Origin of the sequence: Corynebacterium minutissimum, assembly GCF_016889765.1 — a bacterium.
GTDB lineage: Bacteria > Actinomycetota > Actinomycetes > Mycobacteriales > Mycobacteriaceae > Corynebacterium > Corynebacterium minutissimum_B.
The window spans coordinates 1-115,343 of the sequence record NZ_CP069533.1; the positions used below are offsets into that span (position 1 = coordinate 1).

Sequence of the window (115,343 nt, forward strand, 5' to 3'; positions counted from 1 at the left end):
GCGGGCGCTGATTCCTTTCTCCGATGTTTGGGAAAAAGAGAAACCGCCCTACGGGTGTGTAACCTGACTTAGGTCTTGGGTGGGTGAGCAACGTGACTCTTGACATTGCTACCTGGTGGTTTTCGGCGGTGAGGTGGGATTGTTCCGCACTAAATTGACCTAAGGCAGGAGGGCGTTTTGTAAAAGGCATCTGGCAAAGGGCATCTTTGGGTCTAAAAACGCCATCTGCAATGAGTAAATGGCGTTTTCAGCCGTGAAAACGCCTTTTGTCAGACGCCTTTTGTAAGATGCTTCCAGCATGTCGATGGAGGGATGCAGACGTTGCGCATTGCGAGGGGAGCGAAGAGGTAATCCGTTTGGGAAGAGACGTGCAGTGCTCTACGGAAACGGTCATTGTGGCCTGACTTAGGTCTTGGGTGGGTGAGCATCGCGACTCTTGGCACTGCTACCTGGTGATTTTCGGCGGTGAGGTGGGATTGTTCCGCACTAAATTGGCCTAAGTCCGGACCTCCTTACGGGTGTGTAAGTGGACACAATCGGGCTTAAGTCCGCATTTTTTCGCTCAAATGGGGCAGAATAAAAACAGTCAGTTGTCGTGCTTGACCCCACAGGCATCGGGTAGGGCGCGACTTACCCTCTTGTCCCGCAGCACTGCTGCGAATATTGGAGTCACACATGGTTGTTGTGCACATTCTCATTGTCCTAGCGGCGATTTACCTGGGTGCTCGAATCGGTTCCATCGGAATCGGTATGGCTGGTGGCCTGGGCGTCTTGATTCTCGGCCTTACCGGAGTTCCGATTACGCGCGAGGACATTCCTTTCGACGTCATCGGCATCATCATGACTGTTATTGCCGCCATCGCTGCCATGCAGCGCGCTGGCGGTATGGATTACTTGGTTTATCTCGCCGAGAAATTCCTCCGCAAGAATCCCAAACGAATCACTTTCTATGCCCCAATTGTTACCTGGCTCATGACGGTGCTTGCCGGTACGGGCCACACCGCCTTTTCTACCCTCCCGGTCATTGTTGAGGTGGCCAAGGAAGGAAAGGTACGCCCCTCTCGTCCTTTGTCCATTTCCGTGGTCGCTTCGCAGATGGCGATTTGTGCCTCACCGATTTCTGCTGCAGTCGTCCTGTTGGCATCATTGCTTGAGCCGATGGGTGTGGGCTACCTCCAGATTTTGGCTGTCCTTATTCCAGCTACGTTCCTCGCCATCTTCCCGGCAGCATGGGTAGCCAACCGTGCGGGTGTTGAGCTGGAGGATGATCCCGTATACCAGCAGCGTAAGGAGCAGGGTCTGGTCAAGCTTCCACAAGGAGCGTCCAACTACAGCCCGAGCCAGGGCGCGAAGTCTTCCGTCATCATCTTCCTCGTGGCCATTGTCATCGTCATGCTGTGGGCTACGCTGACCTCGTCGCAGGTTGGACTCATTGAGGAACCGACTTTGCCACGTAATGAGGCCATTATGACGGTGATGCTCACCGCAGCAACCCTGATCGTGATGCTGACTAAGGTGCCGGCTGGTGATGTCCTCAATACCCCGGTGTTCAAATCCGGTATGTCCGCATGTATCTGCGTGTTGGGTGTTGCCTGGCTGGGCACCTCCCTGATTAACCACTACCTGGAAGATATTCAGGAGCTCTCCGGAGAGATCATCGCATCGGCTCCATGGCTGCTGGCTGTCGTTCTCTTCTTTGCTGCGGCTCTGCTGTACTCGCAGGCAGCCACCACCAAGGCCCTTATGCCGGCCGCATTGGCACTTGGTGTCAACCCGCTGACCGCTGTAGCCGCTTTCCCAGCGGTGTCCGCACTGTTCATCCTGCCGACGTATCCGACTCTGCTGGCAGCAGTGGAGATGGACGATACCGGTTCGACACGCATCGGCAAGGCAGTCTTCAACCACCCATTTATCGTTCCGGGTGTGCTGAACATCGTGCTGTCGATTGTTCTCTGCTACCTCTTCGGCGCCGTCCTTATCTAGCCAGCCATTATTTAGCCAGCGCACGCTAAAAATCGGGCTCTCACCGCGCTAAACTGGTGGGCATGAGTACTCAACCTTCAGACGTTGACATTGCCCAAGCCCACCACCTGGAGCCCATCGCTGAGATTGCCTCCCGTGCTGGTATCCCCGAATCAGCATTGATTCCCTTTGGCCGCACGAAAGCCAAAGTGGATATCACCCACATTGAGGACATGCCCGCTAAAGGAAAGCTTGTTCTCGTAACGGGGGTGTCGCCGACTCCGGCCGGTGAAGGAAAATCGACGGTCCTCATTGGCCTCACCGATGCCCTCGCCGCACTTGGTAAGAAAGCTATCGTCGCTCTCCGTGAGCCTTCCCAGGGACCAGTCATGGGCATCAAAGGTGGCGCTGCCGGTGGTGGCTACTCGCAGGTAGTTCCTATGGAGGACATCAACCTCCACTTCACCGGTGATTTTCACGCTATCGCCGCAGCCACCAATACGCTGGCCGCCATCATTGATAACCACATCCATCAAGGCAATACGCTCAACATCGATCCGCGTCGCGTGACATGGCAGCGTTGTGTCGATGTCAATGACCGCGCCTTGCGCAACGTCATCACTGGGTTGGGTGGACCTGCCCACGGCGTACCAGGAGAGACCAGCTTCACCATCACGGCAGCCTCGGAAATCATGGCAATTTTGGGTCTCGCTACGGACCTCGCCGATCTGAAGAAGCGCCTGGGTGACATCACGGTGGGCTACACCTACGACCACAAGCCAGTAACCGCTCGCGACTTGGATGCCGAGGGTGCCCTGACTGCGCTTATGCGGGACGCGCTTAACCCTAACCTGGTACAGACCTTGGCCGGAACCCCGGCTTTTGTTCATGGTGGCCCCTTCGCCAACATCGCCCATGGTTGCAATACTCTGCTCGCGACCCAAACTGCGATGCGCTTTGGTGACATCGTCCTCACTGAAGCTGGCTTTGGTGCTGACCTCGGCGGCGAAAAGTTCATGGATATCAAAGCCCGCTTTGGTGATCTTGATGTAGCCGGCGCCGTGGTCGTAGCCACGATTCGTTCGCAGAAGTACAACGGTGGCCAGCCGCGCGAGGAACTCACCACAGAGAACCTTGACGCGTTGAAGAAGGGCGTGGTCAACCTCGAGCGCCATGTCGAAAACCTCCGCAGCTTTGGGCTTACTCCAGTTGTTGCCCTCAACTTGTTCGGCAGCGATACGGACGCAGAGCGTGAGTTCATGCGTCAGTGGGCCAAGGAGTTTGGCGTTGCTCTGGAAGAAGCCGAAGTTTGGGCCAAAGGTGGCGAGGGCGCGATCCAACTTGCACAGCTGTTGCTTGAGAATCTCTCTGAAGGCCGCTCGAAGCAGCTCTACGATCCTGAAGAGGGCATTGAGGCGTCTATAGAGACCATCGCCACCACGATCTACCGCGCTGAGAGTGTTGAATATTCATCGAAGGCTCTCAAGGATCTGAAATACATCAAGGATAACGGCTGGGAAAAGTACCCAGTAGTGATTTCCAAGACGCAGTACTCCTTCTCCGACGATCCGAGCCAGCTCGGTGCTCCCGAGGGACATACCCTGCATGTCCGCGAGCTCCAACCGCGCACTGGTGCCGGCTTCATCGTGGCATTGACGGGTGATGTGATGACCATGCCGGGCTTGCCTAAGAAGCCAGCAGCGAACAATATCGATGTTGCTGCAGACGGTACAATTTCCGGCCTGTTTTAGGTGTAAGCCCGATATGGTCGGGGTGTTCAAAAGCTAGTAGAACGGTTACTCGGCCGTTCTACTCCGGCCCTCCCTTCTACTCCGGCCAGCCGGGGTACTCAGGTGGCGTTCCGCCGAAGGCTGGGCACAGGTCCTGAAACGAGCACCAGCCGCACAGTTTCGAGGTCTTGGGTCGAAAATCGCCAGCTTTGCCATCGCCTTCGATCTTGGCCCAGAGCTCGCCCAAGTCACGCTCGAAGTATGCGAGCTCCTCAGGACCTGGCGTAAGGAACATTGAGTCCAGCACCTTGAGGTACATCAAGCGCAACTGCGCCGGAATCGTCCCCATCAGCCGCCAATACACGAGTGCATAGAAACGCATCTGGAATTGCGCATCGTGTGAATACCGGGGGAGAGGCTTCTTTCCGGTCTTGTAGTCCACCACGCGCACTTCTCCGGTGGGTGCGACATCAACGCGATCAATAAAGCCGCGGACGGGCACACCGTTGGGCAAAACCGTATCCACGTACATCTCGCACTCGTGGGCATCAAAGCCCTGGGGGTTTTCCATCTGGAAATAACCCTTGACCAGTTCACGTGCCTCGATGAAGAAGTCGAGTTCTTCCTCAGCAGGGACGAGGTCCCGCAGATCCGGGTCCGCCTCAACCATCGTGGCCCATTCGGGCTTAATCATTTTTACTGCGGCCGGGTAATCACGCTCCTCGCGTGGGAGCTTATGCATGTTTTCCAAAACAGCATGAACCAGTGTGCCTTTGACCTGCGCCTTCGTCTTAGGCTCAGGAAGCTTGTCAATAGCCCTGAAGCGGTAAAGCAATGGGCACTGGTTGTAATCGGACGCGCGGGAAGGGGAGAGGGCTAGTCGTTTCGGCATGATGCTGCCTAGCCTAGCGCATGGCCTCGGAGAACCCTGCTGCACATACTTGGGCCCACATACTTGGGGACGTACAGCTGCCAACCGTGGCAAGCTAGAAGGTATGACTACGACGGATACCACGAAAGCGTTTCTCGATTTCATCGCTGCTAGCCCCTCCTCCTACCACGCTGCTGAAGAAGTAGCGCGCCAGCTGACGGAGGCGGGATTTAGCCGCCAAGAGGAAAACGAGGAGTGGTCAGCCGAACCAGGTGGACACGTCATGGTGCGGGGAGGCGCAGTCATGGCGTGGTATGTACCGGAAGGGGCTAGCCCGGAGTCCGGATTCCGCATCATCGGTTCTCATACCGACTCCCCAGGCCTTGCCCTTAAGCCCACTCCGGACTTCGATTCCGCTGGGTGGCAACAGGTAGCTGTGGAAGTCTATGGCGGCGTTTTGTTGCACAGTTGGTTTGATCGCGAGCTCACCGTGGGCGGCCAAGTTTTGACCAAGGATGGTTCCCGCCACCTCGTCAACACTGGTCCGCTCCTGCGCCTGCCTTCGCTGGCCATCCACCTTTACCGCAAGGATGAATTCAAGCCGGAGCGTCAACGCCACATGCAGCCGGTGCTCTCAGTAGGTACGCCGGAGACCTCCGTCATGGGCGTTATCGGCAGCCAGCTCGGTGTTGAACCCGATGACATTGCCTCCTTCAATCTCATTACTGCGGATGCCCACCGTGGGGAGGTCTTCGGCGCGGGGGAGAAGCTCATCGCTGCCGGGCGTATGGATAATCTATCCTCCGTTCATGCCTCGCTGCGGGCGATGGTCGGAGTGGCGTCGTCAAGCACAGCGCCTAACAACCAGGACATTCTGGTGATGGCCGCATTTGACCACGAAGAGGTTGGCTCCTCCTCCCGTTATGGTGCCGGCGGTCCCATCCTGGGAGACGTGCTCACGCGTACCGCGCGTGCGCTCGGCGCAAACGAGGAACAGCGTTTCCAGATGTTCGCCCGCTCCAGCTGTGTATCAGCAGATGCAGCGCACTCGGTGCACCCAAACTATGCTGAAAAGCACGATCCTACGCATCATCCAATCATCGGCCAAGGTCCCGTGACCAAGATAAACGGCAACCAGCGTTATGCCTCCGATGCTGTCACGGTGAATCTCTGGGAGGACGCGTGCCGCCGCGCAGGTGTTCCGTACCAGCGCTTCGTGGGCAATAATGATGTGCCGTGTGGCTCCACGATTGGTCCAATCTCTGCCACGCGTTTGGGTATCCCCACTGTGGATGTCGGTGTGCCGATGCTGTCGATGCACTCTGCCCGCGAGCTTGTGGGCGAACGTGACCAACTATGGCTCGGCCAGGCTCTTGAGGCATACTTGGTGGGTTAACCCGGACATCCCTCCCTCACTTATGAAAGGCCCTAAACGCTATGGCATATTCTGGCCCCTTCAGCTACGGCGACCGCGTGCAGCTTACTGATGCTAAGCGCCGTCACTACACCATCGTCCTCGAAGAGGGAGGCCAGTTCCACTCGCACAAGGGCATCATCAACCACGATGACATCGTGGGGCTCGATGAAGGCTCTGTCATCGACTCCACTTTAGGTAGCTCTTTTCTGCTCTTCCGCCACCTCATGGTGGATCACGTGCTCTCCATGCCGCGCGGTGCAGCAGTGATTTACCCCAAGGACTCCGCACAGATCTTGGTCGAAGGCGATATTTTCATGGGTGCCCGCGTGCTTGAGGCCGGTGCCGGGTCCGGTGCGCTGTCCATGACGCTGCTGCGTGCCGTGGGCCCACAGGGCCACGTGTACTCCTACGAAGTCCGCGATGATCACCTCGAATACGCAGTGGACAACGTTAAGGAATACTTCGGCGAGCAGCCCGAGTGGTGGAGCCCGCGTTTGGGGGACTTGGCCGACGTCAACGTCGAGGATCTAGGAGGGCCAGTCGATCGCGTCATTCTCGACATGCTCGAGCCGTGGGAGCACCTAGAAAAGGTACGTGACATCCTCATTCCGGGTGGCGTGTTCATGACCTATGTGGCCACCGTGCCTCAGCTCATGAAGGTGATGGAAGGTATCCGTGAGCTTAAGTGCTTTACCGAACCCAAGGCGTGGGAGTCCCTGGTGCGCGAGTGGAAGGTGGAGGGCCTAGCTACGCGCCCGGAGCACCGCATGAACGCCCACACTGCCTTCCTGATTTGGACGCGCCGGCTTGCCGACGGCGTCACGCCGCCCCGCCCGCAGCGCCGCGCACGAAAGTAGGGGGTAAGGGCCTGCCCGCGCGCTAGGGTGGATCCTATGAACGATGCCACCAACGCCTCCGAGCACACCCAGTTGCGCCGGCAGATTGATCAACTCTCTGAGCGCAACACTAAGCTCGCCGCCTTGTTAAAGGATGCGCGCGTCAAGCTGCAGCAGCTACTTGCTGAAGTTGACGCTTTGGCGGAACCTGCCTCCACGTATGGAGTCTTCCTAGGCTATTCCGGCCGGCCGCACGATTCGCGTCGCGATGCCGAGGTGTATACCAATGGCCGCGTCATGCGCGTGAAGATTTCACCCAACCTTGAGCCTGGCTCGTTAAAGGTGGGCCAGCAGGTGCGCTTGGGCGAAGGTTTTGTTGTGGTGGAAGCCTGTGCGCCGGTCAACACGGGATCGCTAGCCACGCTTCACGAGCGCCTCGGCACCGACCGTGCGGTCATCACCAACTCCGCAGGGGAGGAGCAGGTCGTTGTGCTCGCCGCGCACCTGCGGGAGGAGGTTCGCGCGGGCGATACCCTTCTAATCGAGCCCAAGTCCGCCGTCGCGGCCGAACGCGTGCACAAGACTGAGGTGGCGCAGCTGACCCTCGAGGAAGTTCCAGACGTTTCCTACGATGACATCGGCGGTCTGGATGAGCAGATTTCCCAGATTCGGGATTCTGTGGAGCTGCCTTTCCTGCACCCAGACCTCTACCGGCAGTACGATCTCCAGCCGCCCAAAGGCGTGCTGCTCTATGGTCCTCCCGGGTGCGGCAAGACTCTCATCGCCAAGGCTGTGGCGCATTCTCTGTCCAGTTCTCTGGGAGCAACTGCCCCGAGCTACTTCCTCAACGTCAAGGGCCCGGAGCTGCTCAACAAGTATGTTGGCGAAACCGAGCGTCGCATACGCCTGATCTTTGAACGCGCCCGCGAGTTGGCCTCTGAGCCTTCCGAAGACGGCAGCCTACGCCCAGTGATCATCTTCTTCGATGAGATGGAATCCATTTTCCGCACTCGCGGCTCGGGTGTGTCCTCCGATATGGAAACCACAGTTGTCCCACAGCTGCTTACGGAGCTCGACGGCGTGGAAAAGCTCAACAACGTCATCGTCATTGGTGCGACCAACCGCGAAGAACTCATCGATCCGGCGATTATGCGCCCAGGGCGTCTCGATATCAAGATTCGCATCAATCGTCCCACCAAAGACGGTGCGCGAGAGATCTTTGCCCGCCACTTCCCAGAAACAGTGCCGCATGAGGGAAACCTCGCGGAGCTTATTGACGCCGCCGTCGACGATCTCTACGCTGACCGCCCCTTCGTTCGGCTGCTCTACGCCAATGCGGAGCCGCGCGTGCTGCATTACCGCGATTTCGTCTCCGGAGCGATGATTGCCAATATCGTCTCTCGTGCGAAGAAGCTTGCCCTCAAAGAAGCGCTCGACTCAGCCGACGGTACTGGCCCTGGAATTACCGCACAACACTTCCACGAGGCCATCGCCGCGGAACAGGCCGAATCCGAGTACGTGCCGACCTCCGCCACGCCGGAAGAATGGGCCAAGATCGTCGCCGGTACCTCTGCCGGCGCACACGTCACCGGCGTCGAAGTGATGGGAGCATAACGATGAGCCGTATCAAGCGAGTCATTGGCACTGAAACCGAGTACGGTATCGCCACACCATCGAACCCGGCGCTGTCTCCCATTGTGACCTCAACGCATGCCGTCGTGGCCTATGCTGCGCTGCACACCGGGGCGCGTTCTCGCTGGGATTTCCGCGAGGAGCACCCGCTGCGCGATAGTCGTGGGTTTGACCTCAAGCGCTATCACACCGTTCCCGTGGTGGATCCCAACGCGCTCGGTGTCGCCAACGTGGTCACCGCCAATGGTGCCCGTTTCTATGTCGATCATGCCCACCCCGAGTACTCCTCGCCGGAGTGCACAAACGCATGGGATGCCATGCTTTACGACGCCGCCGGCGACCTCATCCTGCGCCGAGCAGCGGACGCCGTGAACGAGCTCACAGCCCAGGGCACCTCTGTATTGGCGCACCATGATCCGTGCCCGCCGTTGAAGTTCTACAAGAACAACGTCGACGGCAAAGGCGCGTCGTACGGCAGCCACGAGAACTACCAGTACTCACGGAGCACCGATTTCGAGGACATCGCCCAAGGCCTTATCCCCTTCTTCGTGACCCGCCAGGTGGTCACGGGGGCTGGCCGCGTGGGCCTAGGCCCTGATGGAGAAGAGCCAGGGTTCCAAATATCTCAGCGGGCGGACTATATCGAAACCGAGATTTCCTTGGAAACCACGCTTAACCGCGGCATTATCAATACCCGCGACGAACCGCATGCGGTGGCAGAAGAATTTGGCCGCCTCCACGTCATCATTGGTGACGCCAACATGTCCCAGACCTCGAATCTTCTCAAGCTCGGCATGACCTCTCTCGTGCTCGATGCCATCGAGGACGGCGTCGACTTTAGTGACCTGCGCCTGGCAGATCCCGTGGCAGAGGTTCAACGTGTCAGCCGCGACCTCACCTTGAGCCATGAGCTGGTGCTTCACGACGGCCGCCGCCTCACCGCCCTCGACATCCTCAGTGTCTACCGCGAGCGCGTCACCGCCACCTCGGCGGCGGACGAGAAGGTCCTCGCTGCTTGGGACGAGGTTGTGGCTCTTCTGGCTGACGACCCCTTGAAAGCTGCGAACCTGCTGGATTGGGTAGCCAAGTACCGCCTTATTAAGGGCTATCTCGACCGCGGCGTCGCCCCTGAAGATCCCAAGCTCGCGCTCATCGATCTTCAGTACACCGACATCGATCCCGCCAAGTCCCTCCACCACGCTCTCGTGCGCAAGGGACAGATGCGTACCCTCGTCAGTGAGGAGGAGCTTATCCATGCGGCAGAGAATCCACCGAGTGATACCCGCGCTTACCTGCGTGGGCGCGCCACCCAGAAGTTTGGTGAGGATGTCCTCGCTGCCTCCTGGCAATCGCTGACGTTTCGCGTGGGCGAATCCAGCGGGCCCGAATCCGGCGCTGCCCATGTTCCCCTCGATGTGACCACGCAGTTAGGGCGGGAAGACGTCGGCACATTACTCGAATCCAGCACGCACGCGAAAGAACTCGTGGAGGGATTGCGCCAGCTCGGCGTGCCCATCGAGTACCCTACGATGTATTAGAGCGCATGTTTTAAGCAGCGTGATCTCGCTTTGTAGCTCACGAAAGGAGCCTTCACCATGAGCGGTAAGCAATCTCAGATTAACGCCGGCGGCGGCAACAACTCCGGTGATAACGCCGAGGAATTCGACGCCGGCCAGGTCAGCATCAACAGCGCTGGTACCGACGATCTCCTCGATGAGATCGATGGCCTGCTGGAATCCAACGCCGAAGAGTTTGTGCGCTCTTATGTGCAAAAGGGCGGCGAATAAAGGTGGAGAAGACCGCCGATACTGCGCCTGTATACGCTCGGCGCATCATGGGCATTGAAACCGAGTACGGCATCACCACCTCTACGGCTTCCGGGCAGCGGGTTTTGTCGCCCGATGAGATTGCCCGCTTGCTTTTTCGCCCCGTGGTAGCGGAGTATTCTTCCTCAAATATTTTCGCTCCCAACGCGTCGCGCCTCTATCTCGATGTGGGTTCTCACCCAGAGGTTGCTACAGCAGAGTGCGATAGCTTGAGCCAGCTCATTGCCTACGAGCGCGCGGGTGATGTGATGGTGGACCATCTAGCTCGACAAGCAGAAGAGGCTCTCGCCGCACAAGGCGAGGAACGCGCAGTCTACCTGTTCAAAAACAATGTGGATTCTGCTGGTAACTCCTACGGCTGCCACGAGAATTACCTCATTGGCCGCCACGTTGTGCTCAAGGACTTGGGCCAGGCATTGCTGCCGTTCCTCATTACTCGCCAACTCATCTGTGGTGCTGGAATGATCCAGAGGGCTAAGGGCGATGAACCAGCGCGTTTCGTGCTGTCTCAGCGCGCCGACCAGGTGTGGGAAGGCGTGTCCTCGGCGACGACTCGCTCGCGGCCCATCATCAATACGCGCGACGAGCCGCACGGCGATTCCAAGCTCTACCGACGTATGCACGTGATCGTGGGTGACTCGAACATGGCGGAACCTACTATGGCGCTCAAAGTAGGCTCCGCGCTGCTGATGCTGGAAATGCTTGAGGCAGGCTTCGACGTACCGCAGTACTCGGTCCAGGATCCTATCCACCACATTCGCGCGATTGCCCTCGATCCCACGGGGAGCACGGCTCTGCCGCTTGCCGGTGGCTCCATGGTCACGGCCCTAGAAGTCCAGCAGGCCCTGTGCGATGCCGCCACGCGTTGGCTCGACCATCGCGACGATGCCGGTACCCCTACCGCGGAGATGGCACGCGTGGTTGACCTGTGGCAGCGTACGCTCGCGGCCATCGATACTCAGGACTTTTCCGGTATCGACCGTGAAATCGATTGGGTCATCAAGCGAAGCCTTCTGGAGCGCTACCGCACCCGCCTAGGAGGGGAGTGGAGCCACCCCAAGCTGGCCCAGATTGACCTGACCTACCACGATATTCGCCCCGGACGCGGGCTCTATAGCGTGCTGAAGCAGCGAGAGATGGTTAAGCGCTGGATTGATGATGCTGCCATCACTACTGCTGTAGAGCAACCACCGCAGACTACGCGTGCCAAGCTGCGCGGTGAATTCCTCGCCACCGCGCGTGAGCTCAATGCGGCCATCACGGTGGATTGGACACGGATGAAGGTCAACCGTCCAGAGCCCATGACGGAGGAGTTCTCCGAGCCCTTCGTGTCCGCGGACCCGCGCTTGGATGGATTGTTAGACTACATGCGTTCGCACCACAGCGTTTAGCGCTTAGCTCACGCCCCATTGAAAAGCCGCCGTCTTGAGCCTGAAGGAGCCTAGCACTATGCCGTCGTCCACTGACCGCACAGCCACCCGGGCTCCTGCACGGGATATGGCTATTGAAAGGCTCACCAACCTCACCTTCGCGTTGCACGGCGCCGCTCACCAGGGAGGTGTTCCAGACCGGAGTGCGTCTTGGATTCGCAGCCATGTCGAGGGCTACCAAGGCAAGAGCGACGAGGCGTTTAGCAAGTTGCTTTCCCGCGATATCCGCACGCTGCAACGCGCCGGTGTTCCGGTGGTGCATTCTAGTGGCGCTGAGGGTCCTCTGTATCGGCTCAACCCTGAGGACTACCAGCTACCGCCGGTCGATTTCACTCCCGAGGAAGCCATGGTCCTTGGCGTGGCCGGTGGAATTGGTACTCCGGGTGGCCTCAGTGACTTCAGTTTGTCTGCTTGGACCAAGATTGCTGCTTCGGGTGCGTCCCGTGATCTTTCTGGAGCGCCCGTCTACACGGCCGTCAATGACATGACGAAGCTCAGCCCGGAGTTGGTCAAGGCTGTTCTTACCGCGGTACGCGCAGGAGTGCGTATCTCCTTTGACTATTACGCCACTCCTTCCTCCGAGCCTGTACGCCGACTCATGGATCCTTGGGGACTGGTCAATCACCGTGACCGCGTCTACCTCGTGGGCTGGGACGCTGACCGCAAGGCACCGCGCACCTTTCGCGCCACGCGGATAGACAATGTGCGCCGTTCCCGCCAGGAAGCCACGCACCTCGAGCAGAGTGCGCCTTTGCAAGACCTCGTCATTGCAGCGCTGCAGCGGGGTGAGACCGTCACTGCGCTCCTTGAGGTACCGCAGGGCCAGGCCGTCGAATTAGTGGAGGCCGGAAAGCGCCGCCCAGATGGGCAAGTCGAGCTTCACGACGTCGACCGTGATTGGCTCATCCGCACCGCCGCGGGCTATGCGCCGGACGTTGTTGTCCTCGAGCCCGAGGACGTCCGCTCCGACATCCTGGCCTTACTTCGCAGTGCTAGCGAGGAGGAAGCCCATGGCTGATCAGTCACGCAAATTGCAGGCGCTCGTACGTTCCCTCAACCTCATCCCATATCTGCGCAACCATCCGGGCCTGAGCCCTATGGAAGCTGCTGAAGACCTCGGTATGACACCCGTGGAGCTGAAAGACGCCATCGATAGGCTCTTTTGTTCTGGCGTAGGGCGCAATACTGAAGACCTGATCGACTTGAGCTTCAGCTATCGCGATGGCATTGAAATCTACAATGACCAAGGGTTGACCCAAGCGTTGCGCCTTACGCCGACGGAGGCCGGCGCGCTGCTGCTCACCCTCGAATCCTTGGAAGCAATGCCGGGGCTTGTCGACGTCTCCGCGGTCCATTCCGCCGCCTCAAAGCTGCGTGCCATCATGGACGACAAGACCGCGGCCATCTACGATTCCCTAGCCACCACCGACCCCGAGGAATCCGCGGTGCAAGCGGCGCTTGCGGGGGCCGTCGACAAGCGCCAGCAGGTGCGTTTTACCTACTGGAGCATGTCCTCCAACCGCACCACGGAACGCACCGTTCACCCGGCTCGCATCTTCATCGTCGACGGCGAGCCTTATCTGGCTGCGTGGGAAGAGACGACAGGGGAGCACCGCACGTTCCGCCTTGACCGCATGCACAATGTCGAGGTTCTCGATGCCACCGCGAGCCCTCACTTGAGAGAACTGGACTTTAACCCCGATTCACCCTTTGGTCTAGATCACACTCTCACCGCAGAGCTGGAGATTCACCAAGAATTCACCTGGCTAGCCGAGCACTATGACATCACCCTAGGTGAAGAATTAGAAAATGGCCTCATAGCTGCGACGATGCCGGTCGGTTCGAAAGACTGGTTTAGCCGTTTCGCCCTCGGACAAAGCGATAGGTTGCGGGTTGTGGGGCCCAAGAAACTGGTTGAGACGATTTCGCAGCATAGAAAACGCGCCGTGGAGCGTTATACTCAACACCCAGATTAAGAGCTCTCTGCGTGCGCCCGTTGTATGGTGAAGTCTTCCTTTACAGCGCGCACCACCAACTACGAAAGAAGGGGCATCCCCATGACCGTGGGACCTTTGGAAATCGGCCTTGTCGTCCTCGTTATTGTGCTGCTGTTTGGCGCTAGGAAACTCCCAGAGCTGGCCCGTTCTCTCGGCCGCTCCATGCGCATCTTCAAGTCCGAGGTTAAAGAGATGAAGGACGAGAACAACACCACTAACGAGCAGGGCCAGATCGCTGCATCGAAGAGGAACGACGAGGACTTCTGGAATAGTCCGGAGATGCAGCCGCGCTCCACCAAGCCGGTCGACGGCACGCAGAACTAGAACGCACAGAACTAGACGCGGCCCACCCACCACTAACAACAACTTTCTGCCTGAGAGGGGAGGACGTGTGCCTTGAGCGATAGGAGCACACCACCAACTACGACGACAACGTCTCGCAGGCAGAAGTGGACCTCAAAGCTTCGGCGCAAGCCTAAGAACCCTACCGGGGAGATGACCCTGGTTCAGCACCTGCAGGAACTGCGCAGGCGTATCGTCATCTCTTTGCTTGCCCTCGTCGTGGGCACCATTGTGGGTTTCATCTGGTATCAGAACGCACCGTTTAATATCGCGCCGCTCGGCGAGATCCTCCGTGGGCCGTATTGTTCATTGCCTGAAGAAAGCCGTGTGTCCTTCTCTGCCGATGGCGAATGCCGCCTTTTGGCCACCAGTCCCTTTGAGATGCTCTTGCTTCGCCTCAAAGTAGGTGCACTGGCCGGTGCAGTGCTGTCCTCGCCTGTGTGGTTGTACCAAATTTGGGCTTTCATCGTCCCCGGCCTGCACAAGAACGAACGCCGCTTCACCTTCTTCTTTGTCTTCTCGGCGGTAGTATTGTTCGTCCTTGGTGCTGTGCTGGCCTACTTTATCCTCTCCGTCGGCCTTGAGTTCCTCATGGGCATGGGTGAAGAGTTCCAGACTGCTGCGCTGACCGGCGAGCGGTATTTCTATTTCCTGCTGGCGCTGCTCATGATTTTCGGCGTGAGTTTTGAAATCCCATTGCTCATCGTGTGCCTCAATATGGTCGGCGTCTTGGAGTACCAGCATGTCAAGGACAAGCGCCGCATTATCATCGTCGCGATTATGATTTTCGCCGCGGTGGTCACACCTGGTCAAGAGCCTTTCTCCATGTTGGTTCTGGCCTTGGCACTGGTCTTCCTCGTAGAGATCGCCTTCCAGTTCTGCCGAATCAACGACAAGCGCCGAAACCGTACGCGCCCCGAGTGGATGGACCTCGACGATGAGACGGCCTCTCCGCTGGGAGAAGGACCAGGTGGAATTGAGGCACCTACTCCAGTAGAAGCCCCGACGAGTGTCACGGCTTCTCCTGCTCCATCTAAGGCCACTCCGCCGAGCACCCATACACGTACTCAGCCGCCCCAGGGTGAGTTCTTCGACGACGTTCTCTAGCATTGCCGCTTCCCACCTCTTATTGGGTAAGCGCCTCACTGCGCCGGACGTCCATTAGGCAGGTACCCTGGGTTCTTATGACACTGACGCATCTGGATGAGTTTACCCGCGCCCTGCCGTACTCCCTGGATGACTTCCAGGTCGAAGGCTGCCAGGCCGTCGAGGACGGTCATGGCGTCTTGGTCTGTGCGCCAACGGGTGCGGGCAAGACCATCGTGGGTGAGTTTGCCGTGTCCCTAGCGTTGAGCCAGGGAACACGTTGTTTCTACACAACCCCGATTAAGGCTCTGAGTAACCAGAAGTACCACGATCTGGTCGAGGCACACGGCGAAGACGCCGTCGGCCTGCTCACTGGTGATGTCTCCATCAACTCCTCGGCAGACATTCTCGTTATGACCACCGAGGTTCTGCGCAACATGATTTATGCCGGATCTGGTGCACTCGACCGGCTTACCCATGTGGTCATGGATGAAATCCATTTCCTTGCAGACGCTTCCCGCGGAGCAGTGTGGGAAGAGGTCATCCTCAACCTTGATGAACACGTTTCCATCATTGGTCTTTCCGCAACCGTGTCCAACTCAGAAGAATTTGGTCGATGGCTCAGCACCGTGCGTGGAGATACCACCGTCATCGTCTCGGAGAAGCGCCCCGTCCCGCTGGATCAGTGGATGATGGTGGGGCGCAAGATTTACCCACTTTTCGAACCGAATTCCGGTGGACAGGTCAACACTGAATTGGCGCGCCGCATCGCTCGGCTCGAGTCGGGGGAACGCACATCCGATCACGGTAATGATCGCCACGAGTACACACGTACCAGCTTCCGGTCACGCGCACGCCACAAGGGTGGCGGTCGCGGACGTCGGGGCGACGACCAAGGCCATGGCAACGCTGCACGCAGCGGAGCGCCCCGCGCCCAGGACCGCTACCGTCCGCTCGGCCGCCCTGAGGTGCTTAAAGAGCTGCAATCCATGAACATGCTGCCGGCCATTACTTTTATCTTCTCCCGCGCTGGCTGCGATGGTGCCCTTTACCAGTGCTTACGCTCCCGCATGGTTCTGACCACTCCGGAGGAAGCAACCGAAATCAAGGCCATCGTGGACCGCGGAGTGGAAGGAATCCCGGAAGAAGACTTGCAGGTCTTGGACTTCAAACGTTGGCGCGAAGCGCTGTCTCGTGGGTTCGCCGCCCATCATGCCGGTATGCTGCCAGCGTTCCGGCACATCGTGGAGGAGCTTTTCGTCAAAGGTTTAGTCAGGGCGGTCTTTGCTACTGAGACCCTCGCACTCGGCATTAATATGCCAGCGCGCACGGTGGTGCTGGAGAAGCTCATCAAATTCAACGGTGAGGCTCACGTCGACCTCACCCCTGGACAGTACACGCAGCTCACCGGACGCGCGGGACGCCGTGGGATCGATACACAGGGCAATGCCGTTGTCCAGTGGGCGCCAGCGATGGATCCCCAGGCCGTCGCCGGGCTTGCGTCCACGCGTACCTACCCGCTCATTTCCACCTTCGAGCCGGGCTACAACATGGCGATTAACTTGCTCGGCATGCTCGGCTTTGATGAATCTCTCCGCCTGCTGGAGAAATCTTTCGCTCAGTTCCAAGCAGACGGTTCCGTGGTGGAGGAGACCCGTGAGATTGAACGTGCAGAGCACCGCGTGCGCGAACTTAGAGCGCAACTTGAGGACGCCATCTCCCACCTAGCACCACCTACAAAAGATGGTGATGATGCCGCCGAGGTCCTCATGGACTATATGCGCCTGCGCCGGGCACTTTCTGAGGAGGAGAAGGCCGCCCAAGCCAATAAGAAACACGAGCGCCGCAAGGAAGTCGCCGCTGTTCTTGCACGCCTCCAGGTAGGTGACGTCATTGCCATTGCCACGCGCAAGCGCCCCACCTTGGCAGTCGTCATTACGCCAGCTAATCAAACCGCTGATCCCCGCCCATGGGTCACCACCGAAACAGGATGGTCCGGGCGCATCGACGCCGAAGGTATCGAGAACCCGCCCATCACCGTGGGCCACATGAAGCTGCCGCGCGCAGCGCAGAAGAATCCGCGTCGCCACACCAAGTACGTTCAGGATGCCTTCAAGCGGGACTTTTATAAACGGCCGAAGAAGATGCGCACGGAACCACGAAACCGTCCAAATAAAAAGGTGGGGGAGCTGCGAGACGCACTACGCCAGCATCCAGTCCACCATTGGCCGGCTACTGACCGCGAGCAGCTGGCTGGAGTAGCTCAGAAGCTCGCTCGTCGCGAGCGGGACTTGGAGAAACTCGAAACCAAGGTCGAACGCGCCACGGATACCTTGGGACGGACCTTTGAACGCATCGTCGACCTTCTCGCTGAGATGGATTACGTCGAGTTTGAGGGCTACGGTGACGACCGCGAGCCTGTCATCACCGATGAAGGTGAGCGTCTTGCCAAGATTCACTCCGAGTCGGACCTCCTCGTTGCGCAATGCCTCAAGAGAGGTATCTGGAACGACCTAGACCCAGCTGAACTGGCTGGTGTGGCCTCCCTCTGTGTCTTTGAAAACCGCAAGGCTACACGCGGTGAAGCGGGGGCAGCCACCGATCCCATGGCGGACGCCATGGAGGATACGTGGCGGATTTATACCGAACTTGTCGCCGATGAAAAACGGCATCACCTGCCCCAAACCCGGGAACCGGAAGCAGCTTTTGCCCTAGCCATCCACCAGTGGACGGCAGGAGCACCGTTGGCCTACTGCATGGCCGCCGCCAATGAAGCGGGCGCTGAGCTGACCCCGGGTGACTTCGTGCGGTGGTGCCGCCAGGTGGTGGATTTGCTCCAGCAAATCGCCAAGACTGGCTACGAGGAGGAAATTCGCCGCAATGCCCGGCGCGCCATTGACGCTATTCAGCGAGGCGTCGTGGCTATCGGCGCTTAAGGTCCGCGGCTGCCGCGATGAGTGCTCGGCGGTGGGGAGCAACCAGCGCCAGAGTGGCGATGCGCAGGTTCTTGCCGCATGGATCGAGGATGAGTGCTTGGGTGCCCACGACCTCGTCGTTGACGAATGCTGGGCCACCCGAGTCGCCCTTCACAGCCGGAGGGGCGTTGAACACCATACCGGCGGGCGATACCGTCGTGCGGAAGTCAACGGACCACGTGCGGAAAAAGGGGAAGAGAAAGAGTCCTTGACGCATCTGGGCGCGACGGGCTTTTCCCCCGAATCCCCACGTGTCAATCGGAGCGCGGAAAGACGGAGTCGTCACAGCAACTCCGGGCACATCGCGGGCAGGCGCGGGCGCGTCAAGCACACACAGCGCCATATCGGTGCCGTCGATGGTGCGCACGGCTTTAATTCGCCGGCTAAAACCACCACTGACTTTGTACTGGTCGCTCTCTTCGAGGCCGTCACGGAAGAAGTGCGCGCAGGTCAGGACCAGGTCAGTGTGGTGCTGAGAGCGCGCGTTAAGTGAGGAATCCACCAAGACACCCGAGCAATAACCGTTGCGGGTATGGATTTTCACGACAGCGGGATGAGTTTTCACGTGCTCTAGCCTAACGAGGAAGCGCACAGATTGGCACAGTACGGCGGTAAGCTGACGGGCATGACTGATTACGCTTCCCGCCTTTCGCGTGCACGTGAGGTAGCGGCCGCACGCGGCATTGACGTCGCCCTTATCGGCACCGGCGCTGAATTCGCCTATCTCACCGGCTCTTGGGTGACTTCCCATGAACGGCTTACCTGCTTAGTGATCCGGCCTGATGCTGAGCCCGCTATCGTAGCGCCAAGCACTGATATTGAGTCCCTCAAGGGCGTGGACGCCGAGCTTCGCGGGTGGAAGGATGGCGTGGATCCGTATGCCTTGGCGTTGGAGGACATCAACCCACACCACGTGGCGTTAGGTTCGACGCTCACGGCCGATCATGTACTGCGTTTCCAGGCGCTGCTCGACGACGCGTCCTATGTTCTGGCCACTGACGTACTCTCTGAGCTCTTTACTCGCAAAGACGTCGATGAGCGTGATCAGCTTCGCACGGCGGCGCACGCAATTGATGCGGTCCATATCGAGGTGCCTCGTCTCCTGCAGCCAGGCCGCACTGAGGCCGAGGTAGCAGAGGATCTTCGTCAGCTCATACTGCGCGAACACAGCACGGTTGACTTCATCATTGTTGGCTCCGGAGCTAACGGTGCGAACCCCCATTATGACTACGGTGATCGCGTGCTGTCTGCCGGTGATCCCGTCGTGGTGGATATTGGTGGCACGCTACCTTCGGGTTACCATTCCGATTGCACGAGGACCTATGTCGTTGGTGGGGATGTCACTGCAGCACCTGCCGATTTTCGGGAGGCATACACAGTGCTGGAGAAAGCTCAGGCTGCTGGCCGCTCTGCAGCACGCCCCGGCGTCAGTGCACAAGAAATTGACCGTGTGACCCGCCAGATCATTGAGGAAGCCGGGTGGGGAGACTACTTCACCCACCGCACTGGCCACGGAATTGGGCTGTCTACTCACGAGGAGCCTTTCATCATGGAAGGCAATGGGCTGGAGCTCGCTGAGTCCATGGCGTTTTCCATCGAGCCAGGCATCTATGTTCCAGGTAAATGGGGAATGCGCCTAGAAGACATTGTAGTGACCACTGCGGGAGGCCACGAATCTCTCAACCAAGCACCGCGGGAGCTGCGCTAATGGGTGCTCTGTTGATTCTTGGCGGGCGAAGTGACATCGGCGGAGAGCTCGCTCGCCGGTTGTGCCATGACCGCCCAGTCGTCCTGGCAGCACGGGGCGAGCACGGCATGGAGGAGTTACAGCAAGAACTATCCGCAGCAGGAGCCACCGCGGTCCATACCCTGTCCTTTGATGCCGCTGAAGTTGAGGGCCATCGAGACGTCGTCGAGCGCGCGGCACAGCTAGCGGGTGAACCCATCACCACGGCCGTGGTTGCCTTCGGCATCTTGGGGGATCAGGACCGTGCAGAACGCGACGAGGCCCATGCCTTTGATATCGCGCTGGTGGACTATGCAGCTCAGGTATCCATGCTCACCGTGTTGGCCGATGTTATGCGCTCTGGCCACATCGTCGCATTCTCGTCGATTGCGGGGTGGAGGGCACGCCGTGCCAACTATGTCTATGGCTCGACCAAAGCTGGGCTGGATGCTTTCTGCCAGGGCCTAGCGGACCGACTGCACGGAACCGACTTGGCACTCATTACCGCACGTCCTGGCTTTGTTATCGGCTCCATGACAACTGGTATGAAGCCGGCGCCGTTGTCGGTGACGCCAGACGTAGTCGCGGAAGCCGTCGCGCGGGTGATTGAATCCGGTTCAGGCTCGCGCACGCTATGGATTCCACGCGCGCTTCAGCTCTTGGCCTGGATTATGAAGCTCGTGCCGCGCCCCATCTGGCGGCACATGCCGCGTTAATCCTGCAGATAGGGTGATTGCGCGTCGAAGATGAACCCACGTGGGGCTAGGACGCGCAGGACGACGTCCGCATCACCATCCGCAAGGTCGTGGAGCACCAAGCCTCGCCACGGTGTCACCGTAATAGGTACGTCTAGCTGAGCAATAAGTCCGGCATACTCGCCCGGCAGAACACCCTTGTGTAATCCTGCGCCCAGATCGACGCGGCCCTTAGCGGTGTGCTCGGTGAGCCAACCGATGGGCGCGTGTGCCAACGCTGCGGGACCACGATCCGAGTGGGCTCCTTCAGCTTCGGCGGAGGACATAGCTTCGCCCGCAACGGCGTCGCTCGTGACCGACGTAAGAACGGAGTCGATGAGGGCGGGGAGGGCGTCGTCAAGCGCCAGCACCTCATCGGACACGCGGCCATCCTGGATAAGGCGCACCAACGTGGTATTTGCCGGGTTCTGCAGCTGTAGGCCTAGCGATACTCCGTGCGCCACAATGTCACCGTGGCCACCATCGATGCCCACGACGGTGTGCACCAAGCGCGTGAGAGCGCCCTCGTGCTCCGGCACCACCGCAGCGAGCTCCTCAGCCACGCGCACAGCCAAGGTACGAGCATGCAGAGACAGCGGAGAGGCCACGACGTGCGGGGCACTGTGGGGCAGTGACACACTGCTCATATCGGCCTCATCGTCAACTCCACGCAAGGTAAGAACGCTGTGCTCATCGAGGTAGACATAGCCATCAGCGTGCTCACGTGCTGCCTGGCCCAGCGCCAGCCACTGCTCAGGTGTCACCACGCCGCCAGCCGGATAGAAGTGCAAGGTATGAGACATGATGACTCAGTCTACTGGCCCTAGGAGGGGCAGCAGCGAACCGGCAGGTAAACCGAGTAGGGTAGGCGGCATGCCCTTTGTTCTGTTCATCGCGTACATCCTTCTGGAAACCCTCGCCTTCTGGGCCGTCGCGAACTGGATCGGCGTTCTCTGGGCCCTGCTTGCTTTAGGGCTCACCATGCTCTTTGGCATGACCATCGCCAGCTGGGAAGTGCGCCGCATGATGTCCGCTCGCATCCGCCAAACCGGGGACGGCGTGTATGTCATGGAAGACCCCACACCAGGTAAAACCGCAGGAAACGTGGGTTTGACTATGGTGGGCGGCATCCTGCTCTCTGCACCGGGGTTTGTGTCCACAGTTCTGGGCGCGCTGCTGATCTTTGCACCGACACGTTCTATTATCCGAACGCTCTTGGCCGCATCCATGTTCAAGAAGATTGAGAACCTAGGCGTGCGTGTTTATGAGGCCTCACCGATGGCCCAGCACCGCGATTCCTATGGTTCTTTTGGAACTACGGGCCCATCAGGACCGGTGGATCCGAATAACTTCAACCACGAGATCATTGATGAGGACGAGCTGCGGGAGTGGACCCAGCACGTCAAGCCTGAGGACTTCGGGGACGGCAAGAAGTAGTGGTCGAGGTACTCGCGCGTCTCATTCTGGCTGCCGTCTCCGGCGGTATCACGTTCCTTGCCGTCGAACCGCGCGGCTGGTGGGCTGCCGGTGTTTTCGGCGTGGCGCTGTTAGTTGCAGCGCTGTCGCCGTGGCGTCATGCCCAGTCACAGTCTCAACCATCGCTGGCGTGGTCAGCACTTATCGCTACGGTACACAGCGCGGTCCTGTACCTATGTATGTTGCCGTGGATAGGCGAGCTCGTGGGCAACATGCCCTACATTGCTCTGGCAGTCTTCTTGTCTCTCTACAGCATTCTGTTGGGCATCGGTGGGGCGGCACTGTTGCGGTGGCGCCATGGCTTCGCACTCTTTCCCTTCTTCTACGTCGCGGTGGAATTGCTGCGTTCCTCGGTGCCTTTCGGCGGTTTCTCGTGGGTACGCCTAGCTTGGGGCCAGATTGAAGGCCCCTTGGCTCACCTCGCGCCATGGGGCGGTCCAGCGCTCATTTCCTTCGCCGTGGTGTGTGTCGCAGGGGGCCTCGTTGGTCTGGCGCGCGCGCCGAAGCTTGCCTGTGTGCTCATTGCGCTGCCGTTGCTAGCGGGTATTCTCGCCGGGTTCGGGATCGACCGGCCAGGTAACACGACGGGCTCGGTCACGGCCGCAGCAGTCCAAGGCAACGTTCCGCGCCTCGGCTTGGACTTCGCAGCCCAACGCCGCGCAGTGCTCGACAACCATGTCCGGGTTACCGAACAAGCCGCCCAGGACGGAGCGCGCCCAGACATCGTTATCTGGCCAGAAAATGCCTCCGATATCAATCCCTTCACAAACGACGACGCACGTGCGCTTATCGACGCCTCCGCGCACGACATTGATGCCCCCATCCTCGTGGGAACCTTGACCGTCGATGAGGTGGGTGCGCGCAATACGATGCAGGTTTTCAATCCCGATGGCACGGTAGGAGAGCACCACCACAAGAAGTATCTGCAGCCTTTCGGTGAAACGATGCCGATGCGGGACTTCTTTGCAAAGATCACCGATCTGGTCGACCTTGCCGGGGATATGAAACCGGGCGATGGATCCGGGGTGGTCACCATGGCCGGCACGACTGTGGGCGTGGCAACCTGCTACGAGGTGAGCTTTGATCAAGCCTTCCGCACAGCAATCAACAACGGTGCGCAGATACTAACCACGCCCACGAATAATGCGACGTTTAGCGACTCGGACATGACTTACCAGCAGCTTGCTATGAGCCGGCTTCGGGCATTGGAGACTGACCGTGCGGTCATCGTCGCGGCTACCTCGGGCGTCTCCGCTATCGTGCATCCGGATGGCAGTGTCAGCCAGGCAAGCGGAATCTTTGAATCTGCCTATCTTGAAGAAGAACTGCCTTTGAGAAAAGGCCGGACTTTTGCGGTGCGTTATGGTTCGATCCTGCAGTTGCTCATGACTATTATTGGAACGGTCTGCGCGCTGCTCGCGGTCTATTCCACCTCATTGTCCACTCGTAGTAGTGCGCCACGTACGAAATCTAAAGGAGCAAAGAACTAGTGAGCTCGACCCGCGAATCCACCTTGGTCATTATCCCCACCTACAACGAGATTGAGAACCTGCCGCTGATCACCGGCCGCGTGCGCAAGGCTACCCCGGAGGTTCACATTCTCATCGTGGACGATAACTCCCCGGACGGCACCGGTGAAGCAGCCGATAAGTTGGCTGCAGAGGACGCCAACCTGCACGTCCTGCACCGAGAGGGCAAAGGCGGCCTCCTGGGTGCCTACATCGCTGGCTTCGAGTGGGGCTTGGAGAAGGACTACCAGGTGCTGTGTGAAATGGACGCAGACGGCTCCCACGCCCCAGAGCAGCTGCACCTGCTGCTCGAAGAGATCGACAAGGGAGCAGATCTCGTCATCGGCTCGCGCTATGTTCCGGGTGGCGAAACCGTCAATTGGCCAGCCAACCGTGAGCTACTCTCACGCCTGGGCAATAAGTACATTTCTGTCGCCCTTGGCGCAGGCATTAACGATATGACCGCGGGTTACCGCGCCTTCCGTCGCGAACTGCTTGAGCACCTTGACTTCGACAGCTTGTCCAAGGCTGGCTACATCTTCCAGGTGGACGTTGCCTTCCGCGCCATCAAGGACGGCTTTGACGTACGTGAGGTCCCGATTACCTTTACCGAGCGCGAGCTGGGTGAATCCAAGCTGGATGGCTCTTTTGTCAAGGACTCCCTCCTCGAGGTCACCAAGTGGGGTATCGCTCACCGCTCCGAGCAGGTCAGCGACTTCAGCGGTGAAGTATCCAAGCTCGCCACCCGCGCTGTGGAAGACCTTGAGCTCGGCGCGAAGGCCACCAAGGCCAAGAACGCGATTGGCGAGTTCGTAGACGATGTAACCCACTTGGTCTCCAACACGTTGAAGCGTTAGACACCGTTTTCGCCCTTTTAAGGCCCGTGAGCAGAAGACTGCTCGCGGGCTTTTGTGGTAATGACCAGTTGCGGTGCTAATGTCGTAAGTGGCACTTCTACCGTGCAACGTGATTCACTTCACGCCATTCTCACACTAAGGATCGTTCGGCACGTACCTGCCGATGGAGGAGACACTGCAATGGCAACCGTATCGTTCAAAGACGCCACTCTAACTTATCCTGGCGCCACGGAGCCCACCGTAAAGAAGTTCAACTTGGAGATTGCCGATGGCGAATTCCTCGTTCTTGTCGGCCCGTCCGGCTGTGGTAAATCCACCACACTGCGCATGCTGGCAGGTCTGGAAAACGTCACGGAAGGCGCCATCTACATCGGTGATAAGGACGTCACCCATGTTGCTCCGCGCGACCGTGACATTGCCATGGTTTTCCAGAACTACGCACTCTACCCACACATGACCGTGCGCGAGAACATGGGTTTCGCCCTCAAGATTGCTGGTAAGTCGCAAGACGAAATCAACCGGCGTGTCGATGAAGCAGCAGCTACCCTCGGCCTTACCGAGTATCTGGAGCGCAAACCGAAGGCATTGTCAGGTGGTCAGCGCCAGCGCGTGGCCATGGGGCGTGCCATCGTACGTAACCCACAGGTCTTCCTCATGGATGAGCCGCTGTCGAACCTCGATGCCAAGCTCCGCGTCCAGACTCGTACCCAAATCGCCGCGCTCCAGCGCAAACTGGGCGTCACAACCGTCTACGTCACCCACGACCAGACCGAGGCCTTGACCATGGGTGACCGCATTGCGGTACTCAAGGACGGTTACCTCCAGCAGGTTGGTGCCCCGCGCGAGCTCTATGACCGCCCAGCTAACGTTTTTGTCGCGGGCTTTATCGGCTCCCCGGCTATGAACCTCGGCACCTTCACGGTGAAGGATGGCGTGGCACATTCTGGACAGGCGCGCATCGCGCTCTCCGAGGAAACCCTCGCCGCAATGACTCCGGAGGACAACAACCGGATTACCATAGGCTTCCGTCCAGAAGCCTTGGAGATCATCCCCGAAGGCGAGTCCACCGAGCACTCCATCCCGATTACCTTGGACTTCGTGGAGGAGCTTGGTTCCGATTCCTTCCTCTACGGCAAGCTCGTTGGTGATGGCGATCTCGGTTCTTCAGCCGAGGACGTTCCTGAGTCGGGGCAAATCGTCGTGCGCGCGGCCCCGAATACTGCACCCGCCCCCGGCAGCGTCTTCCACGCCCGCATTGCTGAGGGCAGCCAGCACAACTTCTCGGCGTCGACCGGCGTTCGTCTACCCTAAAGACGTCCGTGAAAAGAGGTGACCTGTCATGAAGGAGTCCATGAGCATCACCTCCTCGACGTATGCGTCAGCGTTACTGACGCTTCCGTGGGACACCCCGTTGGAGCAATGGCCCGATAAACTCATCGCCGCGCTGCCTCGGGGTATTTCCCGGCACATCGTTCGCTTTGTGGGTGTCGAGCGAGGCATCATCGCGGTAAAGGAGATTGGAGTACGCACTGCTCATCATGAGTACAAAATGCTCCGCGAGCTTCAGCGCTTAGGGGCGCCTAGCGTTCGCCCAGTTGCAGTTATTACTGGCCGCCAACCCGCGGATGAGGAATACGGCGAGCTCACTGCCGCTTTAGTCACCGAGCACTTGGAATTCTCCCTGCCGTACCGCGAGATCTTCTCCCGACAGCTCACAACGGTGGAGGCTGAAAAACTCATCCGCGCCTTGTCCGTGTTACTCGTGCGCATGCATCTTCTCAGCTTTTACTGGGGCGATGTATCCTTGTCCAATACTCTTTTTCGTCGCGATGCCGAGACTTACTCGGCCTATCTCGTCGACGCTGAAACAGGGGAGTTTCAGCCCAATTTGTCAGAATCACGCAGGCTTTACGACGTTGACATTGCCCGCGTAAACATCATCGGCGAATTAATGGACCTGCAAGCCGGTGACTATTTGGACACAGGCATCGATGTCATTGCGCTTGGAAGCCTCGTCGAGTCCTCGTACCTCGAGCTCTGGGAGGAACTCACCGCGGAAGAATCCGTGGACGCGAGCGAATATTGGAAAGTCTCCGAGCGCATTGATCGTCTCAATCAGTTGGGCTTTGATGTCGGCGAGCTCAAGGTCAGTAAAGACGCTTCCAAGCACACCGTCCGCATCCGCCCCGTTGTGGTGGACCCAGGGCATTACCGCGCGCAGCTTCTCAGCCTCACAGGGTTAAGCGTTGAGGAGCACCAGGCCCAGCGTCTCCTCAGCTCCATTCAGGCCTACCAAGCGGTGGAATGCAGTCCTCATGTCAGCCTAACCCAGGCCGCACACCGCTGGATGACGCAAGAATACGAGCCCACCATCGCCGCCATCCCGGATGACCTGCTGGGCAAGCTTGAACCAGCTCAGGTATTTCACGAGATCACGGATCATCGCTGGTTTCTTTCTCAAGATAGGGGAGAAGCCGTCTCCCTCGCCGAGGCCACCGAATCCTATCTCGCGACCGTTCTGCCTTCGCGCCGCGATGAAGCACGGCTCCTTCGAACGGTGTCGCGCGGTTTCGACGCAGAGTTTTAACGACACGATCGGCGGTTTGTTATAACCGCCCGCGTGCCCTAGCTGACGCTTTAAACCACACAGATGGTCAAACACCAGAGGCGCACTTTCTGCGTATAGTTCCCAGATTTAAGTCCGTATGCCCCCATAAATGGGGAGTTTTCGGGCACCTAGATATGCATATGGTCACAATCGGACGTATTCGTGCAATTTCTTTTTGTTTATGTGGATTATCTCACTAAAGTGGAAGTCAAGCTAGCTAGTTCATAACTGGGTATATCCCGTTATCCTCACAACTAGTAGGCGCCGGGCGATGCTCCTTTAGGGAGAGCACAGACCCGGAGATAACCACATACGCAGGGGGCCGGCTGTTACTGCATGGCCCCTTACACCAGCGTTTCATCAAGAAAGATGAGGAAACAATGAAGCGTCTCACTCGAATCGCGTCGGTCACCATGGCCTCCATGCTTGCCGCCGCCAGCCTCGTAGCTTGCTCCTCCAGTTCTGCAGACGACGAAGGCGATGTCTACTTCCTGAACTTCAAGCCTGAGCAGGATGCCGCCTACCAAGAGATTGCCAAGGCCTACACCGAGGAAACTGGCGTGAAGGTCAAGGTCGTTACCGCTGCCTCCGGCTCCTATGAGCAGACCCTCAAGGCTGAGATTGGTAAGGACGAAGCCCCGACGCTCTTCCAGGTAAACGGCCCAGCAGGATTCATCACCTGGCAGGACTACATGGCTGACATGTCCGATACGGAGGTAGCACAGCAGCTCACCGAGGATATTCCGCCACTCACCACCGAGGACGGCGAAGTACGCGGTGTTCCGTTTGCTGTAGAGGGTTTCGGAATCATCTACAACGACGAAATCTTCGACAAGTACATCGCAACCTCTGGTGCCAAGATCAAGTCCACCGATGAGATCACCAACTACAAGAAGCTCAAGGAAGTTGCCGAGGATATGCAGTCCAAGAAGGACCAACTCGGCATCGACGGTGCCTTCGCTTCTACCTCCTTGACCTCTGGTGAAGATTGGCGCTGGCAGACTCACCTGGCTAACGCCCCAATTTGGCAGGAGTACCAGGACAAGAACGTCGAGGACACCAACGAGATTGATTTCTCCTACAACAAGGAGTTCAAGAATCTCTTCGACCTCTATCTGGACAACTCCACTGTGGAGAAGACTCTCGCACCGTCCAAGACAGTTACCGACTCCATGGCCGAATTCGCCCAAGGCAAGGCCGCCATGGTCCAGAACGGTAACTGGGCATGGTCCCAGATTTCTGAGACCTCCGGCAACGTTGTGAAGGAAGACAATATTAAATTCCTCCCGATGTACATGGGCCTTCCGGATGAGGAGAAGTTTGGCCTCAACGTTGGTACCGAGAACTACCTCGGCATCAACTCCGAGGCATCTGAAGCAGACCAGCAGGCCACGAAGGACTTCGTCGACTGGCTGTTTACTTCTGATGCAGGCAAGGAGCACGTGGTCAAGGACCTGGGCTTCATCGCTCCGTTCGAGTCCTACACCGAGGAAGACACTCCAAACGATCCGCTGGCAAAGCAGGTGGCAGAAGCCATTGCGAACAAGGATCTCACCACGTACCCATGGAACTTCCAGTACTTCCCGTCCCAGCAGTTCAAGGATGACTTTGGCCAGGCTCTCTCGCAGTACGCCTCCGGCACCTTGAAGTGGGAGGATGTTGTGGCTCAGTTCAAGGACAATTGGGCCGCTGAAAAGGAAACCAACTGGGGTTAACTAAGAACTCCTTGAAGTTTCAACCTCAGCGAGGGGCGTCTCTTCATGGCGTCCCCCGCCCGCTCCCTCCGTGGGGGCGTGTGCTACCTCTCTCACTAGCAGTCAACACAGGGGGAGAGGAAGCAGACGCTCTCACACAGCGTGTGCGAGCCGCGCACGATTCACTCACACAGTTCCACTGAATTGAAGGTCTCACCACCATGCAAGCAACGCTGAAGAAGTACTTCCCAGTCTTTGTCTTGCCCACCTTGCTGGCATTCATGATTGCCTTCTTGGTCCCATTCATCGTGGGCTTCTTCCTGTCCTTTACGAAGTTCACCACGATCACCAACGCCAAGTGGGTGGGCATTGACAACTACGTCAAAGCTTTCTCGGAACGCGAAGGATTTATCTCGGCCTTCGGTTTCACCGTCCTCGTGGTCATCGTCTCGGTGATTACCGTCAATGTCTTCGCCTTTCTCCTGGCGTGGATGCTGACCCGCAAACTGCGCGGTACCAACTTCTTCCGCACAGTGTTCTTTATGCCTAACCTCATCGGTGGCATCGTGCTGGGCTATACCTGGCAGACCATGATCAATGCGATCCTCGCTAACTATGCCACCACCATCTCGGCCGACTGGAAATTTGGCTACGCCGGCCTCATCATGCTGCTTAACTGGCAGCTCATTGGCTACATGATGATTATCTACATCGCCGGCCTGCAAAACGTTCCCCCGGAACTCATCGAAGCCGCTGAGCTCGATGGCGTTAACAAATGGGAAATGCTTCGCCACGTGACCATTCCGATGGTCATGCCGTCCATCACCATCTGTCTGTTCCTCACCTTGTCGAATTCCTTCAAACTCTTCGACCAAAACCTCGCGCTGACCAACGGCGCACCTGGCGGACAGACGGAAATGGTGGCGCTCAACATCGTCAACACGCTGTTCAACCGAATGAACGTCGAGGGCGTGGGACAGGCCAAGGCCGTCATCTTCGTCGTCGTTGTGGTCGTCATCGCGTACTTCCAGCTGCGCGCGACCCGTTCCAAGGAAATCGAGGCTTAAGTCATGACTACCAGCACTTCTGCGCACGCCGTCCCGGCCACCAAAAAGAAGGAGCACAAGCTGCCTTCAGATAATGAAACCCGCATGTCGGGTGGTGCAAAATTCGTGGTTTACGCCATCCTAGTGTTCTTCACCATTGTGTTCCTTGGCCCGATTCTCTTCATCTTTATCAACTCTTTCAAGTCGAAGTTCGCTATTTCCTCCGACCCATTCTCCTTGCCGGTTGGCGAAACCTGGGTGGGCTTTGAGAACTTCATGGTAGGACTCACCAAGCAGGGCTTCCTTGAGGCTACGCTGTGGTCCTTCGTCATCACGATTCTCTCTGTTATCGTCATCGTGTTTTTCTCCGCCATGACGGCGTACTACATCACGCGAGTCAAGACTTGGTGGACTAGTCTGCTGTACTACCTGTTCGTCGTATCCATGATTATCCCGTTCCAGATGGTCATGTTCCCGACGGTCAAGATTGCCGACATGCTTCACCTCAACAACCCGCTAGGAATTGTGGTCCTGTACTTGGGCTTCGGTTCTGGACTCTCGGTGTTCATGTTTGCAGGCTTTGTAAAATCGATTCCCATCGATGTTGAGGAAGCCGCCATGATCGATGGCTGTGGCCCGATTCAGAACTACTTCCGCGTGGTGTGGCCTATGCTCAAGCCCACCGCAGTGACGGTTGCCATTCTTAATGCCATGTGGGTATGGAACGACTACCTCCTGCCGTACCTGGTCATTGGTTTGTCAACGCGCTACAAGACCATCCCGGTGGTTATCCAGTCCTTCGTGGGCTCCAACGGTAACCGCGATATGGGTGCCATGATGGCCATGCTTGTGCTCGCAATCATTCCGATTGTTATCTTCTACTTCTCGACGCAGAAGCACATCATCGAAGGCGTGGCCGCGGGCGCGGTCAAGGGCTAAGAAATCCCTTCGAATTGCCACCGTGTCAACAGGCCTCCCGCAGTCTTTCGGGAGGCCTGTTCTCTGTCGTCAGCACACATCCGATACGTTAGGAAACCATGAACCGCTTCCTAGGGCCCGAGTCGAAGTTCTATGCCGTTCTGAGCCTGTTCGCTGACCTCGTTATCGTCAACGTGCTTGTCGTCATCACATGTTTTCCTGTGGTGACTGGGGGGATGTCACTGCGTACGGCCCACGAGGTCACCGGTCACATGGTTCGGGAAGAAGGATCGCGGCGTGGTTCCACATTCATCCGAAACGTGCTCACCCGTCCATGGACCAATACCGCCTGGTGGCTTGTCTGTCTCGCAGCAGCCGGGCTAGCGGCCTATGAGTTCGCCATCATTGCCAGGGCCGACCTAGGGCACATGGGTATCGTTTTACGTGCCGCACTTATCTCCGGACTCATCGTGCTGAGCTGCATCAGTGTCTGGTTCTTTCACCTCGATGCTCCAAACAGTGGGTTTCGGCGTCGGTGTGCAGCGGCCATAACCCACGCCGTAGCGCACTTACCACGGACACTCCTGGCGATTGCGCCGGGTGTGCTTATGGTCCTCTTTCCGTTCTTTTTCCCGGAACAATGGGGGAGTTTCGTCTTCTTCCTCGCCGTGCTCGGCCCAGCCCTCGCCATCTACTTGGCTGAGCTGGCGCTGCAGTGGCCAGAGCTTTCGACGCAGACCGCTAGAAACTCCTAAAACGACAATAGGGTAGAGGCGCCCTAACGGGCCTCTACCCTTAGCCATTACGGCAGGAAGCTCAACGAGGTCTTAGGACTCGTTCTCTTCCTGTTCCTTCTGCTCCTTGAGCAAGCGAGCAGCTGCGCGGCGGCGGGAACGGAGGTTGTCGATGCGCTCCGTCAACAACTCATCGAGTTCCTCAATAGAGCGACGCTCACGCAACATGTCCCAGTGAGTACGTGGCGGCTTGGTGGGCTTGGACTCGACTCCTTCGCCCTCCACGAGGGTGCCAAGCTTGCCGTTCTTGCACATCCACTCCTCAGGGATTTCCGCATCATCCGCGAATGGCACCTCGTAAATCTCGCCGTCCTCGGTGCGGTACTTCACCATTCGGCGGGGCGCCAAATCGTGGTCGCGGTCGGTTTCGTAGCTCACAGCGCCCATGCGGCTGCCACGGAGCACGCGATCTGCCATGCAACATCATCCTTTTCAAGTAGTGAGGGAGGGTAAGGAGCAACCTTTATCACCTAAAGTTCCTCTAGTATAACGAACGTCCCCAAGCCTTTGTTCCCACCCTCAGCTTTATGGGCTAAGGTGTGTGGAGTGATTGGTACACAGGATCGGCAGCCAGGCTCGCCACGTCGAAAAGGCGCCACCACCTGCCAATGGTGCGGCAAAGACATCCCGCAGGGCGGACGCGGTCGACCACGTAAATTTTGTTCGGCCTCATGTAAGCAACGTGCTTATGAGCAGCGCCAGAACGTTGCGGGAACTGCCATCCCTGCCGATGCCGTTATCCTCACCCCAGATAGGGCCGATCAGCTACGTGATGGCCTCTTTGAGCTGCGGTGCTGTGCAGAAGATGTGGCGACGGCGGCGTCGGAAAGCGCCAGCGCTGAGGAGATGGAAGAACTGTGTACGGAGCTGGTCACGTTAGCACGCAAGCTAGAGGAATTGAGATAGAACATGAAATCAGTATTTGGTAACCGCAAGCTGGTCATCAGCGTCTTCGTGATTCTGATTCTCGCCTCGACCGCGTTGGCACTCGGACCGCTCGTGTTCTCTTTGGTTATGGGCCGTGGTGTCAAGACTGAACCCATAAATCTAGACCGGGTGAAGGCCGCTTCGACGGAACTTGACGGGCAGTGGAACGTGGTCAAAGGCTCGCCGTATAACTTCACATCAGCGGGCTTTACTATCGACGAAATCCTTCCTGCAGACAAGCGCACAACGTCCGGCTCGACTAAAGAAGTAACTGGTCAGGCCACCATTTCAGACTCGGTCGTAGAAGCAGCTACCATCACCGTGGATATGACAACTCTCACCACCGATAAAAAGGTGCGCGATCAGAACATGAAGACCAAACTGTTTGAGGTCGCAAAATACCCGGAGTCCACGTTCGAGCTGACTGAACGAGCTGATCTTTCTAGCGTGCCTGACGACGCTTCACCAGCCACCATTCCGCTCACTGGCAATCTCACCATCCATGGCGAGACTCAGAAAGTCACGACTGATTTTCAGGTCGTGCGCGATGGTGACACCATCATCCTCGGCGGCGATATTCCGATCAATCGCCTGGACTTCGGCATAGAAACCCCGGAGATGATTGCTGCCAAAATCTCTGAGGTTGGCGACGTTAATGTCCGCGTAACCCTGCAGAAGTAGCGCCATGAAGTCTCGTCACCTCATCACCGTCTTATGGGTGCGCCTCGTTGTGCTCGCGGGCTTCGGCATCTTCATCTGGTTCACGGGCACGAAGCTGTTGGCAGCGTTCTCTGCGGTCCTTGTCGCCTTGACAGTTGTCCAACTCGCCATGGCATACCGGCAGCGTTAGGTGCGGGAATCCCAACCCTTTACGTCACAGTGACTTTATAAAGGTGTGTATTTACGCACCGGGGAAGTAGCGCACCAGGTCGCCTTTTGGCCGCTTTTCGTCAGACTTACCTGCAGATCGGACACTCAACTCTCGCAGTCATGGCGACAACAAGAGGGCCGGCGGGCACCGCCAAGCAGAGACGGCACGATTGCAGTCGGCTACGAGGATTCAACCGACCGGCCGCCGGGGTGCCTGCGTTCCGCAACCGTGTCGGCGAGCTGGACCACAGAGCGCTCGGCGCAAGTCCATATAGACTTACGGAGCAAGGCAAGCCAGCGCCCGCGGCGCCTCATGCAGAAGTGCGCCGGCGTCAAGGTTCACGGCCGAACATTAACCGAGGGAAGCATCGTTGCGCTCCCGCCCATAACGTTGTGTCCGATAATGTACATTATGTCAGATAATATGGACGGCCCACACCAAAGCCTCCCCTGCACTAGCTTACAGCCTGTGCAACACGCGCTTCGGGCGTCGGTTCATCGAGGGGCTGGCGCCGCACAATGGCAGCGAAGATCGCTCCGGTGACATTGGCCCACACAGCAGCAACCACTCCGGGTAGCGCCGCTTCCGGAGTAAAGAACTGCAACGCCAGCGCTGAGGCCAGCCCAGAGTTCTGCGTGGCTACTTCAATGGCCGTCGTGCGCGCCGCGGACTCGCGCTCGCGGGCAATCTTGGCCAGATAGTAGCCGAAGATGAATCCGATGAGGTTCTGTATGGCCACGCCCACAAAGACGATAAGGCCCACCGTCACCAGTTTCTCCTGGGACCTCGAGACCACGGCCATCACCACTGCACCAATACCGGCAATCGCTACCCACGGCAATACAGGGAGAACCTTGTCCACAGTTCTGCTCGCTACGACGCGTAGAAGCAAGCCCAAGCCCACTGGGATAAGGACGGTCTGCACCAGCGACCACATCATGCCCTTGCCATCCACGTCCGCGGTCTGTCCCGCCAACCACAGCATCAGCACTGGCGTCATGAAGGGTGAGACCAACGTGGATACCGAGGTCATAGCGACGGACAACGCCACGTCACCTTTGGCCAGGAAGGCCATGACATTTGAAGCCGTTCCACCGGGGACGGAGCCCAGGAGGATGAGGCCGACGGTGGCGGCGTCGGAAAGCCCTAGTACCTTTGCCACCAGTAGCGCGCTCGTGGGCATGATGGCGAACTGACAGAGCACGCCCAAGAAGATGGGCATGGGACGTTTCGCCACCAACGCCAAATCCGGGATAGTCAACGTCAAGCCCATGGAAAACATAATGACCATGAGTAGTTGCTTGGTGTACTGGCCTACCGGTTCAAAAGTACTGGGGCTCGCAAATGCCACGGCAGCGCAGGCAATGATGACGATGGGGAAGGCATAAACAGCGATCTTTTCACCGCGCTCCCCTTCCGTACGTGGGCTGGTCATAGCATGTCCTTTCCATTAGCAATCTCATTCAGTGGACCAAGTATCCCACATCGTAGACGACACGCACCCCCTTTTCGCCCATATTTACTGTCAACCGATAGATTAGAGGTATGTCCAAGCTCTTTAGTCCCGATACCTCTCGCCTCTCACGTCCCGAAGGCACCACCAGCCAAGCCGACGCCGTTCCCGCCCGCTACCGTCACGGCTCCCCTGCCGAACTCGTCGCGGACATGGAGGCCCTCGTCGGCGCAGAGAACGTGCACGGCCGACTGAGCGACCTCGTGCGTTTCTCCTCCGATGCCGGTCCTTACCGCTCTATCCCCCAGATCGTTGTCTCACCGCGCAACGCCGCTGACCTTTCAGCTCTCATGGCCTACTGCGACGCTAATAACCGCCACATGACTTTTCGCGCCGCCGGTACTTCCCTCAACGGTCAAGCGATGAGTGATGACATCTTGGTTGACGTTAAGACGCACTTTACCGGCATGGAAGTACGTAATGGCGGCACCAAGCTGTGGTCCCGACCAGGCGTCATTCTAGGCGATGCCCAGGCCGTACTGTCCCGCCATGGTTTTATGTTGGGACCTGACCCGGGGTCAACTTCCGTGTGCACCATCGGTGGCGTACTCGCCGACAACTCCGGAGGAATGCGCTGCTCGCTGGAGCGCGATAGCTACCACAGCATCGAAGAACTCGTCTTCGTTCTCCCTTAGGGCACCATTGTTGATACCGCTCGTGGTGATGACGCCTTCCGGAAGCAGGAGCCGAAGCTCCACGCGGATCTGCTGGCCTTCCGCGATAGGCTTCGCGCCAATACCGAGATGGTGGAGTTCCTCCGCACCAAGTTCTCCATCCGTAACACCAATGGCCTTCGCATCGATGCCTTCCTCGATGAGGACGAGCCGGTACACATTCTCAAACGCCTCCTCATCGGTTCTGAAGGTATCTTCGGTGCCATTACCGAGTCCGTTATGCGCACGGTAAAGCTACCTCGCGTGAAGGCCACCACCTGGGTCGAGCTGCCCAACCTGCGTGATGCCGCCAACTTCGTGCATCCCATTATGGAAACCGGTGCTGAGGCCTGCGAGTTGCTCGTTGCTCCGGTCATGCGCCGCTCGGCAGAGCACTACTCCCACGCGCCGGCGTCGTGGCGGACCCTCGACGATAACGCGGCAGCCGTCCTCGTAGAGATCGGTGGTGGAGACGAGAACGAGCTGAACCAGGCCATGGAGCGCCTGCGCACTGTGCTTGCCGACGCCCCACTGCTCCGCCCCCTTGAATTCCTCACCACCCCGGAGGACATGCGCGGAGCATGGGAGCTGCGCAACGGCCTATATGGCCTGCTCGGTGCTGACCGCCCTAACGGCACGGCCTACATCACCGAGGACGTGTGCTTCCCGTCGGCACAGGTAGGCGAAGCGGCAGCGGACCTGATGGATCTGCAGGCCAAGTACGGTTACCCGGAATCCGTCATGGGGCATGCCGCTTTTGGCAACCTGCACTTCTTCTTTACCCCGCGCTTCGACCGCGAAGAAGAACGGGAATCCTATGCCAACTTCCTCGATGACTTGGCAGAGCTGGTCATCGACAAGTACCAGGGCTCAATGAAGGCAGAGCACGGCACCGGTGTGAATATGGCGCCCTTCCTCGAGCACGAATGGGGCACGGAGGCCTTTGAGCTTTTCTGGGAGGTCAAGAACATGATTGACCCGAAAGGCATCCTCGCTCCCGACGTGAAGCTCACTCGCGATCACACCATTCACCTGCGCAACTTCAAGTCCTTCCCCAAGGTGGAAGATGAGATCAACCCCTGCGTGGAATGCGGCTTCTGCGAGCCAGTCTGCCCGTCGCGTCACGCAACGGTTACTCCACGTCAGCGCATTGTGTTGCGCCGCGAAATGGCCCGCCAAGAGGAGGGCTCGGAGGTTCTTGCCCAACTGCAGAAGGAGTATCAGTACGACGCGGTCGATATGTGTGCCGCCGACGGGACCTGCTCCATCCCCTGCCCCATCAGCATTGATACCGGTGCCGTGATGAAACAGCTGCGTCACCAGCAAGCCACCCCGGCCCGTGAGAAGGTCGCGCTGACCACAGCGCAACGCTGGGACGTCGTGGAAAAGCTGGCCCGCGCCGGCATCATTTCCGCCAACAAGATTCCGCACAAGCCGCTCGAGCTAGGCGCGAACATGGCCCGTAACGTCGTGGCGCCAGACCTGCTGCCGACTGTTCCTGGGCCGTTGCCGAAAGGCGCCTCCCGCCTACCGGAGACTCCACGCGAGGGCGCTCAGGCGCTCTACTTCCCTGCCTGCATTAACCGCATCTTCGGCCGCCCGGCAGGAGCCGCTCAGGACTCGGTGGACCTGCCACGCGCTGTCGTAGAGCTCGGCCGCCGTGCCGGCCAACCAGTGTGGATTCCGGAAGATGTAGCCGGCGATTGCTGCGGTACACCGTGGTCCTCCAAGGGCTACAAAGAAGGTTTCGAGTACCAAGCACAGAAGATCGTGCGTGACCTGTGGCACTGGTCTGAGCATGGCCGCCTGCCCATCGTGGTCGATGCTGCCAGCTGTACCCACGGCCTGCTGGATTCGGTTCCGGACGCGCTGTCTGCGGCCGACCACGAACTCTGGAAGGACCTGCGCATCCTTGATCTTGTGGAGTGGCTACGAGTTGAGATTGCACCGCACCTGCGGATTGTCAAAAACATGGGATCCATTGCCGTTCACCCCACGTGCTCTACGGATCACATGGGTATCAGCCAGGACCTCGTCGATTTGGCCAACCTCTGCGGTGACGCCAAGGTTCCTGAAGGTGCCATGTGCTGTGGCTCCGCGGGTGACCGCGTCATGCTCCACCCGGAGCTCGTCGAGTCCGCTACTCGCGAGGAACGCGCCTCGCTCGACGCTGAGCACTTCGAGGCGTACGTCTCCGATAACCGCACCTGCGAGATGGGGCTCGAGATGATCGCGGGCAAGACCTATGACTCTATTGCTGTGCTTCTCGAACGCGCGTCTCGTCCGGTCGTGACCCCTTAGCAACGCGCCGGTGGCGGTTCCCTGCGTGGGAAGCCCTACCACCGGCGCGTCGGATGTGGTGAAACCAGTTTTAGAGGTAGTCGTAGTTGATTTCGGTATCTGGGGCGAAGAACACGCAACCGCCCTTCATCGGGCGCAGGTAGATCGTGTCGCCCTGGTGCACGTCAATGCCGCGCGGTACCTTCACCGTGATCCGGTCACCACGGACCGCGATGACGTCGTCAGCCGACTCCTCGCGGCTGCCGTAGACGTACAGTTCGGAGCCTAGGTGCTCGACAATATCGACCCGGACCGGGAGACCATACTGCTCACCGGGCTGGTTCACGCCGACGATTTCCCAGTTCTCTGGGCGCACGCCGACGATGACGCGATCCGAATTCACCTTCGCCGCCTGCTCCTGTGGCATGTAGTAGTCCAGAGCATGGTCCTTGCCGCCAACGACACGCCCGTCAACGAACGGGACGTTCTCGATGAGGGTCATAGCCGGCGAACCGATGAACGTCGCCACGAAGGAGTTGCCGGGGTTCTCATACAGCGTGTTCGGCGCATCAACCTGCTGGATGATGCCCTGTTTGAGAACGCACACGCGATCTCCCATGGTCATCGCCTCAGTCTGGTCATGGGTAACGTAGACCGTTGTGGTGTTGAGCTCGCGCTGCAGCTGCAGGATCTGCGCACGTGTGGAGACACGCAGCTTCGCATCCAGGTTAGACAGCGGCTCATCCATAAGGAAGACCTTGGGCTGGCGCACGATAGCGCGCCCCATGGCCACACGCTGGCGCTGGCCACCCGACATCGCGGACGGCTTGCGGTCGATAAGGTCTTCCAGCTCGAGCATCTTTGCGGCAAAGTTCACGCGCTCTTCGATGGTTGCCTTATCCACCTTGGCGTTTTGCAATGCAAACGCCATGTTCTGGCGCGCTGTCATATTGGGGTACAGCGCATAGGACTGGAACACCATGGCTACATCGCGGTCCCGCGAACGGGTCTCAGTCACGTCAGCCCCATCGATGAAGATCTGCCCTTCGTCGATTGGCTCAAGGCCAGCGAGCATGCGCAATGTCGTCGACTTACCGCAGCCCGACGGTCCGACGAGTACCAAGAATTCGCCATCCTTGATATCGAGGTTAATGCGGCTGACCGCCGGAGGCTTCTTCGGATCGTAAATCCTGGAAGCTTGGCGGAATTCAACAGTAGCCATGATGTCCTTTCAAACGATGCGAAGAGTTACTTCAGCTTCGGGGTGATGTCACGGTCGATAACGCTCTGAGTCTCCTTCTGCAGGTCACCGAATGCGGACTCCACGTCCTCGTTGCCCACAGTGATGCGGTCAAGAACGCCACCGATACGCTGTCCACCGCCTGGCACGAAGACGCGTGCGTAATCCTGCGGCTTAGTGTTCTCGTTGAGCTGCTCGATTGCGGTCTGAGCGTTCGGGTTCTCCTCCAAGAACTTCTTCTCTTCCGGATCATCCAGGGCGTCCTTGCGCACCGGCATGTAGCCCGTCTTCTGGGAGAACTTGATGGTGTTCTCGGTGTTCGTCAGGAAGTCAATGAACTTGACCGCATTAGCCTTGCGCTCGTCGGAGATGCCAGCCGGGACGGCAAGACCAGCACCACCGGTGGCTGCCGAGGGGCCCGGGCCCGGCAGGTAGGTGGTAATGAACGGGATCGTCGCCGTCTCCTTCAGACCACCCAGGGAACCGGTGGACTCCAGAAGACCGGAGGCCTTTCCGGAGCCGAATGCGACGGTCGGGTCGGTAGAGATTTCGATGTGACCGGCCTTGACCTGGTCCTGCAGGAACTTACCGGCCTCGATGGACTCCTTGGAGGTAAAGTTCGGTTCCCACTCATCAGAGTAAGAACCACCGAAGGCCCAAATCATGCCCTGGAAGTACCAGTCGAGGTAGTTGGAGCCATCCGGTACGGTGACGGCAGGCTTGTCGAGCTTGTCCTTGATCTTGGTTGCCCACTCGTCGAACTCTTCCCAGTCCTTCGGACCACGGTCGGTGGGAAGACCAGCTGCCTTGAGGTCATCGGTATTCCAGTACATCAGGTTCGTGGAGCGGGAGTACGGAACGCCGTAGTGCTTATCCTTGTACTTGTAGTCCTCACGCAGGGTGTCCACGTAGCTCTCAGAGTCAATATCGTTCATCTCCCACAGCTCATCGAGCGGCGTGGTGGCCTCATTCAGTGCGAAGTTGAACCAGGTGACGTCGGACGCAACGAGGACGTCAGGCAGGTCGCCACCTGCGAGAGCAGCGTTGAAGCGCTGCGCAACTTCCTCATAGTTGGAGCCGGCGGTGACCAGCTCAACCTTCAGATCCGGGTTCTCCTTCTCGAATTCATCAATGAGCTCTTGCTCCAGGTCGCGGGAGGAACCCGGGTGGTTGGACCAGAAAGTAATGGTGTTGGCGTCGCCGCCGTCCTTGGAACCGCTTCCGGCAGTGTTGGAGCCACCTGCGCAGGCGGTCAGGGACACGGTGGTCAGCAGTGCCGCGCAGACGGCAACGATGCGAGTAGAAGTCTTACGAGACATGGTGGGAGTTCTCCTTGAAAAGTGAAGAGTATGAGGGTTTTGATTGAGTTGGGCGTTGGGACAGCAGGCTGGGGGCAGACTAACCCTTGACTGCGCCCGCAGTCAGACCCTTGATCATCGGCTTCTGAAGTATGAGGAAGATAATGATCATCGGCAGGGTTGTCAGCACGGTGCCGGCCATCACCGGCGCCCAGTTGGTCACGCCTTCCGCGTCCTGCAAGCGGGTCAGGCCCACTGGAAGGGTGGCTGCGGCCGGTGTATCCGTAATGAGGAAGGGCCACAGGTATTGGTTCCACTCATTGACCACGGTGATGAGGACGAACGCAGACAGCGTTGGCCACGACATCGGCAGGACCACGCGGAACAAGGTGGTGAAGAATCCTGCCCCGTCCATGCGAGCGGCCTCGAGAATTTCCGGGGGCAATGACTGGAAGTGATTGCGCATGAGGAAGGCACCAAACGCCACGCCTGCCAGCGGGATGATGACGCCGGCGTAGGTGTCTCTCCAACCCCACGACGCAACCAGCGAGTAGTTCGAAATAATGGTGATCTGGTTGGGCACCATCAGCGAGGCGATGATGAGCAGGAACAGCAGATTTCGGCCGGGGAAGCGAATGAATGCGAAGGCATAGGCGGTCAGAACGCCAAGGACTACTTCCACCACCGTCAGGATCAGAGTGATGATGACGGAGTTTTTAAGGTAGCTCGAAAATCCAGAGGTCTGCCAGACGTAGGAATAGTTTTCCGCCTTGAAAGGATTGGGCCAGAAGGAAATCGGATCCGAGTACACATCTTGGAAAGACTTGAAGCTGGTGATGAAGATGAAGTACAGCGGCACCAAAATCATCAGAACCGTAAGAACGAGGGCGATGTAGCCGACGACCTTCGTTGCTGGGTGGCTGTGATCGATGGGCTCGCCTTTGCGCTTGCGCTGGGCCTCGGTAATGACGGGCGCTGCGAGGGACTGGGATCCAGGAACCGGCGGCAGTTCGCCTTGAGCTTGTGGGAGACCTACCTGGACGGAAGCCGGAATTGCGCGACGGTCAGACATTTACTTATCCATCCTTTCCTGCAACCTGATCTGCAGCACCGTAATGACAAGCACGACAAGGAACATGATGGTGGCCACAGCAGCGCCATAGCCAGCGCGATTGTTGATGAAAGTCTCCTGATACACCTGGAAGACCATCGTGGAAGTACCGTAGCCAAACGGTCCACCACCGGTCATCGCATTGATGATGTCGAAGACCTGGAAGGAATTAAGCAGCACAGTAATCAGCAGGAAGAAAGTGGTGCCGCGAAGCTGCGGCAGAACCACGCGGAAGAAGTGCCGCGCGGCCGGGGTGCCGTCGATCTCCGAGGCTTCATCAAGATCACGGCGGCGGCCCTGCAAGGCTGCAAGATAGATGACGAAGACGTAGCCGACGTTCTTCCACACATACGTCACCGTGATCATGAACAGTGCCCAGTTCTGCTGCTGGTAAAAGTTGGGCACCTCAACCCCGATAAGGCCCAAAAAATATTGGATGAGGCCGTAGTTAGGATCGAAGACGAACTGGAACGCCACGCCAATGGCCGCGCCAGCGATGACGTAGGGAGCAAAGACCATCGAGCGCACCGCCGCGCGACCAAACAGCTTTTGGTCCAGCAACAATGCCAGCGCTAGCCCCAGAACCATCGAACCGGCCACCGCGAAGAAGGTGAACACGACAGTGTTGAACACGACGCGCCCAGTATCCGGTGCCTGGAACCAGTCGATGTAGTTCTGCAGGCCGACGAAGGTCATCGTCGGCGAGGAAATATTCCAGTTGAAGAAAGAGATGCGGATGTTATCGACTAGTGGTCGATACGTGAAAAGAATGAGAAGGAGAAGGTTCGGGCCAATGAGCAATGCCGCGAGGCCGATCTGTCTCCAGTCGAGCTTTTGCTTGCGTGGGTGACGCGCGTACTCTTCGGAGACGACCGGCTTCTCGGTGACTGCGGGGATCGCAGTCATGTGCCCGTTTGCCGGGTTGGATATTGCCATGCAGAGAAAGCTAGACCAAGACGGTTAACAGAAAGTTGACGAAAAGTTTTGGCCGGACAAACAACCGACAAATTTCAGGGGTGTAGCCCGCAAAAGCCCCTTATAAGCGTGCCGCACGTCACAAATGCGACGGCTATAAACGTCCGGTCACACGTCGCTAAAAAGAGTGACGCCACTACTTTTATAGCTAGACCTTTTAGACTCATGAGCGACACCAATGCAGACCTGGTTTAACGCTAATTAGCTGCGCGAAAGCACTTCTAGAGCCAGCTCCGGCAGGTCGGTTGCCATGAGCTCTACCCCGTTATCGCGGCACCACGCCATGTCCTTGGGCAGGTTCACCGTCCACACGTAGGTCGGGCATTCAACCCCACCAAAGAAGTCGGCTTCACTCCGCGCCTGGCGAATGGAAGGCCCGAAACCCGTCGCGCCCTCACGGGACTGCGGAAGCCCCTCTTCCGGCTCTAGGAGCAAAAAGGATTGCAGGGACGGCAGCAGGTTTCGGAACCGGGCAATTGCTTCGGGATTAAAGGAAATGAGGCTAAACCGTGGGTCGGCATCGAGCCGTCGGTTACGCAAGACCTCCGCTACCGATTCCTCAAGCCGTGCGCCAAATGGGGACGGATGTTTAGTCTCAATGAGTAGCTGCTTGCCCGGATAGGACTCGACGAGGTCGAGCAATTCGTCGAGACGCATGATGCGTTGCGGATCCTCAGTGGTGCCCACATTAAGTGCGCGCAGCTCCTTCAGCGTCATATCACCTACTGCACCGCTGCCGTCTGATGTCCTGTCCACCGTCTGATCGTGGATGACCACGACTTCCCCGTCCTTGGTCAGGTTGACGTCGCACTCCACTCCAGCCACATCGAGTTTGAGGGCTTCGTCGAAGGAACGGTGGGTATTCTCCGGGTACCAGCCGTTATAGCCTCGGTGTGCGATAATTCCTGTGTGGTCTGACATGCTTTTCCTCCGGGCTGCGAGGTGGGTTGTGATGGTGGCGCCCAGTGTAGACCGCGCTAACGGCGCCCGCCGCGGTGGCGATGTGTTGCCACAACGTGGACCGCGTCCAACATGCCTAAGGTAAGCAACGCCTCACGTAATGCAAACTGGAAGGTCCACAGACGGCGGAACACGTGGTCAAAGCCAGCGGCCGCTGCCTCACGTAGGCGGCCATCGAAGAAACTGCGCTGATAGCGCACGGTTTCCAGATAGTGCGTACCCACGTGGGTTTGCGCAACGATGCGCAGGTTAGAGCGCTTATCAAAAAGTTGGTAGGTTTCCTCTAGCGTCGGATAATCCAAGCCTGGCCAGATATAGGCGCGCATGACCTGCACTGCTGAACGCGCAGACGGGGTCATCTTAGTGGTTGCGAACAAGGAGAATAAGCCCACGCGGCCGCCATTGATAAGAGAACGATCAAGCACCTGCACAAAGCGGCGGCGCTCCCGCGGTGAAAGCGTCTCTAATTTCTCCACGCTCACGATGGCGTCATACCTACCACGCCACTGTTTCGGATCCGGCAGCGCGGTATCGATTGCTTGCACATGCACCGAATCGGCAGCGCCTTCGAGGAGAAGCTGTTCGTCGAAAAGCGCACGCTGATCCTCATCTCCCGTAAGAACATCCACCGTCGCACGGCGAGCCACTGCCTGCACCGCCACCTGCAAACCCGTAGCAGGATAAACCAGCAGGTGGGTACCGGCACCCGTATGGGTAGCGTCAAGGAGCCATTGCGCAGCCCGGCGCTGCGCATCTCCCAGATCCTCACGGTCGGTTGAAGTAGGTTCGCTCACCGTCGTCACATCGACAAAATGCTCCTTCGGTTCCTTGCGGCCCGCATGAGCGCTATAGCTACGCACCGCTTCGCGCACTGTCGTTGGCACACCGCTAGCAAAAATGCCTCCCGAGTGGCTCAAAGAATCCCCGGCATAAAGCTTCACCACATCCAGCGGCAACTCCCCCGGCGTGGACTCTTCCACCGCCACATCCTTCGCTTTCGGGCGGTAGCCCACTCCCAGCAGGCGCAGCAGCACCTTGACCAAGCGATCAGAATCAGGGGTGGTCCACTCACCCGCCATATAGGACTCTGCGAGGCCGAGCCAGCCGGAATCGGCGATGCGGGAGAAGAGGGCGTCGTGAAGCACTGCAATATCGGGGTCGTTTCCTTCTAAGTCCACCCCTGCCTTGGCACAGGCCTGCGCAAACTCCGCTTCCGCACGCCCAGCAGTAAAACGCAGCAGACGCGAGGACGGTACCGAGGCCACGCCCGGCCACGCCTCAGCATCAATCGAAGCCAAGTGGGAATACACGCTTAAGCCCGCCTCCTCATCGCACACATGTCCCGATAAGAATAAAGCGCCCCCGCCCACAAGGGGTGGAGGCGCGGCCCAAAAAGCCAGTTAATCCCCCAAATAGTATGCATGTACGGCTAGAAGGGTTTAGACTAGCTCGCGTAAAAATTTCTAGCTTTCTTCAGGAAGGTACACAATCGCTATGGCGCACACTCCCCACCGTCCAGCTAACGGCCGCCACCACGTCGTTGTTATCGGTGCAGGCTTCGGAGGCATCAATGCCGTGAAGAAGCTCAAGGACGCAGACGTTGAGATCACCCTCATCGACAAGAAGAACCACCACCTCTTCCAGCCGATGCTCTACCAAGTAGCCACCGGTGTTATCTCCGCCGGTGAGATCGCTCCGTCCACGCGCCAGATTTTGCGCAACCAGGACAATGCTCACTTCATCAACGGTGAGGTCACTGACATCAACATCAAGGACCAGACCGTTACCGCTGAACTCGACGGCGCAACCCGCACCTACGAGTACGATTCCCTCATCGTCGCCGCCGGTGCTGGTCAGTCCTACTTCGGAAACGACCACTTTGCCCAGTACGCACCGGGCATGAAGACGCTGGATGATGCCCTTGAGATTCGCTCCCGCATCATTTCTGCTTTTGAGAAGGCAGAGCTGGAAGAAGATCCTGCCAAGCGTGAGAAGCTGCTCACCTTCGTCATCGTGGGTGCTGGCCCGACCGGTGTGGAGCTCACCGGCCAGATTGCTGAGTTGGCACAGCGTACCTTCGCCGGGGCTTACTCCAACTTCGGTTCCACCTCTGCCAAGATTTACCTGCTCGATGGTGCCCCGCAGGTTCTGCCTCCGTTTGGCAAGCGCCTCGGCCGCAAGGCACAGCGCGTTCTGGAGAAGCTGGGCGTCGACGTCCGCCTCAACGCCATGGTGACCGACGTGACCGAGGATGCCGTGACCTACAAGAACATGAAGACCGAGGAAGAGGTCACGATCGAGGCCGCCACCAAGATCTGGTCCGCCGGTGTAGCTGCTTCCCCGCTGGGCAAGCTCATCGCAGACCAGGCTGGTGTGGAAGCTGACCGTGCTGGCCGTGTTGCCGTTAACGAGGACCTCACCGTCGGCGAGTACAAGAACGTCTACATCGTTGGTGACATGATCTCCCTCAACCGCCTGCCGGGTGTAGCTCAGGTGGCCATCCAGGGTGGTAACCACGTGGGCAAGCTCATCGAGGCCAAGATCGATGAGGAGTCCACCGCGAACGAGTCCGAGGCTTTCGACTACTTCGACAAGGGCTCCATGGCAGTTATTTCCCGCTTCAACGCTGTGGTCAAGCTGGGCAAGACCGAGTTCACTGGTTTCCCGGCGTGGCTGTCGTGGCTGGGCCTGCACATCTCCTACATCGTGGGCTTCCGCAGCCGTGTGCTCGTGGCCCTGCACTGGCTGCTCAACGCTGTATCGCGTGACCGCGGCAACCTGGAGATTACCCAGCAGCAGCGCGTTGCCCGCAATGTGATTGACCGCGACCTTCACTAAAGAACGTCGCGTCACCGTGGGGAGAGGAGATAATCCTCTCCCCTTTTTTCATTCCCAGATACGGTGGAGAGTGCACCCAGTTCCCAGCCTGAAGGAGAGCCACCATGCCCCTGCCCCGCGTCCTAAGCATCGCCGGTACTGATCCCACAGGTGGCGCAGGTATTCATGCAGATCTAAAATCCTTCGAAGCTGCCGGGGCGTACGGAATGGCCGTGGTGACAGCGCTGGTAGCGCAGAACACGCAGGGCGTGCGCAGTATCCACATCCCTCCGGTCAATTTCCTTCAGGAACAGTTGGATTGTGTGAAAGACGATGTGCTTATCGACGCCATCAAGATCGGCATGCTCGGCTCCGTCGCCATCACCGAAACGGTCAGCGAGTTCGTGTCCTCATTGCCGGATGGGGTTCCGGTGGTGTGCGACCCAGTCATGATTGCCTCTAGTGGGGATCGGCTCTTGGAGCCAGCGGCAGAACGCGCGATACAAGAGCTCGCGCGTCGAGCCACCGTCGTCACACCAAACCTGCCAGAACTTGCAGTGCTTGCAGACGTGGAGGAACCGCGCACGCTGGAAGAGGCGATTGCGGTGGCGAGCGAGTGGGCGGCCACCAATGGCACGTGGGTCGTGGTCAAAGGAGGTCACCTCAACGGCAAGCACGCCGATAACGCCACGGTAAGCCCCGATGGCCACGTCACCCGCGTGCCCTGCCCCCGCGTGGAGACGAAGAACACGCACGGCACCGGCTGCTCCCTTTCTTCAGCACTTGCCGCGCGCTTAGCTGCCGGCGATACGCTTGACGCCGCCCTTCAGTGGGCCACTGAGTGGATTCACGAGGCTATCGCGCATGCAGACGAGCTTCACGTTGGCAAGGGCCACGGCCCTATCGACCATGGACACCGCATGCGCCGCCTCGCTTTATCCGAGTAAGTCCGCGCCGGGGCGAGTCAGTACCGCGACGAGAAACGTCGAGTTGTCCTTGAACACCTTCATGTCCCATGAGGAGAAGGTGAAATCCACGCGGTAACCAACCGCTCCGGCCAGGGCGAGAAACTCCTCAAAGCCCCAGCCGCGGCCTTCACCAAAGCCGACGACGAAACGCCCGCCTGGGCGAAGAGCGTCGAAGACGTTGCGCAGGGCAGCGTCCCTACCTTCAGGGTCAATGAACGTCATGACATTGCCCGCTGCCACGGCGATGTCAAAATTATCCTCTGGGATGTCATCTTCGGAGAGATCCCCCACCTCCCAGCGTGCCTCCGGATAGTCGTGTTCGGCATGCTCGATAAGAACTGGATCGACGTCCACGCCCACGACAGTGTGTCCACGTTTAGCCAGCTCACCGCCGAGGCGCCCAGAGCCACAGCCCGCATCAAGGACGCGGGAGTTTCGCTCCACCATGGCATCGATTAGCCGGGCTTCGCCGTCGATATCCTTACCCTGGGCTCGAAGCGTCTTCCATTTCCGCGCAAAATTGTGGGAATGGGCCGGGTTAGCTGCGGTAACTTCTTTCCAGGTAGGCATAAAAGCAATTATATGCCCTTTCACGGTGTAAGCTTTAGCCGCTCAGATAAAACTCGCCGGGGGAAGCTTGCCTCCCGGGCTCACATCACGCGAAGGAGGCTGTCACCGATGCCGAACGTACCGTCGCCATTTAGGCCACGTAAAAAGAGTGCTCCTCCCAGTTCCTCCGCTTCCTTCTCCGTGCCAGCCGAGCGCGCCATCGAGCATTGCCGCGTTTTCGTCGACGGTGAGGCCCTGCCCGGTGAGTACACCCCGCACAGCGCCCTGCAGACCGTCGAGGAGTATGGGCGTGGCTTCGTGTGGGTCGGCCTGCACGAACCGCTGGAGTCCCAGATGACCAAGGTGGCCTCCGAGTTTCGCATTCACGAGCTCATCGTGGAAGACGTCGTCCAAGCTCACCAGCGCCCGAAGCTGGAGCGCTATGACGACCAGCTCTTCGTCGTCGCGCGTTCCGTGAACTACCGTGACCACGACGAGGTGACTGATAAGCGCCAAATCATTTCCACCGGTGAGGTGCAGATGATTATTGGTGATACCTTCATCATCACCGTGCGCCACTCGGCCAAGCTTCCCAACTTGGCCTACGTGGTGCAGGATGAACAGGACCTCGTGGAACAGGGGCCGGTGGCCATGGCCTGGAAGATTCTGGACATGATGGTGGACCGCTACTCCGAAATTTGCCGTCTCATCGCCATTGAGGTCGACGAGCTCGAGGAGGAAGTCTTTACGCCCAACTCATTGCCCAACATTGACCGTATCTACATGTTTAAGCGCGAGATTCTCGAGATGAAGCACGCCATCGACCCGCTCTCGCCAGCACTGCGCGCGATGAACTCCGACCACAAGGATCTTATTTCCAAGACGATCCGTTCCTATCTCCGTGACGTTAACGACCATGAGCTGGTGGTCAAAGACCAGGTAGCGGGCTTTGATGAGCGCTTAACCTCGCTTATCGACGCCTCCGTGGCCAAAGTCACCATGCAGCAGAACTCTGACATGCGCACTATCTCCGCGGTGGTCGGCATGTGGGCAGCTCCCACGCTCGTCGCTGGTATCTATGGCATGAACTTCGATGTCATGCCCGAGCTCCATTTCGCGTGGGGCTACTTCGGCGCACTGGGACTCATGGTGTTAGTGGTCGCGGCCATGTGGTGGTGGTTCCGGCGCAACCACTGGCTGTAGCGTTTGCCGCTTATTGCACCACCATCGTTCGCAGCGTGGAGGCAGCCAGCAGCACATCACCCTGGCTAATCTTGACCTCCCACAGCTGTGTGCGGCGGCCCTTGTAGAGCGGCGTGGCGACAGCCGAGACGATTCCTTCTGACACGGGCTTGAGGAAATCTGTGTTGTTGTTGACACCGACGACCGGCTTGCCTGCCGCAATGAGGCTGCCGACGGATGCTGTGGACTCCGTAATTGTGCAGTACAAGCCACCATTAGCCACTCCCCACGGCTGGTGGTGGTCCGGAACGACCTCGACCTCAGAGCGGATTTCATCGCCGGAAATGTACGTATAACGTAGACCGATTAGTCCTGCTAGGCCCTGCGGGTTGGAGTTAATGAGGTCGAGCTCTTCCTCGTTAAGCGGGCGATTCTGCGCCGCGCCGAGGAGCTTTACAAAGATTTCAGCGTGTTCCATGCCACACCAGAGTAGTCGATTTTGGTGACGTAAGATGGTCAACATGACTCAAACTGCTGGAAAGACAGATCTTGCTCAGATTGGTGTCGTGGGTTTGGCCGTGATGGGCTCCAACCTGGCACGCAACTTTGCCCGCAATGGCAACACGGTAGCGGTGTATAACCGCAGCCCAGAGAAGACCCGAGCGCTTATCGAAAACCACGGCGACGAGGGAAACTTTATCCCGTCCGAATCCATTGAGGATTTCGTTACCTCGCTAGAGCGTCCGCGTAAGGCCATCATCATGGTGCAGGCCGGCACGGCGACTGACGCCGTCATCTCTCAGCTGACTGAGGCTATGGATGAAGGCGACATCATCATCGACGGTGGAAACGCACTGTTTACTGACACGATCCGTCGCGAGAAGGAAGTCGCTGACAAGGGCCGTCACTTTGTAGGCGCGGGTATCTCCGGTGGTGAAGAGGGTGCCCTCAACGGTCCCTCCATCATGCCGGGTGGTCCCGCCGAGTCGTGGGAGACGCTTGGCCCCATCCTCGAATCCATCGCAGCAAACGTCGACGGCACGCCGTGCGTAACTCACATCGGCCCCGATGGTGCTGGCCACTTTGTCAAGATGGTGCACAACGGCATTGAGTACGCCGATATGCAGGTCATTGGAGAGGCCTACCAGCTGCTGCGTTACGGCGCAGGCATGGAACCTGCGGAGATCGCAGAGACCTTTAAGGAATGGAACTCCGGTGACTTGGATTCCTACCTCATTGAGATCACCGCCGAGGTCCTAGCACAGAAGGATCCGGAGACGGGTGCCCCGCTGGTCGACGTCATCGTGGACGCCGCCGGTCAAAAGGGCACCGGCCGCTGGACCGCCATCAATGGCCTCGAGCTCGGTGTGCCCATTACCGGCATTGCTGAGTCTGTCTTTGCCCGCGCCTTGTCCTCCTCCACTGCACAGCGTTCGGCTGCACAGGAGGGCCAGCTGCCATCCGGCACTATCAAGGAACTAGACGTGGATAAGGCCGAATTCATCGAGGATGTGCGCCGCGCACTATATGCTGCCAAGCTCATCGCTTACTCCCAAGGCTTTGATGAAATCAAGGCTGGCTCTGAAGAATTCGGCTGGGACGTCGATCCGCGTGATCTGGCCACCATCTGGCGCGGTGGCTGCATCATTCGCGCCAAGTTCCTCGACCGCATTCGCGAGGCCTACGACAAGAACGCTGACCTCCCAGCTCTCATTTTGGATCCCTACTTCAAGGCTGAACTGGAGGACCTTATCGATCCGTGGCGTCGAGTCGTTGTCGCCGCCACTCAGCTCGGCCTTCCGGCTCCAGTCTTCGCTTCCTCCCTGTCCTACTATGACAGCCTTCGTGCTGAGCGCCTGCCGGCTGCTTTGATTCAGGGTCAGCGTGACTTCTTTGGTGCCCACACCTTCAAGCGCGTGGACCGCGAAGGCACCTTCCACATCGAGTGGTCAGGGGATCGCTCCCTCACCGAGTACTAATTGCCGAGTACTAAGCTCAAACGCTGTGGGAAAAGGCCTCTCGACGTCATTGCGAGAGGCCTTTGCGCACTACTGTGTACTGCGCAGCCACTAGCGGCCGACGCTATTTTCGATCACGCTCTACGATTCCCGCGTCAATAAGTGGTTGGCGCAGAAGGACTTCGCTTGTAGTCGAGATGTATTCGATGGCGGCCGTCTCCCCGGCAAGAACTTCAGACATGACGTACTCTTTCTCGCCCTCATACGAGTTGTAAATCATAAAGAGCATCGACCCACGAGTTGTTTTCACTTCGTTGGCTGTACCGACGATATCGACCGTATCGGCCAGCGACTCGAACTTTTCCTTGTGTTCCCTGCCTGGTTTGGCTGCGGCAGCAATCGCATCCGTGTTTCTGGTGTAGTTAGCCATGAGTTCACCATCTTCGCCGAAGAAACAGGTGATAGTAGGCACCATGCCACTAGAGAAGAATCCTTGGTCATCGGGTTTGCCGAAGAACGATGCTCCCTGAACACATGTGTCGCTCAACCCCGCCAATTCTTCCGGAACAGGTGCCTCCTTCAGGTCTCCATCGCGGATCTTCTCGGCTTCCTCAATGGATAGTGAGTGGTCGAAGTAGTCGTCCGGCAAGCCTTCTAGCGGTGCAAGCGGTGCGGCTTCTACCTGCGTGGGTTTCTCATCATCAGCGGAGTCTTTTTCAGTTGTATCTGCAGCGTCATCCGAGGCCAGCACTGTTGATTGCGCAGTCGCCTTCGCTTCAGTTGCTGACTCCGGTGTGGGAGCGGGTCTGCCATCATCCTCGTTGTTGACAAGCTCCCGAACTAGGAAGAACCCAACGCCAAGAAGAAGGAGCATCGCGATAATGACGGCAAGAAGAATCCATACCGCTGCCGATGAGGACTTCTTCTGCGGCTCAGCAAAGGCGGGGTCTGCCTGGGCGCCGGCGCCATACGGCCCTGCCTGATGGTTTCCATATGGGGCGCCCTGCTGCATCCCATATTGTTGAGCCCCATTCGGTCCGGAATGATTGAACTGCTGTGTGGGTTGTTGTGGATTCTGTGGTCCCTGCTGGAAGTGCGAGCCATTGTGGGGTTGCGTCATGGTTGCAAATTAGCAAAGTCTCGCCGAGTGCTCCCGGGAAACTGACAGGTCATGGGTGCTAATCCCCGCCTGTCATCAGTCATCCACACTGAGACTGCTAGGCGTCGATGAAAGGTGGGCCCGGAGTGCTGTCGAGAATTCCGGCATCGACGAGCCTCTGCATACAGTCGTAGTCAAAGCCTGTTATATCTTCAGTGAGCAGCATGAGGTACTCAATCACGGCTTCTCCGTTAGCCAGAACCTCAACTATCACCAGATCAGAGTCCTGTATATAGCCGGCAATGGTAGAGCCGCGCGCAGTAGAAAAGTCCACTATCGATTCCTGCAGCCCCATGCTCTCCGCAGCAGCAATGGCTTCCTTGTTCTCGGTGTATTGCGCGGTGAATTCGCTATCATCACCAAACATGCACTCCACGGTCGGCACCCAGTGTGCATCGCGGCCATCGTCGTCAGATTGACCAAAGTAGGATGTGCCTTCATAGCAGTCAGACGTAAGGTCTGAGAGTGCGGAAGGTACCGGTGCATCTCCCGCAGAATCGCGGAGGGTATTGATGTCATCCACATCAATGGTCCGGTCCCAATAGCCATCATCAGCTGGCGTTAACGACTCCGCCCCATTGTGGTTCCCACTGACGCTACTGGTGGCCTCTTTTAAGGCCTGGAAGGCGACGAAGAGAGACAATCCGAGTACGAGCACCACAGCTCCAATCACTCCGAGAATAGTCCATAGCGTCTTCTTTGAGCCGCCATTTTTCTGCGGTGGCCGCTGTGCAGATGGTGATTGCTGCATTCCTGGAGCAATGTCTAGTGGTTGCTGAAACTGCCCTTGTCCACGTTGCTGACTACCAGGGATCGCTGTACCGTGTTGACCGTATCCGGCCCCTTGAGGTTGCATGGGGCGCGGCGCGCCAACCTGAGGACCAGGAGCAAAACCACGCGGCGACTGTTGAGAGCGAGAGGAGTTTCCGTGAGGGTTTGTCATGGCCTTAGAGTAACAGAGACCTTGGTCACAAATTTCGCATAATTGCAGGCCACGGGGATCCTTCCCCTTCTACCGACGGTAGGTCACGACGTGGTTTCTGAATCCCTAGGCAGGGCATTAAACTTTGGAAGCGATGACTACTTTTGCCGATCTCGGCCTTCCCCGCGACGTCGTCCGTGTCCTTGATAAACAGGGCATCACGACCCCCTTCCCCATCCAAGCCGCTGCGATTCCTGACGCTCTTGCAGGAAAAGATGTGCTCGGTCGTGGCCCGACGGGTTCGGGCAAGACTTTCACCTTTGGGCTTCCTATGCTCACCCGTTTAGCGGAGTCCGGTGTCTCCCGTCCCGCCCATCCGCGTGGATTGGTGCTAGCGCCTACGCGTGAGCTAGCTATCCAAATTCAGCAGCGATTAGAAGAACCCGCCGCTGCATTGGGGCTGCGTGTTCTAGCTGTCGTTGGTGGCGTCAATATCAACAACCACATTCGCTCGCTCGCGCGTCCGGTTGACCTGCTTGTCGCTACGCCGGGTCGCGCGCAGGACCTCATTGACCAAGGCCACCTATTCTTCGACCACGTCGCCATCACGGCGCTCGATGAAGCTGATCAGATGGCCGACATGGGCTTCCTCCCCCAGGTGCGAAAGCTCCTTGAGCTCACGCCGTCAGATGGCCAGCGTTTGCTTTTTTCTGCAACTCTCGACGGTGAAGTCAACAAACTTGTCAATCAGTTCCTGCAGGACCCGGTTACCCACTCCACAGCACCAATCGAGGCCGCCGTGGACACCATGAAACACCACCTTATCTTTATCGGCACTCGCGAGGCACGCAACGATGTAGTCCTGCGTCTAGGCGCACGCAAAGGCAAGACGATCATGTTTATGCGCACCAAGCATGGAGTTGACCGGCAAGCAAAGAAGCTGCGCCGCGTCGGCATCAATGCCCTGCCGCTGCATGGAGATAAGGGCCAAGGCTCCCGCACCGCAGCAATCGAAGGCTTCGCTGACGGCAGCGTCCCCGTCCTCGTTGCCACGGATATCGCCGCGCGCGGCATCGACATCGCGGATGTGTCGCTCGTCGTCCACGTCGACCCGCCTGCGGAACACAAGGCCTACCTACACCGCTCCGGACGCACGGCACGTGGCGGTGATTCTGGCACCGTCGTTACCCTAGTGACCGATGAGCAGCGCGATGAGGTGGCCAAGCTCATCCAGAAGGCTGGGGTTAACCACACGGACCTCGACATTAGTGACCGCGCCAACCCCGCCAGCAGCCCCGAACTCGCGCAGATGACCGGAGCGCGCAAGCCCACCGGTGAGCCGCTTGGTCCGCCACACCAGCAACCAGCGAAGAACAAGCCGAAGGGCGAGGCCCACAAGCATTCTTCGCGTCAGCGCTCGGGTAACCAAGGCCACCGCAGTCGCGGCCGAAACCAACGCCGCCGACGCGGCAACGCAGGTCAGCGATGATACTGCAGCCTACAGACTGGCAGGCGAAGATGAGCGCCCATGAGGCGGCGGCTGACGAATACCTCTCGCGCTACCGCCACCCTGGCTCCTACCACCCTGTTTACGATTTTCTTTTCGAGTACTACCCCGTGCGCCCCTCGCATTTGCGGCGCTGGCACCCAGGCATTGGTGTCACACTGGCCGGCGACGAAGTCCCCCACGCTGAGTGGCGGTTCTATCATCGCACCACTGAGGGAATCACGCTTGATACCGAGGCTTTCCTCGAAAGTCGCGGGGGCACGGTGCGTTACGTCCTCGAGTTGCTCGAGAAGACTACGCGCAACCCTATCCAATTCGATTGTTTTGGTCTCCACGAGTGGGCGATGGTGTACCACACGGATTCTCCGCGCCATGATTTGCCACTGCGGCTGGGTGCGGAGGGAACGAACAAGGTCGTCGACAGTCACCGCATCAAATGCACTCACTACGACGCCTTTCGCTTCTTCACCGCTCCTGCCCGCCCTCTCAACCTCACAGTCCTTACACGTGATGACCAGCCGGATCACGACCAAGCCGGTTGCGTCCACGCAACGATGGATTTGTACAAATGGGCATGGAAATTGGGGCCGTTGATACCCGGTGAACTTTTCCTTGATACCTTCCGCCTGGCCGTCGCTGCTCGGACACTAGATATGGAAGCATCGCCCTATGACTGCCGTGAGTGGGGCTTTGGCGTTGTGCCAATTGAAACTCCCGAGGGTAAGTCCGAATATGTGCGCCGACAGCGTGCGCTGTCCGACGCCGCAGCACCCCTCCGCGCACGGCTTGTCTCCCAAATTCGCGCCGTGCTCCCCGCTACAATGAAGAACCATTGATGTGACCAGTCGGGACACACTCTGCTGTCCCGAGGTTCCCACCACGGCCCCAGCGCGGAAGGAAAAAGATGGCCCGGCACTCGGATGGAAAGAACAACTACTCATTTGCACCGTGGGTCATCATTGTGGCCATCCTTGCAGTTCTGGCGCTGATTGTTGGTGGAATTTTCCTCGTCCGCAGCGGCACGTCGGATTCCGCCGACAACGTAGCTGCGGAAACTTCCGTTGAATCTACATCCGCGGCCGACTCCGAGAACGAATCCACCGCTCAAGTAACGACTTCCACGTCGGAGACGTCCACAGAGGCCACCTCCTCCGAGGCGGCACCGGAATCTGAAGCCGCATCCTCGTCGGCGGCGACCAGCTCTGAAGACAAAGCCGCCGATGCTGTTGCCGAAGTCGCTCCGAATACGCTGTTCCTTCTTGATACCTCCGAAAACCTTGCCCCCTATTTCGATGCCGTAAGCCAGGGGGTCGCCGATGCCGCGACGGCTGCCGGCGCTGAAGGCAGCCAGGTGGGCCTGTGGAACTATTCCTCCCCTATCTCCGCCACGGCCACGGTAGGTTACCGTCCAAACGTGGCCTACGGACCCGCTGACAACGTGGCCCAAGCCGTTCAGTTGTTCGGCACCGGTGGCGTGCCGCAAACGCGCAGCGCAGTCGTTGCCGCGCTGGGAAACGCTTCTGACCAAGTCGCAGAAAGCGGTAAGGACACCCGCGTCGTTCTCGTCACTACTGGAACCCAACAAGACATGGATGACGCCACATTTGCCGAGGCCGTCCAGAACGCGCGGGCCGAGGGCGTGAGCTTGAGCGTGGTCCATATTGGCAACGGCGAGAAGGATGCTGAACTAGAGAAGCATGCTGATTCCTATAGTTCGGTCTCGGATCCTTCAGATGCCACTGCAAACAAGAAGAGCATCAAGGCCGCGGCTGGCGCACAGTAGTCAGCCGGTAGACAGCCCCGCGGTTGGATTCGCGCTGTCCAGCCCCCCAAGCAAGCACGAAGCCACCGCACTTTCCCAAGGCACTGACGTGAGCAGCAGTGCCGGGAAGGTGCGGCGGCAATCTTAAAAGTAAAGCAGACCTTAGGAGGACTTGCGCTTGCGGCGGGCAGCGAGCTCGTCGAGGCCGACGACAATGTCGGTCTCATCCTCCTCAACAATGCGTTCTGCCGGGAAGGACGTAATGGTTCCGGAAAGCTCCTTGAGGATACCCGGCACCGCGATGCCGAAGACGCCCTGACCACCGGCGAGGAGGTCAATAACTTCGTCGTTGGAGCGGCACTCATAAACCGTAGTGCCATCAGAGACTAGGGTGAGCTCAGCAAGGTCATTCACGCCGCGGTCACGCAGGGATTCAACGGCCAAGCGGATGTTCTGCAGAGAAATGCCCGTATCGAGAAGCCGCTTGACAATCTTGAGGACGAGGACGTCCTTGAAGGAGTACAGACGCTGGGACCCGGAACCACGGGCGGTTCGGATGGAGGGCTTCACCAGATCGGTACGCGCCCAGTAGTCCAGCTGGCGGTAGGTAATGCCAGCCACTTGGCACGCGATGGGCACGCGGTAGCCCAGCTCCTCGTCCGGGCCGATATCAAACAGGGACTCTTGGACGTAGCTGCCCGGTTCGTCGTAGTCCAGCGCAGCGCCGGTCTCAAGCTCAAAGGTTTCGGTGTGAAGGTCTTTACTGCTCACGTAATTACTCCAGTGATGTTTGAAGGGAGTTCTAGTTGTCTATTAAAGGGCACGTCGTTGACCACGTCAAGAGCGCATCGACGTTAACCTCTAGTAGAACTTTAGACTTTTTCTACCACATTGTCACCATAAGTCACACGCGTGTCATTAAAAAATTCTCCGACGCTACGAAAAAAGCGCCCACGAAGGGGCGCGCAGGTTCTGTGTCTGCGGTAGGAATCTAGTCCTTTCCTTCAGACTGGTCATCACCAAGCAAGTCTTCTTCGGAGATACCGGAATCACGCATCATCTGCTCGAAATCATCATCGTCCCGGCTCGTGCGTTGAGCTAGTCGCTCCTGAAACTCCCGCACCCGCTTTTGTGGGAACGTCTCCGGCGATGCTGCATCGCGCTCAAGGCCGTAGTACTCCTTCAGGTCCTCATCACTAATGTAGATAGCTACCTCCTCGAGCACGTCTTTCTCGAAAGTAATGGGTACCCCGTAATGATCTGCCAGGACAAGAGCATCACACATCCGAGCATCATGTTCTTCTCCCCTACCATCGATGAGATCCACCATGAAGGCACCTTTGCGGTACTCGGAGACACAGATCTCTTCGATACCATCGAGCTCATCCGCAAAAGCGATGAGAAGTTCGTACGTGCTGGGACGAGCGTTGAAATGTCGCTCCAGCATCTGGAGAACACGCGCCCCGTCAATGGGTGACACCCATACGGGCACGTGGCGGTCGGCTTCCTCCCAGTAAAACAAAGCGCAGAGATTATTTTCGGGGCCGACGGGATGGATACCTAAAAATTTCAATACTTCAGAATTCATGGTCTCCACTCTCCCACACTTTTGGCAATGGTAACTGATGCACCAGTTCGGATAGACGTGCCCGAGAGGAATCTACGGTAAAAATTCGTCGCGCAGCTCGGTCTTGACCAACGTGCTGTGCAGGGACAGAACGAGCGCTGCCATCTGCTGAGAAAGCTCTTCTGCTTGCTGCGGGGCGGTATCGGACTTGGAGTGCGCTACTGGCGCGGCAACTTGTGAAATAAGGTCCGCTTGCCGGCGAGCAGCATTGCGCAGGGACTTAAGCTGGCGAGCGTCGAAGCCAAAGGACTCCAGCGCCACGGCAGCTGAAGCAATCGATACATCGTCGGTATCGAAAAAGCCCGCCGAATCCGGCTTGATAAGCCCCACCGCAACGAGACCGGCAATCTCTTCCTGGGTGGTGCCAGCTTGGTCAGCCACGTCGGCGTCAGTAAGCCGATTGACCACCGGCGCGCGCAGCTGTCCAGCGCTGATAAGGGCCTCAGCCTGCGAAGACACAATCGCAGTAACCTGGCCAGAGTCCATTGCCTCCAGCTGCTCGCGGATGACCTTAAGCGGCGTGTAGTTATCGCGCTGCGCTGTCAAAATATAGCGCAGGCGGTCCAAGTCCTTCTGGTAGTAGCGGCGGTAGCCTTTGGGCGTGCGCTCAGGGGTGATAAGGCCCTCAGACTCAAGGAAGCGAATCTTTGACACCGTGACATCAGGGAACTGCTTCTGCAGGTGCTTCAGCGTCACGCCGATAGACATCGGCTTCTGCTTGGCGGCCTTGGGCTTCCTAGCGACAGTGGACGCTGCCGCTGCGGTGGAGTTCTGGGAGCTCACGATGGGAACTACTTCTGCTTTCTACACGGTCTGGACATCACAGAGGGGGCGGGGAGAAACCTCCCTCAGCCCTCCGCACGGTGTGGACTTACTTAGCGGCGATGAAGACCAGACGGAACTTACCAATCTGGATCTCGTCGCCCACCTCGAGCACCTGCGCGTTACGCGGCTCGCGGTTGACGTAGGTGCCGTTGAGCGATCCGACGTCCACAACCTCAAACTGGCCGTCCTGGGCACGGAACTCGGCGTGGCGACGGGAGACGGTGACATCATCAAGGAAGATGTCAGCCTCTGGGTGGCGGCCAGCGGTGGTTGTCGGCTGATCCAGCAGGAAACGTGCGCCAGCGTTAGGGCCACGCTTGACGACGAGCAGCGCCTGCCCCTCAGCTAGGTTCTCAGCACCAGCGACGGAAGCGTCAGAGCTTGCCGACGCACCGCTTTCCATCTCCTTGAGAAGATCGGCGCGGAAGACAGAAGTAGTCTCTGCCTGCGGTTCCGGCGTTCCGGTGTTCTCGCTCATTTTTACCTCCGAAGGGTCGGATCGATATTGACTAAATCCATAGTAGCGACTCCACTGCCCTCGCGAGCCACCACCAGAGAAATTATATTAACGGAAAATATTTCCAATGCCCTTGAGCACCGAGTTTCCGCCTCCTGCCAGTGGATTATCAGACACCATGTAGGTCCACGTCGCACTCGGGCGGGAAAGACCGTGGTCCTCCAAATGGGCGCCATCAGAATCGATCACTACAGTGTTGAACGTCTCAACAGCATCATCCACTGCGCGTTGGGCTAAGTCCTTGAACTCGCGAACGGCGATACGGTGATACTCATCGATGGGGGTTTCACGCGCAATGGCACGCAGGTGGATGGACTCGCGAACATCGTCCATAAGCTCGAGGTGATCTGCCCAGGATAGATCCAGGTGGTAAAGCATAATCTCCCGGGCGGCGCGCTCGCGGGCGTCTTGGGGGACGTCGGCAAGCTCGGCGGCCCGCTGCGGGGCGCGCTCGGCTAATTCTTCCCACGCTTGGGAGGTATCGAGAAGCTTGGCACGGCGCTCATCGATGATGATGCGCTGGTCCGCAAGCAGCTGATTGTACTTCCAGGTCTGCGCGTGAATCTCAAGCAGTTGCCCCTCGGTCACGCGCTGGCAGTGCGCCACGAAATCGCTCACTCGCTTGGACTCGATGCGGCCGTCAGCATCCGGGCGTGCGGACAGGGACTCATCCTCTCCTCCCTGCTGGACCACATCATCCTCAAGGGAGACGAAGAACACGGACATCCCAGGGTCGCCCTGCCGTCCGGCGCGGCCGCGTAGCTGGTTGTCCAAACGCGACGAGCGGTGACGGGAGGTGCCCAGCACTGCGAGACCTCCTTTCTCTACCACCACATCACGGTCGGCCTCATCGGCACCACCCAATTTGATGTCGGTACCACGACCAGCCATTTGGGTAGAGACGGTGACCCTCCCCAGGTCGCCGGCCTCAGCCACAATACGAGCCTCATCCTCATCGTTTTTGGCATTGAGCACGCTCACCTCAATGCCGCGTTGCCTCAGTGCTTCGGCGAGATCCTCAGACTCGGCCACATCATGCGTGCCCACGAGCACCGGCTGACCAGTGGCATTAAGGGCAGCGATTTCTTCAACGATGGCCTTCGATTTGTCATCAATAGTCGCATAAATCCGGTCAGCCTCGTCGAAGCGCTGCAGCTCCTTATTTCGATCGATAACGGAGACATGCAGGTCATAGAATTGGCGCAGCTGGTCAGTGGCTTCAACGGCCGTACCCGTCATCCCGCACACCAAGGGGTAGCGCCGCATCAGTTCCTGCAGGGTAATGGTGTCGAGGATGCGGCCCCCTTCAGAAACCTCAAGGCCTTCCTTCGCTTCCACGGCTGCTTGGAGGCCATCGGGCCAGCGCTGTAGGTCGGCAACGCGGCCCCGGGAGGCGTCGATAAGCTGCAGCTTGCCATCCGTAATGATGTAGTGGATATCGCGGATAAGCAGAGCCTTTGCGTGCAAAGCCAAGTTGACCTTGACCAACACCGAGCCAATGTTCTCTTCGGAGTACAGCGAATCAATGCCTAGTTCCCGCTCGACGCGCGCAGCACCGTCATCGGTGAGCGCCACCGTGCGCCCATCTTCCGCGATGACGTAATCCTGGTCTTCGCGCAGGCGGGACACCACATTGGTGATATGACCGGTCGACTCTTCGCCGGGGCGATTGCCGGCCAGAACAAGGGGAACCAGGGCCTCATCGACTAGTACAGAGTCTGCTTCATCGACGAGCGCAACGTCGGCGCGGGCCTGAACGGTTTGCTCACGGGAGGTGATCTGATTATCGCGCAGCACATCGAAGCCCAACTCATTAACCGGGGCATAAATAATGTCAGCGCGGTATGCCTCGCGCCGCTCATCAGGTCCCAGCTTTTCCGTCACGGAGGCGACCGTAAGGCCAAAGAACTCCACGAGCGGGCGCATCCACTCGGCGTCACGGGCGGCCAGATAATTGTTCACCGTCACCACGTGCACGCGTTTGCCGGTCAGGGCAAAGCCGGTAGCTGCCATAGCACCGACCAGTGTCTTGCCCTCACCGGTTGCCATTTGGATGACATCCCCCTCCAACAGCCGGAGCACCGCCTGGGATTGCACGTTAAAGGGGCGCATGCCAAGCTTGCGTTCACTCGCTACGGCCAAGGCAGCGAGGAACTGCGACTTATCCGCAATCGCGCCATCTTTGACGCACGAGCGGGCAGCGGCAGCCACGGAGGCGTCATCGAGTGCCCCAACGTCCTCTGCCGCGGAATCCGCAGCTGCTACCACAGCCTTGGACTTCTTGTTGTTGCGCTCGGACTGCGCACCCATCGCCTTCCAGAACCAATCGAATGCGCCCATGTGCACTCCTCACCTTTCTGAGCGACCTTACTCGTCTTCTCTCGACTCTAGTCAACCCCGGTTCGCAGCCTCGCACTTGCCCTTATATCCTTATTGGCATGCAATCCGTGAACGTGACGCTCCCCTCCAGTACCGGCACCGCGATGGCCGGAACTATCGACTTCCCTGACACCCCACCACAAGCTTTCGCTATCTTCGCGCACTGCTTTGCCGGCTCCCGCCACACGCCGGGTGCGGCCCGCGTGAGCAAGCAGCTTACCAACTTCGGCATCGCCACCCTACGCTTTGATTTTCCTGGTCTTGGCCAGTCCGAAGGTAACTTTGGGGAGACCAACTTCAGCCAGAACGTCGCGGACATTCAGGCTGCCGCTGAGTGGCTGAGCAATAATTACTCTGCCCCGCAGCTACTCATGGGCCACTCGCTGGGTGGCGCTGCTTCCCTCGCAGCGGCAAACGGCATTCGCTCCCTTAAGGCTGTGGCCACTATTGGCGCACCGTTTGATCCAGCGCACTCCGTTCTTCATTACGCCGACAAGATTGGTGAGGTCGACGCCAATGGCGAGGTTGAAGTCACCCTTGGCGGTCGCGCGCTGACGATTTCCCGCCACTTCCTCGAGGATCTGGCTGAGACCAACCCGGAGACCTACCTGCCGCGCCTGCGCAAACCGCTGCTTTTGCTGCACTCCCCGATTGATCAGACCGTCGGCATCGATAACGCCCAGAACATCTTCCTCACCACGCGCTACCCCAAATCCCTCGTGGCCTTGGACAAGGCAGACCACCTCGTGACGAAGCAAGGCGCCGCGGCGCGCGCTGCGGATCTCATTGGGGCTTGGGCTGAGCAGTACATTGTGCCGGAAAACCTCCCGGAGCCCGTCGACGCTGCGACCGCCGTCGCCATTCCGGCAATGGGCTCGCGCATGGGAGTCATCGTACGCAGCAACGAGCACACCGTTACTGCTGACCGCACAAAGAAGGACGGCGGCAAGGGCCAAGGCTTTACGGCTGAAGGTCTGCTCATGTCGGCCCTCGCCACCGCTACCACCCAAACTCTGAAGGCTGCGGGCAAGGAACACAAGGTCGATGCTAAGGCTGTCGAGGCTATCAGCGTTACCGTCGCCCAGGATTCCGACTCCTCCTTTACACGCACCATTTCGCTTCCGGATTCCTTGAGTGCGGCTCAACGCACCGCGCTTGTCGACGCCTCCATGGCCACCCCCATCGACGCCCTCCTCAATGCCACCGTTACGACCACCATCGTGACGAACGAGGCCGTCAGCTCCTAGGCCCAGCAATGATCGTTCTCAACCCTCTCGACTCAGGTGCTCGGTGCCCCTGCGGCACAGGTTTAACCTTTGGCGAATGTTGCTCGCGCTACCACGCGGGTACACCTGCGCCCTCGGCGGAGGCTCTTATGCGCTCCCGGTTTAGCGCTTTCGTCACCGGCGACGAAGACTACCTATTGCGCACCTGGGATCCTGAAACCCGCCCCGAGCGCCTGGATTTGGCCGATACCGGCATCCGCTTTTACCGCCTCGACATTATCGACACCGTCGCCGGTGGCCCACTCGATGACTCCGGCATCGTCGAATTCGAGGCCTTCTACAAAGGTGCAGCGAAAGGTTCCCAGCGCGAGCGTTCCTCTTTCCGCCGCCAGGACGGGCTGTGGGTCTACTCCGCTGGTGAGTTCTAGCGCCGCCGAGCAATCCCCTCGCCCTCTCAACCGCTGAGCGAAATACCCCCTGAACAGCAATTTGTTGAAGCGAATACCGCTGGTGTAATCTGTAGCAGTTGCACCAATGAGTGCGACGGCGGACTATGGCGCAGTTTGGTAGCGCACTACACTGGGGGTGTAGGGGTCGCAGGTTCAAATCCTGTTAGTCCGACAGCTTTCCGGCTGGTCAGACAAGTTCTGACCAGCTTTCTTCGTTTTTAATGTTCTTTCGCGCGAGTGTCATAGTCCACGAGCCCGTCGACAAGGTGAACTCGGCGAGGACTCGAGGCTGCGATGTCCTCATCGTGAGTAACCATGACGATCGTCGTGCCCGCAGCATTGATATCACGGAAGATGTCCATCACTTGGCGGCTATTCTCACTGTCCAAAGCACCCGTGGGCTCATCAGCGAAGATGATGCGCGGTTTGTTGATCAACGCGCGGCAGATGCCGACTCTTTGGAGTTGGCCTCCCGAGGCTTCGGTAATGTCGCGGCGCGCTAGGGGTGCTACACCCAAGTTCTGCATGAGTTCGTGCGCTCGTTCCACGAGCTCATCCCGCGGCGCAAGGCCGGCAAGGAAGGCAGGGAAAATGATGTTGTCGAGCACATTGAGGTTAGTGAGCAGGTGGATCTGTTGGAAGACGAAGCCCATCTGTGTCAGTCGCAGTCGCGCCAATTCCTTCTGGCTGAGCTGGGTGAGGTCTTCGCCGCAGAGTGTCACCTCCCCCGAGGTAACGCTATCCATTCCACTGAGCGCATAAAGCAGCGTGGATTTTCCTGACCCAGAAGGCCCGGTAATGGCCACCATGTCCCCGGCAGCAATGTCGACGCTAATTCCGTGAAGCACGGTGTTATCGCCGAAAGCCTTGGTTACGTTGCGGGCGGACAGAATGGTTGTCATTGCGCAGTCACCTCCGTGATATGGGTACGGCTGATGGAGCGGCTACCCAGCCAGGTGGCAGCGGCAACCGAAAGAGAAAGAACGAGCGGAACAAGACCATAAACCAACCAGGGATTAACCATGAGCTGAATCTGGCTGCCACCTTGACCGGCCGCCTCCATCCCGCCGAAGATGAGTTCCATACCGAGGTTGAACACACCCTCCCCAGCGATGAGGGCCAATACCATTCCAACCGGAACCGCGCACGCCAGCACGGAAAGAGTCCGAGTGAGGTACTGAGTACGGATGCCGTCGTCGGTGTTGCCCAACGCGCGCTGAATGGCAATCGGCGTCGAGTCGGTAGCAATAAGCATGCGCACGAACATCAGCGTGATCAAAGCGGCAAGCAGTGCCGCTGTGGCCAGGATAATAAGAGCCACCGTACGCAGGGAGCGTGCCACGGGTCCAAAGGTTTGCTCTGCCATGGTCGCCAAAGCGACGGGGTTAGCCTTGGGCCAACGGTGAGACCACTCCTCCAGCACGTCCTCAGACTCAACGCCAGGTTGAAGATCAACCAGCACCGTATACCACGTAACATCTTCAGGCTCGGGATCTAACAGCGCCTTAGCAGTCTTGCCGCCGTTGGTGATGTCCTGGTAAGAACCGACGATGGTCAGTGGTTTGAGTTCACCCTGCACATCCACGGGAATCTTCTCCCCCACCTCATATCCGGTTGCGCTCAAGGACATCAAAGGCAAAGCGATATCGTTAGGGGTTCGGGGCGCATGGCCCTCGACATAGGCGGTGGGCATGGTGTCGTGGTTGCCGCTGACAATGTTCATGCTGATGCGTTCTCCGGAAGCCGCAAGCACATCGTGACGAGACGTTCTGGTGAGGACGTGTTGAGCCACGGAATCTGACTCTTGGAGGGTGGCATCAATGTCGTGAGCAATGTCCGCATCCGCAAGCGATTCCGCACGCCAGCCCATGTAAACGTCTGCCTGCGCAATGCCCATGTAGGTGCTGAACCGCGGATCATTGGCTGTGTTGGCTGCAGCGGTGGGCACAATGACGATGAAGGTAGAAATTGCCAGAACGCAGAAGAGAAGGACGTGCGCGCTCAATCCACGCAGCAGCGCTATAAAGCCCAGACGAATATTGGTCGGTGTCCGCTTCGCCGTAGCGAGGCGGAGGCGCGGTCCCCTGCCAACCTCCTGTGTGCCTCCTGCTCGGAGCGCCTCCACGGCGCTCGTGCGTCCCACCCTGCACAACATGACGAGGACAAACAGCACGGTAAGAACAAACATCAGCAGTGCGCCACACATCGCGCCGGCCACACCCGCCGCACCATGCTGCACGCCTTGGTAGGCAGATAGCCGCCGGGTCATCAGGGGTAACAACCCTAGACCAAGTGCCAGCCCCACTACGGCAGCGACGGCAGCTAGCGCAGCGTATTTCACCAAATACAGCCGCCGGATCCTGCTCGTGGGTACGCCAATAGCACTGAGCACGCCAATTTCCTTGACATCGTGGCGCAACGTTGTCAGGAACGACAAGCGCAGAACGAGCAACCCCACTATGAGAAGAAGCAACGACGCCAAGATAATCGCTCCGGCACTAAACCCCTCGCCCACTGCAATGAACATACGGAAGGTAGCACGGTCCACCGTAGGGCCATTATTCGGCAATCCTGCATCCATGTATGCGGTGCTCACAGTTGGGATCTGGGTGTCCGGATCCTGTACCCAGAACTCGATAAGGTACTCTCGCGTGCCGTAGTAGCGAGCGATATCCACAAAATCCGCTTCGCTGACCGCGATACGCTTGGAACCGGCAATCGGTGGATTCATGATTGAATCCCTCGTGAAACCTACGACCGACAATGTTCGCGCACCGGGCCCAGTGCCGATCTCCACAACGTCTCCTACCTGCAGGGAACCCTCAATTTTGTACATGATCGGCATGATGACGGTACCGGGCTCTACCGCGTCGATGGGCTGGTTGTCCTCATTAAGCAAGAGGTCCCCACTCTTCGGTGGAACAACGAGTGAGTTCTGCTGGACGTTATCGCGTTGGTCCACGCCAGCAAAGACAAGGTCAGAGCTGTTGAGGGTCAGCAGTTCGACGACTTGGTGGTCGGTGACATTCGGGTTGTCGTGGGCAAACCTGTCAATGCTGTGCTTATCGACGTCCCCCGCATGCATCTGCACGAGGTGTGGTGCCCGCGCTTGGTCGAGCAAAGCATCGGCTGCCCCGCCCAATTGCGCGATCAGCCCAGCACTTGCCGTCGCCAGCGCGACCGAGACCGCCATGAGGGCCGCAACTGCAAAGGTCAACACCGTATTTCGACGGACATCGTTGCGAAGCATTCGGCCAAACATGGGGTGGATCACCTCACCGTCGAAAGATAGCCTTACCCTGTAAGGTCGAGTTTACTTCAGCACCGCCCTCCCACGTACGGATTGTGCGCCATGATGTCCCCCACTATATCCTCCGCTTTCCGCACTACCTCCCAAGTACCCACATGGTGCAAAGATTCCACCGCCAAGAAGGGCCGCGAGGAAGAAAGTGCTAACCATAGAGGACATATCAGCGTCATTGCCTTCCGCGCCATCGGCTCCGCCGGCAGGAGCCTCACAAGGCTCGGCGGTGGGCTCGCCGGAAGCGGACGGCTCGGAAAGGTTGACGTTCTGGGTAGCTTTTATGAATGGTGCGATCCCTCGTCCCCCATCGCCCTTGGGCCTACGCCTCTGGCGAACCGCTGCTATTCGAGACTGTGATGTTAAGGCCAACACGACACTGGTCAACCACCATGCCGAAATAACCTCCCCCACTCTCGAGCTGCCCACATAGGTCTGGATTTCGAGCCTACCGCTGAAAACCGACTTGTAGAACTCGTGGGAATCGTGGGCGTTGCCATGGAAAGCAAAGCACGGTGTGCTCTTTACTCTTATGCCGCAACGATGCCCCCGTGTCAGCACAACCGTCGATCAACAAGCCCACGAAAAGAGCAAGGCCACACCTCCTGGCTAAGAGCCGGGGATGTGGCCTCAAACTATTTGCGTGAGCTATCTCGGCTACACCGCAGAAAGCCTCCTCAACTAGCGGTCAGCTCGCCACGGGATGCCTTCCTTGGGCAGGTAGCCCAGGAGGTAGAGGTAGTCCATCGCGCCCAAGACAGACACGATGAGACCGCCACCAAGGATTGCAGCGAGGAAGGAGTAACCCACCATCGAGGACGTATCGACGTCCTTGCCATCCTTTCCGTCTTTGCCGTCTACACCGTCACGACCGTTGAGACCGTTGAGACCATCGCGGCCATCTTGACCGTCGACTCCGTCACGACCAGGTGCGCCGGGGGCACCGTTCATGCCGTTGGAACCGTCTCGTCCGTCTTTACCGTCAACGCCGTCCTTGCCATCCTCGCCGTCGCGGCCGTCCTTTCCGTCGCGGCCGTCTTCGCCATTGCGGCCGTCCTTGCCGTCGCGACCGTCTTCGCCGTCGCGGCCGTCCTTTCCGTCGCGACCGGGCTCGCCGTCTTTACCGTCAACGCCGTCTTTGCCGTCGCGGCCAGGCTCGCCGTCTTTACCGTCAACGCCGTCTTTGCCGTCGCGGCCAGGCTCGCCATCCTTGCCGTCCTTACCGTCAGCGCCCGGTTCAGGGGTTTCAGAGGGCTTGGTTTCGTCGCTGGGCTTGGTTTCGTCGCTGGGCTTGGTTTCGTCGCTGGGCTTGGTTTCGTCGCTGGGCTTGGTTTCGTCGCTAGGCTTGGTTTCGTCGCTAGGCTTGGTCTCGTCACTAGGCTTGGTCGGCTCATCGTTGTTGACCTTCTTGCCGTTCAACATGTCAGCACACTTCTGGCCGGCAGGTGCGTTGACCGCGGCAAGCGCAGAGGCAGAAGTAGAAATACCGCCAAGAGTCTTTTCAATCTCAGCACGTTGGGTGTCGGAAAGCTTCAATTCCTTCGCAGCATTAGCGCCTGGGAAAAGACCTGCGATTGTTACCGCAGCATTGAAAATCTTGAGGACTACAGACACACCTTTACCAAAGGCACCATCGGCGAACTTGATGAGGTTAGAAACGGTCTTCTTTGCTGCATCAGGGTTCTTGAGATCAACCTCCGCGTCTGCGTTGTCAATCCGTCCGATCGCCATGCCCTGTGCGCGAGCCAGGTCCCACGTTACGGACTTATCCGCTTCGCCCTTACGAACGAGCTCCTCAATCTTTTCCCACGAGATGGCCCCAATCTTCTTGATGAAATCTGCAGGAACAAGGTCCCCTACTACCGGGATAATCTCCCAAACGGTCTGCAGGAGCTTATTGCCACCGTCGTAGAACGCCTTGGCAAGGTCGAGCTTGCGTTCCAGCAGCTGTCCTTCCTTGCCCGGGGCATCCGAGATTTCACACATCAGCTTGCCGTTCTTTTCCACAGCCGTCACAGTCACGTCGGGCGTCGTGGCTTTGGTGGTCTTCAGCTCGTCGAGAGTGGATGGTTTCGCATCGTCAGTGCCGTAGAAGCCGAAATCGTTGGCACGGGATTCCCGCTCGATCTCATCGAGAGCGTTGTCACCGGCATTGTTGGAATCGATGAGGTTGCCGTCTTCGTCAAAGATGGTGCCATTGACGTCCACCGTGTCAGACCCAGACTGCTCATGAACAAAGGCGGAGTCTTCAAGCGCCTCCACTGCAAATGCCTGAGGTGCAACGATGACGGACGAGAAAGTGGCTACGGCCACCGCAGTGGCGACAATACGGGAGGAAATAGGGCGCATGGTAGTTCTTCCTTAATGCTCAATGAAGAATTGCTTACCGCAACACAATTGCGGGATGAGTTTCGGACGAGGCCACAGTACCGCCCTCTAAAATTAATTTCTACACTTGAGCAACTATTGCCCCTATCTGGGAATCTTAACCACATGCGACATAACACCAGTTCACAGTGTTTACATTCAGAATGTGGATACAGGTAAAACCAAAGACTTGCCGTCCCCCACGTGGGCACTTCGCGGTAGATCGCGCGGATTCTTAGGTCAGCGCGAGGACCGTTCACTAAAAATATACCCTGCCTTTCCTGAGAGAAAGACAGGGAACAGTGACGCAAAACACAGCACCACAAATGAGCCGAAGCCCGAAAGCTACTTCGCACCACCAAGGCTGCGCATGATGCCACCAAGCTCAATATCCATGTAATGCGTGAGAATCTCGAAGATAAAGTCGGCGGAGTATTCACGCAATGGACCCTTGGTGCTCAACATGGCCAGACCATGAGCACCGGCCCAGACAGAAATCACGAGAGTGTAGAGCACCCAAGGTGCACGGGGGCCATCAGCTTCATCGATTGCTTCGCGCACTAGGGACATGATGAAACCGAAAGCTTGACCGAATTCGCTGAAGTCACGCTGAACTTCCGCAGCCTTATTTGCGTTCGGCAGGAAGTCATCCTCGAAGGACATCGGAACGATGGGCCCGGAAGCAATCTTGATGAGCGCTTCAAAGCCGAGCGGATCAGCCAGCGCATGAGACACATAACCGTAACCAGTGGCCCTCAATTTGGGTACTGCGCCGGAACCTTCCGGCACCGCAGCTACCTGACGGTAAATAAACTCGTAGTTAATCTTGTCAAGGTATCGCTCCAGGTAGCTGGCCAGCTCCTGGTCGCTTTCGATGAGATGCTCCGCTTCTTGGACGGTCAGCCCAGCACGAGTCGCGGCACCGCCAATGTGCAAACCAGTGACACCGTGGTCGAGAGCCTCTTCGATTGCTCCACGAAGCAGTGCAGTACGCTTCTCTTCCTCGGTTTCGCGCGGGAAATCAACCGCCTTTGTCAGCAGAGGCTCGGGCTGCTCACCCACCAAACCGAAAGGCGCAGTGTGTTCAACGCGCTCCCCCTGGAAGAAGGGGATGAGCCCCACACTCAAAGTGTCCATAACTCCGCCAAAGGTTTGCTTTTTGGCAGCGGGCGATAGATAGCGGAGGATACCTTCGGCGGCTAACTGGGTTACACCATGGAGATGCGAGAAGATGGCCAATGCAGAAAGCATCGTGCCACGAGCATCTGCAGTGCCTCCAGATTCAGCCATGGCATCTTTCGTCAAATTGTAGAGAAGCTCAAGAATGGGGCACGTGTCAGCGCTGCCACCCTTTTCAGCAAACACTTCGGCGGTCAAACCCTCACGTGGGGATGCCTGTACCGCGGTGAAGGCGGCGAAAGAGGTGGGCTCCTCCACAGCAAAGGAGAAATATGACATCGCTGCAGAACGCAGCTTATCCACCGCAGAGGCATTGTCCGGGAGACGACTGAAGTGCAAATCCACCACAGACAGAAGGGCCTGGTTCAAGGTCTCCTTGGTTTCTTCTACTAATTCAGCGTCAGTTGCGAAATGCTCCTGGGCTTCCGCTAAGGGCACATCGACTTGGTCAGCAACGTCGCGCAGCCGAACTGCGTCCATGCCGGCCTTAGCGATCACACGGCTGGCTTGTTCAATAAGGAGTTGCCGTGAGGGCTGGCCGCCCTTTTCCACACCTACTGAAGTAATCACGGCTATAAGCTTACCCAGTAGCATTGTCGATTTATTTTCAGGCAATACAACTTAGCGTCTACTAATCTTCTACACAGCTTGAAGTTCAGCCTATGAAAATCGTTTTCTCATATAGTGGACATGTAGTATTCATCATAGTGGATAGAAAAAGAGTCCGGCTCCACACATGTGGAACCGGACTCAGCTGCACTGTGCCACTCCCCAAGCGTGCCCACATTTAGGACACCACTCAGGAGAGCGGAGCAAAGACCTCTTTACTTCTGGTCGTTCTGCTCCGGCTGGTTACCCTCAGCGCCCTGGTTGCCAACACGCTCATCAAGCTGATCGCGTGCGGAGTCAATCTTGTCAGCCTTATCCTCACCGAGCTTGCCCTTAGCGAGGTCAGCACCCTTATCCAGTGCAGAGTCGGAGATCTGCTCGCCCTTGTCAGAGTTCAGTGCATCCTTAGCCTTGTCGAAGATACCCATGGAGTATCATCCTTTCTTTCTAACTACATCTCTAATTCGCAGAGGTCGCGGCGAGTAACTGGGGCTCTCCCCTTGATACTGGAGGGCAGTAACAACGACGGAAATGTTCGCCGCCATTCGACACCACAGTACAGAGCAGCCTTCGTCAACTCCTTGCGACCGCGCCACCCACGGTACCTATGAGTTGCGATCTTCGCCACGTATTTTATGAATGCGCTTTGGCCTACACCGGTCCTCCATGCCGGCAGCCTTAGCTGAGAATTTTAAGCTTCCTAACGAAAGTTTACCCCCTCTGGTTGCCCCTTTTCGTTCAACAACTTGCGGTGAGCCACTACGCCTCAGCTACGGGCCCCTGTACCCTAATCTCAGCACTGCCGCACGGATGCGACATCTAGCTCCTGCGCTGAGTTCTCCAGCTTCGACATCCTAGGGTGCACCGCAGGATGTGCAGGCGTGCAAGCAATTCTAATAGCGATTTTTCATAAGAAATTTTTCAGCATTATGCCTTCACCTAGGTCCTTCCCCGCAACCACCGGTTCCTTTTTCGGACTCACATGGCCTGGCAAAGATGACGCTGCTGCCCGAGTACACGAAGAAGTTAAGGCTAAGAGGGAGGTCGTCAAGGGCACTGGCGCCAGCCCGAACTCTGTCACCATTGCCGATAACCTCGATGCCCTTAAGGACTTTATTGCTCGCAGTGTTCAGGCAGACGTTATCTATATTGATCCTCCTTACAATACTGGTAAGGACTTCGTCTACCGAGACAACTTTCGCCAGCGTCGCGACATGCGCTCAGAGCATTTCGGCCAATGGCATTCAGAATGGCTGTCCATGATGCTGCCTAGGCTCATCTTGGCACGTGACGTACTGTCGAAGAATGGCTTCATTTTCGTCTCTATTGGTGAATCCGAAGTGGCTCATCTCCGGCTTATGATGGATGAGGTTTTTGGCGAGGATTGCTTTGCTGGCCAGCTCATCTGGAAGAAGGGCGGAACCGGCAAGAATGACTCCAAGTACGCCATCGTCGAGCACGAGTATGTGCTGTGCTACGCCAAGTCTGCCTCCAATCCAGGATTCAATCTCGATGCGCAGGCACAAACCACAACGCGGTATAACCACAGTGATGAACGAGGAAACTACTCACTCGTACGCCTCGACTCCAAAACCCTGGGTTATCTTCCATCCCTTGACTTCCCCATTACGGGCCCCGATGGCCGCGACTATTGGCCCCACCAACCCGAGGGCAACAGTCAGGTTGCACGCTGGCGCTGGGGCAAGGACAAGGTGGCAGAGCAATATGAAGAGCTAGTTTTTCGACGTGGCTTCGTCTACACCAAGAATTATGAAAAGAAGGGCGCTCGTCCACGGTCCATTCTTGATGGCGAGCGCTTCGGTGTCACCCGTACCGGGCGCAAGGACGCCGAAGAGGCCCTTGGTGTCCAAGGGACCTTTGATTTTCCCAAGCCCGTACGACTCATTAAACATCTCATCGCCATTGCTAGCGGTCCTGACGCCGTAGTCCTCGATTTCTTCGCTGGTTCTGGCACCACGGCCCAGGCCGTGGCTGAGCTCAACCGAGACGACGGTGGCCATCGCAGCGTCCACCTCGTACAAATAGCGCAGCCAACCGAAGCCTCGAGCGCAGCTCGTCGTGCTGGTTTTGGCACAGTGGCAGATATTTGTCTAGCCCGTGTGCAAGCAGTGGAGGGCCTCGAGTTCGACCAGATTCGCTTCATCCCTGAAGAACCCTGAAAAAGTCGCAAGCCTCACCTCCCCCCCCCGCTACGTTTAATCGGCTGGGCGCTGGGAGGCCTCGGCTACGCCGTGTTCCTCGGTGCCTTCCGGCCGGCCGGGAATTCCGAAGAAATCCAACACCGTGTCGGTGGCGAATCCGCGTCCAACCTCGGGTTTATCCCTACTTGGCCGCCCAGGCCACACGTGTGAGCCTCCTTCAATACGAATGTGCTGCAACGGTGCCTGGCAGCCGGTCCAAGTCTCTTTGACCGCGCCGTTAGTCAGACGCACGGTTTGAACATCACCCACGCACTTGTTGCGTTTCTGGTGCTGGTTCATGACCTCCGTCACAGAAAAGTAGGCAGTCCCGTGGCGCACTCCACCTTCATAGTTAACAACGGGATCATCGGTCCCATGGATGTCGAGGCGCCCCACAGGCTGCTCTGAGCACTCCGAGTGGATGCCCTCGTAGTACGCCGCCGATACTGTTGCCACGGAGCGAAATGTGCCCGGCATGCGGCAGGCTAAGAACGCCGCGAATCCCCCACCATTAGACAATCCAGCAGCAAAAATCGCGTCATCATCCACGCTGTACGTCGATCGCAGGCTGTCAACGATAGTATGGACAAAATCTAGATCTTCTTCGGCACTCGTCGTCGCGTAGGGCGCCGGCGACCATGCTTTGTCTACTCCCTGGGGATACGCCACGATGGCCTCCGCCGCATCAAACTGCGTGTAGCCCTCCATGTTTTCAGGGCTATCGTTCCATCCATGAAATGCGAGTAGCACTGGCCAGGAACGTTCAGGAGAGTAATCAGCGGGCACATGGAGTAAAAAGGTTCGCCCCGAAGACAGCCTTATGTTCTTGGTTTCGCCAGGTTCTGGGCCCACAAGCATCGGCGAAAGGGGGACGCCGAGATCATTGGTCCATGTAGCCGGGCTGGTGGGGGCCGGAGGGGCATCGTCATGTCCCCCGCAGGCACCAAGCGCGCCCGCACAGGCGGCAACTGATAAAGCAGCGCAGACGGTACGCAAAAAACGCGGCCGCTGGTTTTCCTCGCCGCGCGTCTTCACGGGTGCCTGACCCCTTACTGTTGATTCTTGAACTATGACCTCTACAAAGTAACAGGTCGGTGCTTAAGATCACGAAGCGGCGCGGTATCTTTAAAGGCATTATGGCCACCACCAGTTCCCCACATCCTCGCCCGGAGAACTATCCCAGCTACCGCAAGGCATCTGCGCAGCAAGGACCGTCGTTTCGGACCTCGCAGCAGCGCGCACGTTCCGCGCGTGCTTTTGCCCATGGGGCCGATACCTACCATGACGTGCGCCCGGGCTACCCGGACGAGGTAGCCGCACTCATCAGCACTGCGCACACGGTACTCGACATCGGTGCGGGAACCGGAAAGCTCACTGAAACGCTGAGCAATCCCGAGGTCTATGCCAGCGACCCCTCCCCGGACATGGCCCGCGTGCTCACTCGTCTGGCTGTGCCTTGCTGGCGGGCCACGGCAGAGGAGACTGCGCTCAGTGATTCCTCGCTCGACGCTATTACCTGCGCCCAGACCTGGCATTGGGTAGATGAAAAACGTGCGTGTGCCGAGTTTGATCGTGTCTTGCGCCCGGGTGGCCGAGTAGTTCTGGTGTGGAACACTATCGATGTCGGAGCGGACCCATGGATTCTGCGTCTATCCCGCATCATGCACTCTGGTGACGTGCAGCGTCCCGGTTTCTACCCCACCATTGCCCCGCCGTGGGAGATACGCGAAGAACTGCGTCTGACGTGGAAGCACACCCTCACACCGGAGCAACTTCATCAGCTCATGCATACCCGGTCCTATTGGCTGCGCAACGATGAGAAGATTCACGAGCGCATGACCTACAACCTCAACTGGTACCTCTTTGAACATATGGGATTTCACCCCGGACAAGAGTTGGCTATTCCCTACCGCACCGATGCCTTCGTCCTTGCCCGCCCCGGCGAGTAGCTGACTTCTGCAACCATGACAACTGTCATGCGAAACTCATGACGCCATGGCTACGCTGTAGGTTCCTTGCGTGTTTAGCGTGAAAGTATGAGCACGACACATACCTCACCCCCGGCCATCGAAGTCTCCGGAATCAGCAAAACCTTCAACGCTTCTTCCCACAGCCCTGTACGCGCGCTTCACGACGTCTCCCTTACCATCCACCAGGGAGAAATCGTCGGCCTACTCGGCACCAACGGCGCAGGAAAGACCACGCTCATTGATCTCATCTTGGGGCTGACTACCCCGACAGCAGGCACCATCAAGGTCTTCGGCCAAGCCCCGCACACCGCTGTGAAAACCGGGCGCATCGGCGCTGTCATGCAGGCAGGAGGACTCCTTCCGGACATCACTGTGAAGGAAACTTTGGAACTCCTCGGCGCTGCCTTCCCCTCTCACCGCCCATACGAGGAGATCATCGAGCGCGCTAATCTAGGTGGCATTCTGTCACGCCGGGTAGGTAAATGCTCCGGGGGCGAGCAGCAACGCCTGCGTTTCGGATTGGCTCTGTTGGGTGATCCGATGCTCTTGTTGCTCGACGAACCAACGGCCGGCATGGACGCTGGTGCCCGCCGCCACTTCTGGGAAACCATGAGAGAGGAAGCCAAAGCCGGAAGAACCATCCTGCTGACGACTCATTACCTCGAAGAAGCCGACTCTTTTGCGCAGCGCATCGTCATGCTCAACAAAGGCGAGATACACGCTGACGCCAGCACTGAAGACATCCGCAACGCAAACTCCACCCGCACTATCCAGGCCACCTTCCCTGATGGCGTGCCGAAACGTCTCCTGAACGAACCTTTACCAGGAGTTCTCCATCAAGTGGCCACAGACACTGGCCTCAATATCACTACCCGCGATTCTGACGCGGTAGCCCGCTACCTGCTCACTGAAACCACAGCGCGCGACATCACCATTACTGGCCACAGCCTCGAGGACTCGTTCCTTGAGCTGTCCGGCGCTTCTCCGGACACCATTACCCATTAAGGAGTCATCCGTCATGAGCATCACCACTTCTGCTACACCCACGCTTAGTACGGCCTTGAAATACGCGGCCCACGACTTAAAGCGCTTGCGCCGTGACCTGCCCACGCTCTTTTTTAGCATCGGCCTGCCCGTCATTTTCTACATGCTCTTCGGCGCCATGCAGGAATATGGCGATACCGAATTCAACGGTGGAAACGTCGCGGCTCTCGTCATGATTGGCATGGCGCTCTACGCCGGCGCTACTGGTGCCGTTGGGGCAGCTGGTTCCATGGTTGCGGAAAACCGGGCCGGATGGGGCCGTCAACTGGCGCTCACTCCCCTCCGGGCATCTCAGCTTGGTCTTGCCAACGTCCTCAACATCGCGGTCCGCGCCATCCTGCCCATAGCTGCTGTCTTCCTCGCCGGTGGGCTCACCAAGGCAACGATGCAACCAGACCAGTGGGCATTCTCCTTTCTCATTACTGCGGTGTGTGCCATCCCGTTCGGTTTCTACGGTATGGCCTGTGCCATGCTCATCCCATCGGAGAACACCGTCTCCATCGCTACCTCCAGCATCGTCATTCTCGCTTTCGCGGGAAACGTTTTTATGCCACTCAAAGAATCTCTGCTTGAGGTAGGTCGATTTACCCCCATGTACGGCGCACAGGCACTTGCCCGGTGGCCTCTATCCGAAGGTGCCCAGATGATCAACGGTGAGCGTAACTTCATTGAGGACCCACTCTGGTACGCATGGGTTAACATCGCTATATGGACAGTGGTTTTCGTCGGGTTCTGCTTGCTTCTTCGCAACCGCGACAAGAACCGAGCATGATGCGTGATTTCAAGCTGCGGGACGCTGTCTTCTCCGCCATTTGGTTGCTCTTTCTTCTCATTGGGCTGGTGCAGATCCTTGTTCTGCCCTCATATTCCACGGCACAACGCCTCTGGGCCGTTGCCATCACCGCGGTATTTTGCGTCACGTACTTTGTTTCCTTCGGTACCCTTCATACCGTCCCGCGCGGGTGGTCCCTAGAGCGTCAAGTGGCTCTCCGGTGGGGCATACTCGCTGTGCTCGCACTTGCCGCGATTCCTTCGTACGGCGTGTGGGCTGTATGCTTCGTACCCTATCTTGGAGCCTTGGTCGCTTTCACCCAGCCGCTGAAGATAGCGTCGTCCATCATCGCTCTCACTGGAATTGTCGCTAGTATCCCCGCGTGGTTTTTCGCCCGCCCAAGCTTTATCGACCTGGCGATCATTCTCTTTGGCTGGCCCCTGCTTATCTTGGTCCTCGGCACGTTATCTCAGCGCGAAGACACCGAAACAGCCTTAAGACATGATTTGGATTTGGCCCAACAACGCGAAGACATCGCCGCCGATATCCATGATCTCCTCGGCCACACCTTGACCGCTATCAATCTTAAAGCTGAGGTAGCGCGCCGTTTTATCGACCGTGATCCAGCCAAAGCCGCAGCCGAGCTTGATGACATCAGTTCTCTGTCGCGCACCTCCCTCGCAGAGGTACGGTCCACCGTCACCCGCATGAAGAACCCCACCTTCGCCGGCGAAATCCAAGCCGCACGCCGCATCTTAGAAACTGCCGACATCCATCCCCACCTTCCTGAAACTCTTATCTCTCCACGGGCACATGAAGACTTGTTCTCATGGGCGCTGCGTGAGCTCACAACCAACGTCGTACGCCATTCTGGGGCTTCGCACTGCTGGGTGTTCCTCAGTGAGAATTCCCTTCAGGTCACCGATAATGGAGACGGTTTTACCGAAGACGCTTCCCGAGCGCTTGCTGCGGGCCTTACGGGCCTCGGTGGTCTTCGCCGCCGAGCCCACGATGTCGGTGGAGACCTCATCATTCAGCGTGCGGAGGGGTTCACCTCTGTCTTGCTTACTCTTGATGGCGTCCGCCATATCGAGGAGGTTCCCCACACATGACATCTCCCATTCGGGTGCTCATTGCCGAAGACCAGTCGCTCGTTCGAGGAGCACTAACAGCATTACTTAATACCGAGCCGGACATTGAAGTCGTTGCTGGGTGTTCATCCGGCGTCGAGGTCGCCGACCTCGTCGCTAAGCACCGCGTTGATGTGGCGATTCTCGATATTGAGATGCCGGGCATGAACGGCATCGATGCTGCTAAAACGATCGCCGCTACTGATTGCCGGAGCCTCATCGTCACCACTTTTGGGCGTTCCGGCTACGTCAAACGCGCACTTGAGGCAGGCGTCGACGGTTTCCTCGTCAAAGACACACCCCCAGACGAGCTGGCCGACGCCATTCGACGCGTCCATTCAGGCCTGCGGGTCATCGATCCGCAACTGGCTCAAGACATCCTCTTTGCCCCGGATAATCCTCTCAGCGAGCGGGAAATCGAAGTGTGCCGTTTACTTGTACACGGACTGGGCTCCACCGCCATCGCAGCACAGCTGCATCTCAGCGGCGGCACCGTGCGTAACCATATCTCCGCCATCATGTCCAAGACGGGAGCGACCAACCGCTTTGAGGCCGCCCGGCGGGCGGAAACCAACGGTTGGATTTAAGAACTCGTTAGAGCAAGACCTGAGCGAGTAGAGAGCCAACCACACAAGAGGTCACGACTGAAATCGCGCCGGGGATTAGGAAGGAGTGGTTGATGACAAACTTGCCGATACGCGTCGTTCCAGTACGGTCGAAGCCGATGCAGGCTAGGTCTGAAGGATACGTCGGCAGAATGAAGTAACCATAGGCAGCACCGTAGAAACCTACGATGATCGCCGGGTCAATGCCTAGCTGTAGCCCAATAGGAGCAATAGCAACAAGTGCAGCTGCCTGGGAATTCACTAGCTTGGACACGATGACGAGGACTACCGCATAAGCCCATGGGGCTGCTTCGACCACACTACCCAGGTTGGCTTCGAGAGCTTCAATGTGTGATTGGAAGAAAGTATCCGCCATCCAGGCCACACCGAAGACGGAGAACACCGCAGTCATTCCGGCCTTGAACACCGGGGTTGAAGCGATTTTGGAAGGTTCAACCCGGCAGCTCAGTAGAATAATCGCACCGGCAACCAGCATGAGCATCTGAATAACGAGGTTCATTGACAGCGGACTCAGCTCACCGTCTTTCCCCGGGACCAGTGGACGCAGGAATTCGAAGGCGCCGAGCGCGACGACTGCAGCAATCGCCGCCAAGAACACAACCACCGAGCGCTTAGCTTCTTTGGTAAAGACCTCATTCAACAGCGAGCCAGTGCTCTCATTAATGCGCGCTGCAAACTCTGGGTCCTTCATCTTCTCTTGGAAGACAGGGTCCTTATCCAAATCCTTGCCACGGCGCAGTGACCATAAAGAGGCGAGGATGACACCAGACAGTGAGGCCGGGATGGCCACCATCAGAATCTGCGGAATGGAATAGGCCTTATCGATCACTCCGGCGTTCTCCGCGATGATCGACGCGAGAGACACCGTTGCTACCGACACTGGTGATGCGGTGATACCCATCTGTGCTGAGGTCGATGCCACAGCCATGGGACGCTCCGGGCGAATGCCTTTCTTAAGAGCAATATCCTCAATGATCGGGAACATCGTGTACACCACGTGGCCGGTACCGCAGAGAACAGTGAGGAACCACGTCGTCAGAGGAGCGAGAATCGTGATGCGCTCTGGATGAGCTCGCAGAATCTTTTCGGCAAATTGCATCATTACTTCCAAGCCTTTGGCCTGTTGGAGTGTCGCAGCGCACCCGATGACGGCGATGATCGTGAGCATGACCGACACCGGTGGTTCACCTGGAGCAAGCCCGAAAACAAAGACCATCAGCAACAGGCCGATACCCGAGATGAGACCAAGGCCAATGCCGCCGTATCGGGTGCCTAAGAGCAGTGCTCCCAAGATGATGATGACTTGGAGAATGATTGCCAGAACTGAATCTGGTGCAATGACGCTCGCTAACATGCCACGCCCTTCAGATAAAGATTGAATAATGCACTGGCTTCACCATATCCGTATCCAAACGTGCGGACATAAACGGAAATGGGAGCGAATTATCACACTCACTGGAGTGCTCAATTCGCCCCGTTCTCGTGTATAATCCCAGCGTAACGGGCATACTGTTAAGTTCGAGGCCCACACCAGAACCTCACCCCATGCGGGGAGCCCACGCCAATTTCGGGCGACTAGCGGCGTTGACGACGCTCGCGCACGCGCACCGCAATGCGCACCGGAGAACCATGAAAACCAAAGCGTTCGCGGAACTTACGCTCCAGGTAGCGGCGGTAGCCAGCATCGAGGAAGCCGGTGGTAAACAGCACGATCGTGGGCGGCTGGGTTGATGCCTGGGTGGCAAACAGCACGCGCGGGAGGCGGTTGTTGTTCATCGGCGGCGGATTGGCAGCAATCGCCTCGCGCATCCAGTTATTGAGCTGGCCCGTGGAAACGCGCTGGTCCCAGCTGTCCAGTGCCTCAATCATCGCCGGTTCCAGCTTCTGCAGGGCGCGGCCAGTCTCTGCAGAGATATTGACGCGAGTGACCCACGGTAGGTGGCGCAGGTTCTCATCAATTTCGCGGTCCAAGTAGTAACGACGATCCTCATCAACCAGATCCCACTTGTTGAAGGCGATGACGAGGGCCTTACCGGCCTCCAGAATCATGTTAAGGACGCGCTGGTCCTGCTCGGAGACTTCCTGGGAGGCGTCGATAAGCATGATGCATACCTCAGCCGCATCGATGACGCCACGGGTGCGCAGGGAGGCATAGTACTCGTGGCCTTGAACGTTTTTGACCTTCTTGCGCAGTCCTGCAGTGTCGATGAACTTCCACAGACGCTCATCTAACTGCACGAGCGAATCCACCGGGTCCACGGTGGTGCCGGCGGCGTTGTCGACAACGGAACGCTCCTCCGAGGTCAGCTTGTTAAGAAGCGAGGACTTGCCCACGTTAGGTTTACCCACAAGTGCGACGCGGCGCGGACCAGAGGTAATTGAGGAGTTACGTGGCTCCTCCGGGAACAGACGCAGGATCTCATCAAGGACGTCGGCGCCGCCGCGGCCGTGCTGTGCAGAAACCGGCCACGGATCGCCTAAGCCCAGTGCGTAGAATTCCGCCATGTCGGCATACATCGTCTCCGAATCGAATTTATTCGATACGAGGATGACCGGCACTTCGGATTTCTGCAGCTTACGGGCCATAACCGCGTCCGTCTCGGTGATGCCGACCTTGGTGTCGACGACGAAGACGATCACGTCGGCAGTGGCCATGGCCTGCTCTGCCTGGCGCGCAATGGCGGCATGAATGCCCTTGACGTTGGGGTCCCAACCGCCTGTGTCTTGGACGAAGAAGCGCTGGCCATTCCAATCCGCCACGTAGGAGACGCGATCACGGGTGACACCAGGGTGGTCCTCCACCACTGCTTCTCGACGCCCCAAAAAGCGGTTCACCAGAGAAGACTTACCCACATTCGGGCGTCCCACGACAGCTACCGTGCAGAGGTTCTCCTCCGTATGGCCATCATCGACGCCAAATTCGGAGGACAGAGCTGCCCACTCTTCTTCGCTCAGCGGGGCTTCGCTGTCAGCTTCATCCTCGTCATCACCGAAATCGGCTTCACCGAATTCGGAGTCGTCGAACTCAGACTCATCGAATTCATAGTCAAACTCGTCTGAGTCGAAATCATCCGGAGCCCAACCGCCATGCGGATCGCGCACGACTTCTTCCTCCAGCTTGCCCACCGGGTAATGGAACTCCGTCTCGAACTCCTCGGGCTCGCGGTCTGGGGCCTGATTCGGGTTCTGCGGTTCGTTAGTCATGGGAGGCCTCCTTCAAGGCTGACTTTTCAACAACAGCCACGAGGGCATCAAGCACTTCTTCGCGGGACATGTCGGAAGTATCGACGAGAACAGCATCCTCAGCTGGACGCAACGGTGAGGTCGCGCGGGAAGAATCCGCGGCGTCGCGCCGTTCAACGGCGGCAAGCACGGAGTCAAAGTCGGACTCAATTCCAGCTGCAAGATTCTGGTCATGGCGGCGCTGTGCGCGCACCTCGGCCGATGCCGTCATAAACGCCTTGGCCGGTGCGTCCGCAAGCACCACAGTGCCGATATCGCGGCCCTCCACGATAGCGCGGTGAGCCTTAGCTGCCAGGCTGCGCTGCAGTTCAACGAGGTTCTGGCGTACCTCCGGAATGGCAGAAACGGCGGAGACGTTTCGAGTGACCTCGTCCTCACGGATGACTCGGGAAACGTCCTCACCATCAAAGATGACCTGGGTGGAATCCGGATCATCCGAGACGTCCAAAGGAAGGTTGGTAGTGGCGTTAATAACCGCTGCAGTATCTGCAGGATCCACGCCTGCGCGCAACACGGCGAGGGTCGCTACGCGGTACATGGCACCGGTATCGACGTATTTGGCGTCTAGGCGCTTGGCCAGCGCGCGGCAGGTCGTGGACTTGCCCGTGCCGGAGGGGCCATCGACGGCCACGATGAGACCCTGGTTTGGCATGTTTGAAATCATTACATCCCCACCGCCTTGTACAAGCTGGTCAATTCGTTCGAGTTCAGAGCACGCAGGGAGCCCGGCTTCATATCGCCAAGCTGCACCGTGTGGAGCTTGGTGCGTACGAGGCGCTGGACTGGGTAGCCAGCTTCCTTCAGCATGCGGCGCACGATGTGTTTGCGGCCCTCGTGCAGTTCGACGCGAACGAGGGAGTAGCCCTGATTTTTATCCACGATTTGCACATAGTCCGCTTTGGCGAGGCCATCTTCGAGCTCAATGCCCTCCTGAAGCTGGCGGACAAGTTTCTTGTCGCCTTCTCCCAGCACTGTGGCAAGGTAGGTCTTGGTGACCTCATACTTCGGGTGCATGAGGCGGTTTGCTAGCTCACCGTCGTTGGTGAGCAGCAGAAGGCCCTCAGTATCCGCATCGAGGCGGCCGACGTGGAAAAGTCGCTGACCCGACACAACACGATCAGCCACGACATCGCCCACGCAGGGACGACCCATGTCATCAGACATCGTGGACTGCATGCCGCGAGGCTTGTTAAGAACGAAGTATTGGGTTTCCTCGTTGACGTTGATGCGGGTGCCGTCAACGCGGATGACGTCCTTATTCGGGTTCACGCGAGTGCCCTGCGTGATGATGACCTGGCCGTTGACTTCTACGCGGCCCTGGTCGATGAGGATTTCTGCGTGGCGGCGCGATGCTACGCCAGCCTTAGCCAGGACCTTTTGGAGGCGTTCTCCTTGGTTCTGGGAGTTTTTCTTGTCGTTGCCGTCTATCAGCCAATCAGCACCCAAGTCGCGAGCGACGGAGTCTGCGGTGGCCTTTTTCTTTTTGACGTGCTGATGACGGGCCGGCTTAGCGTTGGAGACAATCATGTCGCTGTCTCGCTGCTTCTTTTCCGGTGTGCCATCGCGGCGAGCGGGTGGAGTCACGGAATTGTGTCCTCTCAATAGTTCTTCAATTTGCAGTGCACAAGGCACCGTGGTCTGCGCGCAATCCTACCCCAGAGTGGAACGTTATGAATAGTCCTCATCGATCTGTTCGATGTCCGGCAGCAGCGGCGCAAGGTCAGGAAGGCGTTCTAGCGTGTCAATGCCGAGAAGCTCAAGAAAGAGTTCAGTTGTTTCGTACTGATGGGCTAGCCCTTCGGTACCTTCCAGCTCGCGAATCAGACCACGCATCAAGAGGGTACGGACCACACCATCGACATTGACACCGCGCACACCGGCTACCTGGGCACGAGTAACCGGCTGGCGGTAGGCAATGACGGCCAAAGTCTCCAAAGCTGCACGCGAGAGCTTGGTTTGTGTTCCATCGAGAACAAACTGCTCTACGGCATCAGCGTTTTCTTTGCGGGTGTAGAAGCGCCACCCTTCAGGGGTTTCACGTAGATCAATACCGGAGCCGCGCTCGGTGAGCTCGCGCTGTAGGCTGCGGAGAACATCACTGACCACGGTGGTCTCCGCGTCAAGCGCACGTGCTAAGGCCTCGACGCTTGCTGGTGAATCCACCACTAACAGGATGGATTCCACGCGCGAGCGCATTTGAGAGATAAGCGGTAAAGCCGTGCCTTCTGTGTGGGCGTCCATGACTGGGTAGCGTACCTTTCTTAGTCCCAGTTAGCTGCCGCCACTACGGCAGGATCCACATCGAGTCCGGTCCATGCCAGCTCGAGCGGCCCAAGGGATTCCTCCTGAACGGCATCAACAGCCTTGGCTTTATACAGCTCGAGCAATGCGAGAAAACGGCCGACGATTTCCATGGACACCGTGCAATCCCTTGTCAACGCGTCAAAGCTCATCCATTGACCAGAGCCCAACATCTTGAGTGTGCCGAGAATCTTTCCTGCCTGCTCCGGCACGGAGACCGCCACCTGATGGATGTGGCCGGTTGCCACTTCCTCAGGTGGTTTGGGCCGAAAGACACTGGCAGCAAGTTCCGCAAAACTAGCTGGGGTATGTCCGAGCTTTACCGGTGGCAGAAGCTCGTTGAAGCGTTCCTCCATCGCTACAGCACGTGGGTAACGGCGTTGGGCTTGACGCTGCCACTGGGCGAATTGGTCCGCAACCTGCTTATAGGCCTTATATTGCAGCAAGCGAGCAAAAAGCAGGTCGCGGGTTTCTAGTAGCTCAAGGTCTTCGAGGTCATCCACGTCACCGCGTGGAAGCAAGCGGGCCGCTTTGAGGTCGAGCAACGTCGCCGCGATGAGAAGGAACTCAGTTGTTTCATCCAAATCCGCGGTTTCCCCAAGTGCTCGGGTATACGCCACAAATTCATCGGTGACCTCAGATAGTGCCACCTCAGTGACATCGAGCTTCTTCGCTTGGATGAGCTGGAGAAGAAGGTCAAAGGGACCTTCAAAGTTACCCAGCGCGATACGAAAGCCGGTGATTTCCGGTTGCGTCATACGGGCACACTAAACGGTGGCTCGCTCAATGACCTCTTTGGCCAAGTCACGGTATTGCTTCGCTGCCTGCGAGCTCGGCGCCCACGACGTAATCGGCTCACCGGCAACGGAGGTTTCGGGGAAGCGAACCGTCCGAGTAATGACGGTGTCAAAGACCTTGTCGCCGAAGTACTCAACCACGCGATCCATAACCTCACGCGCGTGACGGGTACGGCGATCAAACATGGTGACAAGGATGCCCATGACCTCAAGGTCAAAGTTAATACGATCGGCCACCTTCTCCACGGTGTCCGTCAACAGTGCTAGACCACGCAGGGAGAAAAACTCGCATTCCATGGGAATGATGACGCCTTGAGAGCAGGCCAGTGCGTTGACGGTGAGCAGGCCCAGGGAAGGCTGGCAGTCAATGATGATGAAGTCATATTCCCTGCGTACAGGACGCAATGCGCGAGCCAGCGTATGCTCCCGGCCGACCTCGTTGACCATTTGAATCTCTGCTGCAGAAAGATCGATGTTGGCTGGGACCAAGTCCAGCCCGTTGACGCTGGTATGCACGATGGCGGAATGCACCGAAACGTCGCTATCCAGCATGACGTCATAGATGGTGTCACCAATCTGATCATGCGTAAGACCCAAACCAGCGGACAGGGCGCCCTGCGGATCCAAGTCAACGAGAAGGACTTTACGGCCGAGCTCAGCCAGACAAGCTCCCATGTTGATGGTCGAGGTGGTTTTTCCCACGCCACCCTTCTGGTTGCACATCGAAATAATGGTGGCGGGCCCATGCTTTTCCAGTGGCTCCGGTTCCGGCAGCTCCCGCAGTGGGCGGCCGGTCAAACCGACCTGTGCCTCCGAGGCCTCAAACAGTCCCTCGTCGCTCACAGTCACACCTGCTTCCTTGACCTACATGGCCTCTCACGTCTGGCCCGCAGCGCATGCCCACGCCGCCTTCTTACATCGTTGTGATTACAGAGTACCCCCTTGGGCACCCGCCCCGCGATTATAGCCAGCAATAATACTGAGATAAAGCCTAGTGACTAGACTTTCGGCCACGTGAGCGCCAGAACACAAGACCAGCGACAAGAGCCACAAGACCCAGGCCGCCAAATGCAGCGATGAGCTTACCAGTGCTGTTTCCCTCACCATCCGGACCTTTTCCTTCGGCATTGTCTTGTCCATCCGCACCCAGTTGCTGGTCAGCCGGAACTCCTTCTGCGATGGCTGTAGTGGGATCTGTCAGCGTCACAACAAGTTCAGCGGACTGTGATTCCTTCTGAACGAACTGCATGATGAAGGGGTTGTCGGGAGTCTTTCCCTCCGGGTAAGTCAAAGTCATTGTCCTAGAAGCCTTGTCGATGTCGCGTTGGACGCCTTCTACGAACTCTCCCTGCGCATTGAGATAGCGCAGAGTCACGCCATCATCGTCGAGGTGCTTGAAGCGGTTATACAGATCCATCGCCTGCTTGAAGCCAAGCTTTGCGGTGATGGTTTGCCCGTCGATGGTGGATTCGAGATTGACGTACTCGGTATGAGAATCATCCACGCCTTCCCAGCCGCGACCCGTATGCGGTGTCTGTGCTTGGCCGTGCCCGGCCTCTCCCCCTTCGCGCTCACCGGAACGCGGATCGGCGTCAGAATCTCCATCACGGTGAGCGCCAGGGGCGGTGCCACCTTCTCCTTCATCAGCCTCCCGCCCTTCGCGCTCACCGGAACCCGAATCTGCGCCAGATTCCCCGTCAGGGTGAGCGCCAAGGGCGGGGTCGCTGCCCTGGCCTAGGTCGCCGCCAGGCGCGGCTGCGCCATCGGGCCCACCTAGGCTTTCTGGATCACCATCGGCCGCGGCGTCATTGAGGTCTTGACCGGTAACGTTCTCATCAGCGACCAACAAGAATGTCATGGTGACGCCTTGGTAGGTCACAGGGACGCTAATTTGTCCGCCAGCGGCGGGAGCGGTGACCGTGGCGGAACCACCGGAAGCGGAGACGGTCCAGCCATCGGCGGCCATGTTGACGTCGACGGGCACAGGCAGAGAAACCGTCGTGGTCTGACCAGCCGGGACCGGAATCGTGGCATCCTGCGCGTGCGCAACCACACCATCACCCCAGTTGGACGCTGCCACGGGAAGCATAGTGAGGCACCCAGCGGCTATGGCGGCAGCGAAACGGCGATGAAACGATGCAAATTGAGGCATAGGGATCTTTCAGTTTGGAGTGGTTCAAAGGAATAGCTGCCGCGATTTTAGGCGCGGGGATGGGCGGTACGCCAAACCTCACGGAGTGAATCGGCAGTAACGTGAGTGTAAATCTGGGTGGTCGTTACTGAGGAATGCCCCAGCAACTCTTGGACGGTGCGAACGTCCGCACCGCCTTCCAGCAAATGGGTAGCAAAGGAATGGCGCAAGGTATGCGGAGAAATAGTGGTCTTAAGCTGGGCACGCTCCGCAGCTGACTTGATCGCGGCCCAAGCGCTTTGGCGCGACAATGATTTACCGCGAGTATTGAGAAACAGCGAATGAGACGTACCTGTAGACAGGACTGGTCGTGAACGAACGAGATAGTCTTCCACCGCCTTGACCGCATGTGACCCCATGGGCACTAGGCGCTGCTTGTCGCCTTTGCCGCTGAGCATGAGGATGTCCCGCACTGAGCGCGGCCCCTCGCCCGTCACGTCATCGACGTTCAAGGAAATAACCTCGGAGATTCGCGCACCGGTGCCATAGAGCATCTCCAGCAAGGCGCGGTCACGGATGTCGATGGGCGTGGCGGCGTCGTCTGTAGGGATGGCGCTCAGGAGCGTATCAACATCGTCCACGCTCAACGTTTCCGGCAGGTGCTGCGCACGTTTGGGCGGCGATACTTCTGCCGCCACATCGCTGTCGATGAGCCCCTCTGCCAGAGCAAATTTGTGTAGACCGCGAGCGACGATGAGTGCACGGCTAGCGGAAGACTGCGCAAGCGATTCACGCAGATAGACCAGATAGTTCTCAACATGGGGACGCTGGACGTGCCGCAGGTCCGTTATGCCGAGCTCAGCCAACCACGTGATGTAGCGGTTGATGTCACGGCGGTAGTTACTCACCGTGTTCTTCGATGCGCCTTTCTCCACCATGAGATGCATAAGCCAGGCGTGCCCTGCCGACTGGGCCGGAGTATCACCGCTCACAGCTTTTTGAGGTCGGGGCCTAAGCGCCGACCGGCCATCGACTGCGGGCGGATATCAAAGGGCGAGTCCACTGACCGTGTCGTTCGGCCAGCACTGACGCAGGCATGCGCGGCTAAAATTCCTGCCACGGCAATGGAGTTCACAATCTTGCCTGACAGGACGCGTTCCACGGCATCTTCAAGGTCTACCCACGCAAAGCCCATGTCGGCTTCTTCATCGCCTTCGGCATCGAGCTTGTCCACTTGGGACAAACCACGGGCCAGAAACACTCGCACTGCTTCCTCGCAGAAACCAGGTGACGTTACCAAGTCGGTGAGTACGCCCCATTGGGAGGCGGCTAGGCCAGCTTCTTCCTGCAGTTCGCGCTGGGCACCGGTGAGTTCGTCCTCCCCTTTGACGTCGAGAAGCCCTGCGGGCAACTCCCACAGGCGCCGGCCCACGCTGTGGCGGTACTGCTCCACCATGGCCACTCGATTGCTGTCATCCAGGGCCACTACGGCGACGGCGCCTAGGTGTTCTACTACTTCGCGCTGGGCGACGACCTCGCCGGGCATGACGACGTCATCGCGGCGAACGGCGATAATGGGAGCGTCGAGAAGCTGCTCGGTACCTACTGTGCGAAACTGATGAGCCATTTACAGGTCCTTCGGCAACGCTGGTGCGGCATTCTGCGCGTTGGCAGCGGCGCCGTATACACCTTGTCCGCCCTCAAGCTGTTCCTTGACCGCAAGAACGGCAGCCATCTGGGACACCGGGTGATCAATGGAATCCACAGTAGTAATTTCCGTCTTGGCCTTACGCAGCTTCTCCAGCGCGCCTCCGTTTCCGGCGGCCTTCACCTGACCTGCGTAAACGGTTGCCGTGCCAACGGAATCGAATCCTTCGAGGAACTTCACTGTCGTATCGATGGCGTACCGGGCCGGAGCATCTTCCTCGCTATCGTTAGCGGTCTGGCGGCCGCCGACAACAATGACCGCTTGGGCAGGCACGATTGTGCCGTCCTCGTAGTCGATATAGCCAGCTTCCCGCAGCGCACGCAAAAGGGTGGCCCGGTCATCCACGGAGGCCAACGGCTCAGTACTCTTCGGATCCAGCATGAGAGCAGCCGCCAAAGCTTCTCCCGAGTGCGTACCGGCGTCAACCGTCTTTTCACTTAGCTTGGCGCCCGCCGGAAGCGTGTTCGTCACTAAGGACAGCAGCTTGTCAGCAGAACCCTGATCGACAAACTTTCTGGTGAGAGTGATGTGGCCGGCGTTCGTCGAATCGGCGGACTTCAGCAAATCCTTCACCGCATTCACGTCCGGTTCTTTAGCGTCCGGAGTACTAATGACCATGACTGGGCGCTGCACCAAAGAACCATCGACGATAAACCGGTTAAGATCGCGCAAGACAGAGTCTGCGGAATCCAGCTGGGCCTCATGAATCTCGTTTTCGACCACTAGCTCGGCATATTTCTCACGTACCTCGTCGTGAGAGCCAGCTTGACCAACGCCTGGAGTGGAGTCCATATTCGGCGCGATAAGCAGTGTGCCCAAAGCTACGCCGAGCGCCGTACCAAAGCCCAGGCCAGCGACGAGAAGCGACTTAGGCGAAGCCATTATTTAAACCACCCCTGGACGCTAAGCGCAAAGTTATTCCAGGTGTCAATGAGATTCTGCAGGAATGACTCATCTCCGCCAAGGCCCACGATGAGGATCACCACAGCGAGGGCGACAAGGATGCCAAGAAGGGCCCACAGCCAGCCCATGGCCCCGGAACTCGGCGCAGTGTAGAGGTTGATAACAGCCTCGGCATCAACTAAGCGGGTACCAGCCTTCATGCGCGACAACAGTGCCGCCGGGGTGGCATTAGGTTTGTCGGCAAAGATGTCATCAAGGTCGAGCGCACCGCCGACCTGCACGATCATCTGGGCATCGTGATAATCCGCCAGCAACAGTGCGAGATCCGTGGCCGAGTCTGTAGCAGCCGGGAACGTCATGGCACCTATGCCTAGGTCTTGAATACGCTCAAGGCCCTCGGCAGTGCCGTCCGGTTCCGCAGGCAGGATTACCTGGGCGCCTCCCCGCAAGGTCTCAGAGCTGACGTCGGAAGGATTGCCCACAATGAAATGCGGCTGGTAGCCCAGCTCCACAATTGTGTCGGCTGCAGCATCAACGCCGATGATGATGGGCTCGTATTCGCGGATGAAGTTACGCAGCAGGGAAAGCTTTTTGCGATGTTCCTCAGTGGGCGAGACAATAAGTACCTTGCGGCCCGCCATGTCGGATCCAGCATCGGGGACGCCGAGGCCGTCGATCAGCAGCGGGCCCTCGGAATGAATGAACTCGATGGAGTTACCGAAATAGGCCTCCATGTGATCAATGAGTTGCTGCTGGGCGGAGGCAAAGTTCTTCTCGGCCCGGTCACGGGTTACGACGGTCCCTGTTGCCAACTGAGTGTCGCCCGCATATACGGTGCCGTCCTCGGTCAGGCGGGCCTTCTTGCCATCCTTGAAGTGTGCCACAAAGTCTTCGCCGACACCCTCGATGAGGGTCACATCGGCGTCGAGAAGCATGTGCGGACCATAGTTGGGGATAGAACCAGTGGAGAATTCAGCCACATTAATCACGGCCGCCGGCTTCATATCGACGAGGGTCTGGGCCTCTTGCCGGGAGATGTTGGCTGCGTTGATGACGGCGAAATCACCGGCGCTGAACTTCTTCATGCCCTTTCCGCCTGGGGTGCAATCACGGAGCGCGCCGTGTTCTCCAGGCAGATCGGTATTACGGGAAAACAGACTCATGAATGACAGTTTCCCCTGTTAAAGGCTCAATGTGTGGAAGGCGCGCGGAAGTCTGCTAGTTCTGCCTGTGCACGGTCGAAGAGCTCCTGTGCATGCGCGCGGCCAGTCGCAGTGTCATCAAGTCCCGCGAGCATTCGCGCAAGCTCCTCGACGCGTTCTTCGGGGCTAAGATCTGCCACGCCGGAGGTGAATTTCTCCTTAGACACGTGCAGATGAGAGTTCGCATAGGCCGCGACTTGGGGCAGGTGGGTGACGCAAATGACCTGATTAGTCGTGGAGAGCCGTGCTAGCCGACGCCCAATTTCCACCGCCGCCCGCCCACCAACGCCGGCGTCGACCTCGTCGAAAACCAAAGTCGTGTCATCGCCGCTGGCCAGAACAACCTCCATGGCGAGCATGACGCGGGAGAGCTCACCGCCCGAAGCTGCCGACGCCAAAGGTTTGCCATTGAGCTGGAATTCGACTTCATCCGCGCCCGTTTTGGAATACTTAGCCTTGTTGACCGTTACCGTCAGAGTGGAATTCGGCATGGCTAGGCCGTGGATCTCTTCGGTAACCTGCGCTCCAAGCTTTTTAGCTGCCTTGGTGCGGGCGGCGCTGAGCTTCTCTGCCTTCGCCACCATGTCCTTTTCCGCCTCCATCACCTTTTTCTTGAGGGCTTCCAGAGCTTCAGTGGACGTGTCGAGCGTCGCGAGCTTCGATTCGGCAGATTCGCGCCAGGCCAACACTCCGTCAATATCGGCGGCATACTTACGGGTAAGCCGCTTGAGGTCTTGTTGGCGCTGCAGCGATTCTTCCAAAAGTCTGGGGTCTGCGGGAAGATCGCTGAGGTAGGTGGTGAGTTCAGCGGCGATGTCCGTGAGCTGCGCCGTGGCCTCACTGAGGCGCGCGGCCAACGACGCGAGTGTTTCATCGCTGCTTCCGGTTAATGCAGATTCAGCGGCGCCCACGAGGTTGACCGCAGTGTCTTCATCGCCGAACCCTTCCCCACCGTCCAGAGCGGTCAGGGCCGTCGCCGCGGCCTCACGAAGAGCATCGACGTCCTGGAGCCGTCGAATGAGGGTGACCAACTCCGCGTCCTCGCCCGGCTCTGGGTCAAGCTCCGCAATTTCGTTAATGGCGAAGTGAAGGCGGTCAACCTCCTGAGCCATTTCGCGGCGCGATTCGGTGCGCTTGCGATAGTCCTTGGCCAAGGAGCGCCAGTGACTAAAAGCTTCCGTATATGAGGTACGCACCTTCTCTATGCCGGGTTCAAACTTATCGATAGCAGCGAGTTGTTGATCAGGAGACAGGAGCCGGAGCTGGTCATTTTGGCCATGAACAGTAATGAGGTGGGAAGCGAACTCCCCTAGTGTGGCTGCTGGTACCGCGCGCCCGCCCAAGTAAGCGCGGGAGCGTCCTGCAGCTGATACCGTGCGGGAGACAATATATTCGCCGTTTTCATCCGGTTCTCCCCCGGCTTCTTCAACCACCTGCGCCACTACTGGTGAGCGCGAAGAAAAGTGTCCCTCAACTGCCGCTTTCGCGGCACCATCGCGTACCCGGGAGGCATCGGCCCTCCCACCCGCTAGAAGGCGCAAGCCAGTAACCACCATGGTTTTGCCCGCTCCGGTTTCACCGGTGAGCACAGTGAGACCATCGGAGAGTTCTGCTGAGGAGCTCTCAATTACTCCGAGGTCAGCGATGCTGATATCAACGAGCACGTAGGTCTTCCTCCTTGTACTGCGTCACTCTAGTAGGGATACTCTAGCGCCTCGGCCCCCGCCAGCCTTCGACAGGCAGACGCAATTTGGAGACGAGGCGATCCGTGAATGGCTGATCGTCGAGGCGCACCCAGCGCACGGGACGACCTCCACGCACGATTTCTACGCGTGCACCGGGTGGCATTGAAATTTCACGGAAGCCATCGAGGATGACTACGGCTGGAGTCGTAGCCGAAGCTGATTCCACTGCCACCTGCGCATCAGGTGAGACCACAAGTGGCTTGGTAAACAGCGCATGCGCATTGTTAGGAACAACGAGAATGGCATCCAGCGACGGCCACAACACCGGCCCACCAGCGGAGAAGGCATACGCCGTCGAGCCAGTCGGGGTGGAAATAAGCACGCCATCACAGCCGAACGACGACACCGGGCGGCCATCAATCTCCAGGATCGCATCAAGAACGCCAGAGCGGTTGAGGTTCTCTATCGATGCCTCATTAAGCGCCCATCCGCGCTGGCGAAGTTCGCCTTCGGCGTCAAAGACGGCAACGTCGATAGTCAGACGGTCCTCCACGTCATAGGACTGCTCGATAACCCGCACAAGTGCGCGATCCAGTGACTCGGCTTCCCACTCAGCAAGGAAACCCACATGCCCTAAGTTGATGCCCAGGACTGGGACATCCACAGCACGAGCCATATCCGCGGCGCGCAGGAAGGTGCCATCCCCGCCGAGGACCAGAACCAACTCGCAGCCTTCCGCTGCCGCTGGTGTGTGCTTGACGTGCTGGAGCCCCGGCAGCACTGTACTAGCGGCACAGACACGAACCTTGATGCCCGCCTCTTGCAGCAGTTCTGCTGCTCGGTGCGTAGCCGCAAGGTTGTCTTCACGGCTAGCGTGCGGGACAAGAAGTATTTCGCGGCGCGCGCTGGCCTCCGCAGCCACAATTCTGCTCACTGTGGTCCCTCCTCAATGGCCGTGTGGATCATCGCGTCTAGCTTATCCTCTGGTGTCGACATCCCGTCTTTGACCAGCCAGAGGAAGTACTCTACATTGCCGCTTGGCCCCGGTAGCGGCGATGCTGCCACGCCCTTCACACTAAGCCCCAACCTCTGGGCATAGATAGCCACGTCCTTAGTGACCTCCGCCCGCAGTTCTGGCGACCGCACGACTCCACCAGAACCGATGCGGTCCTTGCCTACTTCAAACTGCGGCTTGACCATGGGCAAAAGCCACGCACCCTCCGCCATACACTCGGTAATGGCAGGCAAGACCAGTTTCAGGGAGATGAAGGACAAGTCCCCCACCATGGCGTCACACAGCCCCCCGGTCTGCTCCACGGTGAGGTTGCGGATATTCGTACGGTCGAGCACAGTGACGCGGTCATCATTCTGCAATCGCCACAGAAGCTGCCCGTACCCCACATCCACGGAAAGGACTTCAGCAGCGCCCCTGCGCAGGCACACGTCGGTAAAACCACCAGTCGATGCCCCTGCATCCAGCACGCGCCGACCTTTGAGGTCGACGCCGAAAGCATCAAGAGCTCCTAAGAGCTTGTGTGCGCCTCGCGACGCCCAATCGTCCCCCTCCACGGCTTCCACCTTGATGGACACCTCAGGTTCTACCACTGTGGCGGGTTTGGTGGCTTTGAAACCACCTACAGTGACTCGGCCGGCCTTAATCATCTCAACGGCGTGCTCACGAGAGCGCGCAATCTTGCGGCGCACCAGCTCCGCATCGAGGCGGCGGCGTTGTGGGGGCATGGGTTTCTTTCCTCAGTTGTCTTGGAGGGCATCACGCAGCACAGCGTGTGCCCGATCCAGCTGGTTAAGTTCCTCCTCGAGGGAGTCGGCCGGTTCCTGCAGGATCTCGGCCACAGAGGCGTCGAGTGCCTCCGGCGCCAGGACCGCACGTGGATCGTGTGGCTTTACTGCCATGTAGATACTGCCTTCTCTGCGAATTCACTGCGCGGCTGAATGTAGCGCGGGGGCTGCGAGCCGGCCCAGGCCACTTCGAGGACGGTACGCAGCGCTTCAATCGACGTCGACTTCTCATTGCCACCTTGGAGGACAATGTCGTAGCCGTCATACCGCGCCATAAATCCTCCCTGGGCTCCGGGACGCGCCTGGGCCTCTGAAAGAGACAGCTCGTGGAAACCTGATCCAACAAAATTGGGGCGAAGCTCCGTGGGGGCCTCAATAAGCGCGAGCTCCCTGGAGACACCGGTCAATACATGAAAAGTATCCATAGCAGCCGTGTTACCACCGGCAATGTCGGTATCAAGTCGATCTCCCACGGCCAGCGGTTTGGTCGAGCCGACGAGTTTGGCAGCTTGAGTAAACATGGCAGGTTCTGGTTTACCCGCGGATTTTGGTTCCACACCCGTCGTCGACGTAATAGCGGCGACGAGAGAACCATTGCCCACAGCCAGTCCACGTTCAGTAGGCAGCTGCGTATCCAGGTTGGAAGCGTAGAACTTAGCTCCCTGGTTGATAGCAATAGCTCCTTCCGAAAGCTGTTCCCACCCCACGGACTTGTCCATGCCTTGGAGAACGGCTGCCGGTTTCTCGTCCGCGCTGCTCACAACCTCGAACCCTGCATCACGGGCAAGCGCACGGAAGGAATCCGCGCCGATGATGAGGACCTTGGATCCTACTGGAAGATCCTCACGCGCCATACGGACAGCCGCCTGTGCGGAGGTCACGACGTGCTGAGCGTCGGTATCAAGTCCAATCTGGCCCAGCATCTCTGCCACAGCCTGCGGGCTCCGCGAAGCATTATTGGTCACGTACACCGCCGGAATACCGCACGAATTGATGACATCTACGACGCACTGCAGCGCCTGACCACCTTCCCAGACGGTTCCGTCCAGATCCAACAGAAGCGAATCATGGGTTCTGAGAATACTCATTGTTAGCACTCGGCCAGACGCTCAGCAGCGTCGGTCCAGTCTCCTTCATCAATGTCGGTAGCGTGTTGGAACCATTCCTTGGCTTCATCCTTACGGCCGGCCTCCAATAGCGCATTGGCGTAGGCGTAGGACAGGCGGCAGGCAGCTACGCCTGTGTCATCTCTGTTTGGCTGCGCACGCTGAATGGTGACCACGGCCGAATCAGCCTGGCCCATATCAAGTCGTGCACCGGCAACAACGATGGCCAGTTCGATGGAGTCCTCCGGGGCGAGCTCCTTGGCATTATCGCTGCGCCACAACTCAATTGCCTTTTCCGGCCGTCCTAAGCCGCGTTCACAGTCTGCCATGACTGCCAGCAGCCCCGGACCACCGGAAATACGGCGGGCAGCGCGCAGCTCAGCAAGAGCTTCCTTCCATTCACCCGCACGGTAAGCGGCGATGCCGTTCATCTCACGCGCGACTGAGACACGGCCAGCTCGGTCCTTTGCAGCACGTGCATGGCGCAGGCTCAACTGCGGGTCATCATCGAGCCAGGTGGCTGCCATGATGAGATGCTTGGCCACAGCCTCAGAATTCTCCTTCGACAAGGAGGAAAGATCCTGCAGCACCGAGGGATCAAGATCGGTGATATCGATATCGGAGGGCAGATCCGGATCGGTCATGCGTCGGTTAATGCGCTCCTCACGGTAGCCGGAGCGCTGAGGATGGGAGACCTTGTGCTTGTCGCGGTCATGTCCCTTGCGGTCGTTGCGACGATCATCGCGACGGTTGCCGCGACGCTCTTCTCGACGCCCCGATGCTCCCCCACGTTTTTCAAACTTGCGGCCCCCAGAGCGGTTGTTTCCGCGGTTGCTATCCGAGGAACGTTCACGGCCACGGCCGTGGTCGCGGGACTTAGAATCAGACATTAAAGCCATGCACTTTCTGCGGTAGACGCGTCCGTATGTACCGAACCAGTGTACAGGTCACCACGGCAAAAGCGGCAATACGTTCGGCCGCTAGTGAAGTGCCCCACACCCATCGACGTACAGTCACTCAGGCGGTATCAGGAAGCGGCCCCACGTTGTCCAGTGGCCAGCCGTAGCGGACACGATCCAGTCCTGCTGCCACTTGCGGCCGGCCCAGTCCAGTTTCGAGGCTTCCATGCTCCAACGGCTTTCCTCGTACAACAGCAAGAAATGTCCATCCATTATGCTGGTGAGCATCCAGCCGAATCTTATGGCGCTCGCTAGCCAAAGCCACGCCTTGTGCTATCAACCGACGAGGGCTCTCCGAGCGTGCCTCAAACTCTTCGATGGTTCGCGTCTCACCGCTGGGCGCTACCACCATGAGCGTAGTGAGATAGAAGTACTTTGCCTTATCAGCCTTTACATTCTTCTTGTCATAGTAGAGACTGCCGATCAGCGCGGGATAGCAATCAATCCAACCGTTCTTCCACGCGGTAGCGAGCTTTCGGACAAAGAGCCGCCATTTCACGTAGTCAACAACGTGATAAAGGGAGATTCCTACGGCACACAAAATAGTCAGCCACGGTACTTCTCTCCCATTAGCAGTCCACGTAATGAACGAAATGAAGGAGCCGGCTCCCATAATGATTCCGAGAAAGAGAATCCCCTCCAACAATGTTCCACCGTCCGGGACTGGCCCCTGGGATTCAAACACCTTGTGAAGATTATAGGGTGACGGATTCTCGTGCTTATCCTTGTAGGGCACCGACTCCAAATCATTCAGGAAGACCGAGTTATATCTATTGGTAAAGGGAATGGACGTCTGGGTGAACTTCACCGCCTGCTCCTTCGATGCCTCACAGGTGAGCTGTAAAAGCTATTCTAAACCGCCGTCTCTACTCACCGGCCCCTATTCGCCCAGCAATGCGATGCCGCAGTCTGCGCAGTAATCAATGCCTCGCAGTACATGGTCGATCCGTCTTCTGCACGCTGTCACAACCGAGGATCGTCACTCCGCTTTAGCGGCTACTGCGCCAACGCGCTTCTCGTGCTCATCCCAGTAGGCCCTAGAGTTCCTCGCGCCTTTCCACCCCACAAGAAACGCTGTACCGAGCCCAACTACGGGAACGAGAATCGCACCAACTGGGCTAAACAACGAGGCTAGGAACGCTATCGCATGATCAAGCTGCAAGAATTCCAGAACAATTCCGGCCAGTTCACCGCGGCTGTGCATGTCAGGAACGCGCTCGGCGACGGGCGCAAGCACCGGGTCGATCCGTTCACGAATGGCAGGACCAAACATCAAAACGACGAACGAAAGCACGGCAAACACGAGCTTCTTGCTGACCTGATAGCAGCCCGATAATACAGGGTTTTCCATCAGCTTGATGATGCCATCACGACGTTTACCCGGGTCTACTGGGAGAAAATCAACGCTGCTCAAGCCGCTAGAAAGCTTCACGCGAGAGATTCCTCCAGCCGAAAACTCAATCGCTACAGACTCCCGGGCCACTAGGTGCTGCAATGAGTCTTCTTCCCACCCTTTCGAAGGTTCATTCCGGAAAACCAGTGTGTGGTCAACGTCTTTAACGCGCGATACAACGCTTCCCCTAACAAAAAGACATGCAGCATCAACTTTGGAGAGCAAGCCTTGCGGGGCGCCGGCTTCCTCCACCGCGGTGACGATGTCCTCAGCAGTATTGAATCTGGCTCCAGAGATGGTCTGCTTAGTTAAGGATTCAATTGTTCCCCGAGGCGCTACAAGGACATAGCACCAATTACCGCCCCTTGGCAGTTCCCACAATGTGAATCCATCAGGCAAACAGAACCATCCCTTCCCTTCAATCGATTTTGTCACCACGTTACATGGGAGTGAGGCCTCGCAAAAGGGAACGGCACAACTTGCGGTGTTCAATAGCCAGCTCCTCGCGGCCCCTCTGCTCGCAGCTGCGGAATCATCTATGTGTCCAGACGTGGAAGTACCGACCTACAGGTCGCGATATCCCGGTGCTTTCGGTGAGTGTTGCGCCAACTGGCGACCCATTGCTTTTGACTTTTCGGTCCGATAGCCTAGGAACCCCCTATACTTCCCTATCCGAAAGGACCTGACACGATGAAAAAGCCCCTAGCTCTCATCGGCGCCACCGCACTGCTTGTGACAGCAGCCCCCACCGCCAACGCTGAAGACAGCACACTGCACAACACCAACCAGGGCTCGTCCACCGATCTCAATGAGCTCGTCGTCGACTCCCCTATTTACGGCATCATTGCCATTCCAGTCACGCTCTCATCTATCGCGCTTTCGTTCCTCGGTATTCCTCAGTGCGGTTTGCATGACACCCGCGGATGCAAGAAGGGTTAAGGAGCCTAAGCCCAACCTCTAGCTTTCGCCTTAATACAAATAGCCCGCCAGCCCAGCGTTCTTGGGTTGGCGGGTATCCATTTGGCGCGCATTGAGATTTCTCCCGGCGAAGCTCTGGGCGTATCACCACACCCTTTTGTTGAGGATATTCTATGTGTCCAGACGTGGAAGTCCAGACCTGCTGATGGTGGTGTGCTGGGGCTGTTGGGTGGGTGGTACGACAGCTGGGTGTGTCGCCTTTTAGGTCTGGGCTTTTACAGCGGCGGTGGGGTGTGGCGATGATGCTGGGGTCCCGTAAAAACAAAAAAGGAAGGGGTCCTAGACATGGTGTTGTCTAGGACCCCTTGTTGTGTATTGAGTTGTTGTGTTGTTTGGTGTCGGCGGTTTCTTACTCTCCCACAACCTCCCGGTTGCAGTACCATCAGCGTTAGCAGGCTTAGCTTCCGGGTTCGGAATGGGTCCGGGCGTTTCCCTGCTGCTATAGGCCACCGACAAACACTTAGAGCATACTCCTGGTTGCTGGTGTTGTGTCAGATACTGTGTAGTGGACGCGAGCAACAGTGACGTGATTTTTGTTTTGGTGTTTGTTTGTTCTCCAATACCCTGGTTGGGTTTGGTGTGTTTGTTTTGGTCTATTAGTACCAGTAGCCTTCACACCTTGCGGTGCGTCCAGGTCTGGCCTATCAACCCCATCGTCTGTAGGGGACCTCAAATGAAACCTCATCTTAAAACAGGCTTCCCGCTTAGATGCTTTCAGCGGTTATCCCTTCCGTACGTAGCCAACCAGCGATGCTCCTGGCGGAACAACTGGCACACTAGAGGTACGTCCGTCCCGGTCCTCTCGTACTAGGGACAGCCTTCTTCAAGTTTCAACGCGCGCGGCGGATAGAGACCGAACTGTCTCACGACGTTCTGAACCCAGCTCGCGTGCCGCTTTAATGGGCGAACAGCCCAACCCTTGGGACCTACTCCAGCCCCAGGATGCGACGAGCCGACATCGAGGTGCCAAACCATCCCGTCGATATGGACTCTTGGGGAAGATCAGCCTGTTATCCCCGGGGTACCTTTTATCCGTTGAGCGACACCACATCCACAAGTAGGTGCCGGATCACTAGTCCCGACTTTCGTCCCTGTTCGACATGTCTGTCTCACAGTCAAGCTCCCTTGTGCACTTACACTCGATACCTGATTGCCAACCAGGCTGAGGGAACCTTTGGGCGCCTCCGTTACATTTTGGGAGGCAACCGCCCCAGTTAAACTACCCACCAGGCACTGTCCCCAACCCAGATCATGGGCCAAGGTTAGATATCCAATCCGATCAGAGTGGTATTTCAACAACGACTCCACACACACTGGCGTGCATGCATCATAGTCTCCCACCTATCCTACACAAACCGAACCGAACACCAATACCAAGCTATAGTGAAGGTCCCGGGGTCTTTTCGTCCTGCCGCGCGTAACGAGCATCTTTACTCGTAGTGCAATTTCACCGGGCCTGTGGTTGAGACAGCAGAGAAGTCGTTACGCCATTCGTGCAGGTCGGAACTTACCCGACAAGGAATTTCGCTACCTTAGGATGGTTATAGTTACCACCGCCGTTTACTGGGGCTTAAATTCTCAGCTTCGCAGTCAAAGACTACTAACCGGTCCTCTTAACCTTCCAGCACCGGGCAGGCGTCAGTCCATATACATCAACTTCACGTCTTCGCATGGACCTGTGTTTTTGATAAACAGTCGCTTCCCTCTATTCTCTGCGACCCCACAACCCACCACCAACGCAAAGGTTGGCTTAAGTCGTGTGGTCCCCCTTCTTCCGAAGTTACGGGGGCATTTTGCCGAGTTCCTTAACCACAGTTCACCCGAACGCCTTAGTATTTTCAACCTGACCACCTGTGTCGGTTTAGGGTACGGGCCATACATCCACATCGCTAGAGGCTTTTCTCGACAGTACTAGATCACCAACTTCACCCAATCGGGCTACGCATCACGCCTCAGGTTAAACGGTGTGCGGATTTGCCTACACACCACCTCACACGCTTACACCAACAATCCACTAAGCGGCATGGCTACTACACTGTGTCACCCCATTGCTTGAACCACACTTCAGGCCCCACGACATCAACAACCACCCCACTCAAAGAGTGGGCTAATCGTATCCGCGGTGGTTAGTATCAGTGCTTTATCATGGGCGCGGACATACGGGTACCAGAATATCAACTGGTTGTCCATCGACTACGCCTGTCGGCCTCGCCTTAGGTCCCGACTCACCCTGGGAAGACGAACTTGACCCAGGAACCCTTAGTCATCCGGCGGGAAGGATTCTCACCTTCCAATTCGTTACTCATGCCTGCATTCTCACTCGCACACACTCCACGCCTCCTTACGGTAACGCTTCAACACATGCACGACGCTCCCCTACCCAATACACAAAGTATTGCCGCGGCTTCGGCGGTGTGCTTGAGCCCCACTACATTGTCGGCGCAGGACCACTCGACCAGTGAGCTATTACGCACTCTTTCAAGGATGGCTGCTTCTAAGCCAACCTCCTGGCTGTCTTCGCGATCCCACATCCTTTTCCACTTAGCACACCCTTAGGGGCCTTAACCGGCGATCTGGGCTGTTTCCCTCTCGACTATGAAGCTTATCCCCCACAGTCTCACTGCCGCACAACACAATTGATGGCATTCGGAGTTTGGCTGACATTGCTAAGATTGTAGTCCCGCTCAACCAACCAGTAGCTCTACCTCCACCAAGCTAATGCGACGCTGCACCTAAATGCATTTCGGGGAGAACCAGCTATCACGGAGTTTGATTGGCCTTTCACCCCTACCCACAGCTCATCCCCGCAGTTTTCAACCTACGTGGGTTCGCGCCTCCACAACCTCTTACAATTGCTTCACACTGGCCATGGGTAGATCACCCCGCTTCGGGTCCAGGACATGCCACTGACAACACCCCATTAGGATTCGGTTTCCCTACGGCTACCCCACACGGGTTAACCTCGCGACATGCCGCTGACTCGCAGGCTCATTCTTCAAAAGGCACGCCATCACACACAAACGGTGCTCTGACGGATTGTAAGCACATGGTTTCAGGAACTATTTCACTCCCCTCCCGGGGTACTTTTCACCATTCCCTCACGGTACTAAATACACTATCGGTCACACTAAGTATTTAGGCTTACCGGGTGGTCCCGGCAGATTCACAGCAGATTCCACGAGCCCGCTGCTACTCGGGCAACCCAACAACCTATGCATTGAAGCCTTCAACTACGGGACTATCACCCTCTTTGGCGGGCGTTTCCACACCACTTCACCTAACAACAACACACAAGCAAACCAGTGGTAGCTGGTCAACATCAGGGCCCACAACACCGCACACACAACCCCTACCAAGTATCACATGCACACGGTTTAGCCTCATCCACGTTCGTTCGCCACTACTAGCAGAATCATTATTATTTTCTCCTCCTACGGGTACTGAGATGTTTCACTTCCCCGCGTAAACCCCCACAACAGCTATGAATTCACTGAAGGGTAACACCCCATAACAGGTGCCAGGTTTCCCCATTCGGACATCCTCGGATCAACGCTTTATTGACAACTCCCCGAGGCTTAACGCAGCCTTACACGTCCTTCATCGGCTCAGCATGCCAAGGCATCCACCATGCGCCCTCAATAACGAACACACAACCAACACACAAAGGCCACCACAAAAAGCAGCAACCAAAGCATGCCGGCGTGAACTACACAAAACACAAAAGAACAGAAATCACACAAACCACACACCCACCACCATCAACCAACCAAAAAGGCCAGCCAACAAAAGGTGGCAACAGCATGCGGTTTAATGCTCGCGTCCACTATACAGTTCTCACACAACACCCCACACCAACCAACAACCATGCATATCGCATCACGACTGCCAAGCCACGTGTGGGTTGATAACCAGGGGATAATGCCCCAGACACCCAACAATGCACCAACGTACCTTAAAAAATTTCCGTGTTAGTCAATCAACCATCTGGTCAACAATCATTCTGGTTAAGGTGTATCTCCACCCGATTCAAAAAAGGTGGCAGCAAAACAATCGTCTACTCAACCACCACACACAACAAACAGTGTGCAAACACCAACTGGTGTCTTATTAATGCTCCTTAGAAAGGAGGTGATCCACCCGCACCTTCCGGTACGGGTACCTTGTTACGACTTCGTCCCAATCGCCGATCCCACCTTAGACAGCTCCCTAACAAGTTTGAGCCACTGGCTTCGGGTGTTACCAACTTTCATGACGTGACGGGCGGTGTGTACAAGGCCCGGGAACGTATTCACCGCAGCATTGCTGATCTACGATTACTAGCGACTCCGACTTCATGGGGTCGAGTTGCAGACCCCAATCCGAACTAAGACCGGCTTTCAGCGATTCGCTCCACCTCACAGTGTCGCTGCGCGTTGTACCGACCATTGTAGCATGTGTGAAGCCCTGGACATAAGGGGCATGATGATTTGACGTCATCCCCACCTTCCTCCGAGTTAACCCCGGCAGTCTCTCATGAGTCCCCAACCAAATGCTGGCAACATAAGACAAGGGTTGCGCTCGTTGCGGGACTTAACCCAACATCTCACGACACGAGCTGACGACAACCATGCACCACCTGTACACCAACCACAAGGGAAACTACATCTCTGCAGCGATCTGGTGTATGTCAAGCCCAGGTAAGGTTCTTCGCGTTGCATCGAATTAATCCACATGCTCCGCCGCTTGTGCGGGCCCCCGTCAATTCCTTTGAGTTTTAGCCTTGCGGCCGTACTCCCCAGGCGGGGCGCTTAATGCGTTAGCTACGGCACAGAAGACGTGGAAGCCCCCTACACCTAGCGCCCACCGTTTACGGCATGGACTACCAGGGTATCTAATCCTGTTCGCTACCCATGCTTTCGCTCCTCAGCGTCAGTAACTGCCCAGAGACCTGCCTTCGCCATCGGTGTTCCTCCTGATATCTGCGCATTTCACCGCTACACCAGGAATTCCAGTCTCCCCTACAGCACTCAAGTTATGCCCGTATCGCCTGCACGCCCGGAGTTAAGCCCCGGAATTTCACAGACGACGCGACAAACCACCTACGAGCTCTTTACGCCCAGTAATTCCGGACAACGCTCGCACCCTACGTATTACCGCGGCTGCTGGCACGTAGTTAGCCGGTGCTTCTTATACAGGTACCGTCACAAAAAGCTTCGTCCCTGTCGAAAGGAGTTTACAACCCGAAGGCCGTCATCCCCCACGCGGCGTCGCTGCATCAGGCTTCCGCCCATTGTGCAATATTCCCCACTGCTGCCTCCCGTAGGAGTCTGGGCCGTATCTCAGTCCCAATGTGGCCGTACACCCTCTCAGGCCGGCTACCCGTCGACGCCTTGGTAGGCCATTACCCCACCAACAAGCTGATAGGCCGCGAGCTCATCTTGCACCGAAAAAACTTTCCAACCACCACACTAAAGACGGTTCCTATCCGGTATTAGACCCAGTTTCCCAAGCTTATCCCAGAGTGCAAGGCAGATCACCCACGTGTTACTCACCCGTTCGCCACTCGAGTACCAGTGCAAGCACTGGCCTTTCCGTTCGACTTGCATGTGTTAAGCACGCCGCCAGCGTTCGTCCTGAGCCAGGATCAAACTCTCCACAAAAAAAGGCCGTGAAAAGCCCAAACCTAGACAAAAAGACAAACCAACACAAACAACACCACAACGATGCTGCCTGAACTGGCAAATCCAAAAATTACATAAAGAAAAAACTTCAACCAACCCCCAACCCGACGGGGCACAAAAAGAGGATTGGCCTAGTTAGAAGATTTCATCAATACGCCCAAACAACTTACTGTTATTTACAATGACGCCGCTTGAAAAAGCGCCATCCGGCATACACCAACCGCGATACACATACGGCGTACCGCAGCCAAAATGAATAAAATCAACCAACACAAAAAAGTACATTGGCACACTATTGAGTTCTCACACATCATCCGCACGTTCTTCGCAGGTGAAGTATCATTTTCACTGCTCTGAGCGGCTGGAGTTCATACTCTAGCTAACAAGTTTATTCTTTGTCAACTAGGAGTTAATCTCCGTGTCATCCGCTTGTCGCGGCGACTGGGATAAATATACGCACGACTACATCTTTCGACAAATCTCCTGTTCAGAACCGCTATCTGGCAAACGCCTTCCACGCACAACTGCCGTCAACGGATCTCTCTGCGCATCATCCGATGGGTCACCGCGCTGAAAACGACGAAACCCGCTGCGGATGGCAGCGGGTCATGGGAAAGCGGGCCTGCATAAGGAGGCTCGACTATTTACGAGCGCTAGTTAACCAAGCTTGGCACCGGCAAAGTTCTTCTTGCCGCGACGAAGGACCAGCCAGGTACCGTGAAGTAGATCCTCCTCGGTTGGCTCCCAGTCATCAGCTTCAATGCGCTGGTTGTTGACGTAGGCGCCGCCCTCTTTCACGGTGCGCCGCGCAGCTCCCTTGGAATCAGCCAGGCCAGCAGCGACCAGTAGGTCGATAATGGTACGCGGTTCCCCGGGAGCAATCTCGGCCACGGTAGTTTCAGACAACGCACCGGCCAAAGTCTGTTCGTCGAGTTCAGCAAGCTCCGCCTTGCCGAAGAGTGCTTGCGCAGCTAGCTCGACCGACTTCGTAGCCTCCTCGCCGTGAACAAGGTTGGTCATCTCCTGGGCAAGACGGCGCTGAGCTTCACGGCGGAAAGGTTCATCGGCAACCTTCTGCTCGTACTCAGCGATTTCTTCCTGGCCCAAGAAGGTAAACCAGCGCAGGTAGTCGATGACGACGGAGTCGCCGGCGTTGAGGAAGTACTGGTACCAGGAGTACGGGGAAGTCTTCTCTGGATCGAGCCATAGCTTGCCGCCACCGGTGGACTTGCCAAACTTCTGGCCCTGTGCGTCTGTCACAAGCGGAACCGTGAGGCCGTGGACCTTGGCACCGCTGACTCGACGGTTGAGGTCAACGCCCGAGACGATGTTGCCCCACTGATCACCACCGCCAATCTGTAGGACACAATCATGCTCATTGTAGAGGTGTACGTAATCATTGGACTGCAAGAGCATGTAGGAGAACTCGGTGTAGGAGATGCCATCAGACTCCAAGCGGCGCTTCACGGTATCGCGGTCCAGCATGGTGTTGAGGGAGAAGTTCTTGCCTACATCGCGCAGAAAGTCAATGACGGACATCTGCGAAGTCCAGTCAGCATTGTTGACCATGGTGGCGGCATTCTCGCCCTCAAAGTTAATGAACTGGCGCAGCTGCTTCTTGATAGCGACCATGTTGTCGTTGATGGTCTCCTGCGAGAGCATGGAACGCTCCCCCACATCACGCGGGTCACCAATCTGACCCGTTGCACCGCCAGCCAAGGCAATGGGATGGTGGCCAGCTTCCTGGAAGCGGCGCAACATAATCATCGGGACGAGGTGTCCGGCATGCAGAGAATCGCCAGTGGGATCAAAGCCGCAGTAGAGGGTAATGGGCTCTTGGCAGGCCTCGCGGAGTGCGTCAAGGTCAGTGGACTGGTTGATAAGTCCGCGCCACTGCAGCTCATCAATGATGTTCATGAAGTCTCCTTTGGATGTTAATTCTGTGCTCTCAAGGGTTACTTTTCGGCCGGCCACGGGGTTGCGTGGTCTACCAGCATGACAGGAATGTCGTTCTCAATGGGATAGGCCACGCCAAGGCGTTCGTTCACCAAGACCTGTTCTTCGGCCAGATAATTCAACGGACCTTTATCCTGCGGACACACCAGTATGTCGAGCAGCTTCGGATCGAGACTCATAACCGCTAACCCTACACCTCCTTAGATTCGACGGAGGGAAGTATCCCGCCATACTCGAGTTTGAGCGCCATGGAATGGTTGCGTAGGTTGCGTACCGAGTTTTGTGAGATGGCGTCGCGAATCTCCCCCATCTCCCGCGCGAGAATGTCGAGCGATTCGCTCATCTCTTTCACCGCTGCCGGGTTCTTCAAATCCGTTACCTCAAGGTAGGACTTGACCAGCTCTGTGGAGTGCTCTTCAATCATGTCCCGCACCAGCGCTTGCTGGTGTGGCGCGTCATTGAGTCGGCGCCAATTGTTCAGCACCCACAGCGCCGAATCATCAAACGAGTCCCACGCGCGTTGCACGGGGCCTGGCACTTGGCGACGCCCCAATGCATACCGAACTCCCTCCAACGTACTGGTGAGCTCCCCCGGGCCCGACTTTGGAGCTTCGATAGCCTTTGCCTGCTTCGGGGGCGTTACCAGTCCTGCTGCAGCTCCGGCACAGACGGCCACGACTGGCCAGAGAAAGCCCAAGCCACCACCGGTGAGAACATGCAGGACCACGACAAGTGCGGTCACCACAACACCGACGGCGATTTTGCGTGAGTTAAGGGCGTTCATGGGATTGAGATCCTCCTGGGACTAAGCGGAGTGTGTCTACTGGTAGGCGCGAATTTCTTCGAAGGCCGCAGCAAGATCACCGTTGAGCGCATCAAATGTCTTGCCGCCGGTAAGTTCTGCCAGTTCTTGCATCTCCTGGATATTGGCTTCACCATACAAGATGACGAAGACAGGAATCTCCTGCTTCTCCGGGGGAAGTTGCTCATAATCGTTTTTAAACTGGGCGAATGTACGCCCGCGCGTGACTTCCCCGTCTGTCATAAGGACCACGGTTCCAATATCACCGTTGGTGGTGTCTACCTCGTCGAGCGCATTGATAACAGCTTCGAACGTGGCGGTATCGCCATCAGCCACGAGGCGGTCAACACGGTCAGCGAGCTCCTTGGTCGTCGCCGGATTGTCCTTGTCTACACGTGCGCGCGTGGGCTGTTGTGGCTCGGAAGAATACGGGATGAGCTTAATCTGTTCACGGTTTCGGAAGGCTACTTGACCTTCACCATCTGGGGCGCCGTCAGCGGAGCCGTCGATAAGCGGGCGCAAGCTGCTCTTCAGGAGTTCAATGCGCTCGCCTTCCATCGAACCCGAAGTATCAAGAACCAAGGCAGTACTACCGGGGTTTCGCAGTTCGTGAGCAAACGCGTCACCCAGGGCGTCCACGGTCTTCTCATTGGCCGGATAAGGCAGCTCAAAGACCGTGCCAGGTAGATCCGAGTCATCGACTCGCAAGTGGTAGTCCTTGAGCTTCTCTGGGTGCTCACCAAACCATTCAGCGAGCGCCTGTACCTTTCCTTCGGCGTCGTTATTTTTCGAGCTAGCCAGAGCAGACAAAGGATAATCAGCAGAGATGACACCATCGGAAGGAATAACCACTTCGAGGTCCACGCCTTCATCTTTCAGCTGGTACAGCACAGACTCATAATTGAAAATCGCATCTGCCTGCTCAGGATGCTCGCGGAAACGATCCGCCAACCAGCCTGAGGACCCTGACGTCAACGTCTGGTTGCTGAAGAGCTTCTGGACTTTGCCCGTGGCCTGGCGGATGTCCTTTTCTGACAGGGCACGGCCGGTATCAGCAAACGCAGTTGTCGCCGCAGACAGCGCTGAAAAGCCCGAATTAGACGTCGTCGGATCCGTCATTCCGAAGGTAATGCCAGAATCTGCGATGTCCTGCCATGTCGGCTGCGCGGTGGTCCAGCCTTGCTCTTTAGCCACGGAGGACTGCACGCCAAGAGCCACTGGGGAACGCGCGACACTGAATTCCTTGCCCAGTTTGCTATCAGCACCAATGATGCGTGCAAAACGGTTGGTGGCAAACCACGTAGCGTCGTAGGAACCATCGAATCCGCCCTGCTTGAGAGTGCGGGAATTGGCGAGCGTGCCGTCTTCGGTCGTCATAGAGATGTCGAAGCCGAGGTCTCGGGAGGCGTCGTCAAGCACCGGCTCCAATGGCTTCAGCTCCGTTGCCGCTACGATGCTGAGATCGCCGTTAAAGGAAGAACCGGATCCTGGCGTTAATGGCTCGTCGAGCAAATCCTCCACACCGCATGCTGTCAAGGCCATCGCGCTCATCACAGCAATCAGCACTTTTACTGGGCGAAACATTCGCATCAACCTTCCTGATGATGTCACTGCCGGTACCTATCCGAATTCCTGCAGGAATCCCTCGTAATAATCCCACATTTTAGGACTGTCCTCATTGACTATCACGGGAATGCCATAATCCTGTTTCTCGGCAAATTGGGCAAAGAATCTGGCTGTCTTTGTCCTCAGGCCCAACTGGGCCGCCGCCTCCTGCGCCTTGTCATCCCCCAGTGCATCAGCAAGCACAGCACCCTTCTCCGTGCGAGGAACCACCGTGCTGATGAGCGACGCCGGCGGGCTCAACAGCAACGGCGTGTACTGCGACATGTCTTTGCCACCGCTAACTTGGCGCAGATACTGTTCCTCAGTCGTCAGCACCATCGGCATCTCCCCTTTGTCCACACGCAAGAAAGCATCAAGCATTCCCTGGGACGTGGTCTCGCCGTAGCCTTGGTCCGCGATAAGTCGATGCATGCTCTCCTGAGCTAGCTCGTCCAGCTGTGCGGTATCTCCCTTACCATGCTCTTGTGCGGCCACTGCCATACCCGCCAAACGCACCACACTGGCATAGCGCAGCGCCGCATTAGACTCGGTTATCCGAGGTACCGCTACGTCCACCACTCGGGGTGACCCAAAGGATGGGCTAATATCCCGCCACCGGGTTCCGTTCTGGGACATCTCTACGAGTGTGTACAGGTTCAACGATTTCTGGCCGCCGGTATCCTTCACCAGGTCGTGCGCCTTCATGTCCTCGACGAGGTCGCTATGCACGAGTGCAATAAGCGGAGTGGAAAAGACCTCCTTCGAGGGGCCGTCTGGCTTAGTGTTTGCCGAATTCACGTCCCACACTTCAAGGGTGCGAGCTGCTCCATCGAGCTCCGGCATATAGAAGTCATACTGTTTGCCTGAGCCATCAATAAGCCCCATCATCTCCTGCGCTGGATACACATCCAATTCAAGCTCAATATCGTGCTTCTTCAGAGCCTTAATCGTGTCCGGATCCTGGAAAAAGATCTCCTGCTCCGGGCTAATAGCACCCGTAATGTGCTGCACGTCCCCTGAGGTACCAAAACTCGGCATCGAGATTCCCCCACGCCCGATGACGATTGATGCCACAGCAATCACAAGGAAAACCACGGCGGCCACGAAAGACTTGCTGCGTCCTTTCGACGATGGGCTGCTCATGACCTAAATCATAAAGAGTGGCGGGCACCACCGCTGAACTTCACACGCACTCACCCCCACAAAAGTCCCCCAATACACGAACCGCATGGCCCTGAGACCATGCGGTTGCAGAAACTGTTGTGCCTAGCGCAGCGGCGTTGTTGCCCAGTCACGAGCTTCAGCGGAAAGCTCCTTGACCCGCTCGCGCTGTTCGGCTACACGTACACCGGCGGTGCCGCCCTTGGTAGCGCGCGATGCCACTGCCCCATCAATGGTGAGCACATCGCGGACTTCGGGGAGCAGGCGCTTGTCGACGCCCCTCAGCTCCTCATCTGTGAGATCCACCAAGTCCACGCCGCGGGCTTCCGCGAGCTGGACGCAGGCGCCGGAAGCCTCGTGAGCTTCGCGGAAAGGCACACCCTGGCGCACCATCCACTCAGCCAAGTCGGTAGCCAAGGTGAAACCACGCGGGGCCAGCTCACGCATGCGATCCTCGTGGAACGTCAGCGTGGCCACGAGGCCAGTCATGGCCGGAAGGAGCAGGTTAAGCTGCGCCACGGAATCCACGATGGGTTCCTTGTCTTCTTGCAGGTCGCGGTTGTAGGCCAAAGGCTGTGCCTTAAGCGTGGACAGTAACCCGGTGAGATTGCCAATGAGCCGGCCGGTCTTGCCACGGGTCAGTTCCGGAACATCCGGGTTCTTCTTCTGCGGCATGATCGACGAACCCGTAGACCAGGCATCATCCAGAGTGACGTAGCCGTACTCCGGGGTACACCAGTAAATGATCTCCTCCGAAAGGCGAGACATGTCTACGGCAATCTGGGCGAGGACAAAAGCGGTCTCCGACGCGAAGTCGCGGGAGGCAGTGCCGTCGAGAGAGTTCTCGGCCGACGCATCGAAACCTAATTCTTCCGCAATGGCCTCAGGGTCCAAGTGCAGCGAGGACCCCGCCAACGCGCCGGAACCATATGGCGAAACCGCCAAGCGCTTGTCCAGGTCCTGCAGGCGCTCAATATCGCGCAGCAGTGGCTGGGCATGAGCAAGCAGCTCGTGTGCCAGAAGAATCGGCTGTGCTGCCTGGGAGTGTGTCTTTCCCGGCATAATGGCATCCGGATGAGCCTCCGCCTGACCCACGAGTGCATCGACGAGGTCAGCGACCTGAAGGGCGATATCGCGCACAGCATCACGGACCCACATGCGGAACAACGTTGCCACTTGGTCGTTGCGGGAGCGACCGGCGCGAAGGCGGCCGCCGACCTCAGGCCCAACGATGTCGATAAGCCCGCGCTCCATAGCGCCGTGGACATCCTCGTCGGTGGGCAGCGGGCTGAATTCGCCAGAGGCCACCTTCTCCCCTAGCTCGGTGAGGCCGCTGAGCATGGTGTCCAGGTCAGCGTCGGAAAGCAGCCCGGCTTTATGCAGCACCTTGGCGTGGGCCTTGGAGGCCAGAACGTCATACGGGGCAAGGACCCAGTCGAAGTGGGTAGATACGGACAGGGCGAACATCGCCTCAGAGGGGCCACCAGAAAAGCGGCCGCCCCACAGGGCACCCTCGTTGGTCTTGTGCATTATTTCCTTACTTACCGGTGGGGAAACCGCCGTCGCGGTCACGCTGGTTAGAGATCTGGGTGGATAGGCCGTGCAGCTGGACAAAGCCCTTCGCTGCGGTCTGGTCAAAGGTATCGCCCGTGTCATAGGTAGCCAGGTCGAAGGAGTACAGCGACTGGCCGGAACGACGGCCATTGACGGTGGCGGTACCTGCATGGAGGACCATGCGGATATCGCCGGTCACATTCTCCTGGGTGGATTCGGTGAAGGCGTCCAGCGAACGCTTCAGCGGGGAGAACCACAGGCCGTCGTAGACTTCTTCGGACCAGCGGGCGTCGGTCAAGCGCTTGTAGCGAGCCAGTTCACGCTCAACGGTGACGTCCTCGAGAGCCTCGTGGGCCTTGATGAGCACCATGGCGCCCGGGGCCTCATAGACCTCACGGGATTTAATGCCCACGAGGCGGTCTTCCACCATGTCGAGGCGGCCAATGCCCTGGGCACCGGCACGGCGGTTGAGCTCCTCAATGGCTTCGAGCACGGTTACCGGCTTGCCATCAATGGCGGTCGGCACACCTTTGTCGAAGGTGATGGTGACCTCGTCCGGAGCATTGCCCAGGTCCGGCTGCTCGGTGTAGGCGTAGAGGTCCTTTGTCGGCGGGTTCCACAGGTCCTCCAGGAAGCCGGTCTCGACCGCGCGACCCCACACATTCTGGTCAATGGAGAACGGAGAGGCAGCGGACTGCTCGATCGGCAGGTTAATTTCCTCGGCGAAGGCGATGGCCTTATCACGGGTCCAGGCGTAGTCACGAGCCGGCGCGATGATCTCCAACGCCGGGTCGAGTGCACGGAAGGACACCTCAAAGCGGACCTGATCGTTGCCCTTACCGGTGCAGCCGTGGGAGACGTGGGTGCCGCCGTGTTCCTGCGCAGCCTCAACGAGGTGCTTAACAATGAGGGGGCGAGAGATGGCAGATACCAGCGGGTACTGCTTCATATACATACCGTTGGCCTTGATAGTAGGCAGGCAGTACTCTTCGGCGAACTCGTCCTTGGCGTCCACGACGATGGATTCGACAGCACCACAGTCAAGAGCACGCTGGCGCACGGACTCCATGTCCTCGCCGCCCTGGCCCAAGTCGAGGGACACGGCAATGACCTCACCACCGGTCATCTTGGCCAGGTAAGGGATGGCAACGGAAGTATCCAGTCCGCCAGAGTAGGCAAGCACAACACGTGCAGTCATAGTGAGTTGCTCCTTCGAGTCATACAGAGTGCTATGAAGTCGATCAGATTTATATTATACAAACTTACGTATAAATGTTAAATGCTGCGGCTGGTAAGTTTCTCCGCCAGTTCGCGCCCGCCGACGTCCTCACGCGCGAGAATGAAGATAGTGTCATCACCGGCGATACAGCCCACGACGTCGGGCAAGCCAACACGATCAATGAACGAAGCAAGGTACTGCGCAGCACCAGCCGGCGTGCGCAGCATGGCAATATTCCCCGAGTAGTCATGGGAAACCACAAGCTCGTCGAGCATGCGACGAAGCTTCTCCCTCGGGCCATTGAGCTGGTCTTCGAATTGCTCCAGCTCTCCGCCCACGACATAGAAGGAGCGACCCCCATCCCGCTTGACCTTCTTGGCGCCCAGCTCATCTAGATCGCGTGACAAGGTGGCTTGTGTGATGTCAATGCCTTCGTCGAGAAGCAGCTCTGAGAGCTGCACCTGACTGGTCACTCGGGTACGGTCAAGAATCTCCAAAATCTTGGCTTGGCGTGCATTACGCGTCGTGGGCGTTGTAGTCATAAGAATTAATTCTCCTCCTGGTGAGCCAGAAGCCATACCAATAGCGCCTTCTGGGCGTGAAGGCGATTCTCCGCCTCGTCGAAGACACGGGACTGGGGGCCATCGATGACCTCAGCAGTCACCTCATTTCCGCGGTACGCCGGCAAGCAGTGCAAGAAGATAGCATCCTCTTTGGCACGGGCCATGGCCTCAGCGTTGACCTGATATGGCAGGAACGGGGTTCGGCGATCTTTTCCATCGTCCTCCTGCCCCATCGATACCCACGTATCCGTGATGACGACGTCAGCGCCCTCAAGTGCCGCGAGGGAATCTGTCACTGTCACGTCACCGCGCTGGCGTGCACGGTCAACAAACTGCTGCTGCGGCTGAAAACCTTCCGGAGCAATGATGACCATTTCCATACCAGCGGTGGCAAAGCCGAGCATGTAGGAGTTCGCCATGTTGTTGTTGCCATCGCCCAAGTACACGGCCTTGCGGCCGGCTAGGTCCCCGAAGTTCTCGCGGCAGGTCACCAAATCCGCCAGAATCTGGCACGGATGCAGGTCATCAGAGAGAGCATTCACGATGGGAACAGTGGAGGTTTCCGCCATGTCAAGGAGATTCTGGTGCGCATAGGTGCGCCACACGATGGCCTCCACGAAGCGGGATAGCACCGCAGCGGTGTCCTGGTAGGTCTCACCTTTGCCCATCTGGGTGGACTTGGTTTCGGTGACGATAGCGTGACCACCCAATGCGGCGATACCCGCCTCGAAGGAAAAACGCGTGCGGGTCGACGTCTTATCGAACAGCACCGCTACCGACTTCGGCCCCTCAAGCGGACGCGCGGAAAAGGGGTCCTGCTTGAGTTTCAGGGCAAGGTCAAGAACCTCGACCTGCTCCTGCGGTGTGAGGTCGTCATCAGCCAGGAAATGGCGTGGACTCATCCAACTTCCTCCAATACTTTATGCAGGCGGCCAACTGCCTGCGCGAGTTCGTCATCAGTAATCACCAGCGGCGGGGTCAATCGAAGGACCTCGCTGCTCGGGGCGTTGAGGATGAGTCCGTGCTGTAATCCCACGGCCGCAGCCTCCTTCGCCACCGGTTTATTTAATACAACACCTAGCATAAGCCCTCGCCCACGCACAGAAGAGACAACCGGGGAGTTTCCCACCTCGTGTGCCAACCACTGGCCTTTCCGCGTGACCTCGTTGAGGAAGGACTCATCAACACAATCCAGTACCGCCGCCGCGGCCGCGCAGGACACCGGATTTCCCCCAAAGGTGGTCCCGTGACTTCCAGGGGTAAATAGTCCCTGTGCGTGTCCTCGCGCAATCGTGGCCCCAATCGGCATACCAGCGCCCAAACCTTTGGCCATAGTAATAACGTCTGGGAGAACATCCTCGTGTTGGAAAGCAAAGAAATCCCCGGTACGTCCCACGCCGGTCTGGACCTCGTCGACGATCATGAGGATGCCGTGCTCGTCACACAGTTCACGCACAGCAGTCAAGAAGCCCTCAGGCGCCGGAATCACGCCGGTCTCGCCCTGTATAGGCTCTAGGATGATGGCGGCAGTGTTCTCTGGATCCTGCTCTACCAACGTAGTGAGGTAGTCAATATCACCATAGGTGTAGAACTCCACTCCGCCCGGAAAAGGTTCGAAGGCCTTACGCTTGCCCGGCTGACCAGTCATAGCCAGCGACCCCATCGTGCGGCCATGGAAACCGTGGTGCGCTGCGAGGATGCGGCGGCGCCCAGTCAGGCGTGCGAGCTTAAAGGCTGCTTCGTTTGCCTCAGCGCCCGAGTTAGAGAAAAACACGCGGGCATCGTTGTCCCCCAGCTTTTCGAGGAGCTTGGTGGCGGTTTCCACTACCGGTGCACTGGCAAAGAGGTTAGAAACATGCCCCAGCGTGGCTACCTGCGTACTTACTGCCTCCACGATGGCGGGGTGGGCATATCCCAATGAGCTCACCGCGATGCCCGCCAGCAGGTCGATATAGTCCTTGCTGTCCTCATCGGTGACTGTGGAGCCGCGACCGGACACCAAGGCAACCGGCGGAGTGCCGTAGGTGTTGCTCAGAACCTCGCCCCACCGTTCGGTAAGTTTCTTGTGCTCAGTCACTGTGTATCGTCCTTCCTAAAGACCGTCCCCTCGGGATAGTCCTCGCGCTTATACTCATTGGGCAGCACCATCGTTCCGATGCCGCCCATGGTGAGCAGCTCCAGAAGAACGGCGTGGGCAATGCGGCCGTCAATGACATGGGAGGCATTGACACCGCCCTCCACCGCCATCAGGCAGGACTCCATTTTGGGAATCATTCCA

General features: G+C 57.9%; 100 protein-coding genes, 1 tRNA gene, 3 rRNA genes and 1 pseudogene (1 of these 105 running past the window's edge). 45 read left to right on the plus strand and 60 right to left on the minus strand.

Features of this window, described 5'->3' with window-relative positions; genetic code table 11:
• Positions 1-675: 675 nt before the first annotated feature.
• Both I6J26_RS00005 and I6J26_RS00010 read left to right on the plus strand, forming a co-directional pair.
• Positions 676-1,983 carry an anaerobic C4-dicarboxylate transporter gene (locus I6J26_RS00005; RefSeq protein WP_039675348.1) on the plus strand — a complete coding sequence of 436 codons (1,308 nt, stop codon included), beginning with the start codon at positions 676-678 and terminating at the stop codon, positions 1,981-1,983.
• Between the two features lie 62 nt (positions 1,984-2,045).
• Positions 2,046-3,713 (plus strand): formate--tetrahydrofolate ligase, encoded by a 1,668-nt coding sequence (locus I6J26_RS00010; RefSeq protein WP_115022108.1) that lies wholly within the window; start codon positions 2,046-2,048, stop codon positions 3,711-3,713.
• A 76-nt stretch (positions 3,714-3,789) separates the two neighbouring features.
• Here the strand turns inward: I6J26_RS00010 and I6J26_RS00015 are convergent, their stop codons facing one another.
• Positions 3,790-4,584, minus strand: a complete 795-nt coding sequence (locus tag I6J26_RS00015; protein ID WP_115022110.1) for a RecB family exonuclease — start codon at positions 4,582-4,584, stop codon at positions 3,790-3,792.
• A 103-nt stretch (positions 4,585-4,687) separates the two neighbouring features.
• Between I6J26_RS00015 and I6J26_RS00020 the strand changes: the two genes are divergently transcribed.
• From I6J26_RS00020 to I6J26_RS00070, 11 genes are all read left to right on the plus strand, one after another.
• Complete coding sequence (locus I6J26_RS00020; RefSeq protein ID WP_115022112.1) at positions 4,688-5,959, plus strand: M18 family aminopeptidase; 1,272 nt, start codon at positions 4,688-4,690, stop codon at positions 5,957-5,959.
• 41 nt (positions 5,960-6,000) lie between these two features.
• On the plus strand, positions 6,001-6,837 hold the full coding sequence (locus I6J26_RS00025) for a tRNA (adenine-N1)-methyltransferase (RefSeq protein ID WP_115022114.1): 837 nt from the start codon (positions 6,001-6,003) through the stop codon (positions 6,835-6,837).
• Positions 6,838-6,873: 36 nt separating this feature from the next.
• Positions 6,874-8,430: a proteasome ATPase gene (gene arc / locus I6J26_RS00030; RefSeq protein WP_115022116.1), complete on the plus strand. Its 1,557-nt coding sequence runs from the start codon at positions 6,874-6,876 to the stop codon at positions 8,428-8,430.
• 11 nt (positions 8,431-8,441) lie between these two features.
• Positions 8,442-9,986 carry a depupylase/deamidase Dop gene (dop, locus tag I6J26_RS00035; RefSeq protein WP_115024329.1) on the plus strand — a complete coding sequence of 515 codons (1,545 nt, stop codon included), beginning with the start codon at positions 8,442-8,444 and terminating at the stop codon, positions 9,984-9,986.
• A 57-nt stretch (positions 9,987-10,043) separates the two neighbouring features.
• Complete coding sequence (locus tag I6J26_RS00040) at positions 10,044-10,235, plus strand: ubiquitin-like protein Pup (protein ID WP_115022118.1); 192 nt, start codon at positions 10,044-10,046, stop codon at positions 10,233-10,235.
• 47 nt (positions 10,236-10,282) lie between these two features.
• Positions 10,283-11,665: a Pup--protein ligase gene (gene pafA, locus I6J26_RS00045; RefSeq protein WP_115024331.1), complete on the plus strand. Its 1,383-nt coding sequence runs from the start codon at positions 10,283-10,285 to the stop codon at positions 11,663-11,665.
• Between the two features lie 58 nt (positions 11,666-11,723).
• Positions 11,724-12,722 (plus strand): helix-turn-helix transcriptional regulator, encoded by a 999-nt coding sequence (locus I6J26_RS00050; RefSeq protein ID WP_115022120.1) that lies wholly within the window; start codon positions 11,724-11,726, stop codon positions 12,720-12,722.
• The gene (locus I6J26_RS00055; RefSeq protein ID WP_115022122.1) at positions 12,715-13,680 is read left to right on the plus strand and encodes a helix-turn-helix transcriptional regulator; all 966 of its coding nucleotides are present in this window, start codon (positions 12,715-12,717) and stop codon (positions 13,678-13,680) included. The genes I6J26_RS00050 and I6J26_RS00055 overlap by 8 nt, the downstream gene beginning before the upstream one ends.
• An 81-nt stretch (positions 13,681-13,761) precedes the next feature.
• Positions 13,762-14,025, plus strand: coding sequence for a Sec-independent protein translocase subunit TatA (tatA, locus tag I6J26_RS00060; protein ID WP_115022124.1), 264 nt, complete (start codon positions 13,762-13,764; stop codon positions 14,023-14,025).
• Positions 14,026-14,097: 72 nt separating this feature from the next.
• Positions 14,098-15,150 (plus strand): twin-arginine translocase subunit TatC, encoded by a 1,053-nt coding sequence (tatC, locus tag I6J26_RS00065; protein WP_430392497.1) that lies wholly within the window; start codon positions 14,098-14,100, stop codon positions 15,148-15,150.
• Positions 15,151-15,227: 77 nt separating this feature from the next.
• Complete coding sequence (locus tag I6J26_RS00070) at positions 15,228-18,065, plus strand: DEAD/DEAH box helicase (RefSeq protein WP_115022128.1); 2,838 nt, start codon at positions 15,228-15,230, stop codon at positions 18,063-18,065.
• On the opposite strand, the gene I6J26_RS00075 is transcribed toward I6J26_RS00070, so the two are convergent.
• Positions 18,052-18,669, minus strand: coding sequence for a serine protease (locus tag I6J26_RS00075; protein WP_239121800.1), 618 nt, complete (start codon positions 18,667-18,669; stop codon positions 18,052-18,054). The genes I6J26_RS00070 and I6J26_RS00075 overlap by 14 nt on opposite strands.
• A gap of 60 nt (positions 18,670-18,729) precedes the next feature.
• Between I6J26_RS00075 and I6J26_RS00080 the strand changes: the two genes are divergently transcribed.
• Both I6J26_RS00080 and I6J26_RS00085 read left to right on the plus strand, forming a co-directional pair.
• The gene (locus I6J26_RS00080; protein WP_115024337.1) at positions 18,730-19,812 is read left to right on the plus strand and encodes a M24 family metallopeptidase; all 1,083 of its coding nucleotides are present in this window, start codon (positions 18,730-18,732) and stop codon (positions 19,810-19,812) included.
• A complete protein-coding gene (locus I6J26_RS00085) occupies positions 19,812-20,546 on the plus strand; it encodes an SDR family oxidoreductase (RefSeq protein WP_115022131.1) in 735 nt (244 codons plus the stop codon). Before I6J26_RS00080 ends, I6J26_RS00085 begins: the two co-directional genes overlap by 1 nt.
• On the opposite strand, the gene I6J26_RS00090 is transcribed toward I6J26_RS00085, so the two are convergent.
• Positions 20,543-21,367 (minus strand): cobalamin biosynthesis protein, encoded by an 825-nt coding sequence (locus tag I6J26_RS00090; protein WP_115022133.1) that lies wholly within the window; start codon positions 21,365-21,367, stop codon positions 20,543-20,545. The genes I6J26_RS00085 and I6J26_RS00090 overlap by 4 nt on opposite strands.
• Positions 21,368-21,437: 70 nt before the next feature.
• Between I6J26_RS00090 and I6J26_RS00095 the strand changes: the two genes are divergently transcribed.
• The 9 genes from I6J26_RS00095 to I6J26_RS00135 all read left to right on the plus strand — a co-directional run bounded on the left by I6J26_RS00095 (position 21,438) and on the right by I6J26_RS00135 (position 31,426).
• Entirely contained in the window at positions 21,438-22,001 is a 564-nt protein-coding gene (locus I6J26_RS00095; RefSeq protein ID WP_115022135.1) for an FxsA family protein, read from the plus strand.
• Positions 22,001-23,530: an apolipoprotein N-acyltransferase gene (lnt, locus tag I6J26_RS00100; RefSeq protein ID WP_115022137.1), complete on the plus strand. Its 1,530-nt coding sequence runs from the start codon at positions 22,001-22,003 to the stop codon at positions 23,528-23,530. The genes I6J26_RS00095 and lnt overlap by 1 nt, the downstream gene beginning before the upstream one ends.
• Positions 23,530-24,405, plus strand: coding sequence for a polyprenol monophosphomannose synthase (locus I6J26_RS00105; protein WP_181815367.1), 876 nt, complete (start codon positions 23,530-23,532; stop codon positions 24,403-24,405). The genes lnt and I6J26_RS00105 overlap by 1 nt, the downstream gene beginning before the upstream one ends.
• A 180-nt stretch (positions 24,406-24,585) precedes the next feature.
• Positions 24,586-25,716: an ABC transporter ATP-binding protein gene (locus tag I6J26_RS00110; protein ID WP_115022140.1), complete on the plus strand. Its 1,131-nt coding sequence runs from the start codon at positions 24,586-24,588 to the stop codon at positions 25,714-25,716.
• A 28-nt stretch (positions 25,717-25,744) separates the two neighbouring features.
• Entirely contained in the window at positions 25,745-26,992 is a 1,248-nt protein-coding gene (locus tag I6J26_RS00115) for a DUF4032 domain-containing protein (RefSeq protein ID WP_115022143.1), read from the plus strand.
• Between the two features lie 401 nt (positions 26,993-27,393).
• A complete protein-coding gene (locus I6J26_RS00120; protein ID WP_115022145.1) occupies positions 27,394-28,728 on the plus strand; it encodes an ABC transporter substrate-binding protein in 1,335 nt (444 codons plus the stop codon).
• Between the two features lie 200 nt (positions 28,729-28,928).
• Positions 28,929-29,774: a carbohydrate ABC transporter permease gene (locus I6J26_RS00125; protein WP_115022147.1), complete on the plus strand. Its 846-nt coding sequence runs from the start codon at positions 28,929-28,931 to the stop codon at positions 29,772-29,774.
• 3 nt (positions 29,775-29,777) lie between these two features.
• On the plus strand, positions 29,778-30,692 hold the full coding sequence (locus I6J26_RS00130) for a carbohydrate ABC transporter permease (RefSeq protein WP_115022150.1): 915 nt from the start codon (positions 29,778-29,780) through the stop codon (positions 30,690-30,692).
• Positions 30,693-30,790: 98 nt separating this feature from the next.
• Positions 30,791-31,426, plus strand: coding sequence for a hypothetical protein (locus tag I6J26_RS00135; RefSeq protein ID WP_115022153.1), 636 nt, complete (start codon positions 30,791-30,793; stop codon positions 31,424-31,426).
• Positions 31,427-31,498: 72 nt separating this feature from the next.
• On the opposite strand, the gene I6J26_RS00140 is transcribed toward I6J26_RS00135, so the two are convergent.
• Complete coding sequence (locus I6J26_RS00140) at positions 31,499-31,882, minus strand: RNA polymerase-binding protein RbpA (protein ID WP_115022155.1); 384 nt, start codon at positions 31,880-31,882, stop codon at positions 31,499-31,501.
• A 129-nt stretch (positions 31,883-32,011) separates the two neighbouring features.
• Here I6J26_RS00140 and I6J26_RS00145 point away from each other — a divergent pair, with 129 nt between their 5' ends.
• From I6J26_RS00145 to I6J26_RS00155, 3 genes are read left to right on the plus strand one after another with little or no spacing between them, the layout of a single operon-like run.
• Complete coding sequence (locus tag I6J26_RS00145) at positions 32,012-32,371, plus strand: hypothetical protein (RefSeq protein ID WP_115022157.1); 360 nt, start codon at positions 32,012-32,014, stop codon at positions 32,369-32,371.
• 3 nt (positions 32,372-32,374) lie between these two features.
• The gene (locus I6J26_RS00150) at positions 32,375-33,073 is read left to right on the plus strand and encodes a YceI family protein (RefSeq protein ID WP_115022160.1); all 699 of its coding nucleotides are present in this window, start codon (positions 32,375-32,377) and stop codon (positions 33,071-33,073) included.
• A gap of 4 nt (positions 33,074-33,077) precedes the next feature.
• Complete coding sequence (locus tag I6J26_RS00155; RefSeq protein ID WP_181815368.1) at positions 33,078-33,242, plus strand: hypothetical protein; 165 nt, start codon at positions 33,078-33,080, stop codon at positions 33,240-33,242.
• Between the two features lie 475 nt (positions 33,243-33,717).
• Here I6J26_RS00155 and I6J26_RS00160 read toward each other — a convergent pair whose 3' ends face one another.
• Positions 33,718-34,698, minus strand: a complete 981-nt coding sequence (locus I6J26_RS00160) for a bile acid:sodium symporter family protein (protein WP_115022163.1) — start codon at positions 34,696-34,698, stop codon at positions 33,718-33,720.
• Positions 34,699-34,808: 110 nt separating this feature from the next.
• On the opposite strand from I6J26_RS00160, the pseudogene I6J26_RS00165 reads away from it, so the two are divergent.
• Positions 34,809-37,730 (plus strand): annotated as a pseudogene (locus tag I6J26_RS00165) (FAD-binding and (Fe-S)-binding domain-containing protein).
• A 70-nt stretch (positions 37,731-37,800) separates the two neighbouring features.
• Here I6J26_RS00165 and I6J26_RS00170 read toward each other — a convergent pair.
• From I6J26_RS00170 to I6J26_RS00195, 6 genes are all read right to left on the minus strand, one after another.
• On the minus strand, positions 37,801-38,931 hold the full coding sequence (locus I6J26_RS00170; protein ID WP_042530888.1) for an ABC transporter ATP-binding protein: 1,131 nt from the start codon (positions 38,929-38,931) through the stop codon (positions 37,801-37,803).
• Between the two features lie 26 nt (positions 38,932-38,957).
• Positions 38,958-40,268, minus strand: coding sequence for an ABC transporter substrate-binding protein (locus I6J26_RS00175; protein WP_115022166.1), 1,311 nt, complete (start codon positions 40,266-40,268; stop codon positions 38,958-38,960).
• Positions 40,269-40,347: 79 nt separating this feature from the next.
• Positions 40,348-41,319: a carbohydrate ABC transporter permease gene (locus I6J26_RS00180; RefSeq protein ID WP_115022168.1), complete on the minus strand. Its 972-nt coding sequence runs from the start codon at positions 41,317-41,319 to the stop codon at positions 40,348-40,350.
• On the minus strand, positions 41,320-42,294 hold the full coding sequence (locus I6J26_RS00185; RefSeq protein WP_239121801.1) for a carbohydrate ABC transporter permease: 975 nt from the start codon (positions 42,292-42,294) through the stop codon (positions 41,320-41,322).
• A 240-nt stretch (positions 42,295-42,534) separates the two neighbouring features.
• Positions 42,535-43,254: a glycerophosphodiester phosphodiesterase gene (locus tag I6J26_RS00190; protein ID WP_115022173.1), complete on the minus strand. Its 720-nt coding sequence runs from the start codon at positions 43,252-43,254 to the stop codon at positions 42,535-42,537.
• Positions 43,255-43,310: 56 nt separating this feature from the next.
• Positions 43,311-44,603: a class I SAM-dependent methyltransferase gene (locus I6J26_RS00195; protein WP_115022176.1), complete on the minus strand. Its 1,293-nt coding sequence runs from the start codon at positions 44,601-44,603 to the stop codon at positions 43,311-43,313.
• A 184-nt stretch (positions 44,604-44,787) separates the two neighbouring features.
• On the opposite strand from I6J26_RS00195, the gene I6J26_RS00200 reads away from it, so the two are divergent.
• Both I6J26_RS00200 and thiD read left to right on the plus strand, forming a co-directional pair.
• Positions 44,788-46,131, plus strand: a complete 1,344-nt coding sequence (locus I6J26_RS00200) for an NAD(P)/FAD-dependent oxidoreductase (RefSeq protein WP_115022178.1) — start codon at positions 44,788-44,790, stop codon at positions 46,129-46,131.
• A gap of 104 nt (positions 46,132-46,235) precedes the next feature.
• Positions 46,236-47,057, plus strand: coding sequence for a bifunctional hydroxymethylpyrimidine kinase/phosphomethylpyrimidine kinase (gene thiD, locus I6J26_RS00205; protein WP_115022180.1), 822 nt, complete (start codon positions 46,236-46,238; stop codon positions 47,055-47,057).
• Here thiD and I6J26_RS00210 read toward each other — a convergent pair.
• Positions 47,046-47,648 carry a class I SAM-dependent methyltransferase gene (locus I6J26_RS00210; protein WP_115022183.1) on the minus strand — a complete coding sequence of 201 codons (603 nt, stop codon included), beginning with the start codon at positions 47,646-47,648 and terminating at the stop codon, positions 47,046-47,048. The genes thiD and I6J26_RS00210 overlap by 12 nt on opposite strands.
• A gap of 108 nt (positions 47,649-47,756) precedes the next feature.
• Between I6J26_RS00210 and corA the strand changes: the two genes are divergently transcribed.
• Entirely contained in the window at positions 47,757-48,830 is a 1,074-nt protein-coding gene (corA, locus tag I6J26_RS00215) for a magnesium/cobalt transporter CorA (protein ID WP_115022186.1), read from the plus strand.
• A gap of 10 nt (positions 48,831-48,840) precedes the next feature.
• Here corA and I6J26_RS00220 read toward each other — a convergent pair whose 3' ends face one another.
• A complete protein-coding gene (locus I6J26_RS00220) occupies positions 48,841-49,287 on the minus strand; it encodes a PaaI family thioesterase (protein WP_115022188.1) in 447 nt (148 codons plus the stop codon).
• Positions 49,288-49,330: 43 nt separating this feature from the next.
• On the opposite strand from I6J26_RS00220, the gene gndA reads away from it, so the two are divergent.
• Positions 49,331-50,788 carry an NADP-dependent phosphogluconate dehydrogenase gene (gene gndA / locus I6J26_RS00225; RefSeq protein ID WP_115022191.1) on the plus strand — a complete coding sequence of 486 codons (1,458 nt, stop codon included), beginning with the start codon at positions 49,331-49,333 and terminating at the stop codon, positions 50,786-50,788.
• A 103-nt stretch (positions 50,789-50,891) separates the two neighbouring features.
• On the opposite strand, the gene I6J26_RS00230 is transcribed toward gndA, so the two are convergent.
• Both I6J26_RS00230 and I6J26_RS00235 read right to left on the minus strand, forming a co-directional pair.
• Positions 50,892-51,887 carry a hypothetical protein gene (locus tag I6J26_RS00230; RefSeq protein ID WP_147279335.1) on the minus strand — a complete coding sequence of 332 codons (996 nt, stop codon included), beginning with the start codon at positions 51,885-51,887 and terminating at the stop codon, positions 50,892-50,894.
• A 97-nt stretch (positions 51,888-51,984) separates the two neighbouring features.
• Entirely contained in the window at positions 51,985-52,599 is a 615-nt protein-coding gene (locus I6J26_RS00235) for a hypothetical protein (RefSeq protein WP_115022196.1), read from the minus strand.
• A gap of 403 nt (positions 52,600-53,002) precedes the next feature.
• Here I6J26_RS00235 and I6J26_RS00240 point away from each other — a divergent pair, with 403 nt between their 5' ends.
• From I6J26_RS00240 to I6J26_RS00250, 3 genes are all read left to right on the plus strand, one after another.
• On the plus strand, positions 53,003-54,337 hold the full coding sequence (locus I6J26_RS00240) for a DEAD/DEAH box helicase (protein ID WP_115022200.1): 1,335 nt from the start codon (positions 53,003-53,005) through the stop codon (positions 54,335-54,337).
• Positions 54,334-55,191 carry a 3-methyladenine DNA glycosylase gene (locus I6J26_RS00245; RefSeq protein ID WP_115022202.1) on the plus strand — a complete coding sequence of 286 codons (858 nt, stop codon included), beginning with the start codon at positions 54,334-54,336 and terminating at the stop codon, positions 55,189-55,191. The genes I6J26_RS00240 and I6J26_RS00245 overlap by 4 nt, the downstream gene beginning before the upstream one ends.
• Positions 55,192-55,259: 68 nt before the next feature.
• Positions 55,260-56,138: a vWA domain-containing protein gene (locus I6J26_RS00250; RefSeq protein WP_115022204.1), complete on the plus strand. Its 879-nt coding sequence runs from the start codon at positions 55,260-55,262 to the stop codon at positions 56,136-56,138.
• Positions 56,139-56,279: 141 nt separating this feature from the next.
• On the opposite strand, the gene I6J26_RS00255 is transcribed toward I6J26_RS00250, so the two are convergent.
• From I6J26_RS00255 to secA2, 5 genes are all read right to left on the minus strand, one after another.
• Positions 56,280-56,834, minus strand: a complete 555-nt coding sequence (locus tag I6J26_RS00255) for a MerR family transcriptional regulator (protein WP_115024343.1) — start codon at positions 56,832-56,834, stop codon at positions 56,280-56,282.
• A gap of 274 nt (positions 56,835-57,108) precedes the next feature.
• The gene (locus tag I6J26_RS00260) at positions 57,109-57,705 is read right to left on the minus strand and encodes a bifunctional nuclease family protein (protein WP_115022206.1); all 597 of its coding nucleotides are present in this window, start codon (positions 57,703-57,705) and stop codon (positions 57,109-57,111) included.
• Between the two features lie 72 nt (positions 57,706-57,777).
• Positions 57,778-58,452: a MerR family transcriptional regulator gene (locus I6J26_RS00265; protein WP_395858315.1), complete on the minus strand. Its 675-nt coding sequence runs from the start codon at positions 58,450-58,452 to the stop codon at positions 57,778-57,780.
• Between the two features lie 163 nt (positions 58,453-58,615).
• Positions 58,616-59,047 carry an oxoglutarate dehydrogenase inhibitor Odhl gene (gene odhI / locus I6J26_RS00270; protein WP_039675438.1) on the minus strand — a complete coding sequence of 144 codons (432 nt, stop codon included), beginning with the start codon at positions 59,045-59,047 and terminating at the stop codon, positions 58,616-58,618.
• Between the two features lie 87 nt (positions 59,048-59,134).
• Positions 59,135-61,426, minus strand: coding sequence for an accessory Sec system translocase SecA2 (gene secA2, locus I6J26_RS00275; RefSeq protein ID WP_115022211.1), 2,292 nt, complete (start codon positions 61,424-61,426; stop codon positions 59,135-59,137).
• Positions 61,427-61,524: 98 nt separating this feature from the next.
• Here secA2 and I6J26_RS00280 point away from each other — a divergent pair, with 98 nt between their 5' ends.
• The 3 genes from I6J26_RS00280 to I6J26_RS00290 all read left to right on the plus strand — a co-directional run bounded on the left by I6J26_RS00280 (position 61,525) and on the right by I6J26_RS00290 (position 63,312).
• Positions 61,525-62,712: a bifunctional alpha/beta hydrolase/OsmC family protein gene (locus I6J26_RS00280; RefSeq protein WP_181815369.1), complete on the plus strand. Its 1,188-nt coding sequence runs from the start codon at positions 61,525-61,527 to the stop codon at positions 62,710-62,712.
• A gap of 8 nt (positions 62,713-62,720) precedes the next feature.
• The gene (locus I6J26_RS00285; protein WP_115022214.1) at positions 62,721-63,119 is read left to right on the plus strand and encodes a YchJ family protein; all 399 of its coding nucleotides are present in this window, start codon (positions 62,721-62,723) and stop codon (positions 63,117-63,119) included.
• Positions 63,120-63,238: 119 nt separating this feature from the next.
• A tRNA-Pro gene (locus I6J26_RS00290) sits at positions 63,239-63,312 on the plus strand.
• Between the two features lie 46 nt (positions 63,313-63,358).
• Here the strand turns inward: I6J26_RS00290 and I6J26_RS00295 are convergent.
• The 5 genes from I6J26_RS00295 to I6J26_RS00315 form a co-directional block, all read right to left on the minus strand.
• Positions 63,359-64,042 carry an ABC transporter ATP-binding protein gene (locus I6J26_RS00295; protein WP_115022216.1) on the minus strand — a complete coding sequence of 228 codons (684 nt, stop codon included), beginning with the start codon at positions 64,040-64,042 and terminating at the stop codon, positions 63,359-63,361.
• Complete coding sequence (locus tag I6J26_RS00300; protein WP_181815370.1) at positions 64,039-66,390, minus strand: FtsX-like permease family protein; 2,352 nt, start codon at positions 66,388-66,390, stop codon at positions 64,039-64,041. The genes I6J26_RS00295 and I6J26_RS00300 overlap by 4 nt, the downstream gene beginning before the upstream one ends.
• Positions 66,391-67,122: 732 nt before the next feature.
• Positions 67,123-68,790 carry a hypothetical protein gene (locus tag I6J26_RS00305; protein ID WP_115022221.1) on the minus strand — a complete coding sequence of 556 codons (1,668 nt, stop codon included), beginning with the start codon at positions 68,788-68,790 and terminating at the stop codon, positions 67,123-67,125.
• 363 nt (positions 68,791-69,153) lie between these two features.
• Positions 69,154-70,557 carry a WHG domain-containing protein gene (locus tag I6J26_RS00310; RefSeq protein WP_115022224.1) on the minus strand — a complete coding sequence of 468 codons (1,404 nt, stop codon included), beginning with the start codon at positions 70,555-70,557 and terminating at the stop codon, positions 69,154-69,156.
• A gap of 254 nt (positions 70,558-70,811) precedes the next feature.
• A complete protein-coding gene (locus tag I6J26_RS00315) occupies positions 70,812-71,024 on the minus strand; it encodes an antitoxin (protein ID WP_115022226.1) in 213 nt (70 codons plus the stop codon).
• A gap of 501 nt (positions 71,025-71,525) precedes the next feature.
• Between I6J26_RS00315 and I6J26_RS00320 the strand changes: the two genes are divergently transcribed.
• Positions 71,526-72,776 (plus strand): site-specific DNA-methyltransferase, encoded by a 1,251-nt coding sequence (locus I6J26_RS00320; RefSeq protein WP_115022228.1) that lies wholly within the window; start codon positions 71,526-71,528, stop codon positions 72,774-72,776.
• 36 nt (positions 72,777-72,812) lie between these two features.
• Here the strand turns inward: I6J26_RS00320 and I6J26_RS00325 are convergent, their stop codons facing one another.
• Positions 72,813-73,655: an alpha/beta hydrolase family esterase gene (locus tag I6J26_RS00325; protein ID WP_115022230.1), complete on the minus strand. Its 843-nt coding sequence runs from the start codon at positions 73,653-73,655 to the stop codon at positions 72,813-72,815.
• 278 nt (positions 73,656-73,933) lie between these two features.
• On the opposite strand from I6J26_RS00325, the gene I6J26_RS00330 reads away from it, so the two are divergent.
• From I6J26_RS00330 to I6J26_RS00350, 5 genes are all read left to right on the plus strand, one after another.
• Complete coding sequence (locus tag I6J26_RS00330; protein ID WP_115024348.1) at positions 73,934-74,746, plus strand: class I SAM-dependent methyltransferase; 813 nt, start codon at positions 73,934-73,936, stop codon at positions 74,744-74,746.
• Between the two features lie 87 nt (positions 74,747-74,833).
• Complete coding sequence (locus I6J26_RS00335; protein ID WP_115022233.1) at positions 74,834-75,772, plus strand: ABC transporter ATP-binding protein; 939 nt, start codon at positions 74,834-74,836, stop codon at positions 75,770-75,772.
• 13 nt (positions 75,773-75,785) lie between these two features.
• Positions 75,786-76,583, plus strand: a complete 798-nt coding sequence (locus tag I6J26_RS00340) for an ABC transporter permease (RefSeq protein WP_115022235.1) — start codon at positions 75,786-75,788, stop codon at positions 76,581-76,583.
• A complete protein-coding gene (locus tag I6J26_RS00345; protein ID WP_115022237.1) occupies positions 76,580-77,695 on the plus strand; it encodes a sensor histidine kinase in 1,116 nt (371 codons plus the stop codon). The genes I6J26_RS00340 and I6J26_RS00345 overlap by 4 nt, the downstream gene beginning before the upstream one ends.
• Positions 77,692-78,300 (plus strand): response regulator transcription factor, encoded by a 609-nt coding sequence (locus tag I6J26_RS00350; RefSeq protein WP_115022239.1) that lies wholly within the window; start codon positions 77,692-77,694, stop codon positions 78,298-78,300. The genes I6J26_RS00345 and I6J26_RS00350 overlap by 4 nt, the downstream gene beginning before the upstream one ends.
• A gap of 7 nt (positions 78,301-78,307) precedes the next feature.
• Here I6J26_RS00350 and I6J26_RS00355 read toward each other — a convergent pair whose 3' ends face one another.
• The 20 genes from I6J26_RS00355 to I6J26_RS00450 all read right to left on the minus strand — a co-directional run bounded on the left by I6J26_RS00355 (position 78,308) and on the right by I6J26_RS00450 (position 97,606).
• Positions 78,308-79,693 carry an anaerobic C4-dicarboxylate transporter gene (locus I6J26_RS00355; RefSeq protein WP_115022241.1) on the minus strand — a complete coding sequence of 462 codons (1,386 nt, stop codon included), beginning with the start codon at positions 79,691-79,693 and terminating at the stop codon, positions 78,308-78,310.
• A gap of 221 nt (positions 79,694-79,914) precedes the next feature.
• The gene (gene der / locus I6J26_RS00360) at positions 79,915-81,543 is read right to left on the minus strand and encodes a ribosome biogenesis GTPase Der (protein WP_115022243.1); all 1,629 of its coding nucleotides are present in this window, start codon (positions 81,541-81,543) and stop codon (positions 79,915-79,917) included.
• Positions 81,536-82,246, minus strand: coding sequence for a (d)CMP kinase (gene cmk, locus I6J26_RS00365; RefSeq protein ID WP_115022246.1), 711 nt, complete (start codon positions 82,244-82,246; stop codon positions 81,536-81,538). The genes der and cmk overlap by 8 nt, the downstream gene beginning before the upstream one ends.
• A complete protein-coding gene (locus I6J26_RS00370) occupies positions 82,246-83,166 on the minus strand; it encodes a pseudouridine synthase (protein WP_115022248.1) in 921 nt (306 codons plus the stop codon). Before I6J26_RS00370 ends, cmk begins: the two co-directional genes overlap by 1 nt.
• A gap of 84 nt (positions 83,167-83,250) precedes the next feature.
• Positions 83,251-83,823 (minus strand): SMC-Scp complex subunit ScpB, encoded by a 573-nt coding sequence (gene scpB, locus I6J26_RS00375; RefSeq protein WP_115022250.1) that lies wholly within the window; start codon positions 83,821-83,823, stop codon positions 83,251-83,253.
• 20 nt (positions 83,824-83,843) lie between these two features.
• The gene (locus tag I6J26_RS00380; protein ID WP_115022253.1) at positions 83,844-84,641 is read right to left on the minus strand and encodes a segregation and condensation protein A; all 798 of its coding nucleotides are present in this window, start codon (positions 84,639-84,641) and stop codon (positions 83,844-83,846) included.
• 9 nt (positions 84,642-84,650) lie between these two features.
• Positions 84,651-85,529 (minus strand): ParA family protein, encoded by an 879-nt coding sequence (locus I6J26_RS00385; protein WP_181815371.1) that lies wholly within the window; start codon positions 85,527-85,529, stop codon positions 84,651-84,653.
• Positions 85,530-85,671: 142 nt separating this feature from the next.
• The gene (locus tag I6J26_RS00390; protein WP_395858300.1) at positions 85,672-86,769 is read right to left on the minus strand and encodes a hypothetical protein; all 1,098 of its coding nucleotides are present in this window, start codon (positions 86,767-86,769) and stop codon (positions 85,672-85,674) included.
• Between the two features lie 110 nt (positions 86,770-86,879).
• Complete coding sequence (gene xerD / locus I6J26_RS00395) at positions 86,880-87,758, minus strand: site-specific tyrosine recombinase XerD (protein ID WP_115022256.1); 879 nt, start codon at positions 87,756-87,758, stop codon at positions 86,880-86,882.
• A gap of 41 nt (positions 87,759-87,799) precedes the next feature.
• Positions 87,800-88,438: an NUDIX domain-containing protein gene (locus I6J26_RS00400; RefSeq protein ID WP_115022258.1), complete on the minus strand. Its 639-nt coding sequence runs from the start codon at positions 88,436-88,438 to the stop codon at positions 87,800-87,802.
• The gene (locus tag I6J26_RS00405) at positions 88,439-89,401 is read right to left on the minus strand and encodes a copper transporter (RefSeq protein WP_115022261.1); all 963 of its coding nucleotides are present in this window, start codon (positions 89,399-89,401) and stop codon (positions 88,439-88,441) included.
• Positions 89,401-90,585 (minus strand): putative cytokinetic ring protein SteA, encoded by a 1,185-nt coding sequence (gene steA, locus I6J26_RS00410; RefSeq protein ID WP_115022263.1) that lies wholly within the window; start codon positions 90,583-90,585, stop codon positions 89,401-89,403. The genes I6J26_RS00405 and steA overlap by 1 nt, the downstream gene beginning before the upstream one ends.
• A 26-nt stretch (positions 90,586-90,611) precedes the next feature.
• Entirely contained in the window at positions 90,612-92,288 is a 1,677-nt protein-coding gene (gene recN / locus I6J26_RS00415) for a DNA repair protein RecN (protein ID WP_115022266.1), read from the minus strand.
• Positions 92,289-92,331: 43 nt separating this feature from the next.
• Positions 92,332-93,243, minus strand: coding sequence for an NAD kinase (locus I6J26_RS00420; protein ID WP_115022267.1), 912 nt, complete (start codon positions 93,241-93,243; stop codon positions 92,332-92,334).
• Positions 93,240-94,049, minus strand: a complete 810-nt coding sequence (locus tag I6J26_RS00425) for a TlyA family RNA methyltransferase (protein ID WP_115022269.1) — start codon at positions 94,047-94,049, stop codon at positions 93,240-93,242. Before I6J26_RS00425 ends, I6J26_RS00420 begins: the two co-directional genes overlap by 4 nt.
• A gap of 12 nt (positions 94,050-94,061) precedes the next feature.
• Positions 94,062-94,223, minus strand: a complete 162-nt coding sequence (locus I6J26_RS00430; RefSeq protein WP_181815373.1) for a hypothetical protein — start codon at positions 94,221-94,223, stop codon at positions 94,062-94,064.
• Positions 94,214-95,197: an HAD-IIA family hydrolase gene (locus I6J26_RS00435; protein ID WP_115022271.1), complete on the minus strand. Its 984-nt coding sequence runs from the start codon at positions 95,195-95,197 to the stop codon at positions 94,214-94,216. Before I6J26_RS00435 ends, I6J26_RS00430 begins: the two co-directional genes overlap by 10 nt.
• A gap of 2 nt (positions 95,198-95,199) precedes the next feature.
• Positions 95,200-96,105, minus strand: a complete 906-nt coding sequence (locus I6J26_RS00440) for a hypothetical protein (RefSeq protein ID WP_115022273.1) — start codon at positions 96,103-96,105, stop codon at positions 95,200-95,202.
• A 127-nt stretch (positions 96,106-96,232) separates the two neighbouring features.
• Positions 96,233-96,982, minus strand: a complete 750-nt coding sequence (locus I6J26_RS00445) for a hypothetical protein (protein WP_115022274.1) — start codon at positions 96,980-96,982, stop codon at positions 96,233-96,235.
• 171 nt (positions 96,983-97,153) lie between these two features.
• The gene (locus tag I6J26_RS00450; RefSeq protein ID WP_239121802.1) at positions 97,154-97,606 is read right to left on the minus strand and encodes a hypothetical protein; all 453 of its coding nucleotides are present in this window, start codon (positions 97,604-97,606) and stop codon (positions 97,154-97,156) included.
• Between the two features lie 651 nt (positions 97,607-98,257).
• Here I6J26_RS00450 and I6J26_RS00455 point away from each other — a divergent pair.
• Positions 98,258-98,506, plus strand: coding sequence for a hypothetical protein (locus I6J26_RS00455; RefSeq protein ID WP_115022277.1), 249 nt, complete (start codon positions 98,258-98,260; stop codon positions 98,504-98,506).
• A 375-nt stretch (positions 98,507-98,881) separates the two neighbouring features.
• Here I6J26_RS00455 and rrf read toward each other — a convergent pair.
• The 14 genes from rrf to argB form a co-directional block, all read right to left on the minus strand.
• Positions 98,882-98,999 (minus strand): 5S ribosomal RNA (gene rrf / locus I6J26_RS00460).
• 123 nt (positions 99,000-99,122) lie between these two features.
• Positions 99,123-102,194, minus strand: a 23S ribosomal RNA gene (locus tag I6J26_RS00465).
• 472 nt (positions 102,195-102,666) lie between these two features.
• Positions 102,667-104,184, minus strand: a 16S ribosomal RNA gene (locus tag I6J26_RS00470).
• The 16S, 23S and 5S rRNA genes sit together here, the layout of an rRNA operon.
• A 678-nt stretch (positions 104,185-104,862) precedes the next feature.
• Positions 104,863-106,122 (minus strand): tyrosine--tRNA ligase, encoded by a 1,260-nt coding sequence (tyrS, locus tag I6J26_RS00475; protein WP_115022280.1) that lies wholly within the window; start codon positions 106,120-106,122, stop codon positions 104,863-104,865.
• Positions 106,123-106,160: 38 nt separating this feature from the next.
• Entirely contained in the window at positions 106,161-106,340 is a 180-nt protein-coding gene (locus I6J26_RS00480) for a Trm112 family protein (protein WP_115022283.1), read from the minus strand.
• 11 nt (positions 106,341-106,351) lie between these two features.
• Positions 106,352-106,945 (minus strand): hypothetical protein, encoded by a 594-nt coding sequence (locus I6J26_RS00485; RefSeq protein ID WP_115022285.1) that lies wholly within the window; start codon positions 106,943-106,945, stop codon positions 106,352-106,354.
• Between the two features lie 36 nt (positions 106,946-106,981).
• The gene (locus I6J26_RS00490; protein WP_115022287.1) at positions 106,982-108,547 is read right to left on the minus strand and encodes a vWA domain-containing protein; all 1,566 of its coding nucleotides are present in this window, start codon (positions 108,545-108,547) and stop codon (positions 106,982-106,984) included.
• 36 nt (positions 108,548-108,583) lie between these two features.
• A complete protein-coding gene (locus I6J26_RS00495) occupies positions 108,584-109,711 on the minus strand; it encodes a hypothetical protein (protein ID WP_147279336.1) in 1,128 nt (375 codons plus the stop codon).
• A 123-nt stretch (positions 109,712-109,834) separates the two neighbouring features.
• Entirely contained in the window at positions 109,835-111,259 is a 1,425-nt protein-coding gene (argH, locus tag I6J26_RS00500) for an argininosuccinate lyase (RefSeq protein WP_115022291.1), read from the minus strand.
• A 7-nt stretch (positions 111,260-111,266) separates the two neighbouring features.
• The gene (locus I6J26_RS00505) at positions 111,267-112,481 is read right to left on the minus strand and encodes an argininosuccinate synthase (RefSeq protein WP_070670097.1); all 1,215 of its coding nucleotides are present in this window, start codon (positions 112,479-112,481) and stop codon (positions 111,267-111,269) included.
• A gap of 77 nt (positions 112,482-112,558) precedes the next feature.
• Positions 112,559-113,044: an arginine repressor gene (locus I6J26_RS00510; protein WP_115022293.1), complete on the minus strand. Its 486-nt coding sequence runs from the start codon at positions 113,042-113,044 to the stop codon at positions 112,559-112,561.
• Between the two features lie 5 nt (positions 113,045-113,049).
• On the minus strand, positions 113,050-113,967 hold the full coding sequence (gene argF, locus I6J26_RS00515; protein WP_115022296.1) for an ornithine carbamoyltransferase: 918 nt from the start codon (positions 113,965-113,967) through the stop codon (positions 113,050-113,052).
• Positions 113,964-115,142, minus strand: a complete 1,179-nt coding sequence (locus I6J26_RS00520) for an acetylornithine transaminase (RefSeq protein ID WP_115022299.1) — start codon at positions 115,140-115,142, stop codon at positions 113,964-113,966. Before I6J26_RS00520 ends, argF begins: the two co-directional genes overlap by 4 nt.
• Positions 115,139-115,343 carry the final stretch of an acetylglutamate kinase gene (gene argB, locus I6J26_RS00525; protein ID WP_115022301.1) on the minus strand. 731 nt of this gene lie beyond the right edge of the window, so 205 of the gene's 936 nt are visible here — the last part of the coding sequence; its start codon lies beyond the right edge, outside the window; it ends in the stop codon at positions 115,139-115,141. The genes I6J26_RS00520 and argB overlap by 4 nt, the downstream gene beginning before the upstream one ends.

Coding starts and splice junctions, on each gene's coding strand:
- I6J26_RS00020 (WP_115022112.1), top strand. CDS start 4,688: ATGACTACGACGGATACCACGAAAGCGTTTCTCGATTTCATCGCTGCT.
- I6J26_RS00110 (WP_115022140.1), top strand. CDS start 24,586: ATGGCAACCGTATCGTTCAAAGACGCCACTCTAACTTATCCTGGCGCC.
- I6J26_RS00250 (WP_115022204.1), top strand. CDS start 55,260: ATGGCCCGGCACTCGGATGGAAAGAACAACTACTCATTTGCACCGTGG.
- I6J26_RS00130 (WP_115022150.1), top strand. CDS start 29,778: ATGACTACCAGCACTTCTGCGCACGCCGTCCCGGCCACCAAAAAGAAG.
- I6J26_RS00485 (WP_115022285.1), bottom strand. CDS start 106,945: ATGAACGCCCTTAACTCACGCAAAATCGCCGTCGGTGTTGTGGTGACC.
- I6J26_RS00390 (WP_395858300.1), bottom strand. CDS start 86,769: ATGCTTCCCGTGGCAGCGTCCAACTGGGGTGATGGTGTGGTTGCGCAC.
- I6J26_RS00070 (WP_115022128.1), top strand. CDS start 15,228: ATGACACTGACGCATCTGGATGAGTTTACCCGCGCCCTGCCGTACTCC.
- I6J26_RS00315 (WP_115022226.1), bottom strand. CDS start 71,024: ATGGGTATCTTCGACAAGGCTAAGGATGCACTGAACTCTGACAAGGGC.
- odhI (WP_039675438.1), bottom strand. CDS start 59,047: ATGAGCGAGAACACCGGAACGCCGGAACCGCAGGCAGAGACTACTTCT.
- I6J26_RS00230 (WP_147279335.1), bottom strand. CDS start 51,887: ATGACGCAACCCCACAATGGCTCGCACTTCCAGCAGGGACCACAGAAT.
- I6J26_RS00140 (WP_115022155.1), bottom strand. CDS start 31,882: ATGGCAGATCGCGTGCTCCGTGGCAGCCGCATGGGCGCTGTGAGCTAC.
- I6J26_RS00425 (WP_115022269.1), bottom strand. CDS start 94,049: ATGCCCCCACAACGCCGCCGCCTCGATGCGGAGCTGGTGCGCCGCAAG.
- secA2 (WP_115022211.1), bottom strand. CDS start 61,426: ATGGGCGCATTCGATTGGTTCTGGAAGGCGATGGGTGCGCAGTCCGAG.
- I6J26_RS00120 (WP_115022145.1), top strand. CDS start 27,394: ATGAAGCGTCTCACTCGAATCGCGTCGGTCACCATGGCCTCCATGCTT.
- steA (WP_115022263.1), bottom strand. CDS start 90,585: ATGAGTCTGTTTTCCCGTAATACCGATCTGCCTGGAGAACACGGCGCG.
- I6J26_RS00285 (WP_115022214.1), top strand. CDS start 62,721: ATGATCGTTCTCAACCCTCTCGACTCAGGTGCTCGGTGCCCCTGCGGC.
- I6J26_RS00435 (WP_115022271.1), bottom strand. CDS start 95,197: ATGAGTATTCTCAGAACCCATGATTCGCTTCTGTTGGATCTGGACGGA.
- I6J26_RS00400 (WP_115022258.1), bottom strand. CDS start 88,438: ATGGCTCATCAGTTTCGCACAGTAGGTACCGAGCAGCTTCTCGACGCT.
- I6J26_RS00220 (WP_115022188.1), bottom strand. CDS start 49,287: ATGGAACACGCTGAAATCTTTGTAAAGCTCCTCGGCGCGGCGCAGAAT.
- I6J26_RS00245 (WP_115022202.1), top strand. CDS start 54,334: ATGATACTGCAGCCTACAGACTGGCAGGCGAAGATGAGCGCCCATGAG.
- gndA (WP_115022191.1), top strand. CDS start 49,331: ATGACTCAAACTGCTGGAAAGACAGATCTTGCTCAGATTGGTGTCGTG.
- I6J26_RS00080 (WP_115024337.1), top strand. CDS start 18,730: ATGACTGATTACGCTTCCCGCCTTTCGCGTGCACGTGAGGTAGCGGCC.
- I6J26_RS00330 (WP_115024348.1), top strand. CDS start 73,934: ATGGCCACCACCAGTTCCCCACATCCTCGCCCGGAGAACTATCCCAGC.
- I6J26_RS00340 (WP_115022235.1), top strand. CDS start 75,786: ATGAGCATCACCACTTCTGCTACACCCACGCTTAGTACGGCCTTGAAA.
- cmk (WP_115022246.1), bottom strand. CDS start 82,246: ATGATTTCAAACATGCCAAACCAGGGTCTCATCGTGGCCGTCGATGGC.
- I6J26_RS00440 (WP_115022273.1), bottom strand. CDS start 96,105: ATGTCTGATTCTAAGTCCCGCGACCACGGCCGTGGCCGTGAACGTTCC.
- I6J26_RS00085 (WP_115022131.1), top strand. CDS start 19,812: ATGGGTGCTCTGTTGATTCTTGGCGGGCGAAGTGACATCGGCGGAGAG.
- I6J26_RS00160 (WP_115022163.1), bottom strand. CDS start 34,698: ATGACCAGCCCACGTACGGAAGGGGAGCGCGGTGAAAAGATCGCTGTT.
- I6J26_RS00015 (WP_115022110.1), bottom strand. CDS start 4,584: ATGCCGAAACGACTAGCCCTCTCCCCTTCCCGCGCGTCCGATTACAAC.
- argH (WP_115022291.1), bottom strand. CDS start 111,259: ATGCACAAGACCAACGAGGGTGCCCTGTGGGGCGGCCGCTTTTCTGGT.
- xerD (WP_115022256.1), bottom strand. CDS start 87,758: ATGCATCTCATGGTGGAGAAAGGCGCATCGAAGAACACGGTGAGTAAC.
- I6J26_RS00335 (WP_115022233.1), top strand. CDS start 74,834: ATGAGCACGACACATACCTCACCCCCGGCCATCGAAGTCTCCGGAATC.
- I6J26_RS00300 (WP_181815370.1), bottom strand. CDS start 66,390: ATGCTTCGCAACGATGTCCGTCGAAATACGGTGTTGACCTTTGCAGTT.
- I6J26_RS00355 (WP_115022241.1), bottom strand. CDS start 79,693: ATGTTAGCGAGCGTCATTGCACCAGATTCAGTTCTGGCAATCATTCTC.
- I6J26_RS00135 (WP_115022153.1), top strand. CDS start 30,791: ATGAACCGCTTCCTAGGGCCCGAGTCGAAGTTCTATGCCGTTCTGAGC.
- pafA (WP_115024331.1), top strand. CDS start 10,283: ATGGGCATTGAAACCGAGTACGGCATCACCACCTCTACGGCTTCCGGG.
- I6J26_RS00495 (WP_147279336.1), bottom strand. CDS start 109,711: ATGAGCAGCCCATCGTCGAAAGGACGCAGCAAGTCTTTCGTGGCCGCC.
- I6J26_RS00025 (WP_115022114.1), top strand. CDS start 6,001: ATGGCATATTCTGGCCCCTTCAGCTACGGCGACCGCGTGCAGCTTACT.
- I6J26_RS00265 (WP_395858315.1), bottom strand. CDS start 58,452: ATGTCTATCGGCGTGACGCTGAAGCACCTGCAGAAGCAGTTCCCTGAT.
- tatA (WP_115022124.1), top strand. CDS start 13,762: ATGACCGTGGGACCTTTGGAAATCGGCCTTGTCGTCCTCGTTATTGTG.
- I6J26_RS00430 (WP_181815373.1), bottom strand. CDS start 94,223: ATGGCAGTAAAGCCACACGATCCACGTGCGGTCCTGGCGCCGGAGGCA.
- arc (WP_115022116.1), top strand. CDS start 6,874: ATGAACGATGCCACCAACGCCTCCGAGCACACCCAGTTGCGCCGGCAG.
- I6J26_RS00325 (WP_115022230.1), bottom strand. CDS start 73,655: ATGCTTGTGGGCCCAGAACCTGGCGAAACCAAGAACATAAGGCTGTCT.
- argF (WP_115022296.1), bottom strand. CDS start 113,967: ATGAGTCCACGCCATTTCCTGGCTGATGACGACCTCACACCGCAGGAG.
- I6J26_RS00260 (WP_115022206.1), bottom strand. CDS start 57,705: ATGAATTCTGAAGTATTGAAATTTTTAGGTATCCATCCCGTCGGCCCC.
- der (WP_115022243.1), bottom strand. CDS start 81,543: ATGACTAACGAACCGCAGAACCCGAATCAGGCCCCAGACCGCGAGCCC.
- I6J26_RS00185 (WP_239121801.1), bottom strand. CDS start 42,294: ATGGCAATATCCAACCCGGCAAACGGGCACATGACTGCGATCCCCGCA.
- I6J26_RS00090 (WP_115022133.1), bottom strand. CDS start 21,367: ATGTCTCATACCTTGCACTTCTATCCGGCTGGCGGCGTGGTGACACCT.
- I6J26_RS00175 (WP_115022166.1), bottom strand. CDS start 40,268: ATGTCTCGTAAGACTTCTACTCGCATCGTTGCCGTCTGCGCGGCACTG.
- corA (WP_115022186.1), top strand. CDS start 47,757: ATGCCGAACGTACCGTCGCCATTTAGGCCACGTAAAAAGAGTGCTCCT.
- I6J26_RS00180 (WP_115022168.1), bottom strand. CDS start 41,319: ATGTCTGACCGTCGCGCAATTCCGGCTTCCGTCCAGGTAGGTCTCCCA.
- I6J26_RS00350 (WP_115022239.1), top strand. CDS start 77,692: ATGACATCTCCCATTCGGGTGCTCATTGCCGAAGACCAGTCGCTCGTT.
- I6J26_RS00345 (WP_115022237.1), top strand. CDS start 76,580: ATGATGCGTGATTTCAAGCTGCGGGACGCTGTCTTCTCCGCCATTTGG.
- I6J26_RS00505 (WP_070670097.1), bottom strand. CDS start 112,481: ATGACTGCACGTGTTGTGCTTGCCTACTCTGGCGGACTGGATACTTCC.
- I6J26_RS00240 (WP_115022200.1), top strand. CDS start 53,003: ATGACTACTTTTGCCGATCTCGGCCTTCCCCGCGACGTCGTCCGTGTC.
- I6J26_RS00510 (WP_115022293.1), bottom strand. CDS start 113,044: ATGACTACAACGCCCACGACGCGTAATGCACGCCAAGCCAAGATTTTG.
- I6J26_RS00455 (WP_115022277.1), top strand. CDS start 98,258: ATGAAAAAGCCCCTAGCTCTCATCGGCGCCACCGCACTGCTTGTGACA.
- tyrS (WP_115022280.1), bottom strand. CDS start 106,122: ATGAACATCATTGATGAGCTGCAGTGGCGCGGACTTATCAACCAGTCC.
- I6J26_RS00010 (WP_115022108.1), top strand. CDS start 2,046: ATGAGTACTCAACCTTCAGACGTTGACATTGCCCAAGCCCACCACCTG.
- I6J26_RS00155 (WP_181815368.1), top strand. CDS start 33,078: ATGAAGTCTCGTCACCTCATCACCGTCTTATGGGTGCGCCTCGTTGTG.
- I6J26_RS00095 (WP_115022135.1), top strand. CDS start 21,438: ATGCCCTTTGTTCTGTTCATCGCGTACATCCTTCTGGAAACCCTCGCC.
- I6J26_RS00210 (WP_115022183.1), bottom strand. CDS start 47,648: ATGCCTACCTGGAAAGAAGTTACCGCAGCTAACCCGGCCCATTCCCAC.
- thiD (WP_115022180.1), top strand. CDS start 46,236: ATGCCCCTGCCCCGCGTCCTAAGCATCGCCGGTACTGATCCCACAGGT.
- I6J26_RS00490 (WP_115022287.1), bottom strand. CDS start 108,547: ATGTTTCGCCCAGTAAAAGTGCTGATTGCTGTGATGAGCGCGATGGCC.
- I6J26_RS00380 (WP_115022253.1), bottom strand. CDS start 84,641: ATGACGCAACCGGAAATCACCGGCTTTCGTATCGCGCTGGGTAACTTT.
- I6J26_RS00405 (WP_115022261.1), bottom strand. CDS start 89,401: ATGGCTTCGCCTAAGTCGCTTCTCGTCGCTGGCCTGGGCTTTGGTACG.
- I6J26_RS00480 (WP_115022283.1), bottom strand. CDS start 106,340: ATGAGTCTCGATCCGAAGCTGCTCGACATACTGGTGTGTCCGCAGGAT.
- I6J26_RS00050 (WP_115022120.1), top strand. CDS start 11,724: ATGCCGTCGTCCACTGACCGCACAGCCACCCGGGCTCCTGCACGGGAT.
- I6J26_RS00005 (WP_039675348.1), top strand. CDS start 676: ATGGTTGTTGTGCACATTCTCATTGTCCTAGCGGCGATTTACCTGGGT.
- I6J26_RS00280 (WP_181815369.1), top strand. CDS start 61,525: ATGCAATCCGTGAACGTGACGCTCCCCTCCAGTACCGGCACCGCGATG.
- I6J26_RS00055 (WP_115022122.1), top strand. CDS start 12,715: ATGGCTGATCAGTCACGCAAATTGCAGGCGCTCGTACGTTCCCTCAAC.
- I6J26_RS00320 (WP_115022228.1), top strand. CDS start 71,526: ATGCCTTCACCTAGGTCCTTCCCCGCAACCACCGGTTCCTTTTTCGGA.
- scpB (WP_115022250.1), bottom strand. CDS start 83,823: ATGGACGCCCACACAGAAGGCACGGCTTTACCGCTTATCTCTCAAATG.
- I6J26_RS00190 (WP_115022173.1), bottom strand. CDS start 43,254: ATGTCAGACCACACAGGAATTATCGCACACCGAGGCTATAACGGCTGG.
- I6J26_RS00115 (WP_115022143.1), top strand. CDS start 25,745: ATGAAGGAGTCCATGAGCATCACCTCCTCGACGTATGCGTCAGCGTTA.
- I6J26_RS00170 (WP_042530888.1), bottom strand. CDS start 38,931: ATGGCTACTGTTGAATTCCGCCAAGCTTCCAGGATTTACGATCCGAAG.
- I6J26_RS00040 (WP_115022118.1), top strand. CDS start 10,044: ATGAGCGGTAAGCAATCTCAGATTAACGCCGGCGGCGGCAACAACTCC.
- I6J26_RS00295 (WP_115022216.1), bottom strand. CDS start 64,042: ATGACAACCATTCTGTCCGCCCGCAACGTAACCAAGGCTTTCGGCGAT.
- I6J26_RS00200 (WP_115022178.1), top strand. CDS start 44,788: ATGGCGCACACTCCCCACCGTCCAGCTAACGGCCGCCACCACGTCGTT.
- I6J26_RS00150 (WP_115022160.1), top strand. CDS start 32,375: ATGAAATCAGTATTTGGTAACCGCAAGCTGGTCATCAGCGTCTTCGTG.
- I6J26_RS00125 (WP_115022147.1), top strand. CDS start 28,929: ATGCAAGCAACGCTGAAGAAGTACTTCCCAGTCTTTGTCTTGCCCACC.
- I6J26_RS00305 (WP_115022221.1), bottom strand. CDS start 68,790: ATGCGCCCTATTTCCTCCCGTATTGTCGCCACTGCGGTGGCCGTAGCC.